Here is a 115,343-nt window from a genome sequence, read left to right on the forward strand (position 1 = left end):
CAGACAAGAAGGTAAGTAGGAAGTTATGATGTTAATTGCGATTCGATTGGTGAAGCTTGCCGTTATCTGTGCAGTGTTCTTCACTATCTACGATTTGATTGCGTTCGGTGAGGTGACTTGGATTAACCGTTTCTTCAACCTGTAATCCGAAATGAAAGGGGCGTCGCGCCCCTTTTTGCTGTCTAATTTATCAGTTCTGGCTGTGAAGGTGGTGTGTTCACCACGGACATCTGCTGACATCGATCTTGAGCTAGGAAAAGAAACTTGTCGTAACCGCTTCTTTCTAGTTCTTCGCTAGAGACAAGTTGTTTAACGATGTTATCGCACTTCTTGATTAGGATTTCGACTTGCAGTGCGTTCTTATTGGTTGGCCATGCACGAGTCAGCACCTTGATGATGTTGATACACACAGTACGCAGTAAAGGGCAGTGTGCTTGTAATTCAATCAAGGCATCAATGAGAGATTGATAATCTTGTTCTGCCGCGCGGATCTTTTTGTATTGTTCCTGCATCCACGCCTGTCGCTCAACATTGTCCGCTTCCAATGAGCGACCAAGCGTAATTTTACTCGACAAAATGGTATCACTAGAATCGGTTTGTAAGTTCTCAAAACACCATGTGATTGCATGAGTAAACTCGGATTCAAAGTTCATTTCATGTAATAGCCACGCGAGATGAAACTGTGCGTAAAAATGCGCGAATGGTTTGCGGTGATATAAATCACTGAGCACTTTAAACGCTGCTACATATTGGTTCTCTTCAATCGCGATATGTGCCGCAATCAAATCCAATTCATTTTTTAATGCTTTATTTTTCGGCCCAGACATGACGGATTTGAATAAGTTCTTTGCTTGAGCCAATAAGTCTTCTCTTCCCTCGAGTTTGCGTGCGCAATAAAGAAGGATTCGAATCAGGTTTAACTTTGCGTAGGTATTGTTTCTGTAGGTATCTTTGTTGATTTCCATGTATACATGGTAATGCATTAGAGCAGAATGATAGTCATGCTCAGCTAAGCATAAATTCACGATGACAAGTTCGCGTTCCGAGTTCCCCTCAACCAAACTGCTTGCAAGCTCCAAATGTTTGATCGCAGTTGGCACCTCACGGTTAAGCATTGTGTAGTTTGCTGCACATTCGCGGACTTCAACGTTGTTCGGAGACTCCTCTAACAAGGCGAGTACTATTCTTTTTGCCTCGTCTGCTTCACCCAGCGCAACCATGGTATTTGCCAAGCCAATCTTTGCCCAATTCACGTCTTTACGCTCAATCACTCGTTCGTAAACGTGTTTGGCTTCTTGGTGTAGTTTGAGGCGTGTTAGAAAGTCAGCACGAAACTTCTCAATAATGAAGAAATATTCGGGATTAAATGGTGTTAACTCATCGCAGGCCTCTAACCCTGAGTGAGCATCGTTTTTGAGTTCAGCCTCATAGAGTGCGCGCAAAGTGACTTTACGCTTTATTGCGGCTGAAATACGTTCTCTAAGCGTTATGGAATTAAAAGGTTTGAGCAGGTATTCGTCGGGTTTAAGCTCAATGATGGCACGCACGATAGTGGCAGAGCTCTCACCAGTAACAAGGATAAACACCGTGTCATGGTTGAGCAATTTGAGGTGTTTTAGCTCTTCGAAAAGCTGCTTGCCATTCATACCCCGACCGAAGTTGTAATCACAAATAATGAGATCGATGTGCTCTTTGTGCGCAATCGAAATTGCCCCTCTTGCTAAGCGTGCTGTAAAGATACGTTTATCCGAAAAGCCAAGTTTAGTCAGCATGTTACGAAGAGTAAGGACGACAATAGGCGCATCGTCAACGATCAGGATATTGTATTCAGAGAAAGATTTACTGCTCATTTCTTTATGTAATCGTCTAATGGTTTAAACAAAGCTGCTGGTTCGTCAGTAGCAATGAACAAAGGCGTTATACAAGCTTCTTTAAGGCTTCAAGTGGTATCGCTTTAGAAGCGACAAATCCCTGATACAAGTCCACTCCTAATTGATTCAAGTAGTGCAAGGTATCTTCGTCTTCGACCCCTTCTGCAACCGATTTTAAGCCCAATGACTTCGCCAGTTGAAGGCTTGAAATGGTCAATTGTTGGCTCTTGAAATTGGACAAAGAATTGCTGATAAATTGTCGATCAATTTTGAGCTCGGTGTACGGCAAGACCGCCAACTGACTTAATGATGAATAACCCGTCCCAAAATCATCAATAGCTAAACCAACGCCACGTAAACGTAAATTAGCGAGGTTGGCCAACGAGATCACACCTGAGTCGTAAACTTCATCTTCCGTCAGTTCCAAGGTGATGCGTTCAGGGGCAACGCCATAGTCAGTACATAAAGCAAAAAAGCGTTCACTCATAGGCTCCCTGAGTGATTTCTGGTTCATGTTGACCGATAAATGAATCGCTTTACCCAAATGTGCGATATCACGTAGTGCTTCTTGAAGCACGAGCCAAAATAGACGATCGAGTTCGTTGCGTTGGTTTATTTGATCCAAAAATGCAACAGGGGCAAGCAAGCCATGCACCGGATGATGGCAGCGAACCAAGGCTTCTACACCAACAAGCGTGTTGTCGTCTGTGGTGTATTGAGGTTGGTAATAGTTTTCAAACCAACCGTTATTAAAAGCCTGCTCAATCTCTTCATTATTGAGTTGAATCTGAGGTCGCTTTACTTCCGATTGCTGCATCTGTTTTTGAAATGCAGTTACAATCTCGTGTAACTGTTCAAAAGAGATGGGTTTGGTCATGGCACGCACAAATACGTAATTGGCGGATAAACACATGTTGTAAGTGATCTCGACAATGTCTTTGCTCATCGCACTTAATATCACCACACCCTTTGGTTTGATTTCCTCAGACAATGTTGAGAGTAAGTTGATACCATTTAAGTCGGGCAGGTCAATATCGCAAATCATTAGGTCAATGTTTCCGCCAGCACACACTTCTGACACTTTTGAACCGCTATGGACTAGGCTCACTTGTCCGTCAACTAAGCGGTTTGCCAAAATCTTTAAATTTGTTGCTTGTAAAATGTCGTCTTCAACAATCAACACGTTCATTTATTGCTCTCACAAAGCGTTAGCCATTGTTTAGTGATGGCTACAATCGAATTCATTTCTTGCAGAAGGGCATGTTTCGCCTGTACCTCCTGCGGTGTGCCAATTAACGTTTCACACTGTTTGGCCAAGTTTTGTAGCGGGTTGAGATTTAATGCTGCCGCCGAGCCTTTAATACGATGCGCTACTGATTTTAAGCTTTCTTTGCCTGATTCAATCAGCTCGATGTCGCTAGATAGTGCATCACAAACCACTTGAGCCATTTCGATACTCTCTTCTTGGTTATAAGCACTTAGCCACGCGCTTCTTGCTTCTTCTGTGATTTCCAATGCCAAATATTGTTCACACAAGTCACGTAGGTCATCCAAGCTATAAGGTTTGAATAATACTTCTTCTATACCAAACTCTCTTGCTCGTTCCACGACATTCCTTGAGTTTTCCGCGGTACAAGCGATGACAGGGATATGTTTCAGCGAGTTGTTTTGTTTGAGTGTTTGAGTTAACTGATAGCCGTCCATTTCTGGCATATGGCAATCAGTGATGATCAAACTGACTGGCGTTTGTTGTGTATCATCGTGAATGGCACAAAGCTGTCGTAACGCTTCTGTACCGCTTTTCGCTACATCACAGGCAATCCCAAGTCGTTCAAACTGTCTTTTGAAAAGTAATCGGTTGATCACATCATCATCAACGACAAAAACTCGTCCCTTCCAGTCTTGTCCTGGCCGCTCTTCAAGGGCGTCGTAAACCATCGAACTCGTGTCCAGCTTTTGGTGAATCAAGTCGGGGTAGATGCTGCTGTAGTTTGAATCAGCTTTGATCTCGTGATGTCGCATTTCAAATTCATCCAAGGTGACTTGCCAACACTCTAGCCATTTCTGAATGTACGCATTTTCAGTGTAAACAGGGCCAAGTCCGGTTAATTCAAGTGCCTCGCTTTTCAGTGGTAGTTGGATATATACCGTTGTTCCAATTTCGGGTTGGCTCTCTACTTCGATATGTCCGGCCATTATCTTGACTAAGCTGTATACGATAGACATACCAAGCCCTGTTCCACCGAAGCGACGACTGACACTTTTGTCTCCTTGAACAAAAGGTTGGAAAAGAGAAGCCAACTGACTGTCATTCATTCCGCAGCCACTGTCGGAAACCGACAACTTCAACGCGTCTTGTTCAATATTTAAACTGACCGTGATGTGGCCCTGTTCAGTGAATTTGACTGCATTGCTTAGCAAGTTGTTCATAATTTGATTGACGCGCAACCAATCAAGCTCAACAAAAGCATACGGGCTTGGCGTCCATTTCACATGGAATGCTAGGTCTTTTTGTTCTACGACTTTTTCAAAGCTGCGCAACATTGGCCCAAGTTCTTGGTAACTGTTTCCGACTTGAATGTCTAACTGCAACTGGTCTGCATCGATTTTTGAAAAGTCCAAAATATCGTTCACATGCAACTTTAAACGCTCAGCCGATAGCATGGCGTTCCTAAGCAATTCTTTGCTTTCTCGTCGTTTTAACTCGGGTTCTAGGAGCTCCATTAAGCCCAACATTGCTGCAATTGGCGTTCTTAGCTCATGGCTTACGACGGCGAGGAAATGATCTCGTGCTTCAATCGCTTGCATTGCTTTGATGTTTGATTCTTTAAGCGCGCACTGTTTTTGTTTTAACTCAGTAATATCGTCAAATACCGTCATTTGATATTGCACCCCATCATACGGATGAATTAGGTGTTGGCGACGAACCCTGAAGTGCTGTTTCCCCAATTGAAAAACAGGCGTGCCTGACGCATCTGACAATGGGTATTCCTTGTCTTTTAACTGCTTCAAAAAGTAAGCGCGTTCAGGCTCCGCAATGCTGATGTCTGAATTACAACGATTAAGCATATTAAGGAACGGCTTATTCGCCAGTACCTGTTTATGGTCGTCGTCAGAAATCAAAATCATATTTGGGATATGGTCCAGAACCGAAGACAGCCATTGGTTTTGACGTTGTCGGATTTGGGTCTCATATTCCTTGCGGCGAATCTTTCGCGTGAGTTCGCCAGTTCTGACGATGTAAATGATCGCGGCAAGCAGCAAAACACATGTGCCAACCAGCGCCCAAATCGCTACGATTTCTTTGTCAAAACCGTAATTCACTGTCACCTTGTTATGGCGATCTTTCAATTGCTCCAACTCTGCGTCTGTGGTGATCTTTAAGACGGTATTTAAGACTCGACGCAGAAATTCTGAGTCTTTTCGTAACTCCATGCCTAGTTTTATCTTTAGTTGAATATCGATGGGCGGCGTTGCAGCTTTGAACTTGACCCCTTGTCCTTCATAAAAATGATTGTCGATTAAGTTTTGATTGACGAAGGCGTGCGAAACCTCACCATTTTCGAAGGCTTCCATTAGGTAATCGAAATCACGATACACAGATGAATACTCATAAGAGGAGTAATCTAAAAAGTGCGGATAAAAATTACCTGAGCGGTCCAAAATCGCAACAGCATCACGTGCGTACGAATTGAGTGACTCAATATAGCCGTATTGTAGAAAGCCCAAGGATCTTGTTGTGATAAAGCGCTTCTTGTCGGTTAACGCAATATTACGAGCAGGGAGTAAATCGACGATACGTTCCTCCAACATCAAATCCACATCACGACCGTTAGGTGGAACATACTCAAATTTAATCATGCTCTTTTGCTCCATTAACTTTAGCAAATCATGAACATAGCCTTTAATTTGACCTGTTTCCGGATCTAGATAAGAAAGGGGATAGACATTATCTTGGATCGTGTAACGAACCGTCTGATGACCTTGCTGCTGTTCTAGAATATCGAGCATTAATTCGTTGTGTAGAATATTGATATTGGCTTCGATATGAACCCGGCTGTGTTTAGACTCTTTGGAGTGTGAAATATACTTGGAAACGATCGACATCAACTGTTTAGACTGTTTCGCCGTAAAGATCGTAACTTGTCCGGGCGCCAAAGCGCTATCGTAAACCACTTTTCCGATCAGTTCGCCTTTAGGGTTTTTAAATCCATAAGAGTTTAAGGTCGATAAACCAACCACTGCAGCATCGGCTGCGCCAGTATTCAAAGATGTAGTCATCATCATGGTATTACGAACCGTATGAACGTGTTCGAATCCCAAAGCTTCGATTTGGTCGCAAGCGCTGGAGTCTTTTACACATACCCACTTTAATTCGTGTAGAGGTTTACTCTCTAGTTCGATGTCTCTGAGCCAAACCAAGCGAAGGGTTTGGAAAATCGGGGCAGAATACAAAAAGCGCTCGGCACGTTTTTTAGTTGCGACAAAGCCAACAGTGAGATCGATATCTCCTGCTTCTAGCGCATCGAACAAAGCATTAAGGGTTCGGTAGGGAACGTACTCGGCTTCCACATTCAGATCATGCGTCATGGTTTCTGCATATTCGATGTTGATGCCTTCTTTTGAATCAAGATCGCCCCAATAAGGCAGCCAATCGCCTTCTAAAACGCCGACTTTTATTCGTTGTTGAGTTTCGAGAAACTTCCTGTCTTCCAGAGTAAGGAAATCACTGCCTAATGCACTGAACGATAGGGTAAAAAGTAACATTGCAATCGATGCGATTTTTTTCACTATTTTTGTGTGTCCGATCACGAAATTCAAGCCGAAAGGGGAACGGATAGTATAGGTTTTCACCAAATCCATCCAATCAAGGTTGTTTATCTTGTCGACAACGCACGCTTGATACTGCCTAACAGGTAAGTAAAGGTATTGGGGGTACAAACAATCAATGGGTTATGAGGGCAGGCTCAATATCCCTATCTCTAGTAATGGAAAAAAATGGAAAAGCAACTAAGTTCATATTAAGGGGCTGGGTAAGGATACTCTTAATATGTATAAAAGGCTTACCACTAAAGGGGTGTGTGGATGTTTATTAGCATTAATCAGCGCTTCATTTTATGCGGGCGGGACGTTAGCTAAACAAGACTTACAATTGGTGAAGCCGATTGAGGGAGAGCCGAGTATCGATATGGATTTTGCTCGTGTTGGTTGGCAGCTTTTTCGTGATCCAAAGCTCTCTTCTAATGGTCAAATCAGTTGTGAAACTTGTCATGATTTACAAACGAATGGCGCGGAACCTAGTGCGGTTTCAACTGGTGTAAACGGTTTAGGTATTCGCAATTCTATTACTGTATTTAATGCGTCTCTTAATTATCGCTTTTTATGGGACGGTACCGCTAATTCACTCATGGCGCAAATCGATGGGCCGGTATTAAACCCGCTAGAAATGGACTCGAATTGGAAGGACATTGAGCAATACGTGAAAAGTGATTCAACCTACAACGCATTGTTTAAACGGGCGGATGGGCGAGAGATTACCATACGAAACATCAAAGGAGCGATTGTTGAGTTCCTGAAAGCTTTACAAACTCCTAGCTCGCCTTTTGATTCTTATCTACTAGGTTATTCCCATGCCCTTGATGAGCAGGAGATTCGAGGATGGCAAACTTTCCAAGAAGTAGGATGTGTGCAATGCCACCAAGGTAAAAACGTCGGTGGTGCGATGATTCAACGGTTTACTTACTTCCAAACGCCAGATGTTGATTTAGACACAGGACGTCGTTTAAGGACTACTGATGGAGAAGACAAGTTCTATTTCCGTGTTGCGAGCTTGCGAAACGTCGGCCAAACCAGCCCTTATTTCCACAATGGCAAAGTCGACAAACTCTCCGATGCTATTCAGATTATGTCTCAAACTCAGTTAGGCGTGACCATGAGTGATGAAAAGGTGGCAGACATCGAAGCGTTTCTCAATGCATTAACCGCCCCAAGGCCTTCGATTTTGGAGGTGTTTGAAAATGAGTAAGTTCAGAATACTTAACGTACTACTTTTTGTGATCATTGCCGTCATGATGGTATTAGCGTACATGACTCATGTGAACTCCAAAAATACTCAAGTTCTACATGCTTCTTTGTCTGAGATTGGTCATCACTTAATTGAAGAGCGGGACACGGTCGTTAATCGTTACCAGACCAGCTCAAGGAAGGACTACGAGATTACGCAAAATCTCGTCGAGTTGGAACTTGCCGCGGAGCAATTGGGTGAAGATTTTGAACAATCTATTTGGTTTAATTTCACCTCAACAAAGAACAGAGTCAAAAATATCCTTGTTCAGTTTGATGGAAAAGTGCGTGAGGCCACCCAGACACTGGATATGTTGATAGGGGTTCAGGTCGCCAATCAATATGAACTGCTGGCGCTACACAACATTTATAAGGATCAATTCGGGGCGGATACTCAGGACGTTTGGCTTGAAGAACACTACTTTGACTTTCTTACTAATGCTGCGTTGCAAGGGGACAACCCAGAAAGTCAGAACATATCGTTATTTTTGAATCGTCTACGTCAAAGTGAACGTAAGATTGAGTTGCTGACCAACAAAATATTAGAAGGTCACTATTTTGAATTTGTTGAGTATTCCGAGCATCAACTGTTGGAATTTGTTCAGCGTGAAGCACGTTTGACGTGGTTTCTTGTCTTGCTCTCTATCGTCTTACTCGTGGCGGTGTTTGTGCTGCAAACTCAACACCGTGTGAATAAGCTCAAACATCTCAATGATGATTTAACGGAAGCGACAGATAAAGCGGAACGTGCAGCAAAAGCTAAATCACAATTCTTGGCAACCATGAGTCATGAGTTGAGAACGCCTATGAATGGTGTTTTAGGAATATCTCAGATCATCGCGAGCGAGACTCAAGAGCCTAAGACCAAAGAGCACGTTCAGGTCATTCTTGACTCTGGCCAGCACTTAATGACCATTCTGAATGATATTTTGGACTTTTCCAAAGTAGAAGAGAATAAGCTGGATTTGGAAGAGGCTCCTTTTAATCTGTCGCAAGTTTTAACACCAGTATGCAGTGCAATCCAGCCTCTAATTGAAGAAAAGAACATACAGCTGTTTATTGAAAATGAAGTGCCCGATCAGGTCGAATTTCAAGGTGACTGTGCCCGTATTCGCCAAATCTTATTTAATTTGGCGGGTAATGCGGTGAAGTTTACTCATGACGGACACGTATTGATTCGTTCAGAGCTGGATCAAGAAAGAAGGCGTCTGGTGCTCTCTGTGAACGATACGGGCATAGGTATTCCCGCAGACAAGCAAGATCGCATCTTCAACTCCTTCGAGCAAGCCGATACGTCTACCACTCGTAAGTTTGGTGGTACAGGTCTTGGTTTAGCGATTGTGAAAAAAATCACCGAACTTATGGGCGGTGAAGTCAAAATCAAGAGCGTTGAGGGAATAGGCACCCAATTCCTTGTTGATATTCCCATTCCCTGGGAAGAAAAGTCGGTACTCCAACCAGAGCAAGCGAAGGAGGAGTCGAAGGGAGAGAGCAAAAGCAACCTTCGTATATTGTTGGCGGAAGACAATCGGGTTAATGCGATTGTCGCAAAAGGCTTTTGTGAGAAGTTAGGGCATACGGTAGAAATCGCTGAAAACGGTTTAATAGCCACGAAGAAAGCACAAGAAAACCAGTATGACCTGATCTTGATGGACAATCATATGCCAGAAATGAATGGTATCGAAGCCACGCGTTTCATCCGAGAAAATCTAGGGGTGAGGACTTTATTGTTTGCTTACACCGCCGATGTATTTAGAGAGGCTCATGATAACTTTATTGAAGCCGGTGCTGACCATGTATTAACCAAGCCGTTGCAACGTGAGAGCTTTACGGATGCGTTGAAGCAGTTTTCTTCACGTTTACCTGTTCAAACAATTGGGGAGGCTGAACAATCCGAGAATGTCGTTCAACTGCATCGCGAGCCAATCGAAAAGCTGCGCTTAACAGAGGAAGAGCTTACCCACTCAGAGACGATTGAGATCTTGAGAGAGGAGCCTGAAGCGCTGATGGATTTGTTGAAAAGCATCGTTTGCGATTTTGAAGCCGCCGTTGATGAGCTAATTGAATTCTTTATGGTCGAAGATTTAGATTCACTTCATAGTACCTTACATACAACGAAAGGCATGGCATTGAACCTAGGGCTTGATACATTGGCAAATCAAGCATTAGAAATTGAAACGCAGGTAAAGAATCGACAAACCCCTGAGATTGAACAGTTGCAAAAACTGATTAACCGGCTGCAGGTCAATGTTCATCAAGGTCAACGTTTGATTGAAAAATCGAGAGCGCAAATCAATGATTCCAATCAGGTGATATGAATACTTTATGCACCCCTCATTTAGGTTGTGACTGAATCTATTAGTATGTTTTACTGAGGACTCTTGATTACAAGGAGCCGTTATGAGCCAGCACACCGCACGAATTAAATGGCAGCGCAGTGTTGATGAAATCTTCAGTGACAACCAGTACAGCCGTGCCCATATATGGGAGTTTGATGGAGGATTACAAGTACCCGCGTCTCCCTCTCCTCATGTTGTCCCTTTACCGTTTTCGATAGAAGAGAATGTTGATCCAGAAGAAGCTTTCATTGCCGCACTTTCGAGTTGCCACATGCTGGTCTTTCTTTCTGTAGCGGCAAAGCGTCGTTATGTTGTGGATGCTTATGTCGATGAAGCGGTAGGTGAGCTTGCTGTTGGCGAAAATGGCAAGGAATGGGTTTCCAAAGTGGTGCTTAAACCAAAAATCGTATTTTTAGGTGAGAAACAACCAACACGCGAGCAGCTAGAAAAAATGCATCATATGGCACACGAGCATTGTTTTATTGCGAACTCGGTGAAAACGGAAGTGACGACTGAAATCATTTAAAACACTCAATGCCGCGATACTCTCTCGTCATTTCAGTTCAAAATGAAAGAGTGCCGAAATGGCTTTGCTTTTCGTCGCTTTTGATTTAGCTGAAAGCTCTAATAAACGGTATTTTATGCTCGATATGAGTGACTGGTTTCACATTTCAGCTCATTTGAAGCCGAGAACTGAACCAATGTTGTGCAGTGGCGCAAACTGTTTCTTGTTAAATTAATGTTAATATCGAATAGTGTGTCATTGATTAATAGCGAGCATGGATGTGCAAACGCCTTTGAATCCCTTTATTCAAGCCAATGGATTACCTCAATTTGGTCACCTAGACGCGATACCTGAATCGCTACAACTTGATCTCTTCCGATACCTCAATGAAATGGACAGTCCTGCGTCAAGTTGGCGTCAGCGCTTTGATTACAAACAGTTTCAATTTGTCTCGATCGTCACGCCTAAATACATCATCGGCGTGGCCATTGCGGACATTCGCTATTTGGCGTCTGGCTTTTGCTACGTGTTTGATACAGAAACTCATGAGCTCGTTGAACAGCAGTGGCTAAAGCCGCTCAACATGGGCTATCAAACACAGCCTTCAAGTTGGAACAGTCAAGCCTATCTCGCTAATGATGCCATTCAATTCAAGATTGAAAATGGACTCTGGCACATACAGCTTTCAACAGACCTTATTCAAGCTGACTTGAGGTTAAAACCTGAGTCAGAAAGCTTGCCTTTGATGCTCTGCACGCCAACCGCGTATTCAGGTTGGACCTACACCCAAAAACACAACGTGCTCGCTGTCCAAGGTGAAATGAGTGTGAAAGGGCAACCACAAGATCTAACCAACGCAGTTGCTGGGTATGACTTCTCTGCCGGGTATATGCGAAGGGAAACCAGTTGGCGATGGGCGAGCATTAATCATCACAGTGAAGACAAACGGATAGGGCTGAACTTTGCTGCTGGAGTTAACGAAACCGGGTATTGTGAAAACGTGATTTGGATTGATGGTGAACGGCATTTGATGCCACCTGTACAATTCGATTTTTCTCGTATGCATCAAGAAGCGTCATGGCGAATTACGTCACAAGACAAGCGCATCGACTTGACCTTCAAACCTAAAAATCAGCGCTCAGAGAAAAAGAATTTCTGGTTTTTGAAGAGTAACTTTCGTCAGTTTGTCGGCTACTTTTCTGGCTATTTGATTGATGGCAATGGCATTAAACACGAACTTGATGAGGTGATGGGACTCACCGAAGATCACTACGCGAAGTGGTAGGAAGAGACGATGGAATGGTCACGAATTACTGAACACCCTGATTTATTATTGATGCTGCTCGCACCGATCTTTCTCCTTTGCATTGCCGCAGAGTATTGGATTGGGCAGCGAGGAGGGAAGTTGCCTGAAAGCGCACGCTACTATTTGCCTGAAGTTGCATGTAACTTTGTCCTTGCTGGTCTGCACCAAGCTACTGATATTCTGACTGGATTGCTGATAGCTAAGCTCTATCTTTGGTGGTTTGGTTGGCGGTTATTTGATATCGAAATGACGGTATCGACGTTTTTACTTTTAATGGTCTTGCAAGACTTTTTCTATTACTGGTTCCACCGAGCAAGTCATCGTATCCGTTGGATGTGGGCGGCACACGTGGTGCACCACAGTTCAGAGCGCATGAACTTCAGTACCGCATTTCGTCAAAGCCTGATGTACCCATTGGCCGGCATGTGGTTGTTTTGGGTGCCACTGGTCATTATTGGTTTTGATCCTAAGTGGGTAGTGTTTGTTGTTCTGCTTAATCTCGGTCTGCAATTCTTTGTTCATACCCAGTCGATTCGTTCTCTTGGTCCTTTAGAATGGGTCTTCAATACGCCATCTCATCACCGTGTTCATCATGGTGTGAATCGTCAATATATCGATAAAAATTACGCTGGCGTGCTGATCATCTGGGATCGCATGTTTGGTACATTCGAGCCAGAAGTTGAAACGGTTCGTTATGGCATCTCAAAACCTGTTAACAGCTTTAATCCTATTACCGTGACGTTTGCGGAATGGAAAGACATGTTCAAAGAAGTGACTCGTCCTAATTTATCTTGGCGTCAGCGCTGGCGGTGTTTGTTTGCGCCTCCGTCTGACCCCCTGGAATAGCCGTTTCTTATGATTAACTAAACGCCATACCATTTATTCTTGACAGCATTCGGTAATGTTGTTTTAATGCGTACGGTGTTTTGTAAGATTTAAGGAACGGACGGTGACATTTAATCGAGTTTTCTCAATTGTAACGATGACCGCCGCTATGCTCGGCTCTGGGTACACATACGCAGCAACTGCTTTTAGTGCCGATCAGCTGTGTAAAGCAGGGTTAGCACTGGCGATAGATAAGCAGCCCCGCGGGATTAAAACGGCGGGAACGTCAGGTCATCGTATTTTGCTGGCTTTGAAAAATGGTAAAAATGATTGGGATTACCGCTGCACGGTAAATCGTCAAAATCGTACGTTAAAGATTGACGCTAAAGACTTGAAGCGAAATGACAAATACCTCGCTCAAGCAATACGTTATCGCGTCAATGAAGGGAAGCGATCGGTCGAAGTCACCATGAAGAAACGCGCTGGTGGCGGGCTGAAAAACGACACGTTCACGACACTTCAGTTGGATTAACCCCAAAGATATGGGGAACATTATAACGAAGACACGCCCCTGTATTTTGCAGGGGCTTTTTTATGCCTGCAGTTTTAGGTAGCAAATACAAGAGATCGATTACAGCCGCAGCATGATAGCAGTGAAGTACGAATTTAAAGGATAGTTTTGGAAATCTGAGAAAAAGACTAGCTTAAGGGAAAGCTTGGAGCGGGCAGCGGGAATCGAACCCGCATCATCAGCTTGGAAGGCTGAGGTAATAGCCATTATACGATGCCCGCGCATCGATAGGACAGTTCCAATATGCCACATTAACGACAAAAGAAAAGTCTTTTTTGATCAATTGGTTGCTCAATGCGTAAATAACTCTCAAATTGCCTATAAAGCGTTCGATTTGTTGCTTTTACAGTCGTGGCGGAGCGCTCTTCTTAAACTCAATCGGGCAGAATTTTCGTCTGTTCTCGCTTTCTATTGTTTCTCGAATTTGAACACTTGGCAATCATGGTCAAGACTAAATGTTGAAATGATTCAATTTTTTCCCAGTTGCAATAAATGAAGGCCGATAAATACGGCAAAATAGAGAGGAGAATGAGTATGTGGAAAGGTTTATTGGCGGCGTCTTTCGTGTTTATGATAACGGCCTGTACAACCGTGACGACCGACGTCGATAAACAAGCGGATTTTTCATCCTACAAAACGTTTGATTTTGGAGAACAATCAGAGGCTCCAACAAGCCTAGATGCTCGTCGTATTGAGCAAGGTCTTGCTTCTCAATTGGAAGCGAAAGGGTTATCACAAGTAAAAAATGGTGGTGACCTTTATGTGCACCACGACATCATCAAAGAATCGGAGCTCGTTTCTTCTGGTTCCTCTTTCAGTGTGGGTTACGGCTGGAACAGTTTTGGCGTTGTAACCTCAAGTCCTGAGCGTTACAAAGAAAAGAAGTATGGCAAGTTAGTGGTGGAGTTAGTCGATACCAAAGCGAATCAAGTGGTATGGAAAGGGGTATCAAGCCGTAAACTTACGGAGTCGATGAGCACTGAAAAACGTGAAGAATTGATTTCGGAAGAAGTGACAAAAATGTTTGAAAATTACCCGTATGGTAAAGATTAAGCGACTATTAAATAAAGGTTAAATGGACATCAAATTGCCCTAGCAAAGGTTTGCAAAACTCTCTTTTTATTATCGATTGAGAATTTAGATTGCAAATTGGCACGCATGGAGTTAAAACAGCGTATCGTTGTGGTTTAGGTGAATTCTGTGCGTGCTTACCTAGTCTGTGTGTTAGGGCTTTTTGTTGCGCTGATGGCTTTTGAATTGAGTCAGGAACAACCGTCACCAAAACTTTCCCATGCGATTGCTTTTACTTCTTCTCTTACCAAAGGCGAAGCCCATCTTGAGGAAGTCCCTTTCTCTCCAAGGCGCAAAGTCACGGCAAGTTTACTCAGCCGCAATGCATTGCGAGTTAATCATTCTAATTCGACCACAGATAATGATGAGCTCGATGTATTGCCCGCGCGTTGGTTAACGGTATCGACAGAGTCTACGAATCGTTTTCTTTCGGCCTTTGTTTCCCCAATCCTACGAACTATTTATCCTCGTTCAAAGTATCGAATTGGAGGTCGGCAAGAATCGAACCTGATTTACCGCTTCATGCATGCGAGGTAGTGCCTAATCGTCTGTTTTCGCAAATTCGTTATGATGTTTAGGAGTATTTATGTTTGATTCAATTGTTCAGGTGTTACTTGCGCTTTGGCACCAAGATTTCACGGCTTTAATGGCCCCAGGCAGTGCAGGGCTGATTTACTTTGTTGTTGCAGCACTAATTTTCTTAGAAAGTGGCTTTATTCCAGCCGCTCCATTTCCATGTGATAGCGTGGTGGTTTTGTCCGGCACGTTAGCCGCGGTAGGTGTGTTAGATCCTGTCGTCATTATGCTAGTGATTGTTGTGAGTGCGGCAATGGGCAGTTGGGCGGCCTACCTGCAAGGAAAGTGGTTAAATCGCTTGCCGAAAGTACAGGGGTGGGTGAATGCTGTGCCAGCGAAACGTTTGGAACAAGTTGACGTGCTCTTAGGCAAACACGGATTGATTGCACTGTTTTGTGCACGTTTTATTCCTGTAGTTCGCTCTTTACTTCCATTGATGATGGGGCTTCGCGTGAATCGCGTGAGTAAATTCCATTACTTTGCATGGCTGAGTGCCATCTTGTGGACGTTGTTACTATGTGGTTTGGGGTTGCTGTTGCCATTACTACCAGAAAAGCTCAACAAGATTGTGACGATGGGATTAATGGCTGCTCCTGTGATTACATTGACCATCGCTATCATGAGTTTTGTGTTGGTAAAAGTTCGCAAGGCTTGGAGCAAATCAAAAACAACTCCACAATTGCCATAATTGTTCTGATAAGAAATTTGAAAAGCAAAAAAGGCGCTATCACAGCGCCTTTTCTGTATTTACATTGCTTGCAACGAGCGCGAATCAGTAACCGATATTGTAAAGGTATTCGCCTGCTTCCTTACACTCAGTTTTGTAGAACTGTTCCATCTTTGTTTCATCCATGCCTTGTGCTTTAAACTCAGTTTCAGCAGAAGACAGTTGGCTAAAGGTATAACCGCGTTTAGCCATGAGATAGTGTCTAAACATCGCTCTATGCTCTGGCACGGCATTACGAGCATTCGAAGCGTTCGCACATTCTAGAAGCGCTTCATTAGTCATTTGTTCTGGTTTTGATGTCTCACTTGCTGATGTTGTGAATGAAGCAAGTGCTAAAGCCATAGCGGCGGTGATTGCGAATCTTTTCATTGTAAGGATCTCGAGTTAATTCAATGGATAGATGAGATCATCCTTGGCTAACACTGACGCATTCCTTCTTTAAGTCAGTGAAGTCAAACGGCGAGCATAGATTCGCGGCCGTGTTTGAAAACGTACAACAAGTTTGCTTGTTTCCACCCTGATAGGTGAAAAGGAAGTTTGCCGTCTAAAGCATTGTCATCTGGGAGAGGCGTTGCTTTTAATGCGATAGCCAACAACGGCGGAGACAAAAACGCGACGAGTAAGTGGTAGTCAGGTTTGATGTTTAATGGCAACTCACCGTCATCGCCCGAATTTCTTCGACAAGGCAATAGCCCAAGAAAATCACGTTTTAAAAAGCGAAAGTAACCGTCTTTCCCCCAGGAACTATCGCTATGCTTTTCAAGAAAAGGAGCTTTTAGCGATGCGTAATCTTGCTGACTGAGTTTAGCGAGTTTTTGTGATGTATTGAAATTCTGAGTCGAAATATCATGTGCGTGTGCGGCAACCATTTGCCCTGAGAATAGAGCAAGTGACAATAACAGCATAAGACGAAATAGATGACGCAAAACGAACCCTACAACCTCACCAAAACGAAACCTAATGGACCTAGTGCTACTGGTAAAGAGGACCGCACGAGGTCAATGATTGCGTATACTAACCAGATGCTGAGAAGATGAACAGTTTTTTATGACCAATAAAAAAGGGAGCGAATCCGCTCCCTTTCTTGAAGATAGATAAACAACGACTAAGCACTTGCGTAAATGACGCTGCCGCCTTTAATGGTATCGATGATTTTGCGTGAGAGTTTCTGTGGCAGGGCTGGACATCCCCAACTGCGGCCAAGGTACCCATTCTTTTGGATAAAAGAAGGGTTCGCATAGTCTGCGCCATGAACCACAATGTAGCGCTCACGTGCTTTATCGTTCACGCCTGATGTCAATCCGTCAAGACGAAGTGAGTAACCGTTAGAGCCATAATAAGTCGTGTCAGTTAAGAATGTACCCAAAGACGTCTTACGAGAGTTTACGACGTTCGAAAACTTGGTTGCTGTTTTCTTACCGCTGTTCACTCCATGAGAGACATAGGTGTTGAAGATCAGCTTCATTTTATCTAAGTCGACCACATAAAAGCGCTTTTCAGTAGATGGTTTACTGTAGTCGATAATAGTAAGAAGCGATTTCTTACGATCTGGGGTTTTCTTGTAAGCCAAAAATGCATCATTGAATAATTTGTAATCAATGACTCCGCTTAGATTGGCCTGCTTATAGGCTTTTTCAACCAGTTGTTGAGTGGCTTTGGTTTCTGTTTTTGTGCCAGAGTGATGAGCAAAGGCAAATGGCGAAACAGAGAGCGATGTCCATATCAATAATAAAAATAGCTTTTTCATTTGTACTAAATAAAACTCTTGGTGTAGCAAATTCAGCGATTGCGTCTTGCAATCGTTAATACAGCATGCACATCAATTTAATTCTATTCTCAACGTTTCCTATTATGCGTAGTGACACGTATTACCGAACCATTTTTGGTATTTGGTAGAGTTCCGCCAACTAACTCGCTGATATTAATCAACATTGAGAGGTTAATCGATGACTTTAAAAATCTTCAAGACAAATACTAGCCGATTTAGGTAATTAATAAAACTGTGTTTACCGTGATTTACTAAGCAGTGGTGCTAATAAAACGTCGTTTAATTATAAATGAAATAAAAATACCGTTTGAATTCAATGTATTTATTTCATACTTAGCATTGTGCAAAAATTTTTTAGACTGTGATCCTAGTCGTAACAAATCATTACCCAACTACAGACAATTGATAGATTAAGCGAATGCTTAACTCCGCATATTCAACTATACGTGCAGCTAGGTTGTTGTATGTGGTCAATTTATTGAGTATTGCTGTTCACATCATCGGAATGATTTATGTTAGTTTGCTAAAAAACGGTTATCAAAGGACGATGAAGATGGAAGTTCATGAGTGTGTCTCATTTATCTTAGTTAAGGGCGAACAAGTGTTGCTGGAAACTAGAGCAAAGGATAAGGAATCTGACCCTGGGGCAATAGCTATACCCGGTGGCCATATGGAGTTAAACGAAACCCAACAACAAACATTGTTTAGAGAATTGCAAGAAGAACTCAACATCAAGCCACTTCAATTTGGTTATTTATGCTCTTTATATCACCCAACTACAGAACTGCAATTGATTCACTATTATGTGGTGACCAATTGGCAAGGTGATATTCAGAGTTTAGAAGCGGAGTCTGTTAACTGGTATCCAATAATAAATGCACCAGTCTCGACGGAAGTCGATCGCGTCGCATTAAGTGAATATCTTCGATTAAATACAGCGCTAAGAACGATGTTTAATAAATGAAGTTCCATAAATAATAATTGTGACGAGTAATAATATTTTTGATTGAATTGTAAATATCGAAAATATTCGAATTATCTTGTAAACAAAATATAGTGGATAAATACTTTGCGAAAACTTGATCAAAAATAAACTTTGCTTTCAGTTGGTTATGCTAGTTTCTGCAAAGGTAAGTTGAAAAAGGGATGTGTATGTCGAAGTGGTTAGATTGGGCAAAGCAACTACAAGCAATTGCTCAAGCAGGGGAAGCATACAGTAAAGATGCTTACGATCTAGAACGATTCAAAATGGTCGAAGACATCGCTCATCAGATGTTTGCTGACATCAGCGATAAGTCCGTTGCCGATATTCAAAACTTATTTATCCCTGAAGCGGGCTATCCAACACCCAAAGTCGACCTACGTGCTGGGGTGATAAAAGATGGCAAGATACTTCTCGTAAAAGAGCGCGAAGACGGAGGGTGGACATTACCTGGTGGTTGGGCTGATGTTTGTGAAACTCCAAGTAGTGGGGTGGTGCGCGAAGTGTTGGAGGAGTCTGGTTTTGTGGTTGCGAACCCGAAACTGATTGCGATTCGAGACAGAGCGATGCATGACTATCAGCCGCCTTATCCATTCCACATCTATAAGATGTTCTTTTTGTGTGAATACGTTTCTGGTGAACCTAAAGAGAACATTGAAGTTTCGGAAATCGATTTCTTCGCGCAGCATAAGATTCCACCACTTTCACAAAGCCGAGTTTTACCAAGAGATATTGAAATGGTCTTTGATGCTTTTTACAGTGAAGATTTTCAAGTACACGTTGATTGAGGAAGAAAATGAAAACGATAGGCCTAATTGGTGGTATGTCATGGGAGTCTACCGCGAACTATTACCAAATCATTAACCGTGAAGTGAAAGCGTGTCTAGGTGGGTTACATTCAGGAAAAGTCTGTTTGTACAGTGTCGATTTCGCCGAAATTGAAACACTTCAACATCAAGGTCGATGGGACGACACGGCTACGATTCTCTCGCAAGCAGCAAAATCGGTGGAAGCAGGCGGTGCGGACTTCATTCTGATTTGTACTAATACCATGCATAAAGTCGCGGACCAAATTCAGCAAGCTGTCAATGTACCGCTTGTTCATATTGCAGATGCGACCGCTGAGAATCTGGTGGCGGATGGCATTAAGAAGGTTGGTTTGCTTGGTACGCGTTTTACCATGGAGCAAGACTTTTATAAGCAGCGACTCATCGATAAATTTGGTGTTGATGTTGTCGTTCCAAGTTCAGATGACCAAACGATTGTTCATGAGGTTATCTATAACGAGCTGTGCAAAGGAGAAGTGCGTGAGGATTCTCGTCAACAGTATCTCACTATTATAGATAAGTTAGTTGAAGAGGGCGCTGAAGCGGTCATTCTTGGTTGTACTGAGATTGCGATGTTAGTTGAACCTCAACACACAGACGTTAAGCTTTACGATACAACAGAGATTCACGCTAAGGCCGCGGTAGAAGCTGCGCTGAATGAAGCGTAATTTTCTACAGAATTGATCGACAGGATTAAATTGCTCAGGGAAGAGTTATGAATTATCGATGCGGACAATGTCGCCAGTTTACGAGACAGAAGAGCAGTGCTGATATTTGCGGTGCTTGGGGTCATCCAACGGATGCGAACCGTGCAGCTTGCGATTATTTTATGCCGACGATTCGGGTTAAAGATCGAGTTGTTTCTCCTTTAAAAAGTAAAAATGGCTAAGTCGTTCTCATTAATTGAGAATTTCTTAATCAATCAGTATTAGTTGATTGATGCAAACGATTGCCACCTTGGGAATGTATTGTATAATTTGCGTCGCGTCACATTTTGGTGGCGCGTATTACATTTCAGGATTCCCATGTTGAAGAAATCTCTTGCTCTAATGCTTGCTGCGTACTCACTTCCTTCGGTTGCAGGTTCGACCATCGGTATTGTCGGTGCGATGGATGTCGAAGTTGAAGCGCTATTGCCAAAAATCCAAAACCAACAAGTAAAGAAAATTGGTAGCCATCGCTTTTACACGGGAGAGTTAGAGGGCAAAACCGTTGTTGTGACGAAATCTGGCGTAGGTAAGGTCAATGCAGCAATGACTACCACACTTCTGATTGAGTCTTTCGGCGTTGACCAACTGATCTTCACGGGCATTGCTGGTGCTAGCGACCCTAAATTGGACCCGTTAGATGTCGTGGTCTCTACGCGTTTGGTTCAGCATGATGTCGATCTAACCGCATTCAATATGCCGAAAGGTCTACTGCCTGATTACGAAGAGCGTTACTTTTACGCAGATAAAACACTGCAAAAGTATGCATTTGATGCAGCCGTTGATACGCTTGGCAAAGAGAGTGTTTACCGTGGCGTTATCGCATCTGGTGACCAGTTCATTGCAAGCAAAGTGAAAGTGACGGGTATCTACCAAGAATACAACGCCATGGCTGTGGAAATGGAAGGCGCAGCGTTAGGCCAAGTAGCAGATGCGTTCAAAGTACCTTACGTCGTTATCCGTACGATTTCAGACAAAGCGGATGGTTCGGCAGATGTTGTCTACTCGGATCTTAAAAAGGCAACTGCGGATAATTCTGCCAACATTACGCTAAACATGCTTAAGCGAATGTAGTGTTCTACTTCTTATCTAAAAACTAAAAAAGCAGCACTTGATGTGCTGCTTTTTTGTTGAGTTTTGCACGTCGTCATGTTGGCTTATGGAGTACTCATTCGACTAAGCGATATCTGATTGAGAAAATGGCTGGTCATTGGCGGATTTCCACCAGAGATTTAACTGCTCTTTATCCATTGGTTTACCGAACAGGTAGCCTTGCATAAAGTCGCACCGATAAGATGAAAGCCATTCGTGCATGACGTTGTGTTCGATGCCTTCTGCGGTGACTTTTTTATTCTGTGCATGGCAGAGCTCAATGATTGGCTTGATGACATGTCCATTATCGGTGTTCATTAATGTTAAAAGAAACTCTCGGTCAAACTTGATCTTTTGCACTGGGTATTGCACCAATTGTGTCAGTGATGTGTAGCCCGAACCGAAGTCGTCGATCGCGAGTTTGTATCCCAGTTTTGCCAACTCGTCGAGTAGGGCAGTACCTTGTTGGTCCGCAGCGAAGGTTTCGGTAATTTCCAACTCAATGCAATGTGCTGGCACGCCATTTAGTTTCGCTTTATCGTGAATAAACTCTGCCATAGAGAGCGAATTGAGTTCGGCAGACGACAAGTTGATGGATAGAATGATGTCTTTACCAAAAATGCTCTTAAGCTGGTGGTATTCTTCCATCGCGTTTGCGAAGACCCAACGGTCAATTTTCTCAAATAATCCGGTCTGTTCTGCTATCGGAATAAACTCTTTTGGCGGTATTGAACCAATGCCTTCCGCCTCCCAACGTAGTAAAACTTCTAAGCCTTCAATTTCGTTAGCATTGCTGTTCATGTAAGGTTGGAAGACTAAATGGAACTCGTCTTCAACGTTGTTTTTACGCAGTGCACGCTCAATTTGGCTGCGACGCTGCGCTTCAATATTCAGAGCGGCAGAATAGTACGCATACTGATTTTTACCTGCGCGCTTTGCTTGGTACATCGCGGCATCTGCACTAGAAAGCAATTTAGCGACATCGGCACCATCTCTTGGGTATTGGGCGATACCAACACTTGAGGTGACAGGAAATGAGTTTGTGGATGAGTGACTCAAATTGTGGATGGGTTTGAGTAGTTCGGTTGCAAACAAATCTGGGATGTTACTGTCTTTGTGGTTTGCACTAAGGAGAATCGCAAATTCGTCCCCAGACAAGCGAGCTCCAAAGCATGGGCTATTGTACTGTTGAGTGAACTTTTGACAGACTTTCTTGATGTGTTTGGAAAATACTTGTAGCAGTTTATCGCCTAACTCATGGCCGTATTTGTCATTTACGTATTTGAAGTTATCAAGGTCGATATAAATCACCCACAATTGTTCTGATGGTTCCGCCAGTTCGCGGGTCGCTAATTCGTGAAAACGGTGACGGTTTGCTAACTGAGTCAGGTGATCGGTTTCTGCTAATCGTTTTGTTTTGTGATAGATATTGTTTAGCTCTTCATACATATCGAAGAAGCGGGATGACAAACGTCCTATTTCGTCATCTGTATTCAGCTTCTCAATATTTTTGCGTTTGTTTGACTCAATTTCGCGTAACTGTCTATCGAGTCGAGAAACAGGACTTAGGACGTATCGGTAGAGAATCAGTACAATCAGAGTGATTGTACAGAAAGACGCAATGCCAAATGATAGCGCCAGTTCTAGCCATACTTTATCGACTTTGTTCCACATTAAGTACTCTGCAGGAGAGAGCACCGCATAAAAATGGGGTAGCAATTCGATGGTTTGTGCGAGTGGGATATCCAGAATAATCGGTTTGTTAGAAAAGGTGATGACGCTATGGGTATCGAACTCAATCTCGTGCTTGATGTTATTGAATGCTTCTAGAGAGACTGAAACCACAACGAAGAAAGCATTTTGTGGGTCAAAGCTTGGTGGGTGTTCGCCCGTTCGTTGATCAAACAGTTCGTATTGAAGCAGAATGCTCTGGCCGCTGGAGTTATAGATAAAGCCAGTGTGGCTAACCTCGCCATGCTGCGCGTAACTCGTTTCTACGTATTCAAGGATCTTGGGGTCAAAGCGACCACTGGATTCATAGAATTGGTTCTCAGTGTAATAAAGCAGTTCTTGATTGCCATCGAGGATCGCCATATTCGCATCGCCATTATAACCATGGCTTAGCACATCAACGGTTTCATCGAGACGGTTGAATAGCTGTCGCTCTCGGTACGGGTCTTCGTGGTTAACGAAGTAATCCTGTAAAACTTCACTTTTCCCTAGGGTATAGGCGTAACTGTTAAGGAAGATATTGGCCTGACGAAATTGCCCTGCGAGCTTCTCCATTTGCAGCTGTATGTAGCTGTCTTCTCGCTTAATCAGTGTGACTTTTTGAATGCTATATATGATGTAACTCGACACCAACGCGCTAATAAGAATGACTGGCGCGACAAGCAAAACAACTCTATTGCTTAGTTTCATTATGGTTCTTCAACTTCCGTTTGTGTCCCTACAAACGTTCCCTACTTAAAGGTTCCGAACGGATGACGATAGTATTTCTGTGTTTTTCAAATTGTAAGTGGGTGGTTTTCTAAAGTCAGACGACCTTCGTATATTTGTGATGCTGTGTGCGCTTTTTTACGAGATTGACCAGAATAAGTCTCAAACTTTAGACATATTTTCGTTATTTCAAACTGACTCAACACATTTTTGTTGTGAATGAGTTTGCTCTCGGAATTAACAGTTCAATGACTTTTCTCATATTTTCATAAGCCATCGAAACGTTTCGATAGGGAAGTGTGACCGCAATATCTTTTTCTTAATCAGTTAGCACTCAATTACGGATCATTCTCACACCTTATCGATCTGTGACTGGTCAATTCTTCTTGGCGTTTTATTATTGCATCGAAACGTTTCGATGAGTGTTTTGTCAATATGGAATTTAGTCCAAGAGAGACACTCACAGTTGTATGAACGTGTAACCGAAAGGTCGATGAGATGAAAAAAAGTACCCTAATTAACTCAGAAATTTCTTACTTGGTGGCGACGCTTGGTCATACCGACGAAATCACCATTTGTGACGCGGGCTTGCCAATTCCTGATCATGTACAACGTATTGATTTAGCGTTGACGCACGGAGTTCCTGGCTTTCTAGATACCGTCCGAGTGATCTTATCTGAGTCCCAAATTGAGGGGGTCATCATTGCTGAAGAATTCGCAAAAGTTAGCCCAGTTCACCATGATGCACTTGTTACTGAGTTGACGAAAGAAAGTGAGCTAACTGGTAAACAAATCGCGATTAACTACGTATCGCATGAAGACTTTAAAGCTCGTACAGAACAAAGCCGCGCTGTTGTTAGAACAGGCGAGTGCACACCTTACGCGAACGTGATTTTCCAAGCCGGCGTGGTGTTTTAAGCCAGAACTAATTGAGGACAAATTATGACTCAAGCCATTCTACAACTGAGCGACATCGAGAAAGCCTTCCCGGGCGTTAAGGCGTTGGATAAAGCCAGCCTTAATGTATACCCGGGTCGAGTGATGGCGCTGATGGGCGAGAACGGGGCTGGCAAGTCAACTTTGATGAAAGTACTCACCGGTATTTACCATATGGATGCAGGAAGCATTCAATATCAAAGTAAGCCAGCGGCGTTTAAAGGCCCGCGTGACTCGCAAGAAGCGGGCATCAGTATCATTCACCAAGAATTGAACTTGATTCCGGAGCTGACGATTGCCGAAAACATCTATCTAGGCCGTGAATTTACCGGCTCTATGGGGCGTATTCAGTGGGGCAAAATGTATGAAGAAGCAGACAAGTTGCTTCAACGCCTTAACGTAAAGCACTCTTCAAAAACTTTGCTTGGTGATTTGAGCCTTGGTGAACAGCAAATGGTGGAGATTGCGAAAGCGCTGTCTTTTGAATCTAAAGTCATCATCATGGATGAACCAACGGATGCTTTGACCGACAAAGAGACGGAATCGCTGTTTAAAGTGATTAACGAACTTCGTGACCAAGGTTGCGGCATCGTTTACATCTCACACCGTCTGAAAGAAATCTTCGAAATTTGTGATGACATTACTGTGTTGCGTGACGGTAAGTTCATCGGCGAATGCCAAGTTAAAGACACCAACGAAGATGGACTCATCGAAATGATGGTTGGTCGTAAGTTGGAAGAACAATATCCACGTATCGATGTGACGCATGGTGACGTTTGTCTTGAAGTGATTGGTTTGACGGGCTCGGGCGTTCACGACATTAGCTTCACGCTTCAACGTGGTGAAATCCTTGGTGTGTCAGGCTTGATGGGCGCGGGGCGTACAGAGTTGATGAAGGTGATTTACGGCGCGTTACCAAGTGAGCGTGGCGTTATCAACTTAGACAACAAGACTATTAACCCAGTAAGCCCACAAGATGGCTTGGCGAATGGCATTGCTTACATCTCTGAAGATCGTAAAGGCGATGGCTTGGTGCTGGGCTTATCCGTGAAGGAGAACATGTCTCTGTGTGCACTGGATAAACTCACCAAAGGTTTCCAAATCCAACATGGCGAAGAAGTGTTGGCGGTTGAAGACTTCATTAAGTTGTTCAATATCAAAACCCCAACACGAGACCAAATCATTGGTAACCTTTCTGGTGGTAATCAGCAGAAAGTGGCAATCGCAAAAGGGTTAATGACCAAACCTAAAGTTCTGATTCTGGATGAGCCAACTCGTGGTGTCGACGTGGGTGCGAAGAAAGAAATCTATCAGCTAATCAACAAATTTAAAGCCGAAGGCATGAGCATCATCTTGGTTTCTTCTGAGATGCCTGAAGTGCTGGGCATGAGTGACCGCATCATGGTGATGCACGAAGGTCGTATTACTGGCGAGTTCGATGCGAAAGACGCCGACCAAGAAACACTACTCGCTTGTGCCGTAGGCAGAAAGATCAATGAGGAAGCAGCATGAGTACTAAGACCATGAGCAAACCAACCGAAGCGAACAGCAAAAAGTTGTTCACCAAAGAATGGCTGATTGAGCAAAAGTCACTGATTGCACTGATTTTCTTGATTGTTGTTGTGTCATTCTTGAACCCGAACTTTTTTACGGTAGACAACATTCTTAATATTCTTCGTCAAACCTCAGTCAATGCGATCATCGCGGTAGGTATGACGTTGGTTATTCTGACCGCAGGCATAGACTTAAGTGTTGGTTCTGTACTCGCGCTGTGTGGTGCGTTTGCCGCGAGCATGATTGCGTTAGAAGTGCCGGTGCTTATTGCGGTTCCGACAGCGCTGTTTGCTGGTGCGGCACTGGGTGCGATCAGCGGTATCATCATTGCCAAGGGTAAGGTTCAAGCCTTTATCGCAACACTGGTTACTATGACGTTACTACGCGGTGTAACCATGGTTTACACAGACGGTCGTCCTATCTCAACGGGCTTTACCGACACAGCAGATGCATTTGCATGGTTTGGTACAGGCTACGCACTTGGTATCCCAGTTCCTGTTTGGTTGATGGTGATTGTCTTTGCTGCGGCTTGGTACCTATTGAACCATACTCGCTTTGGTCGCTACGTGTACGCACTTGGTGGCAACGAATCAGCTACACGCCTTTCTGGTATCAACGTTGACCGTGTGAAAATTGGTGTATACGCCATCTGCGGTATGTTGGCAGCGCTTGCTGGCATCATCGTGACGTCTCGCCTTTCTTCCGCGCAGCCAACAGCAGGTATGGGTTATGAGCTAGATGCAATCGCAGCGGTTGTTCTTGGCGGCACCAGCTTGATGGGCGGTAAAGGTCGTATCATGGGAACTTTGATTGGTGCTCTGATCATCGGCTTCCTAAACAACGCGCTGAACCTACTCGATGTTTCTTCTTACTACCAAATGATTGCGAAAGCAGTGGTTATCTTGCTAGCAGTACTGGTAGACAACAAAAACAAGTAATTGATATTTAAAATAAAGAGCTCCACTAAATCCTGAATACAAATCGAGCCAGAGGACGTGTGCTGGCTCACCCTACACAAAGGACTAGAACGATGAAAAAACTCGCAACTCTTATCTCTGCTGCACTTCTTTCTTCAACCGTATCGGTAGCGGCGCACGCTCAAGATACAATGGCGATTGTAGTTTCTACACTGAATAACCCGTTCTTCGTAACGATGAAAGACGGTGCAGAAGCGAAAGCGAAAGAACTGGGATATGACTTGATTGTACTGGACTCGCAAAATGACCCGAGTAAAGAACTGTCAAACATCGAAGACCTGACGATTCGCGGCGTAAAAGCAATTCTGATTAACCCAACAGATTCAGACGCTGTGTCAAACGCGATTCGTATGGCGAACCGTTCTAAGATCCCTGTGTTGACACTAGACCGTGGAGCAAGCCGTGGTGACGTAGTGAGCCACATCGCTTCTGACAACGTAGTTGGCGGCGAAATGGCTGGTCACTACATCATGGAAAAAGTAGGTGAGAAAGCGAAAGTTATCCAACTAGAGGGTATTGCAGGTACGTCTGCGGCGCGTGAGCGTGGTGAAGGCTTCATGACAGCAGTGAAGGGCAGCAACATGGAGCTACTAGCAAGCCAACCTGCTGATTTTGACCGTACTAAAGGTCTGAACGTAATGGAAAACTTGCTTGCAGCGAATCCAGATGTTCAAGCAGTATTTGCTCAGAACGATGAGATGGCACTGGGTGCGCTTCGCGCAGTTCAGGCATCAGGTAAAGACGTAATGATCGTTGGCTTCGACGGTACTGATGATGGTATCGCTGCTGTAAACCGTGGCAAGCTAGCTGCGACGATCGCACAACAACCAGATCTTATTGGTGCGTTGGGTGTAGAAACTGCAGCGAAAGTATTGAAAGGCGAGAAGGTTGAGGAGTACATTCCTGTTCCGCTTAAAGTCGTGACTAAGTAAGTTTAGCTCCCGACTCAGTGATTCTTCTTTGTTGAAGATAACGGAATGACCCAATGAGTGTGTTGGGTCATTCCAAACAACGAAAGCGGTACGTTAGAAAATCAAATCTAGTTGAATCGTAATACGCTTACGTTTTTTCAAAGAGCGTAAACCTATTACTCCTGTTCAAATATAAAGGGTTCAATCAGAACCGAGGATAACCGTATGAATAAGTTAGTGGTGTTAGGTAGTGTAAACGCTGACCATGTTCTTCAAGTGCCTTCTTTCCCTCGCCCAGGCGAGACGCTACATGGTCGCAACTATCAAGTTATCCCAGGTGGCAAAGGTGCCAACCAAGCTGTTGCGGCAGCTCGATTAAACGCAGACATCGGTTTTATTGCGTGTGTGGGTGATGATTCGTTCGGCATCAACATTCGTGAGAACTTCAAAATGGATGGCATCGACATCACTGGTGTGAAGATGCAGCCAAACTGTCCAACGGGCATTGCCATGATTCAAGTGGCGGACAGTGGCGAGAACAGCATTTGTATCTCAGCAGAAGCCAACGCAAAGCTGACTGCAGAGGCGATTGAGCCCGATCTAGAGCGCATTCGTCAGGCTGATTACTTGTTGATGCAACTAGAAACGCCAATGTGCGGCATCGAGAAAGCAGCGCGAATCGCGAAAGATGCCAAGACCAACGTGATTCTTAACCCTGCACCAGCTCGCGAGCTGTCAGATGAATTACTGTCTTGCATTGATGTGATTACACCAAACGAAACGGAAGCGGAAGTGCTAACAGGCGTGACGGTAGCAGACGATGACAGTGCACAAGAAGCGGCGAACATCCTGCATTCGAAAGGCATTGAAATCGTCATGATCACGCTGGGTGCGAAAGGGGTGTGGTTGAGTCAAAACGGTCGTGGTGAAATCATTCCTGGCTTCCGCGTAGAAGTAACAGATACCACTGCGGCGGGCGATACGTTTAATGGGGCATTAGTCACTGGTTTATTGGAAGACTTACCTTTAGAATCAGCGATTAAGTTTGCCCACGCAGCAGCCGCGATCTCAGTAACTCGCTTTGGCGCGCAAACCTCCATTCCAACCCGCAAAGAGGTTGAGGAGTTTCTGGCTCAACACCAATAATCTAGGAGTAATAACATGGCAACGATGAAAGACATCGCAAAACTGGCAGGGGTTTCCACTTCAACTGTGAGCCATGTTATTAACAAAACTCGCTTTGTCAGCGAAGAGATCTCCGAACGAGTCAACAACGCTGCCAAAGAACTCAATTACTACGCGCCGTCTGCTTTGGCGCGTAGTCTCAAAGTGAACCGCACCAAAACCATTGGTATGCTAGTGACCACCTCAACCAACCCATTTTTCGGTGAAGTCGTAAAAGGTGTTGAGCGCAGTTGCTACCACAAAGGTTACAGTCTGATCCTGTGTAACACTGAAGGTGATAACGAGCGAATGCGTGAATCTATCAATACGCTGTTGCAAAAGCGCGTTGATGGCCTGATTTTGATGTGTTCATCGTTAGAAGGGGAGCGTATTGATGTATTCGAACGTTACCCTGATATTCCGGTTGTAGTGATGGATTGGGGCCCTATGCTGTTCACCAGCGATAAGATCCAAGACAACTCACTTCGTGGTGGTTATCTTGCAGCTAAATACCTTATCGACTGCGGCCACCAAGAGATTGGTTGTATTACAGGTCCACTAATCAAGCATCAAGCGCAAATGCGTTACGAAGGCTACAAGCGAGCGATGATCGAAGCTGAGCTTGAATTCAATGCAAACTGGATTGTTGAATCTGACTTTGAATGTGAGGGTGGTTATCAAGCCTTCAAGAAAATGGCGGAACGTGGTCCATTACCAAGCTCGATTTTTGTCTCCAACGACATGATGGCAATGGGCGCAATTAACGCGGCTAACGAGCTAGGCATTAAAATTCCAGAGCAGTTATCCATTATTGGCTACGATGACATCCATATCGCCAAATTCATGTCTCCATCTTTGACAACAATTCACCAACCGAAATACCGTCTAGGGCAAGCTGCAGTCGAAACCTTATTGCGAAAACTGGATGATAAATCTGATGAAGCTCAGGTTGTACAGCTTGAACCTACATTGGTTGAGCGTAACAGTGTGAAGTGTCTCTCCGAATAAAGAAGTTATTCGTACTCAATTAGTTATTTATCTAAACTTATAATGGTTAGCTTTCTGAATGGATTTAGAAAGTAAATGCCTTCTTTTTACATAATAAGCCCATCAAAGTGTGATTTTTTGCGCGTAAAGTGAAAGACATCGTGTAGAAATTCACAGGAAAGCTTATTATTAGAAGAGTCTATAAATAGATTTATAAATTATTGTGGTGAATGGAATTTTTTTATGTTTGTTAAGAGATACGCACAGTATTCAACTAAGAGACCTTGGTTTCATCGTATCAATGTAATGTTGGTATTGTTCGTATTTGTAGTCAGTGTTTATGAACTGCTCGCAAACGAAGAATTCGTCTATTTGTCGGGCATCGCTTTTACGTTCATTGCAACTGCATTTTTTGCCTCTGCGTCCTCTTTCAAAAAGCGCTATTTAGGGCATGAGTCGTAAACAATTTAAGGTGACAAGTGCCATCAAAGCACTTTAAAACAATTATTGATCTGATTTATGATCGGATACATCAAAGGGAGGACAAATGTCCTCCTTTTTGTTTGCTGCGAGGCAATAAGATGAGCGCATCCCAAGCACAATAATAAAGGACACCTTCATGGACCTATTTGCCCTGTTAGACATCAACAACACCCTTGTTAATATTCCCATTGGTGGTGGCTATGCAATGAGCTGGATCGAAGCGTTTGGTACGGTTTTCGGTCTGCTTTGTATTTGGTTTGCGAGCCAAGAAAAAACCATTAACTACTTGTTCGGTCTGCTGAACGTAACACTTTTTGCCGTTATCTTTTTCCAGATTCAGCTTTACGGATTGCTTCTGCTTCAACTGTTCTTCTTCTGCGCCAACATCTATGGCTGGTATGCATGGACAAGACCAAATGCACAAGGTGAGACACTTGAGGTTCGTTGGTTAAGCAAACAGAAGCTGATCGCGACAGGTTCAGTAAGCATTGTTGCGATTGCGATGTTAACGATTTACATCGACCCATTCTTCTTTGCGTTGGCTAACATTGCCGTTGATACGCTAAATGTGTTCGGTGCAGGTTTGTCTGAGCCTGTCTTAGAGCCAGATGCTTTCCCATTCTGGGATGCAACCATGACCGTGCTTTCTATCGTGGCGCAAATCTTGATGACACGTAAGTACGTTGAGAACTGGATTCTTTGGGTCGTAATCAACATCATCAGCGTTGGTATTTACGCGACACAAGGTGTGTACGCAATGTCGGTTCAATACGCAATTCTCATGTTCATCGCAGCAAACGGTACAAGAGAGTGGGCACGTAGCGCAAAACGCAACGGTGAGAAGACCCTAACTCAAGCGACAGCTCAAGGTTAAACCAATGATGAAACAACCTCATATTGGCGTAGACAGCACTCAAATAGCACCTCGAGTGATCGTGTGTGGTGAGCCAGATCGAGCAAACCGTATTGCCGCGTTATTTGATAACGCAGAACTGGTCTCTGAAAACCGTGAGTATCGAGTGTTTACGGGGACATACCGAGGTCAGCGCGTATCAGTGTGTAGTACGGGTATCGGCGCTCCATCGATGATCATTGCGGTGGAAGAGCTAAAACAGTGTGGTGTGACAGATGTGATTCGAGTGGGATCGGCTGGCGCGATGCAATCTGGCATTCAACTTGGTGGGTTGATTGTGGCTGAAGGCGCAGTGAGAGACGAAGGTGGCTCGAAAGCGTACGTTCGCTCTTCTTATCCGGCTTACGCAAGCTTTTCGTTACTGAAAGCGCTGGACAGCTATTTAGCCGAAAATGAGGCGTGCTATCATTTAGGCGTGGTTCGTTCTCATGACAGCTTCTATACCGACGACGAAGAAACGATCTGCGAGTACTGGAACAAGAAAGGCATTCTCGGTGCGGATATGGAAACCTCAGCTCTGTTTACCGTCGGTAGGCTGCGTGGTTTGAATGTAGCCTCCATTCTGAACAATGTGGTTTTGTATCAGCAGGATGTGAAAGAAGGTGTAGGGCAGTACGTAGATGAAGCGCAAGTGATGATGGAAGGGGAGCGTTTAGCGTCTTACGCTGCTCTTGAAGCCTTAATTGCACAGGGTTAACCAGATCACAGCTTAGTTAATTTATTAAGCGGCACCTTGGTGTCGCTTTTTTATTGGCTGTCATCAAACGATTCTAGCGAGTACAATCTATTTGAGATTGTTGTCATTAAAGAGAAACTCACGTGAAAATAAGCCCTTATCCGACTGGACGTTTCAAAAGCTATCTAGAACAGAAAAGTGCCGAGTTTCGTGACTTAATCTATCAATGCCAAATCGGCAGTCGATACTTTGACTCTGGTGAAGAGATCCTTCGCCAAGGTGAACAACTTCAATATCTCTATGTTGTGCCAGTCGGTCGAGTTTCGATGAGCATCATTGCTGCTAATGGACGTCGTTTCCAACTGGGTGAAGCCAATTGCGATTATCATATCTATGGTGAAATGGAGTACTTCACCCAAACGCCTTGCCAATGGAATGTGGTAGCTGATGAACACATGCAAGTGGATATCATCTGTATTCAAAAACTGACTGAGACGTTGCATCAACAACCTGACATGATGTTCTTCTTTGCCTCTGCTTTGGCGGAGGATTATCAGGATTCGATGGACATCTACACCAATCGCTTGTTACACCCAATTACTTACAACATTGCTTATGATTTGTTGGTGCAAAAACAGACTAATACCTTGTTGGGTGGATTTGGCAAAGTAAACCAAGAAGCCGAAAGATTTGGCACTTCCGGGCGTGTTTATCGCCGAGCGGTGAAAGATTTAATGGACAAGGGTTTGATCAGAAAGGGCGAACAGGGGCTAGAGATTGTTGATGAACTTGCACTAAAAGCGTTTCTTGATGCCTACGAGTAGCCCGCACGATTCCATTTTAAAAATAAAAGCTGCGGGCTATCTGGTTGATCTGTTATTCAATCAGAACAATGTGTGTTTATTCTGATTTAAAAACACAATTTTTAGCAAAATCAGACGCTTCGTTAGCAGTCCATTCGCCTTTTGGCTTTTCTTTCATGTCGTTACACCACGCTTCACTGCCCACCTCTGTACAAGCCATCAGTTGCGCTGCGACAAAAACCATTAATGCTAACTTCTTCATTTTCTAATCCTTTTTGATAAGACTTGTTTTGAAGTATAAGCACTCGATCACGAGATAAACATGAAAATTATTATTTTGAGCTTACCGTCTCAAATCCGATATAGATACAGTGTAATTTGTTGATTTATTAAGCCAATTTAGAAGTGTAACGAATGTAAAGTTATTAAATAATCGGTTGAATGCCTATGTGAGTAACGATATATTGCGAATGCGCATGATAATGGATCTCATTTAAGGTTTAAAATAATGGAAAAACTCGTCAGTGCGGCTCTTGTTTCGCTGCTCACAATCTCACCTGCTTTTGCTGCAACCGTCAACATCGATCACTACATGGGAACGACAGAAGTCGAACAATCACCAAAGCGTGTGGTTGTGATTGGCTTTGGCCCTCTTGATATGCTCGATAGCTTTAATATCGATCCTGTTGCAGTCTCGAATGCCTCGCATCTTCCTAAATACTTATCGAAATACAATAAAGACAATTACACCTCTGCTGGTAGTTTGTTTGAACCAGATTTCGAAACGATCTATATGCAAAAACCAGATTTGATTTTGGTTGGTCCTCGTGGTTCATCGAAATACGATGAGTTAAGTGAAATTGCCCCAACAGTCGTTTTTGCATCAGGAGAGAAAGAAGATTACTGGCAGGGCACAAAAGCACAATGGCGTAATCTTGGTAAGATCTTCAACATAGAGGATAAGGTTGAGCAAAAAATCGAAAACTTGGATGCACAGTTCAAGGCGATTCGCGAATACAACCAAACCAATAATAATGATGCGCTCACGATTTTGAGTATCGGAGACAACATCAGTGCATTCGGTGCGAAGTCTCGTTTTGGCGCGATTTACACAGATTTTGGCTTTACTGAAACAGTGAAGAACCTCAAAACAGGAACGCACGGTGACGTCATTTCTTACGAGTTTATCCGCGAAGCTAACCCGAAAAATATTCTAGTCATTGATAGAAACTCACTTCATGCAAAGTCTGACAATGACCTCGCTAAAGCGTTGGATAACGATTTGGTTAAAGCAACTTCGGCTTACAAGAACAAGAAAATAACCTTCCTAGATGTTGATGCATGGTACTTAGCAATGTCTGGCGTAACAGCAACGGAAAAGATGGTGAGTGAAATCAAACACACGATCGATCTGTAAAAAAGCTAGCTGAGGTTAACTTTGAAAAAGTTGTTGCTTGTTCTTATTGTTCTAAGCGTCGCATCGTTGTTTGTTGGGGTGGCAAATATGACACCCCAACAGTTGTTTTCGGGCGATGCAAAAGCAATAGAACTCTTCTTTACTAGCCGAATTCCGCGTCTATTTGCCATTCTTCTTGCCGGAGCAGGGCTGAGCATCGCTGGATTAGTGATGCAGCAAATTAGCCAAAACCGATTTGCCGCGCCTTCAACAACGGGCACGATTGAGTGTGCCATGCTCGGTTACGTAATGAGTGTGGTGTTTTTTGGTAATGGCGAACAGCTTTGGCTTGTCTTTGCAGTCTCTATTCTGGGTACCTTGATGTTCGTCCAGTTCATTCAACGCATCCAATTCAAAAGTGTCGTGTTTGTGCCGCTCGTCGGCATCATCTTTGGTAACGTTGTTGACGCCGTTACTACTTTCATTGCCTACAAATACGATGCACTACAAAGTCTTTCAGCGTGGAGCGTAGCGAATTTTGCCAACATTTTACGTGGTGACTTTGAGCTGCTTTACATTGCTGTTCCCGTCGCCCTTTTAAGTTACCTATTTGCTGCGCGTATCTCTGCTGTTGGCATTGGTAAAGACTTTGCAGTAAACCTTGGTCTTAATTATCAGCAAGTGGTGACGTTAGGTGTACTTTTGGTATCGGTAATGTCTGCCAGCGTTGTGATGATCGTTGGTCAACTGCCGTTTCTTGGACTTATTGTTCCAAACTTAGTCAGTTACTTCTATGGCGACAATCTTAAACGCAATATCCCGCTTACTGCTATGTATGGGGCAATACTCGTTTTGGCGTGTGACTTGGTTAGCCGATTGATCATCTTCCCTCATGAAATGCCGATTTCAATCGTGATCAGCATCTTAGGCGGGGTGGTGTTTATCGCGATGTTGCTACGAGGTAAGCAAAGTGCGTGATTCCAAGAAACTGTTCTTATTGGCAGCCGTCGCCCTGCTTTTTGCGTTTTTGTTTATTGGTATTGGCTTAACGGCAGATAACTACCAGTACTTTTTGTCGCGACGCGTGCCTAAAGTGTTAGCCATGGTATTGGCGGGTATTGCGATTGCTCAATCTTCGTTGGTGTTCCAAACCATTACCCACAACCGGATTCTTACTCCAAGCATCATGGGGTTTGATGCGTTGTATGTGTTAACGCAAGTGCTGATTGTTTTGTTGTTTGGTGGTTTAAGCGCGCTTGTTCTGAATGTCTACATCAACTTCTCGATTGCTGTGCTGGTCATGGTGGGATTTTCGCTGTTGCTGTTTGGTTTTTATTTTTCAAAAGGCGGGCGCAATCTCATCACTTTGTTGTTGGTGGGGCTGATCTTTGGGCAGTTGTTTAGCAATATTGCGGTGTTCTTCTCCCTTCTTATGGATCCAAATACGTTTGCGTTTGTGCAATCTAAACTGTACGCCAGCTTCAACAATGTGAAGGTGAACTTGGTGTATCTCAGCTCGCCAATATTACTCATCGCTTGCTGGTTGCTGTATCGCATGCATCGCACTTTAGATGTTTTTTGGCTAGACCAAGACAACGCTAAGAGTCTAGGGGTTGAAGTCCCTAAAGTGACGCGCAATGTCTTTATTCTCTCTGCGGTTCTCATTGCCATTTCGACGGCTTTAGTCGGGCCAATCATGTTCTTTGGTTTATTGGTGACGAACTTGAGCCGTGAAATGTTCCACTCTTACCAGCATCGTACCTTGTTAGTCGGTTGTTCATTGATGGCAATTTGTGCCTTGTTGTCGGGGCAGTGGATTATAGAAAACCTATTTTCATTTGAAACGACGCTGAGCGTGGTGATTAACTTTATTGGTGGTATCTACTTCTTGTATCTACTGCTGAAAAACAAAGTCGTATAAACATGATAGTTATAGATAAATTAACCAAAGCATTTGGTTCTAACAAAGTGGTTGATGGTGCGGATACCCAATTTGAGAAAGGGAAGGTGACATCGATTATTGGTCCAAACGGAGCAGGAAAGAGTACCTTGCTGTCCATGGCGTCACGATTGACCGAGCGAGATGGCGGTAGTGTCATGATTGACTGCAAAGAGATTGCGGAATGGGACACCAAAGAGCTCGCAAAAAAGCTGGCGGTGTTACGCCAAGCAAACACGATTACGATGCGCTTTACCGTAAAAGAATTGGTCTCGTTTGGGCGATTCCCTTATTCAAAAGGCAACTTGTCCAAAGATGACCATGCGATCATCGACCAAGCAATTGACTACTTAGACCTAAAAGAAATTCAAGATAAGTTCTTAGATGAATTGAGTGGTGGTCAACGACAGTTGGCGTTTATTGCGATGGTGATTGCCCAAGATACGGATTATGTTTTCCTCGATGAACCATTGAATAATCTTGATATCAAGCACTCGCTACAGATCATGAAAGTCGTTCAGCGCCTTGCTCACGATATGAATAAAGCCATGGTTGTGGTGATTCATGATATTAACTTTGCGGCTTGTTACTCCGACGAGATCCTTGCGCTGAAGAAGGGCAAAGTGGTTGCCACTGGCAAAGTGGAGGAGGTGATTCAGGCATCCACGTTGGAAGATATCTACGAGACACCTTTTAATATCATTGAGCTTAATGGCAAGCGTATGTGCACTTACCATTAAAGCTATATCCATTAAATTAAAACGAAATAGAAAGGTTGGCGAGCTTACTTGGTGAGCTCGTCAATGATTGGACATCGGCTCTCGGCATCGCCTGGGCAAGATGAAACCCAACCTTCTAATTGCTTTTTAATCTCCAACAAGTGAGCGATCTTTTGCTCAACTTCATGAAGCTTATCCATCGTACGCGCTTTCACTTCGCTGCTCTTGCGATTTGGGTTGTGCGCCAGTTGAACGAACTCTTTGCATTCTTGCAGTGAGAATCCTGCGTTTTTCGCTCGAGAAACAAGGTTGAGCTCTTGGATGTGTTTGTCAGAATATTCGCGATAGCCTGAATCGCTGCGAGCCGGTGACGAGATGATGCCTTTGTCTTCGTACATACGAATCGACTTAGAAGACAACCCTGTTAATTTCGCAACTGCACCAATATTCATGATGACCTCTGTATTTCAGAAAACCTTTCTCGCGAGTATAACGCCAAGTGTTTATCTTCCCAAATGGCTTTGAGAGCAAACCTATTTTGTGGAGTTTATACCCAAGTAACCTCGAGATGCTAGGTTCAGCGAGAATGACTTGGTTTGTAGACGCGGCGGCGATTTAAAGATCTAGTCATTCTAAATCAAGAATCGGCAACAAAGTATACAAACCAAGGCAGCTCGCCCTTTGGGAGCGTGTCATTGACCCGATTGCTGCGTCAAACAACTTGGAAAGAGCTAGCTATTACACTGCGTTGTTTTCCTTACTCTCGAATCAATGACAACGCTCTGAATCCTGCATCTTGAAGTCACTTGGGTATATATGGATACCATCAATGGCTGTTTACGACCTCGTGCGGCGGAACACCAAACACTTTCTTGAAGGCGTTGGTAAAGTTCGATGGGTGGTGATAACCCGCCTCGTATGCTGCTTCTGTGATGGTGACTAATCCACGCTCCAAGTGCTGACGAGCGATCTCTAAGCGGCGGTGACGGATATAACCGTTGATGGTCATATTAAAAGATTGTTTAAAGCGACGCTGGAGGTTAGAGACGCTCATCGAGAACTGTTCTGCTAAGCGTTCTAAGGTTAAATCTTCTTCGAGGTGTGTTTCTATATAACTGACTACATCCTCGATTCGAGCATCGCCAGAACGCTTTTTCTCTTCGCACTCTGCGCAGTAGTCGTCTGGCATTTGCCCAATCGAGTGGGAGAGCACTTGGTAGATCAAACTCTCTACCCCGATACGATCTTTCATGTTTGTCGGAGATTCATGTTGAGTGAGAGCTCGTGTCAAATCAATTAACGTCTCATTAAGCTCCAGCGTGTAAAAGGCTTGGTGAGTTTCAATAAAGCGCTTGTGACCGCAATGTCCCGCCATTCTCGATTCCAACCAAGGTGGCTTAATAAGAATATTAATCTTATTCATTCGGTTGTTTTGAATCAGCGAGCGGCGGAAGTTTGCAAGCTTAGCTAGGTTAACAACCACGCCTTGTGGGCCTTTGCTTGCGTCAAAATTAAATTGGAGGTCGTCGTAACCAAAAGAGAGTTTCCCCTCCAACAAAATGGTAATCAGTAGGGCAGAGTGTGCGGTTGAAACGATATTCGAATCGACTAATTCAATGCAACGTCCGCCATGAACAAAGATTTGGTCGTTGTATTGGTAGGAGAGGAATTGGCCTTCCGCGAGTTGGGTTTGATTACTTTGACCTTGGGTTACAATGATCTGTTTTTCAGTCTGATCAAGCTTTTTGGTTAGAGCCACTTTGGCAATTTTAGTTCTTTTTTTGGTCTCTTCCGCCATTTGACGTTTCCTCATAACACCTATGCGATTTCGCATAAGTGATTCGTCTTTGTATTTATCAATAGCGACCCTATCATACGTGAGAATTATTATCATTTATATTTAGGAAGACGTTTATGGAAAGCCCAGTTAGCTCACCAATTAAGCTTTCAAGCCTATGCCTAGCAGTCGGGGTGGCGCTTGCTCATCCCGCTTTAGCCCAAGATCAAGATTCTCACTTCGAAGAGGTAGTGGTATGGGGTACGAAGGTATCCAGTAACACCGAATCAATGTTTGCCGACGATATGTCGCTAAAACAAGCTGACCACATGTCTGATTTGCTTCGTGATATTCCCGGCGTTGACGTGGGCGGTACACATTCTGTCAATCAACGTATCACCATTCGTGGTCTTGGTGAAACCGATCTTGATATCCGTTTAGACGGCGCCTCTCAGCATGCCAACATGTTCCACCATATTGGGAACCTTACACTCAACCCAGACATTCTAAAGTCAGCAGATATCCAAGTGGGTAATAACTCAGTTACTCAAAGCGGTCTTGGTGGTTCAGTGTACTTTGAGACTAAAGATGCTCGTGATCTGCTGCGTTACGATGAAAACTTTGGTGCTCGCGTATACGGCGGTTATGCGTCTAACGACAACCAACAAGGTTCCCTAACACTTTATGGATTACTGTCTGAAAACGTGGACGCGATGGTCTATGGTCACTACGTAACACGTGATGACTTTAAAGATGGTGATGGCAATAAAACCTTTGGTGCGGAAGGAGATGTTTACAACATCTTAGGTAAGCTCGGCTATGAGTTTGGTGATATCCACCGACTAGAAATCTCATACGATATGTATCGTGACACGGTCACATTAAGTTATGAGCTTCGTGGTGAGCAACACCAAGGGGACGTCACGTTATATAACACTGAAACCGAAATCGTCCGTGATGAATCTGTCATGGCGCCGCGTTGGCCAGCAAACCGTTTATCGAACAATACCGCGAAAAACCAGAACTTTGGCTTAAGTGCAAAATTCCAATCGTTGCTCACTATGGGGAACTTTGATCATCGCGCGACTTACGGCCTTGATTACATGGATAAAACTTCTGAAAGTTACTATGGCAGTAGCAAGTTCATGGATGAATCTGCGGTTTCTACAGCTTTGTTCGTCGAAGACCAATTCTTTATCTCGGATGCGCTTTCGATCACGGCCGGCCTACGATTTGACGACTACCAACGCAAAGCAGAAACAGCTAACAACGATTACGACAAAGTGACATGGGCACTAGCGGCAGAGTGGGCAGTAACACAAGACTGGACACTGTTTGCAAGTTCTCGTTCGCTCTTTAAAGGTCCAGAACTGATGGAAACTTTTATTGCTTACCAAGATGTGGCTTACCTACAAGATGGTTTGAAACCAGAAACGGGACTCAATACCCAAGGTGGTGTTCGTTTCAATAAGACGGTAAATGAACACACATTTGGCGCAAACCTAACCGTGTTCCAAACCGATATTGATGACTACATTGCAGAAGCGTATCAAGGAGCGACTCAAACATACCTTATTTACAATGAAGGTGATGTCGAGATCAAAGGTTTTGAAGCAAGCGCTTTCTACGGTTACGAAAGCTTCGGCAGCAAGCTGTCTTATTCTAAATCGGATACGAAGAACAAAGATACGGGCGGCCCAGTAGTTGGTGGTAATGGCCGTAGTATTGACATGGGGGACAGTATCGCTTTAACGCTGGATTACCAATCTGATTCGTTAGAAACCATTTTCGGCTGGAACTCAATGTTTGTGCTCGAGGAAGATAACGTGTTTGACGGCCAACCTAAGAAAGACAGTTACGATGTTCACAACTTGTACGCACAATGGGTACCTTCTGACGTTGATGGGCTATCGGTCACCTTTGGTATTGATAACGTATTTGATGAGCTCTACACATCCCACGCCTCTCGCTCAGGCACTGCAAGGGGGATTACGTTAGACGATTACGAACCTGGGCGTAACTACAAGTTGTCTGCCGCTTATCAATTCTAACTCTAAGGGCAATAACAACAACCTTAGATGTTTGGCTCTCGTACGAGAGCCTTTTTTATGAAAGGGACAAGGGACTGAAATGATCAAAGAAACCACTGTAATTGAAAGCGAGCATGCGGCGAAATATCTCGTGACTTTGTGTCGCCACTTTGCGCGTAAAGTGCCGGCGACTTGGAATGATGAAAAAGGTTTGGTGACATTTCCTGTTGGAAATACGGAGTTTAAGTTAGAAGGGGAGCGTTTACTGATAACTTGTGAGGCGGATTCTGAAGAGTCATTGGAAAAAGTGAAGGGCGTTGTATCGGTTCATGTAGAAATGTTCTCCCGCCGCGAAACTCTGGAGTTAAACTGGATACGCTAACGAAAGCGAATCGGCACTCGCGACCAAAAACAAAAAGCCCGTAAGCATGATACTTACGGGCTTTCTAAAATCATTTCTACTAGGCTTCTTCAGGCGCTAGGCTTTTTTTTTCCTGCTGCATTTTAGCAAGGAAGTACACGTTAACACATGCAATAAAACCATTTGTTAGCACAACAGGCCATGCATCAATCATTAGACCGTATGCAGTGAACAGTGCACAGCCGATGAAGTTTAGGATACGTAGTTTAACGATGTCTTTCATAGTCAGCGAAATAGCAACCATGATTGATGCCGCGTAACCTAAAATCTCAACCATATTCATCTCCATTATTTGACCCTCTTAAATCTGCCGAATGTTTTCGGTACCTATTCTTCTCATCTTGAGATTAGCGAGGAAGCTCCATGCCTCGAATGGTCTTGTTTGTTCTGATGGGTGAACTATAGCAATGGAAAAATCGTGATGAAAGCCTCAAATCAAGGTTAAGAGAAGGTTAGCGATTACGCAAACGTTTAGGAAAGAAATTGTTGATAATTTTACTTATTATGTTGATTGATAATAACGATTCAAATGATAGACAAAACAAAGTTGAAGCAATGACAACAATGACATAATATTGAAAATGAGAATCATTATTAATTAAAGAATTGAGTTATGCCTGTTGCTATTAGTTTTCTGTATTCGCTTGCTTTGATGATGCGTACCAAACCTCATTCGTGGGGCGTGGTTATTCATATTATGACGCACGTTGTCATGTTGCTTGTGATTCCTTCTGACTATGCAATCCAATACTTGATGGTCATGTTCTTCTCTTCTCCCTTACTGATCAGGCTCGCCAAGCGTTCTTCTAGTTTTGACATTTTGTTCGCTTTTCTACCGCTTTTGATTGGCACCGGCGGCCTTGTTCTCAGTCATTAAGCTGATTCAATTTCTAGTTTTCATGCAAACTAACTAAACTTTAATTAATAAGCTATTATTTTCATATGCTTGGTTGGGGTTTTACCTTGGTTAAGGTGTCACATAATTGTGACTATATCCTGATTTCGTTTCGACTGATTAACGAAAGTGCAAAATATGATTGTTTATTGACTCAATAGTTAGTTAAATCAGCGTATGAGAAAATGTGAATCACATTCCGATAAACTAAAATAATTTATAAAGGTCTAACGTAAAGACGTTAACCATTTAGCGGGGGTCAGATGAGTACACAAGCTGTGCCGCAAGCCGTCATTGTAGACGCTGTCGAAGGGGATGTTTACGCTTTAGACCTTGAGGGGAAGGTCAGAGCGGTTAACGTTGGAGATACACTGGTTCCGGGTGATGTCATTATCACTGAAAACGGCGCTTCAATTGAAGTGTTAGCGGAAGGTTCTCTCTATTTAGTGGACGAAAATTGTGTGGCGTGCATTCCAGCGCCGACACCTGAAGCCGTACCGACGGAAGCGGTCGTTCAAGCGTCTGTTGACGGACAAGTCAATGTTGACCCAACGGCAGCGGCAAACGCTGAGTTTGGTGCAGAAGACGTGGCTGCGATTCAACAAGCCATTTTGCAAGGTGCCGACCCTACCGCCATTTTAGAAGCAACCGCTGCAGGCCCTGGCGGAGGTGGTGGTTCCGGTTCTGCGAATGCGGGCTTTGTTACCATTGAGTACAACAATCCTGAAGTACTCGCATCAACCTTCTTCGAGACATCGGCTCCAAGCGGTGATACCGAAACCGACGATGATATTGATGGCCTCGACATCACCATTTTTGCTGACGGCGGTCAGTCTCTTTCTTCTCAAGTAACAGAAGGCTCAATTTCTCTATCAAGCTACCCGCAAACCATTTCGTCTAGTGTGCTGGTTGAAGCAGGGGATCTCGCACTTGATACTACTTCATTTGTACCCGAAACGTCTTCTTTAGAGTCTTTGTTAAGTGAGCTTAACAGTGATATTACCTCTGGTGGTCAGCCAGTGGCGTTCGTTTATGACGAAGCGCAAAATGCCATTATCGGTACTCAAGAAGGTAACGAAGTGCTTCGTATCGAGATCGAAGCGACATCTCTAGGCCGTGATTTAGAGTTAGAGGTCGTTACCACGATTAGCCAGGGTATTGACCATATTGCGTCTGTTGCTGATGGCCAAGTATCGATCGTCGGTGATCAAATCAATATTGCTTTTGATATTACTGGCGCAGATATTGGTGGGAACAGCATTCAAGCGCCTATCGATTTTACGACAACCGTTATTGATGGTGATGACCCTGCGCCGCAAAACGTTACTTTTGAAAACGTTGAATCTTCTTCTACACCAATTACTGGCACCTTTGTTGATATTGGTAGTGATCAATTGGCAACGGTCACGTTTAATCAAGAAGGACTTAGTCAGTTCGATGGCCTACTGAGTGATAATCAGGCAACAGAAGCGGTACTCTCTGAAGACGGCAGTACTATCATCTTGTCCATTGCGGGCTCGAATGAAACCGTCTTAACCATCAGTTTGAATACTGATGGTACCTACCAATTTGAGCAATTTAAGCCGTTAGAACAAACAAACGGTGAAGATACGATTGAGCTCTCTTTGCCAACCACAATCGTCGACTTTGACCAAGATACGGCAAGCAACACCTTTACGATGACCATCCTTGATGGCGATAATCCAGTGATTGAAAACGTGACGGGATTGTCTTTAGACGAGGCGGGGGGTGACCAAGGTTCACAGGAAGGCGCGGTAGTAACAAGTGGTACTGGGTCGATCACGACAGCGGTCGGAAGTGACATCATTGATCACTATGAGTTGGAACCTACAGAGTTTAATGTTGGTGGAGAACTCCAATCTCAAGGGCAGGTTGTTCAACTGGAACTTGCGTCCGAGAGTAACGGCGTGCGCACTTACGAAGGCTTCATCGAGCTGGATGGCGTGCGTATCACCGTATTTGATGTGGCGATTGATGCGCCTACATTGGGCGAATACCAATTCAACTTGTATGAACAACTCGATCATACGGGTGCTAACGATGACTCGCTTACTTTCTCACTGCCAGTTTACGCGGTAGATGCAGATGGCGACCGCTCCTCGATTACCGAAGGTTCGAACACACCAGAAGCGGCGCAAATTGTCATTCAAGTTCAAGATGACGTTCCTACGATTGATGGCGTTGATGCACTAGCCGTCGATGAAGATGATCTATCAAGCATCGGCTCCGATCAAAGCGACTCTGTGCTCGCGCAAGGCAGCTTCACGACGACTCAGGGCTCAGACCGTGTTGTAAGTTATCAATTAGAGAGCGGCACTGATCCACTCAATGGGTTGGAATCACAGGGTCGATCTATCTCTCTGACGGAAACAACCAACTCAGATGGCAGCTTTACCTATTCTGCAACGGCAGAAGGGGACGCTATCTTCACCTTACAAGTGAACCCTGACGGTTCTTATTCATTTACCCTTGAAGGTCCAATCGATCATGCTGTGGGTAGCGATAGCTTAACGCTAGACTTCACTATTGTCGCAACGGACTTTGACGGTGACACCAGTTCACTTGTTCTACCGGTAACCATTACTGATGATGTGCCAACCATTAACAACGTTGTTGCTCTTACCGTCGATGAAGATGACTTAAGTTCGGTAGGCTCTGACCAATCACAGCCAACGCTGGTTGAAGGTCAGTTCACGACGACTCAGGGCTCTGATGGCGTCGTACAGTATCAGTTGGATGTAAATGCTGATCCTTTAAATGGCCTGCAATCTCAAGGGCAAACCGTCTCCATTGCCGAAACGCAAAATGCAGACGGCAGTTACACCTACAGCGCAACGGCAAATGGCAGTGCAGTTTTCACATTAATTTTGAATACCGACGGCTCGTACAGTTTTGAGCTGCAAGGTCCAATCGACCATGCGGCAAATAGCGACAGCTTAACCCTTGATTTTAGCGTCATTGCTACCGATTTCGATGGTGACACAAGCCAAATCGTACTGCCCGTTACCATCGTGGATGATAAGCCGACCATTACCGATGTCGATGCGATTACCGTTGATGAAGATGATTTAGGTACGATTGGCTCAGATCAGACTGACCCGATTTCAATTGATGGCAACTTCACCACCACACAAGGCTCGGACCGAGTGGTGAGTTATCAGCTTGACGCTTCTGCAACACCAGTGGCTGGCCTTACATCACAAGGCGTGGCAGTCACATTGACGGAAACTGCAAATGGTGATGGCAGCTTTACCTATAAAGCAACAGCGGGTAGTGAAGCGGTCTTTACGCTGATAGTGAATACTGATGGCTCTTATAACTTCACGCTTGAAGGGCCAATCGACCACGCAGTAGATAGCGATGAGTTGACACTGAACTTCCCAATCATCGCGACCGACTTTGATGGCGACACCACAAATGCCACGATCCCTGTGACGATCGTGGACGATAAGCCAGTGATTACTGACGTCGACGCCATTACGGTTGATGAAGATGACCTAGCGTCAATCGGTTCAGACCAAAGCAATCCAATTTCTATTGATGGTAACTTCACCACCACACAAGGTTCAGACCGAGTGGTGAGCTACCAACTCGATGGCACATCAACACCAGTTGACGGTTTAACATCGCAGGGTGTAGCGGTAACGCTAACAGAAACCGCAAATGGTGATGGTAGTTTCACTTATGAAGCGACAGCGGGTGGCAACCCTGTATTGACTTTGACAGTGAATACTGATGGCTCATACAACTTCACGCTTGAAGGGCCAATTGATCACGCGGTTGATAGTGACGAGCTGACACTGAATTTCCCAATTATTGCAACCGACTTTGATGGCGACACTGTCACTGAAACTATTCCAGTCACGATTGTTGATGATGTGCCTACCATCACAGCGGTGGATGCGTTGAGTGTCGATGAAGATGACCTTAGCGGCGTGGGTTCAGACCCAGGCGGCGATCTGTTCGTTGAAGGTGCGTTTACCACTACCCAAGGCTCTGACCGAGTGGTGAGCTATCAACTGGATTCAACCGCTGATCCTGTTGCGGGGCTAACGTCTCAAGGTGAGGCGATTATCTTGGTGGAAACCGCCAATGGTGACGGCAGCTTTACCTATGTGGCGACCGCAGATGGCAATCCTGTTTTCACGTTAAACGTAGCAACAGATGGTACGTACGACTTTACGCTGCAAGGCCCGATTGACCATGCCGCCAACAGCGATAGCCTGACGATTGATTTCCCAATTATTGCCACCGATTTCGATGGTGATACGATTTCGGCAACCATTCCAGTCACCATTACGGATGATGCACCAATCATCGATAATGTTGTGCCTCTGGCTGTAGACGAAGATGATTTATCAGGTATTGGCTCAGACCAAACTGACGCTGTTTATGTTGAAGGCGCGTTCACGACCACTCAAGGTTCAGACCGTGTGGTGAGCTACCAACTTGATTCAACTTCTGATCCTGTCGCAGGTTTAACTTCTCAAGGTGAGCCTGTTACTTTGGTAGAGACTGCGAATGCCGATGGCAGCTTCACTTACGTGGCTACCGCGGATGGCAATCCTGTCTTCACCATGAATGTGAATGCTGACGGTACATACAACTTCCGTCTAGAAGGCTCAGTTGATCACGCGTTAAACAGCGATGAGCTAGTACTGAACTTCCCAATCATTGCTACAGATTTTGATGGCGATACGACAACCGCGACCATTCCAGTCACTATTACTGATGACGTTCCAACCATTGACAACGTTGTTCCACTCACGGTGGACGAAGATGATCTCGCCTCAATAGGTTCAGACCAAAACGATGATGCGTTCATGTCGGGTTCTTTCAGCACAACTGAAGGCTCGGACAGTGTTGTTAAATACCAGCTTGATGCAACTGCAGATCCAGTAGCAGGGTTGACCTCTCATGGTGAGCCTGTCGTGCTTGCTGAGACAACAAATGGTGATGGCAGCTTTACTTACACTGCCACAGCAAATGGCAATGACGTATTTGAATTGGTGGTGAAGCCAGACGGCAGCTACACCTTTACTCTGCAGGGCCCACTAGACCATGCGGTGAATAGCGACAGCCTGCAAATCGACTTCCCGATTATCGCAACAGACTTTGATGGCGACACGTCGACAGAAACACTACCTGTCACCATCGTTGATGATAAACCAACCATCACTGACGTAGACGCAATCCGTGTGGATGAAGATGACTTAGCGACGATTGGCTCTGACGGCTCAGATCCAATTTCAATCGATGGCAACTTCACTACAACGCAAGGTTCTGATGGGGTAGTAAGCTACCAATTAGATACTGCTGCAACGCCAGTTGATGGTCTAACATCACAAGGTGTGGCCGTCACGCTGGCTGAAACCGCAAACGGCGACGGTAGCTACACTTATGAAGCGACAGCAGGAACTGAAGCAGTATTTACGCTGACCGTTAATACGGATGGTTCATACAACTTCACGCTGCAAGGTCCAATCGACCATGCGACAGACAGTGATGAGCTGACACTGAACTTCCCAATCATCGCAACGGATTTTGATGGTGATACCACCACAGAAACGATCCCAGTCACCATCGTGGATGATAAACCGACCATTACCGATGTTGATGCGATTACCGTTGATGAAGATGACTTAGGTACGATTGGCTCAGATCAGACTGGCCCGATTTCAATCGATGGCAACTTCACCACCACACAAGGCTCGGACCGAGTAGTGAGCTATCAGCTCGATGCTTCTGCAACACCAGTGGCTGGACTCACATCACAAGGCGTGGCAGTCACGCTAACTGAAACCGCAAACGGCGATGGCAGCTTTACCTATCAAGCAACAGCAGGCACCGAGTCGGTCTTTACACTGACAGTGAACACTGATGGCTCTTATAACTTCACGCTTGAAGGCCCAATCGATCATGCTGTTGATAGCGACGAGTTGACGCTCAACTTCCCAATCATCGCGACCGACTTTGATGGTGACACCACAAATGCCACTATCCCGGTCACCATCGTGGACGATAAGCCAGTTATTACTGACGTAGATGCCATTACGGTTGATGAAGATGACCTAGCGTCAATCGGTTCAGACCAAAGCAATCCAATTTCTATTGATGGTAACTTCACCACTACACAAGGTTCAGACCGAGTGGTGAGCTACCAGTTAGATGGTTCATCAACACCAGTTGACGGTTTAACATCGCAAGGTGTGGCGGTCACACTGACAGAAACCGCAAATGGTGATGGTAGCTTCACTTATGAAGCGACTGCGGGTGGCAACTCAGTATTTACTCTGACAGTAGATACTGATGGCTCTTATAACTTCACGCTAGAAGGGCCAATTGATCACGCTGTTGATAGTGACGAGTTGACACTGAATTTCCCAATTATCGCAACCGACTTTGATGGCGACACCGTTACTGAAACCATTCCAGTCACGATTGTTGATGATGTACCGACCATTACAGCGGTGGATGCGTTGAGTGTCGATGAAGACGACCTTAGCGGTGTGGGCTCAGACCCAGGCGGCGATCTGTTCGTTGAAGGCGCGTTTACGACCACACAAGGCTCTGACCGAGTGGTGAGCTACCAACTGGATTCAACAGCAGATCCTGTTGCGGGGCTGACATCTCAAGGTGAGGCGATTACCTTGGTGGAAACCGCGAATGGTGACGGCAGTTTTACCTATGTGGCCACCGCTGACGGCAATCCTGTCTTCACGTTGAATGTCGCAACAGATGGTACGTACGACTTTACGCTGCAAGGCCCGATTGACCATGCCGCCAACAGCGACAGCCTGACGATTGATTTCCCAATTATTGCCACCGACTTTGATGGTGATACGACTTCGGCGACCATTCCAGTCACGATCACGGATGATGCGCCAATCATCGATAATGTTGTGCCTCTGGCTGTGGATGAAGATGATTTATCAGGCATTGGCTCAGACCAAACTGACGCTGTGTTTGTTGAAGGCGTGTTCACTACTACTCAAGGCTCAGACCGAGTGGTGAGCTACCAACTTGATTCAACTTCTGATCCTGTTTCGGGATTAACCTCCCAAGGTGAGCCTGTTACTTTGGTAGAGACTGCGAATGTCGATGGCAGCTTTACTTACGTGGCTACCGCGGATGGCAATCCTGTCTTCACCATGAACGTGAATGCTGATGGCACATACAACTTCCGTCTGGAAGGGCCGGTCGATCACGCGTTAAACAGCGATGAATTAGTTCTGAACTTCCCAATCATTGCAACAGACTTTGATGGCGATACGACGACCGCGACCATTCCAGTCACGATTACTGATGACGTTCCAACCATTGACAACGTTGTTCCACTCACGGTGGACGAAGATGATCTCGCCTCAATTGGCTCAGACCAAAACGATGATGCGTTCATGTCGGGTTCTTTCAGTACAACTGAAGGCTCGGACAGCGTTGTTAAATACCAGCTTGATGCAACGGCAGACCCAGTAGCAGGATTAACCTCTCAAGGTGAGCCTGTCGTGCTTGCTGAAGCTGCTAACGGCGATGGCAGCTTTACTTACACTGCCACAGCAGATGGCAATGCCGTGTTTGAATTGGTGGTGAAGCCAGACGGCAGCTACACCTTTACTCTGCAGGGCCCACTAGACCATGCGGTGAATAGCGACAGCCTACAAATCGACTTCCCGATTATCGCAACAGATTTTGATGGCGATACCTCAACAGAAACATTGCCTGTCACCATCGTTGACGATAAACCAACCATCACCGACGTAGACGCGATCCGTGTGGATGAAGATGACTTAGCGACGATTGGCTCTGACGGCTCAGATCCAATTTCAATCGATGGCAACTTTACTACAACGCAAGGCTCTGATGGGGTAGTAAGCTACCAATTAGATGCTGCTGCAACGCCAGTTAATGGTCTAACATCACAAGGTGTGGCTGTGACGCTGACGGAAACTGCAAACGGTGATGGTAGCTACACTTACGAAGCAACTGCGGGAACCGATGCTGTCTTCACGCTGACCGTTAATACGGATGGTTCATACAACTTCACGCTTCAGGGGCCAATTGACCATGCGACAGACAGTGATGGGCTGACGCTGAACTTCCCAATCATCGCGACGGATTTTGATGGTGATACAACCACAGAAACGATCCCAGTCACCATCGTGGATGATAAGCCGACTATTACCGATGTCGATGCGATTACCGTTGATGAAGATGACTTAGGCACGATTGGTTCAGATCAAACTGGCCCGATTTCAATCGATGGCAACTTCACCACCACACAAGGCTCTGACCGAGTAGTGAGCTATCAGCTTGATGCTTCTGCAACACCAGTTGCAGGACTCACATCACAAGGCGTGGCCGTTACATTGACTGAAACCGCAAATGGTGATGGCAGCTTTACTTACGAGGCGACAGCGGGTACTGAAGCAGTCTTTACGCTGACAGTGAACACTGATGGCTCTTATAACTTCACGCTTGAAGGCCCAATCGATCATGCTGTTGATAGTGATGAGTTAACGCTCAACTTCCCAATCATCGCGACAGACTTTGATGGCGACACGTCTGCTGAGACAATTCCTGTCAAGATCATTGATGACAAACCGACACTTGGTGGCATCGAAGCAACAAGTGTGCAAACGGTTGACGAGGACGATATCCCAACAGTCGGATCTGATGGTACGCAGTCGAACAGCATTGCAGGTAACTTCATCGCGACTGATGGCTCTGATGGCATTGTGGAGTACGGCGTTTCTGACCTAACAACGCCAGTACAAGGCCTGACCTCTGGTGGTCAATCTCTGGTTATGGTTGAAGTATCAAACGCAGGTGGCGTTTCAGTTTACGAAGCTCGTATTGATGGCACGACGACACCGGTATTCCGTGTGACCCTCGATGCCTCTGATGACAGCTACACGTTCGATTTGCTTGCTCCTCTCGATCATCCAAATGCTGATGGCCAAAATGAACTGGTCATCAATTTACCGATAAACGCGACTGACTTTGATGGAGACGTGTCGAACAACATCACCTTACCAATTACGGTTGTGGATGATGTTCCGACCATTGATGGTTTGCTAGCAGGCAGCGAACAAACCGTTGATGAAGATGACCTACCAGCAGGTACAGATGCTGCAAGTGCAGAAGATACTGTTATTTCAGGTACTTTTGATATCACCGAAGGTGCTGACCAAGTTGCTTCTATTCAGCTGAGTGACCTGACCACGCCTGTTGCGTCACTGACTTCAGATGGTGACGCTATCACCTTAGTTCTGTCTTCTAGCGCAAATGGCGTGAACGTATACCAAGGTGTCGCTGGCAATCCTGCTGAAGTGGTGTTCGAACTGACGTTGGATGCAACGAACAACACCTACGAGTTCGATTTACAGAAGCCGCTTGATCATCCAGATGGTAATCAGCAAAACGAGATTGTTATTAACCTCCCAGTGACGGCGACAGATAATGATGGTGATACTTCACCAGCCTTCACATTGCCAATTACCGTTGTGGACGATGTCCCAGTTGTTACCAATATTGAAAGTCTACGTGTCGACGAAGATGACTTACCTCTTGGTTCTGATGGAACGAAAGAGCCATTAACGGTATCAGGTGAGTTCGAAGTCACTAGCGCAGATGGTATTGATGCTTTCGAATTGGATCTAAGCTCAAATCCTATCCCGAACCTGAAATCGGGTGGAGAAGAGGTAACACTTTCTCAAGACGTTGGCGCTTCAACTGCTGACGCGCTTGTATACGTGGGACAAACTCCGGGTGGAGTGACGGTCTTCACGTTGACACTTCATCAAGATGGTAAATACGACTTTGAGTTATCTGGTCAGTTAGATCACGCGGTTAACTCTGATGAGATTTTGTTGAATCTACCTGTGAAGATTACAGATGGCGACAACGATACCATCACTGCGACCTTGCCAGTGACGATCGTAGATGACAAACCAACCATTGATGCTATTAGCTCTGGTAGTACCTTGTCTGTGGATGAGGATGATATTCCAAGCCAAGGTTCGGACGACACGCCAGAATCCAATATCATTGGTGGCAACTTTGACGTTACTGATGGTGCCGACTCTATCGTTAGCTTCCAGTTGGATAGCTTAACGTCGCCTGTTTCTGGACTTACCTCAGGTGGTCAACCGCTTGAGTTGGTTGAGTTTTCAAATTCAAATGGTGTGATTGAGTACCGAGCTTATGTACAAGGTACGACGGACACCGTCTTTAAACTGACACTAAATGGTTCAGCAGACAGTTATGAATTTGAACTGTTGGGTGCACTTGATCATCCTGCGGGTAACGATGAAAACTCGTTAGTCATCAACTTCCCTGTCAACGCGACCGATTTTGACGGCGATGTGTCCAATAACATCACCTTGCCGATCACCGTGGTGGACGATGTTCCAGCGATTGTGAAAGTGACAGACTCTAGCCAACAAACCGTTGATGAAGATGACCTTGCTGGTGGCTCAGACACGACAAGTAGCGATTCAACGGTATTGACTGGTGGATTTGAAGTCGTTGATGGTGCAGATGAGATTGTCAGCTACCAAGTTTCTGACCTCGATGCCGTTGTGTCTGGCTTAACTTCGAACGGTAGTAGTATCGAGTTGAATGTGGTGAGCTCGGTTGGTGGTGTAACCAGTTACGAAGCAGTGATTACGGGCACCTCAAACAAGATCTTCACGCTGTCTCTTGATGCGAATAATGACAGCTACCAATTTGAACTGTTGGGACCGATCGACCATGACGCTGTTCAAGGTGAAAACAACCTTGTCATTGATATTCCAATTACAGTTACAGATTTTGATGGTGACACGTCATCATCACTGAACCTTCCAATCACCATTGTTGATGATATTCCTGAAATCACATCAGCAGATGCTTTGGCTGTTGACGAGGATGACCTCGCGAATGGATCTCAGGCAACCAACAAAGACAGCCTAGAAGCAACGGGCAATTTCGATACGGTAGAAGGGGCAGATACGGTTGTCTCTTACCAGCTGGATCTTACTTCTGACCCAATCTCAGGAGTCACTTCAGGTGGCCTCGCGGTAACGTTAGTTCAAACCGCGGTAAGCAACAACAACTTTACTTATCAAGGTCAAACACCGGATGGTAACTCAGTGTTCACGCTAGTTTTGAACGCTGACGGCTCTTACAAGTTTACGCTTGAGGGTGCATTAGACCACTCAACCCAAGGCGAAGATACACTTATACTCGATCTCCCTGTCTTCGCGACTGATGTCGATGGTGATACGGCCGGTATTAACTTACCAGTGACAATTACTGATGATGTTCCAACCTTGTACGATGCGTCTATTTCACGTGTTGAGGGACAAGGAAACCGCACGGTTCGCTTATTCCGAGACCCTGTAGAGGGCGATGATGATCTTGGTGCTGACGGCGCGCAAGTGACGTCATTCTCGGCTGATGATTCAGGCATTTACTTCAAGCAAAACGGTGTTGACTCGGATTCTGTTGATTTGAACGGTAGCAACCAAGTTGTGTTCGTTCACAAAGTTCTTGACGGAGTGGATACCGAAATCGGTCGTTTGATTGTTCGAACTGACGGCCGCGTGTCTTTCCGCCCGAATGACGATCTTGACCATACAGAAACAGATTCTATTGATTTCACCATCAACGTTGTTGCAACCGATGGTGACGGTGATACTAGTGATGCAGATGTTGATATCTCAATCACCGACCGTAACGCGCAAATTGATACATCTACCGTTACAGCCTTTGAGGATCAAGGCCGTGGCGGTGTTGTTGCTGGTGTGGATTCGGCGAATACGCAAGATAACCTATCGACCTTGGATGTAACACCGGCGAAAGTCGATCTTGTCGTTAACTTGCACGATATTGACCGTACGGAAAGTTTAGGCGATATCACCATTCGTGATGCGAACACGCACAATGGTACATTCTATTATCGAGACGGTAGCGGTAACTACATTGAATTAACGCCTGTCGGTAATACGGTTGTTCTTGATGCATCAAATGTCGAGCAGTCATTCAACGGTGAGCTTGTCTCGCTAGATAACTTGTACTTTGTGCCAGATCGCCATTCATCAACCGGTGCATCTGGTATCGATCCTCGTATCCGTGTGGAAATTCTTAACAACGGTACGCCAGACCATACGATTAATGGTCGCTTGGATATTGAAGTTGATGCGGTTGCAGATATTGCAACGTGGAACGCTAGCAGCACCTTCGATTACACCGTTGATGAAGATGGCAACAATGTTGAGTTAGACATTGAGGCGAACACGCAAGATATCAGCAACCCAGAGTCCATCGTATACGAGCTCGTCTTTACCGAGGGTGGAGATAATGCGACGTTGGTTTACTCAGATGGTACACCTATTCCAGAAGCGGGTGGCAAATACCTTGTTGACGCAAGCCGTATCAATGAGGTTGAAGTCGATCCTTCGGAGCACTTCTCGGGTCAAATCAAGCTCGATGTCACTGCCATCACAACCGAAGGAACGAATCCGTTAACCGGTAAAGAAACAGCGCGTTCTGATACAGAAGAAATTGTTATAGACGTGAATCCTATTGCGGATGAAGGTAGCTTCACGGTTCACCGAATTAATATCTTCGAGGACAATGCTCGCACTCAAGACACCGTAGATCCAGTGACTGATCATGATCCACTGCAACTGAGCGAAGTGATTAAGATGACACCTTCTGCGGATATAGATGGGTCAGAAGAGCTGTTTGTACGCATAGACAATTTCTCCATTGATGGTGTGACGTTAGTTTGGCTTGATACCGCAAATCCAAGCCAAATCAATACAGTTACAGACAGTGGCGGTAATGTTCTTTACTACGAAATTCCAGAATCAAGCCTTGCTAATGTTGAAGTGCTTCCTCCGTTACACAGTAACGAAGACTTCACGTTTGACGTAGAGGGTATTGTGAAAGACAACGCCTCTCTATCAACGGGCACCGCTCAAGATATTCGTTCTTTGGGTACGCAATCGGTGATTGTCGCGGTGAAAGGTGTAGCGGATATCCCAGACATCGAGCTGAATGATAAAACCGGCATTTGGAATATTTTTGACGATGGTACCGTTCGTGGTATCGAAGCGGAAATCGACGAAAATGGAGAAGTTGGCTTGGCCTTTAGTGTGGTATCTGGAGAGCTGAAAGATAACCCTGCTGATAGTTCAGAGTCGATCACAGTGCTTCTGTCAAATATCCCTGATGGTGTAGAACTGTTTGATAACGATGGTGCCTCTATCGACTTGACGTTTGTTGGATACGATGGAGCAGGCCAACCGATTTACGAAGCAAACATTACCAATGCTAACGTCAACTCGGGCATCGTTATTCGACCTGAAGCGTCGTCGACAGAAAATATTACCATCACAGCAACCACTATCGTGACTGAGAACGATGGTCATACGCGTGAGGTAACAGGTGAAATCCGCGTTAAAGTTGCCCCTGTGATTGATGCTCAAGACAACTATGTCGTTAGCTCTGAAGGCAATGAAGACACGCGCATTAATATTGATTGGGAGCCGACAGCAACGCAAAGCCCGGATGCGGACGAATTCTTTGCTGGCCTAACAATCAGCGGCTTCCCAAATGGCAGTACTGTTTATGTTGACGGTGTCGCGCAAACCGTGACAGGTGGCAGCATCACGCTCACTCCGGGAACTAACGAGTCAGAGCAAGACTTCTCTGCCAGAATCACTCAAGATGGCTATATTCAAGTTCAGCTTGAACAGGACTCAAGTACTGACTTTAGCTTGAGTACACAGGTGACGGTGAAAGAAATTGATGCAGAGTATGTCGACTCAGGCAATCCGGGTGAGGGCATCGCATCTACCGTGATCAACGGTACAGTCAATGTTCAAGTGAATCCGGTTGTTGAACCAGAGAACTTAACAGGTGATGTTGCTGATCAAACTCGCCTTCTGGTTGAAGAGTCTGGTGGTACAACGACAGATGTGGTTCGTGCCGACGCTCAAGGCCATATCGATTTCACGATTAACACCAGTGCTGGTGGCCAAGCTGGTGCTAACATCATCAAATATCGGGAGTTTGATGATTCTTCTGATGAAGTCGTGACTCAATTGGTGGTTCAATTCAGTATTACTGACCCAGAAATCTTGAATCAGCTAGTCATTGTTGGTGCATCGAATGAAGGTGGTGGTCGCTGGACGATCACTGATGAAGATAACTTCTCGATTATTGCGCCAGCAGGTTTGGATCTTACACCTAATGATGACACCGACGACGGCGATAACAACGGTATTTCTTCAATTGGCTTAACCATCTACGCACAAGTGAACGACTTGGGTGAAGATACGGTCGAAGAGGACGCAACAGTTCAACGTCAAACTGACATCACACTTGAGTTCCCAACAGACATCACGCCTCAAACCAGCGTTGCAGCTGAAATTGACCTTGATAACACGGTTCAAATTGATGGCAGTGAAGACAATATTGTTGATTTGGGTACGCAATTGTCATCTAAAGTCACCACCATTAATGCCGATGGCGTAGAAGATGTCCTAACGCTTGTTATTGACCCTTCATCACCTGGTGTACCTCCAGGCCTAGTTATTGGTGGCACTGATGTTGACTTCGTTGACGGCAAATACGTGTTCCAAGCTTCGATTGATGCGAGTGGCAACATTACTGGCCTCGATGGTTTGACCCTACGTGTTGCCGAAGACTGGGCTGGTGATTTCACGCTGCCAGTTCTATTCGTTACCACCGATACTCAATCGGGTGATGAAAACACTACGCTAGAGTCACTACCTGTTCAGATCTTGCCAGTTGCGGATGTCCCAGGTTCTTCGGGTGATCAACCTCTTGATAGCAATGTGACACCAGATGTGACAGTCGATATTACTGGTACGTTAGGCTTAGATGCTGACAAGCAACCAGTGAACGATCTTAACAATGATGTCCCAACCAACGATGGTATTGGCTACGAAGATGGCTTGATTCAGCTCAACTTGAATGTCGACTTTGCTGATAACCGAAATAACTTGCAAGCGGGCAGAGAGACGCTCACCAACATTAAGCTCACGCTTGATGACACGACGTTAGGTGAGTTTGTTGACGCGAGTGGCAACCCATTAGGCACAAGTATCGAGTTCAGTGCTGCTGAAATTGCTGCGGGTGCATTGGATGAAGTGTTGTTCAAGCCTAAAGAGAATTACCCAGTCGGTGGCGGTCAAAATACCGTTAAAATTAATATCGAAGGGGAGATCACGGACACCGCAATCATCGATCAAACCACGCTTGCTAACCCTGGCGACGATACCGATGTTCGCACCTTCACTGATAACGTGTCGTTTGAAATCACACCAGTGGTTGATGACATTACGATAAGTGGTGCAGATCCTTCTCAACCTATCGTTGTCACAGGCGATGAAGATACTCTTATTTCATTGACGCAGTCAGGCTCCGGCGTATCGGTGAGTCTAAATGATGATGATGGTTCAGAACAGTTTGTTTCCTTGAAGCTTACTGGATTACCGACCGACTTTATTGTGACTTCTAGCTCTCCTGATTACACGGTGAAAAACAATGGTGGTGGTGAGTGGAGTATTCAACTGAATGATTTGACACAAACATCTGTTGATTTGAGCTCAATTCAAATCCAACCACCGAAAAACTTCAGTGGTGAAGTTGATATTGGCATTACTGCCTTCACACAGGAAGAGTTGCTTAAAGTACCTACGGAACACACTGGCAACTTCAAAGTGATCATTGATCCAATTGGTGATGATGTTGATGTAAACCCAGATACCTTAGTTTCAGGTAATGAGGGTGAAGACATTGAAATCAATATCAATGCTCTTGTGGTCGATAACCAAGAGTCAATTGGTGATGGTGCGAATTATGAAGAGAACGATCCAGAAACACTTCGTGTAGAGATCGCGAATGTGCCAGACGGTGCAAGCATTGAACTTACCGACGGCACTGCATTTGTCGATCAAGGTGGCGGTGTGTTCGTTCTAGAGATTGATGCTCAAGATCTGGATAAAGTGGTCTTTAACTCTGGCGATCGCAACGACAACTCTTGGAATGGCACATTAGAGTTTAAAGTGCAGGCCGTTGATACTGGCTTAGATGGAAGTCAAAGCCTAGGCACACCAAAAGAGTTCGACGTTAATGTCGAGGTAGAAGCTGTTAACGATCGCCCAGAGTTCGTGAATACAGTGGATGTTGAAACGCAAGAGGATACTCCGTTACTGCTTGATGGCTTCAGCATTACAGATGTTGATGCGGTGCTAGATGATCCGAACGCTGAGTACGTGCTCAATGTCAATGTAGACAGCGGTATCTTGGAGCTCAACCCAACGCTCATCACTACTTACAACCTAACCGTGAGCGGTGATGGTACGGACTCCGTTGAACTGAAAGGCACTGTGGCCGATCTAAACAATGCCATTGCAGACGGCCTGATTGAGTTTAATCCGGACCTGAACTTCTTTGGTGACGTTCAGGTGGACGTGACTGTCGATGACCAAGGCAATGAAGGTATCGTGATTGGTGGGGTAGATGACACCCTAAATACCAACAGCAGCAACTTCAATATTGAAGTGACGGCGGTGAACGATACCCCAGAAACTACGCCAGTGACGCTACCGGATATTGCAGAAGACAGTGGTGTGTTCTCTATCTCTGAAGCGGATCTTATCGCGAATGCGACAGACGTAGAAAACGACAACCTCACTGTTAGCAATGTTCAGTTAACCGATCCAAGTTCGGGCAGCATTACTTTCAACAGCGGTACTGGTGAGTGGGAGTTTACCCCAGCACCAGATTATAACGGTCCAGTTGAAATCACGTACACCATTACAGATGATGGCACGACAGATGGTGCATCCGATCCTAAATCGGTTAATGGCAGCGCGTCGTTCAATGTAACGGAAGTAAACGATGCACCAACCACGTCTGAAGTGACACTTTCTGATATTGCTGAAGACAGTGCGGCGGTGGAGATTACCCAAGCTGATTTGTTGGCGAATGCCTCTGATATTGAGAACGACACGTTGACAGTGAGTAGCGTTCAATTGGTCGACCCAAGTAGCGGTACATTGGATTTCGATAACGTCTCAGGTACATGGTCATTTACACCAGCCCCGGGCTACAACGGCACGGTGAACCTGACTTACACCATTACCGATGACGGTACGACGAACGGTGCTTCTGATCCTCAGACAGTGTCAGGAACAGCAACCTTTGAAGTCACCGAGGTGAACGATTCTCCGGTAACATCTGAGGTAACGCTAAGTAGTACGGAAGAAGATGGTGGCGCGGTGACGATTACTGCGACAGAACTTCTGAGTAATGCGAGTGACCCTGAATCGGACAACTTGATCATTAGTAATGTTGCTTTGGCGGATCCTTCGGCGGGTACGTTAACGCAAGTCAATGCGACAGAATGGACGTTTGAACCTGCTGCAGATTTCTTTGGTGATGTTAACTTCACTTATGAAATCACAGATGACGGAACCACTAACGGTGCGCCAGACCCAATCACAATTGCGGGCACAGCAGTGTTGAATGTTGAAGCGACCAATGACGCACCTGAAATCACAGCAACGTCGGTAACGGATACGATCAACGAAGCCGATGGCCAGAAAATTACTGGTATTAGTGTAAGCGACATCGACTTTACTGGTGCACAGGCGAATGAAATCATGACGGTAACTCTAGCGGTGACAGAAGGTGACGTTCGTGTTGAGCCACCGGCAGGTAGTGGTGTCACTGTAGGTGCGGGAATGTTTGGTGAAATTATCCTAATGGGTACACCAGATAACATTAACTCCGTTCTTGGCGCGACAGATGCTTCTGAGGGCGTTTTTGTGGATGCAGGAGACGTGGATGCTGCTTCAATCACCTTATCGGTTAAAGTCGAAGACAACGGTGTGTACTTTGAAAATGCATCGGGTACAGCATTGGAGGCGAATCAAGATTTCACTATCAATGTGACCCCAGTGGCTGATGCGCCAACGTTAGGTATCGATCCTCAGTTTAACTACGTTCGTCAAATTGCTGCTAGCCAAACCGCGAGCAGTCAAGGCCTTGCAATTGTGGGTATCATGGCGGCGTTGACTGACATTGACGAGGTACTTTCACTGGAACTAACGGGTGTACCTGCTAGTGCAGAGGTGACAAGTGGAGTTTCTCCATCAGGCATTAGCTTCGATGGTACCACTTGGACAGTGCCAAGCGATGAAATTGATACGCTAGAGATTGTGGCGACGGACACCAACAGTGGTATTGATACCGGTTCTTACGATATTTCGGTTACCGCGATATCAACAGAATCTAATGGTGATGAAGCCCAGTCTGCACCTGTCCAAATTAGCTTGGATGTGAGCGGTGATAACGACGATATTGATCAGTCAAGTGCAACAGACGACAGCTACCTAGTTGGTGGAGACACAGGCATTAACTTAATCGGTGGGGAAGGTGACGACTTTATCGTGGGTGGCGATGGTGATGATGTGCTTATCGGTGGTCTAGGCTCAGATATCCTAACTGGTGGTGACGGCAGCGATACCTTCAAGTGGACAGTGGATTCGGTTGATGAAGGGGCAGTGGATACCATCACTGACTTTACGGTGAACGAAGACATGATTGATTTACGTGAAGTGATCTCTGACCTGAACAGCCCAATGATCGATATGGATGATCTGTTAGGACATATCTCAGCGGATTATGACGCATCGACAGAAGCGGTATCGTTGAACATTACCACCGATACGAATGTGCATCAGACCATTGTAGTTGAGCACTTAGGTGACGCGATTGACTTCAATGGGCTCAGCTCGAATGAGATCGTTGAATCTCTACTCAATAATAACATTCTGTCTAACGGTTAAACGGACATAAAGCCAAAGCGCGGTAGCTCAATGAGTTATCGCGCTTTTTTGTATCTGAAAGGTGATGTTTTTGAAAGCAAGTGGATACAAACAAATTAACCCAAATACTTGTGCATCAGATGGAGCTAATACTGGAAATTTGGATGCTTAAACGTGTATATCGAGAAGGCTACCAATCACTTCATTACTTTTATCAACGACAGAAGCGCCGATTCGGTTGTAGCTTGCGGCTTGAGTCAAATTAACCAAAGGTTCGACGGCATTTGAAGAGGGAGTAAAGTTAGGAGCGTTAAATGAGAGTTCGGAATCTTTGACTAGTTCGACCTTATTGAAGTCTAGGTCGTTTTCTTTCACAAAGTCTTTTTGGATGTCATGGGCAGCGTCTTCAGCCATCTTTTGCGATAGCTGAATCATTTGATATCCGGATTGAATTCCTGATATTGGCATGCTGCTTCTCTCACTTGTTATGCTTTTGTTAGCATAGGAAGTGTTGTAAATTCGTGCAAGTGCTTTTGTTAATCTGTTTGATTAAGCAAACAGTTTTGAAAGCATTTCACGTTCTTCACTCGACAGGAGTGGGCTTTCTTTTTTATTCAGAGAGTGATTAATATCGCCTTGAAGCGACTTTAACTGGCTCGCTGTCAGGTCATTAATCTTTTTTCTTAATTCATTAAATTGCTGAGTAGTCATCTCGATCTCCTCACATTTCTTGGGCTTCTCCTTCATCCACCCACCTCAGCGACCTTCATGGTCACAATTAAAGAATGTTCTAACATTCTTAGATTAGTTTTTGAATGGTGTTTTTTTGTCCGAGTAATGTCAGTAAGCGTCAAGTGCCTTGTAAGACTTTTCTTATGAATAAGCACGCTAATCATAAAGGGGTAGAATCATAGTCTACCTCTTTAATATGATTACTTAGTTCAATATTCTTAGTTCGTTCTAGGTTGGGTTAGTTCACGCGAACGGCAAACTTAGAAGCGAGTGAATGCAGCTCAGGCAGCATACGGTAAATCAGATGCAGTTGCTGTAGCACCATGCGGGCTGAATGGTCGTCTTCATCACGCCATTCATTCAGTCTTTGCTCTAGATCTGCATCATTGATTGATGATAGGTCGCATTCTTCACAATGATGATGAAGTTGGCGATGCAGCACATCCAAATGCTGGTGAATGCAGCGATGTGCATCGAGTACAAGTTGATGAATAGATTCATCTTCAATTCTCGTGCGATGGGCGCCTAACGCTGAGATGTAACTTAGCATCGCGTGGTTAAGCGTTAAGAAACGGAAACTTTCGTCTACCGCAGTGCGGTACTTACCTGGTTCCGCCAACATTGTACTGATGGCAGAAGAAAGGTTTGCATCATTGTTGTGTGCTTGGCGGCGAGCAATACGATAGCTGAGGTTGTCTTTCTTACCAATACGGTATTGACCGATGATCTGCCCGAGATACTGCTTGTTGGCATCAATCGCATCGGACATCACTTTGTGTAAACGTTTGGATTGCCAATCTGGCAGAATCACCATGACGGCACCTACTGCTAAAACACAACCAATCAACGTGTCCGCCAAACGTGGCAGTACTACGGCGTAGCCTTCGCCTAACTGATTGAACAAGAACAAAACCAACAAGGTAATAAACCCCGTCGCATAGCCGTAGTTGTTAATACGAAATGCAAAGAACATCACACCCGAGAAAACAATGAATACTAACTGGCTTTCTTGGGAGGGGAAGAAGGTAAGTAGCGGGACACCAATTAACAAGCCCGCTAATGTGCCGATCACACGAGCAGTCAGCTTTTGTCTTGTTGCGCTGTAATTCGGCTGACAAACAAATAGGGTGGTTAATAGAATCCAGTAACCACGGTCGATATCAAATGCTTGAATGATGCCGTAACCGGCTGTCAAAGCAATTGACATACGCAGCGCATGACGGAACAACATCGAATCTTTATGTAGATTCGCCGCAATACGTTGCCACATTGCTTTAAACGTGTGTGGGTTGGTGTCATCGAGCACGTCTTCTTCTAGGCGCTCAGCATCTGGGTTATTGATGTTGCTCAGTTGCTTCTCAACAGTCGCTAAGTTATTGAACAAGTAGGTCAACTGAGCTAATAGGCGTTTCCAGTGACTTTGGTCTTGCTCTTCTAAATAGCCTAGTGAGTTTTGCAGTTCTGCCAAAGCCAAAATAGATTGGTCTGTGTGAGTATACTCGTTACCCAAGCGGATAGCATGGGCGATGTCGCGACACGCTTGTGCTTGTGATTCAAGCAGGTATTTGAAGCGAAACAGAACATCAGAACGCTCAAATTCTGTCGCAAGATCTTGATAACGATAGTGGCTTGAACTGACGCGTTCATGGATATCTTGTGCGATAAAATAGATGTTCAAGAAGCGGTCACTTGGACCATCGATATGGCCGCGCTTAGAACGGCTAAGCAACGTCGCTTTACAAGCATTCAGTGCATTCACAGTCGCAGCGTTGAGTTTTGCTGCTTCTATACGCATGGGTTGTGGTGTGAGATTGGTGACTGGATGAAACAGCTTTGCCTTGGCATCTAGGTAGTTTGCAATTTGAAGAAAGACAGTCGCGAGGCTTTGTTGAACGGGTTGAAGCGGCCAGAACATCTGCCAGATCATCGACATAAAGTAGTACCACGCAGCGCCTGTCAACAACAGAAGCGGTTGGAACCAAATATTCGTACTTTCGTGCGCCCCTAGCATGGTGTAGATCGCAATCAACAAAGAGCCAAAGGCAATGCTAGCGTATTTAGGTCCAATGGCACCGAGCATGATAAAGCCGAAGGTAGAGACAAACAGGCCGATAGCAAACGCCCACGGTGTATCAAACAATATCTCGATAGAGAAGGCAGCAACGGCAAAACAAATGAAAGTGAGCAATAACGCCTTCACCCTACCTGTAAAACTGTCATCGCTTTCTGCCAGAGCTGCGGCAATGACACCTAAGATAAGCGGAGTGATCAAGGTGTTTTGGCCGAAATACCAAGTAGGTATCACCACACCAAGCAAGGTGATCAAAATGAGAATGCTATAGTTGATGGTTTTGTTTGCCCAATAGAGCCGAAGTTTTAAAGCTGCTTGCACGATGCGCCTTTCGTAGCCGGTGGAAAACGAGAGAATTTTAACAAACTCACTATAGCGTGTTTATGACCTAATTTAATAAAAATCATCAGTTGCTCAGGAAATCAACAGAATTGTCATTGACTTACTGAAGGAGGCTTGTGATGGAAGCGTGTCTCTTGTTCACAAATTCAACAGTAATGTGAATTTTAATTAAGAATACCGACAGAACGCGATTTGTGCTTCATCCATCGCTACAATTTAACCGTCTAAAATGATATAAAACGGGAACTTCTATATCAAAAGGCGCACCTTTCATGCAGCTTACTGCCTCTAATAAAGCACAGTTTTTTATTCAAAATGAGTATTACCAAGTCGAAATAAAAGAAAACAGTGTTTTATTATGTTCAGTGGGTAGTGAAGAACACATCCCGTTTACGATTTGGAATGGCAAAGTGTCGGTCAAAAGAGGTCTTTTATGGAGCTCTTTGCAATTCTTTGCTCATGAGCAAGATGGCAAACAACAAAGCTGGTTAGTTCAAGGTCTACCTTGGCCACAATGTCGCAAGTTTGCTGTAGAAGCGGTGCGTCAATATCAGGATTGGCATAATACTCAATGCCGTAAGCTTGCCGAATTTCTGCCTAAGTGGGAAGGCGAGTTATATCAGCTTAAAAACTTGCCTGCTTACTTACCGCATTCTCAAGTACAAAATTGGGTCGATAAACTCAACAACGAATTGGTTGAGATTAAAACCAGTCTCCTTGAAGCGAAAATGCGCATGCCAAAGCGCATGGCTGAAATCGAACCGTGGATTTCTGAAACGTCGCAAACTTTGAGCCAACGTAACCATGATTGGCTAGAAAATGAACGTCCGAATTGGGAAGTGTTGTTTAACCGTATTGAGTCGTCACCTCTGAACCTCTCCCAACAGCATGCCGTCTTACTCAATGATGATCATAACCTTGTGTTAGCGGGTGCTGGGTCTGGTAAAACGAGTGTATTGACGGCACGCGTGGCATATTTACTACAAAGTCACCAAGCGCAAGCAGAAGAATTGTTGATGTTAGCGTTTGGCCGTGATGCGGCTAAAGAGATGAAGGAGCGTTTGGTTGATAAGGTTGGCCTCGCGGCAGAAAACGTGCGCGTGAACACCTTCCACCAGCTTGGATTACGTATTCTTAATCAAGTCGAGCCTCAACCGGTCGAAATTAGTCCGCTGGCTTTAGACGATAATCAACGCTCGGCTTGGTGTATTGACTGGCTTAAGAAACATTGGATGACACCAACCAACTTTAAACGTTGGCAGAAGCACTTGGATAAATGGCCGATTGCTTATTTGAAAGGTGACGATGAGCTAGGTAGCCATTCAGAAAACCCTAAGTTGATTGCTTGGTTAGACAGTCAGCTTTCGCAACTTGCTGCGGTCGGCTTGACCAAAAAGCAAGTGCAAGAGAAGCTAGTGAATCATCAAGACTACACGCGCTTGAATAGCGAACTGGCTTTGTGTTGGCCATGTTTTAGTGCATGGCAAAAAATGCTCAAAGAAACCAACCAGGTCGATTTTCCTACCATGATCAGTCGTGCGACGGATTATGTGACCAAAGGTAAGTTCATTTCACCTTGGCGTTTTGTGATGGTAGATGAGTATCAAGATATCTCTCCAGACCGCCTGGCTTTGATTGAAGCTCTGTGTGAATCGACAGAGAAGCAAACCGGCGCGACTTTGTTTGCTGTGGGGGATGATTGGCAAGCGATTTATCAATTTGCTGGAGCGGATGTGGATTTAACAACTGGGTTCCAAGATCGCTTTGTTCACTCAACGGTTCATCACCTTGATACGACCTACCGTTTTAACAATCAAATTGGTGACGTTGCGAACACGTTCATCCAAGAAAACCCATCGCAATTGCCGAAAACACTCAATAGTCATAAGCAACGTAAACAAAAGAGCGTACATACTGCACCAAGCAATCAAGTTGAGAAGATCCTAGATCAACTTAACCAGCAAGCGAAGAAAACGAAATCGGTACTGCTGTTAGGGCGAAACCATTATCACAAACCCGATCTATATGACGATTGGTTGAAGCGTTTTCCGAACCTTGAGATTCGCTTTATGACGTGTCATGCAAGTAAGGGTAGGGAAGCTGATTTTGTTATTATCTTGTCTGTTGACGAAGGGCAGTTCCCTGCTAAGAAGAAGCAAGCCCACATTGATGGCGCATTGACGGAGTCAAAAGACAAATTCTCTTATGCGGAAGAGCGTCGTTTGTTCTATGTTGCGCTGACTCGTGCTAAAGAGAAAGTATGGATCACGCACACCGGTGCAGGCTCTGGGTTTGTTCAAGAATTGGTGAACGGCGATTATCCAATTGTCACTTCTCGTTAGAAAAAGACTTTACGTTAGAAGCGTTTCTCTTCGGTTAGAAACAACAAAGGCGATACTCAGTATCGCCTTTGTTTTATGTGTGATTTAACGTTTAGAGCTTAGGTACGTTCTGCTAGGTAAGCGTCGTAGTCTGGCACTTCAATGTCCACTTCTTGGTCAATCAGTGGTGAATTGAATAGGAACTTAGCTGTGGCGCGGTTTGTCGCGACCGGAATGTTCCACACGCTTGCAATACGCAACAGCGCTTTTACGTCTGGGTCGTGCGGTACGGCGTTCAGTGGGTCCCAGAAGAAGACGAGTACATCGATGTTGCCTTCAGAGATGAGAGCACCAAGTTGTTGGTCACCGCCCATTGGGCCACTGATCATGCTCTTGATTGCTAGACCGGTTTCCTTGCTTAGCATGTGGCCAGTCGTGCCTGTAGCGTACAAGAAGTGGCTTTGCAGTTTCTCTTTATTCTCTTTAACCCAACGAAGTAGCTCAGGCTTGCAGTTATCGTGGGCAACCAATGCCACATGTTTGTGCGCTGGCATGGTACGAGTCTTTTTTTGCATCAAGTTATTTCCATTTTTATGATTTTAAATTCGTTGCTGTCCAATAAAACACGTTTTTTATCTATCAATCAACTGCATTAACGCTGAATGTCGGCCTATATTCTGACGGAGATAACGATTCTTCAATTGTGTCGTCATGAAGAGTCTTCGGAGTTAGCGCTTTAATGGTTGGTGACGCATGTTTCTCATACGGTTGCTGACGTAAATAATGCACGGCTTGCATCACTGATAAACGGCCTTGTTGGACCATTTTATCGGTAGGTGCAAATAGGACTTTGTGACGCAACAAACCTCGGTAAACACCATGGCTGAGGTAAACCGAAACTAAACCAATGTCCTCGGTTTTACCCGCGCTGCGTAATTCACTGATTGCGGCCTCAATCGCAACGGCGCTGCCAACAATGTAATCAATGTTGCCCATATCAATCACACGTTGGACTAGATTGCGTTGCAGCTCTTTGTCGTTATCTGCCCAGTAGGAATCGACGATGTTAATGTCGCTGTCTTTGATCGCTTCATAAAACCCCGTTGTTACCGGTTTTGTTCCGCCACGTGTTCTTGGTCCAAGCAATAAAGCGATGTTGGTTTTGCCTGACCCTTTCGGATGTTTGTCTGCGAGGAACTTACCTGCTTCGTAACCCATCCAATACCAATCAACACCAACTTCACCTTGAAGTAGCTGTTTTTGTTCTTGATCGAGTTCAAGTTGGTTTACGGTCGCAAACACGGGCGTATTGCCTATCCAGTTTTTCAGGTTGTGTTCGTAAGCTTGTGGATCGACCGTTCCAAGAATAATGGCATCTGCACCCCATTGGGTACACAAAGCCAGTTGTTGCTCTTGGCGAGTTTTGTTTGGGTAACCACCAGCCTCTAAAACACGAAGGTTGATACCAAGTTTTTCCGCTTCGGAAACCATTCCATAGTTTACTGATAACCAATATGAGTCCTTTAAATGAGGGTAAATAGCACAGACTTTCTCTGTCGCAAAAGCTGGCACTGAAGCGAAAAGTGACATTGCGAGAGCTGAATGCTTGAAAATTGTGCGAAATAAGCGCTGATTTATAACCATGAAATGAAGTTCGTTGGCATAGATTAAGTAAACACTGCAAAATATAACGTAATATGTCGCCGAACACGAATATTAAGGTCAGGAAAATATGTTGCTAGCTACCGCAAGCATCGGTCGCAAACTGTTATTGTCTTTCATTGCGATGGCAATGCTGGTCATGCTGTCTGCGCTAATCGGTGTATCAGGGTTTTCTCTGGTGGCAAAAACAGAAAGGAACGTGGTGGACGCTGCCATTCCGGCAATGATTGAAGCTCGACAAGTTTCGGAGCTCAGCACTCGCATTATTTCATCGGTGCAAATGTTGTCGAATGCGCAAAATGAACAAGAGCGTAAAGAGGCGGGACGAGTGCTGTTTGATCAGCTTGAATCGCTGCTTACTCACATCAAAGAACTGGGTGGCGAGTCGTTTGACGCTGATTTACTCGAAACCTTAGAAAATCACGTTCAAAACGTCATCAATAATCTAGCTGAATTGGGTGTGACAGTAGAAAGAAAACTGTGGCTCGCCAAAGAGATCGATACGCGCGTAGAAGAAATGCGCTTATTGAGTGAAGAGCTTGAGCAACTGACTCGCACCCAAGTTCAAAACACCAGTACGATCGCGGTTGCTAACGTCACTCATATTTATGACCTTCTTGAAACCAACAAAAAAGCTCAAGTTTACCAAGCTTTGGATGCGCTCGTAGAAGTCGATCTCGATCTGACTGAGCGACTGCATGAATTGCACTTATTGGCGTTTAAGATGCTCAACCAGATTGAAGAAGCTCGCACCCTCACCAATGTGGATCGTATTCAACAAATCCAAACTGAGTTTGAAGACAATCTAAAAATCATGAAGCGACGTGTATTGGCGGTAGAAGACCCGACTCGCTCAGAGCAGATGGGGCAACTACTAAAAGAGTTGGGTAAACGACAAGTTGTGTTTACTATCCTGCTTCAACAATACGAAAACAACGAGCAGTCTCAAGAGTTAATGCAGGGGACGTTACAGCTCTTCTCTGAGCTAAATGGTACCGTCAACAAGCTGGTGGATGACTCAAACCAAACGACACGTGTGGCTGTCGATGAGCTTACGAATACCTTGAAGTTCGCGCAGTGGTCCCTAACGGTGATTTCTATCATTGGATTGATCATCGTTGTCTTGATCTTGTGGCGTGTCGTGTATGTCTCGGTGGTTAAGCGTTTGGGGGAATACTCGGCAGCGCTATTGTCGGTTGCACAAGGTAATTTGGCGGTTGAGTTAGAAGTAAAAGGCAAAGACGAACTTGCACATATGGGGCAGGCGATCATTACGGCACGTAACACTGCGCAAGCGCTTAAAGTCGTGGCCGAAGGCGAAGCGCAAGCTAAGCGAGAATTAGAAGAACACAAAGAGCACCTAGAAGAGTTGATCGAGCAACGTACCTCTCAGTTGAAACAAGCAAACCGTCGCTTAAATGAAGAGGTGCTTAACCACGCGAAAGCGCGGAAACAAGCCGAACAAGCTAGCCGTGCGAAGTCTGCTTTCTTGGCAACAATGAGTCATGAAATTCGGACACCGATGAATGGAGTGCTTGGAACCGCTCGCCTGTTAATAGACTCAGGGCTAAACCCAATTCAAAAGCGTTATGCAGAGATCATCAACCGCAGTGGTAAAACTCTATTGGCGATCTTAAATGACGTTTTAGATTACTCCAAAATCGAAGCCGGGCACTTAGAGATACGAAGTTTAGGTTTCGACTTGCATCAGATCGTTGAAGACACTTTCCAGCTAATGAACGGTAAGGCACAAGAGAAGAAGTTGCTCTTTTCTTACCATATTGAAAGCGATGTAGGTCGTTATTGGAAAGGTGACGTGACACGTATCAACCAAGTGTTGAATAACTTAGTTGGTAACGCGATTAAGTTTACTGAGGAGGGGGAGATTGATATCTACGTCAGCCTGAATCCAGAAGACGAATCACAAGTTTTATTTGAAGTCTCAGATACCGGAATTGGCATTGCGAAAAAAGACCAGAAGACGTTGTTTGATGCCTTCACCCAAGCGGAAGGTGGTTTAAATCAAACTGGTGGTACAGGTTTAGGTTTAGCCATTAGCCGCCGTATTATTCAAGCCATGGGTGGACGTCTGGACGTTGACTCTGATGAAGGTCATGGTAGCCGTTTCTGGTTCTCGATTCCTTTGGAGGAAAGTGAACCAGTTGAAACCGTTTCTATTGCGAGTGCACGGTGCAAGATCAAAGCGAAGGTGTTCATTGTCGAAGATAATCCGGTAAACCGGGTGGTTGCGGAAGGTTTCTTAGAAAGCATGGGGCATGAAGTCGTCATGGCGGAAGATGGTGCGCAAGCGGAACGAATCATGCAAAAACAGGACTTCGATATCGCATTAGTCGATATTAATTTACCTGACTGTAATGGCACTGACTTGATTCATCGACTGAAACAAATAGAAAGTAACAAACCAGCAGAGAAAGCACTCGCACCAACACCAATGGTTGCGGTTTCTGCTCACGTATTTGCTGAAGAAGTAGAAAGCTACTTAGCAGCGGGTTTCGATGGCTACTTACCGAAACCAATGGAAAAAGAAGCACTTGCTACGCTTATTCAAGACATGTTAGATGGCAAACAGCTTTTGCTGCCCCAAATGAGCAAGTGTGACCCTCAGGATGAGACGATAACAATCACTGATATTAACGAGACACCGGTCATCAATGAGCCGACAGCAGAGGAGCCAGCAATGGTTATCATCAATCCGAATGTGATTCAGTCAGACATGAAGATCTTGGGCAGAGAGAAAATGCTGCACATCATCGACTTGTTTAGACAAACCAGTACTGACGTACTGAGTCAGATGGAAACATCTGCGGATAATGGCGATAGCCGAGCAGTAAAAGATCTTGCTCATAAGTTGAAAGGCAGTGCAGGCAGCTTAGGTTTGACGGCATTGATGAATACCTGCCAAAGCATTGAAATTGCATCAGAACCACTAGAAGTGTACTCAAGCGAGCAAGACATTATTAAGAAGCAAGTGACCGATTCGGTCGTTGCACTTGACCGTTTGATGGCAGAATAAAAGGCGTGTGATGCGCCTTGCGTCTTGCGGTTAGCTCGTGGGCTAAAAACAAAAACCTCCGGTTTGCGCCGGAGGTTTTTTCTATTCGGTCAGATCATCTTCCCACTCGAACCGAGTGTCTAGAGCATAAGGATCATCTTCGAACGGATGTTCCATTCTGCCACGCAAGTATTCGAGTTGGTGCTCAAGCATGTTGACCGTGTCGTAATCCCCCTCTGAGCAGGCAACGTATATCTGTTGCTCGAGAGCGGCGATGTTGTCTCGGATACTCATGAGAACCCCCTTAAATCATCATCGATTCTCAAAACGATTATAGTCAAGTAAACCAAATTCGATCGGTTGTTTTGTACGATACCAATCGTGGATACGATCGCTAAATGGCCAGAACTTTTCTGAGCTTCGGCGAATAGCAAAATTATCCAGTAACTTAACGTAATCATCCTCGGATTTAAGGGTGCTAAATTGATCGACAAATTCTTTTACTTGATCTTCTCCGATTGAGAAAAACGCTGCTGGATAGCTGCCAACCACGCCTCGAACGATGGTCATGTCATCGTTCGTGAAGTCTCGATTGCTCTCCTCATCAAACAGGCTAGAAATGTTGATGTGAGCGTTGTTATGAATAAGAGTGAAAAGCTCATCCTCACCGGATTTGCTGCGCACCATTAGCATTGTGATTTGCGGTACCGTTTTTAGCCCTTCACCACGAACTTGGTTGATGCTCGCCAATTGCTGCTCATTCTCTACGGTAAGCGCAGTATCAATGATGTCGTATCGTGGCAACAAGACAGGCGATACTTGCTTGCGCAGAATATCCAATAGCTCCGATTTAGGATCGTCGGTGTGATACACAACACTGGTCGGTTGGCTAAATGGTGCCACGTTGCGTTGTAAGAAGTCGCTTAGTTGACGCGGTTGATCCTGATACCAGCTTGAATGTTCTTGGTGGCGCATATCAGCAGGAAGTAGGGCAATAAAGTTACTTTCCCCTTCAAGGCGTAAGAAGTCCATGAACATGCGGGTAATCAGCTGGTGGCCAAAGTTACCGTACACATCGAAGCCTGCAACAAGTAGGTAGTGGATACGTTCAAGCAGGGCATAGTCCAAAACCCAAGCCGTTTTCGGTTGTTCACCCACTAAACCTTGCACCACTGACGCGCTGTCAAAGTGACGGAAGACCGTAAGAGCTGCATTCGGATTTGTACCGTTGCCGTCCCAAATTACGTCGGTCGATAGGTGCTCACCGTTCTTAAACCACTTGTTGATGAAGTCAGATTTGGCTTCTAGGTAGCGTGCTTGCTGACGCGAGTATTTCACCCAGTTGGTTACCGGCACAGTATTGCTTTCAAGTTCGCCGGGAAGTTTTAGGTTCGCTGCTTGTGAGCGATAGAACTCGTTCACTTCAGGAATGTCGGCCTTGTCTGGGTCTAGGAAGAATACCCAGAAGCGATCATTAATTACATTTAATGCCAGCTGACCACGACATACCGGACCTTTGATGTAAGCCATGATGGTGTTCTGAGCGTTGTCCAACATGAACTTGAAGCGAGACTTCACAGGCAAATCGATGAATGCGGTCATTGGGTTTGCGGCGATTTCAGGCTCGTAGCTTGGTAATTTTGCTACTTCATAATCGCCATCGATGAACCATTTTTTCCAGTTCTCGATACGTTGTTTGTTCAGCGCAAACGGCATGTGCGTCTTATCTACAATAGTGCCTTGCTCAGGAATGATTCGGTAGTACACACGTTCAACCCCCGGATCATCATACGGACGACGCGTTGTGATGCGTTTTACTGGCTCTCCCGGTGGCGTCGAAGATCGCACGAGAGTAAAGAAGCGAGGTTGCTCACCGTCCAGCTCAGAAAAGAACAGGTGCGATAAGAAAAGATGTTCGTAAATATAACGAGCGGCGAGCTGGTTTTTGCGAGAACTCTTGTTCAGCAGCGTCTCGTATTTCTGAACCTCAGCTTTTTGTTGCTCGGTAAGCGGGATATGCGCATTCATGATGCCGCCATTTTCCAGCCAAAGCATGAGCGTTTGATATTCTATCGCCGTTAAGTTCGGCATCCCGAAAGGCATTCCCCATGTCGGGTTGTCTTGTTCGTATTTTGCGTACTCTTCTATCGTCGGACACGTTTGTTCACGGTCGATAGAAAAATCGAAGCCTTCTAATTGAACTTGATCAGGGAGTGGATGACGTTCCTTTTGTTGCAACATACGAGCAATCAAACCTGCATCCTTATTAGCCGCCATGCTCTGCTCACGCTCGTTGAGCACAGGATGGAAGCCAGCATCACGCCATTCTTGCGTAGTTTGCGCGTCTTCAAATAAGCGAGTTGGGGCTGCTGCGGTCAAGCGTGTGCCTTCGTAAACCAAAGCTTTGCTTGCACCACGGTCGATGCCTTCTACGGAAGAGAGTTTTAACTGACAAGGGGCATCGTAGCAGGCGTGACAAACCACACATCGATTATCGACGATAGGTTTTACTTCATGTTGAAAGAAGTCCGCTTGGGGCGTTTCAATAGCAACAGTACGCTCACGCACTTCTTCAGGGCCAAACAGTTTATCGTAGTTTAGGCCCGCATAGGTCGCACAACCTGCAAACAGAGTGGCGATACACAGTGTAAAAATTAAACGTAAATTCATTGAGTTATTTTGAGTAAATTGAATTTGCGTTAATTAAAGCAAAATAAGCCGCCAAATACCAAAAATCGGAGCAAATTGCTCCGATTTCCGAGTTGTTATTGTTAGCTCAATGCTGAAGTAAGAGACAAACCTAGAACGCGTAAGTCACGTTAAAGCGGAAGTCTCGTCCCGGGCTTGCGTAGCCTTGGGCGACAGGGCTACCGATGTATTCCATGTACGACGCATGGTCAAAGTAGTATTTGTCGAATACGTTTTTCACAGACAGCGTTAGAGATAACTCTTCGTCAGCGAGTGGCATCCAATATGCGTAAACATCGTGTACGCCGTAGCCTGGCTTTTCTGGATGAACGGTTGGATCTGCCACGTCGGTTAGACGTTCAACAAATCGAGCATTCCAGCCAAACTCCAGTGTTTCCATCGGCTGATAGATCAGATCAAGCACCCAAGTGTCACCGATAGATGTGCCTAGGGTAGAGTCATCATCCGAAAGTGGAGTGCCATTCAGTTCTGGGCGTGATTGGTTGTAGCTCAAGCGAGCTGACACATCTGAAATCGCATAACCTAGGTAAGCGGTGATGCCTTGATTATCTAAATCGCCAACATTGGTGTACACGGCCCCTTGATTGGTGACGACATCTTTGATGGTACTGTCAAAGAAGGTTAAGCCAGCAAAGAATTCGTCATATTGGTAGTTTGCACCCAGCTCTAGGTTGCGTGCTTCCTCTGGCTTACGGTTTGGATCATTTTCGCGGTAGTCGATGACAAATAACTCTTTGATTTGTTGCCCACGAAACGCTTCCGCATAGCTCGCGAAGAGGTTCAAACCTTCAAAGACGTTGTAATTGATACCAACGTTAGGGCTAAAACCACTTGAGTCAAAGTCTTGGTCCATGTTGTCGGTCAGTTCATACCAATCATAACGAGCACCAGCGGTGAGAATGAGAGCGTCTGTCAGCATCCAGTCGTCTTGAACAAACAAACCGTAGACAGTGCCTTTCTCTTCATCATCCTTTTTACCATCGTAATTGGTCTCAAATTCTGATTTGTCTTTCTTGTAATCTAGGCCGTAAACCAAAGTATGGTCGGTGAGTTTGCTAGTGTTGAAGATCTTCACGCCAGAAGTTTGAATTGAGCCATCGCTCGTTCCCCAACGTGGGTGATCTTTGTGGGCAAGACGACTGTCCGTGTAGTAGAAGGTCGTATCGAGATTGAATAGGTCACTCGCGCTGTATTTGTGGTTTAAGGTGAATGTCGAGCGGTCCGTCTCTTGGTCTAAAGGTTCGTTTTTGAAACTTGGTTGGAAGTGCGGGCGATTCAAGCGTCGTCCATCGTCATTACGATAGTCGTAGCTTACTGAGAGGTAGTGTTCGTCATTAAGTTGACCGGATAGCTTAAGGAGGGCAACTTGCTGTTCTAGCGCTGTATAAGGCTGCTCCTCACCTTTGCCATCTTGAATGTTGTCACCATCGGTGTAACCGAATGATGCCAACAAACCAAGTTGATCGGCGACTTCACCATAAAGACTTGCCGATACTTTGTAGCCTTCATTGTTGGTGTAGTAGCCACCTTTTAACATCGCACCATAGGTTTGGTCTGCAGCGAGTAGATCGTGTGCATCTTTTGTGGTGAATTTGATTGCGCCGCCAAGTGCACCAGGGCCGTCTGTTGCTCGTCCAGCGCCTGCACTCACATCGACTTGCTTAAGCAACTCTGGCTCGATAGATAATCGACCTTGGTGGTGGAATAGGTTACCGGATTGTTCTGCACCATCGATAGACACATTCAGCATCGTATCTTCTAGACCTCGAACGTAGATCTTTTGAGAGATCCCTGATGAGCCCCCGACACTGACTTCGGCATCCTTTCGGAAAATATCATTAAGATCTTGAGCTTGGGATTTAGCTAGTTGGTCAGAGTCTATCGAGATATCGACACCTTCCGGTGTGTGACCAGTCACCTCGATAACTTCCATATCATCCTTGGCGTAAGTCGCTTGTGACGCCACTAAAAGCGCGATGGTAAGTGGGCTTAGCTTAAATACGGTTGAAGCAGACACCGTAACCTCCATTGTTAATGAGAATTATTATCGAGTGAGATTTTGGTGATTCTTCCACGCTGAGTAAACGACTTTTACAACTGTTACAATCCTTGTTCCGCGTGAGGCTTAACGTCGTTTGGGCAAGGTAATATCCATCACTAAACCTCGCTCTGGCGCATTGTAGGCAACGATCTTGCCGCCAACGGCTTCAATGTGTCTTTTCGCTAACGCTAGCCCAACACCAAAGCCCTTACGTGATGCGACTTGATTATTGGCCTTAAAGAAAGGTTTGAAAATTTGTTGATACAAACTTGGGTCGATACCAGGCCCAGAATCGGTAATGACGATTTGATAAAGCTCGCTACTGTTTCGCACCTCAATTTTTAGCGCTTCATTGGGTTGGGTGTAACGTAAACCGTTGCGAATGACGTTTTCTAACGATTGGCTGAGTGCCATTTGGTTGGAGTCATTGATAGGTAGTGGTTCGTCTTGCTGCAGGAACACGTGCCTATCGGGGTATTCAAATCGTGCATCTTCAACGATGATTTCAACCAGTTCCGCTAAGTCAAATGCTTCTGTTCTGAGGTTTGGTTGTTCGTTTTCAATCCATGCAAGGGTGAGGGTGTCTTCTGCTGTACTACGCATCTTATGAGTATCGCTCTTAATGCGTTGCAACATTTGCTCGCGCTCAATGTTTTTATCGACGCAGTCTATGGCCATTTCTATACGAGCGAGTGGGGTACGTATCTCATGTGACATGTCGGCGATTAAGTTTCTGTTGTGTTGAATCACATCTGAGGTTCGCTCCGCCATTTTGTCGAAAGTGCGCGCGACTTGGCTTATTTCATCGTTGCCTAACTTCATGGTCTGTCCAATTCGCGCCGAATAATCCCCTTGGCTGAAAGCTTGGCTTGCTCGGTGGAACTGCTGTAATGGACGCATGACGTAGCGGTACAAATACACCGTCAGTGCCAGTAAAGAGAGAAATGGAATCACAAAACGAAACAACCAAAACGCATGGGACATGTAAGTGCCGGGGCGCATTCGGTCGGGTAGTAGAATCAGAAAATGATACCCAAAAGGAGAAAGCGGCACTTCCATGATTGGATTATCTGGAAAATCGAGGTGGATTTTCCACTCAACACTTCGACCAATGCCGTAGCCTTCCCAAAAGCGCTCATTGAGCGGATTGCCGCCTTTTACGTCTAGATGTGATTGCAGAACCGTTGCCCAAGTAGACTCATTCGCAGCGAGTTCTTCTAACCAAGTGTCCAAACCTTGCCAATCTTGCTGGTCGATATATGTTTGTGCTGTAGAGCCCCAATCGAGGATCTGTTGACGGTGGGACTTCTTAAGGTAGCTCATCTTTTCATTAGAAAGAATGGCAGCGCTATGAATCAAAGAAAAGAAGATCACCACACCGAGAGATAAGACGACAAACAGTCGCCAGAACAACATTTTCTTCATTTGAAAATATACCCTTTGCCATGCACGGTCTGGATACGGTCGTTCGACATACCTTCTGCAATGAGACGTTTGCGCACACGGCTTAAGTGCATGTCTAGGGCTCGGTCATATTGGCTAAATTGACGCTCTAGTACGGTCTGATAAAGAAAGGGTTTACTCAGCACTTCTTCGCGGTGTTCGATTAACGTCCACAGCAGTTTAAATTGAATAGGTGTCAGTTGAATGGGGTTCATCTCAGGACGATGATGGAGCGTTACCGTGTGAGTTTGTTTATCGAGGAGTAACTCTCTCTCACTGAGTTGCGTTGCTGAATTGGGCTGCTTGATGAGTTGGGTGCGACGTAGAATTGCTTCTATACGTAAACTCACTTCGGTGAAGTTACAGGGTTTGGTGATGTAATCATCCGCTCCGCATTTAAGGCCCTGAATTCGATATTCTTCTGCGCCAAATGCAGTCAGCATAACTACGGGTGTTTGTGACTGAGAACGAATGACATTAAGCACTTCGAAGCCATCGAGGTTAGGGAGGTTGACATCGAGTATGACCAAATCAAAGTCTTGCTGCTGAAAAGCCTTAACGGCTTCATCCCCGCAAAACATCGAGATGACTTGATAGCGTTGCTCTTTTAGTAGTCGGGTGAGTTGAAGGTTGAGATCTGGGTCATCTTCGACCAATAAGATTGAAGGAGCAGGAGCGGATGAACTCGATGACCAGTTTGGCTTTGGCTGAACGGGGACTGACGTTGGGCTAAACATGTTGATATATCACTTATTATCGATAATGCGAACTATTATCAATAATGACTTGGTTAAAATCAATGTGATGAATGAGAAAGCTATCAGTTATTTATAAAGAGCCTTCAAAGTGCGACATGTCTAGAAGTTTTACTTAAGTGGGGAAGGTCGCGACAAAAAGAAAGCCCACCTGAATCGGTGGGCTTTTTCGGTAGTTGCAAAAGAAACTAGTTCATTTTTTTAACTTCTTGCTGAAGTTGCTCTAGCTGCTTCATCTTGCCTTGTAGGCCAAGAGATTGGTAGCTAATCGACGCTGGGTTCATCATCTGACCTTGCTGCATTGGGTAATCTGGCAGCGTCTTGAAGAACTCACCAAGAACGTCTTGGATTGGTACGAACAACCACATGTTGTCTGCCATCCAGCGTAGGTACATACCAGATTCGTGCGGTGCTTTCTCGAATGGGTCAGCACGTAAATGGATGATCTTCGGCCAGTTTGGAGAGAAACGAACTGCATCGGTAATGTTACCTTCTAGGGTTGCGAAGTGCAGTTTCCAGTCGTTCCAACGAACTGCGTTTAGCTCACCATTAGCAGTGAAGTAAAGCAGTGACTCACGAGGACCTTTCTCTTCTTTACCTTGGAAGTAAGGCATGAAGTTGTAACCATCAATGTGTACGCGCCAGTCTTTACCGTTCGCTTTGTAGCCTTTCGCTAGCTTCTCTTTCACGTCAGGAACGCCGGCTGCAGCCATTAGAGTTGGTAGCCAGTCTTGGTGCGCCATCATTTCGTTGATCTTAGTACCCGGTTCGATTACGCCAGGCCAACGAACAAGTTGAGGTACGCGCATACCGCCTTCCCAAGTGGTACCTTTCTCACCATGGAATGGTGTTGCACCGCCGTCAGGCCACGATACAGTTTCTGCACCGTTATCGGTTGAGTAGATTACGATGGTGTTGTCTGCGACACCTAGTTCATCCAGTTTATCCAGTAGAATACCCACTTGATCATCATGCTCTAACATGCCGTCGGCGTAGATACTGATGCCAGATTTTCCTTGGTATTTTTCCTGAAGGCGAGTCCAAACGTGCATACGAGTGGTGTTGTGCCAGATAAAGAATGGCTTGTCTGCTTTCACGGCTTTTTCCATGAACGCCAGTGACGTTTCTAGGAATTCTTCATCCGCGTGCTCCATACGCTTACGCGTCATTGGGCCTGTATCTTCAATCTTACCGTCAGCAAAAGACTTGATTACACCACGAGGGCCGTAGTTTTTACGGAACTCTGGATCTTTCGGGTAGTAGTAAGTTTCTGGTTCTTCTTCAGCATTGAGGTGATAAAGGTTACCGAAGAACTCGTCGAAACCGTGGTTAGTTGGCAAGTGTTGGTCTTGGTCACCTAAGTGGTTCTTACCAAACTGAGCCGTCATGTAGCCTTGACCTTTTAGTAGGTCTGCAATGGTCGGTGCCCAATCAGGGATACCGTGAGTAGAGCCTGGCATACCGATTGTAAGCAAGCCAGTACGGAACGGTTCTTGGCCTGTGATAAATGCTGCACGGCCTGCAGTACAAGATTGCTGACCGTAGTGATCAGTAAATAGTGCACCCTCGTTTGCAATACGGTCGATATTCGGGGTTTCGTAACCCATCATACCTTGGTTGTATGCACTGATGTTCCAGTAACCAACATCATCACCAAAGATCGCTAGGATGTTTGGTTTGTCTGCTGCCACTGCTGCGCTTGAGGTTGCCAGTACGCCGAGACCGACAGCCAGCTTGCTCATTTGGTTAGCCATAAAAACTCCAAATTGGTTGTAAGTTGGAAAAGAAGCCTAGGTACCGCCCATGCTTCGTTGGCTATTAAGTTAATGATGCAATTGAAGAATGTCGCTTTATAGTGTTTATAACCATAAGTTATGTAGAGAAATAACTTGTTGTTTTATCAGTTGATTGTTTCGACCTTAGGATTTGTAGGGAAAACTGAAGCGAGACTCAGGTCACGTTAATCCGCTTTCTAAATAGGGATATAAGACCTTAGTTTTAACCAAAGTGTAATTATGCTATTTGATTCGCATTCGTCTGTTTTGTGAGCTATACGTTTGTGTGCAGGATGCACTTTTCTATTACATACAGAGGTTTATATGACAGCGAATTATGGCGTGAAACGCCGATTAGCGATTCTTGCCGCTGCTTTTATCGGCGCGACAGGTAGCAGTATCGCAGCAGAGAAACCGAATATTCTGGTCATTTGGGGCGATGATATCGGTCAATCTAATATCAGTGCTTACACATTTGGCTTAATGGGATACAAAACACCGAACATCGATAGCATTGCGAAAGAAGGCATGATGTTCACCGACTATTACGGCGAGCAATCTTGTACTGCAGGCCGTTCTACCTTCATTACCGGACAAACGGTATTGAGAACTGGCTTAAGTAAAGTTGGCCTTCCGGGTGCAGATTTAGGTCTTCAGGCGGAAGATGCAACGATTGCAGAAATGCTTAAACCACTTGGCTACATGACAGGTCAGTTTGGTAAAAACCACCTTGGCGACAAAGACGAACACCTTCCAACCAATCACGGCTTCGACGAATTTTTTGGCAACCTTTACCATTTGAACGCCGAGGAAGAGCCTGAGAATGTGGACTACCCGAAAGATCCAGAATTCCGTAAGAAATTCGGTCCTCGTGGGGTTATTAAGTCCTTTGCTGACGGCAAAATCGAAGATACCGGCCCTCTAACGCGTAAGCGTATGGAAACGGTGGATGGAGAAACGTTAGATGCGGCGCTTGATTTTATGGATCGAGCAGTGAAGGCTGACAAGCCTTTCTTTGTCTGGTGGAACGCAACACGCATGCACTTCCGCACACACGTGAAAGAAGAAAACTTGGGCAAAACTGGTATCAGTTTTTATGCCGACGGTATGGTAGAACACGATAACCAAGTAGGCGAGCTGCTGAAAAAAGTGGATGACTTGGGCATCAAAGACAACACCATCGTATTTTACTCAACCGATAACGGCCCGCACATGAACTCTTGGCCAGATGCGGGTACAACCCCATTCCGTGGTGAGAAGAACACCAACTGGGAAGGTGCGTTCCGTGTTCCTGCAATGGTACGTTGGCCAGGTAAGATTGAAGCGGGCAGCGTTTCTAACGAAATTATGCACCACATGGACTGGATGCCAACCTTGGTGGCGGCGGCTGGTGATGACCAAATCAAAGAGAAGCTGCTGAAAGGCTACACGGCGGGTGATAAGACATTTAAGAATCATCTCGATGGTTACAACTTCTTGCCTTACCTAACTGGTAAAGAAGAGAAAGGCCCACGTGAAGAGATCTTCTACTTCACTGATGATGGTGATTTGAGTTCACTTCGCTTCCGCAACTGGAAGATCGTATTCCTAGAGCAGCGCGCAAAAGGCACACTACGTATCTGGGCTGAACCGTTTACGCCATTACGTGTGCCTAAGATCTTCAACCTACGCATGGACCCATACGAAGTGGCGGACATTACGTCTAACACTTATTACGACTGGCTGATTGACCACGCATACATGCTGGTTCCAGCACAGGCTTATGTAGGTAAATTCTTGGCAACGTTCGAAGAATTTCCACCGCGACAAAAAGCAGCAAGCTTCTCACTTGATCAAGTGATGGAGAAGTTGCAGGAAAGTCACAACAAATAAATTGATTGCAACCAAATGTGGGGCTCTTCGGAGCCTCTTTTTTTTGCACTGTGTTTAATTTTTTCTTAAAACGCATGTAATTGCTTGTCTAAAAAGGAAAAACACTTCTATCTTTGATTAGAGAATAAAAAGAATCACACAAGGACAGTTATGACTCAGTGGGCAAGTTGGAAGCAGGCTTTGATCGGCCTAGCAGCGCTCGTCAGTTTTTCTCTGTTTGCACAGGAAACAGTATCTAAACGGTCAGCTTCTGCACAAGAAACCGTGTCGGTCGCACCACAATCAATCAATTCTTCAACGCAAACTTACGTAGGCAGCGAAGCGTGTATTGATTGCCACAAGAAAGAAACCGAAGCGTGGCAAGGTTCTCATCACGATATGGCGATGCGTCATGCCGATGCGGAATCCGTTCTCGGTGATTTTGATGACCACACATTCACTTTTGAAGGTAAGCCAAATCGCTTCTATCGAAAAGGGAGTGAATATTGGGTCAATATCCAAGGGCCTGATGGTGAGTGGCATGATTACAAAATCAGCTACACCTTTGCGTGGGAGCCGCTTCAACAATACATGGTGGAATTTGAAGACGGGCGTGTGCAGTTAATTCCTTTCGCTTGGGATTCGAGAGCCAAGCAAGAAGGCGGACAGCGCTGGTTCCATCTTTATCCCGACACCACCCCCAAAGATGAGTTTTACTGGACGAACACGGGTCAGAATTGGAACTTCATGTGTGCTGATTGCCATTCAACCAATCTAGAAAAAAACTACGATGCAACTGCCAATACGTATTCAACAACATGGTCAGAAATCAATGTCGGTTGCGAAGCATGTCATGGCCCAGCCAGTGAACACGTAGAACTTGCCAAACAAGCGGAAAAATCTGGGAATACCATCACCTCAGCGAATCATTATGGCTTTGATCGAGATTTAGGTATGGCAGTAAAAGAGTGGGTCTACGAAGAAGGGCACAGCACGCTCCAACCAAAAGAAATCGCGATGACTCATCAAGTTCAAACCTGTGCGCAGTGTCATAGCCGTCGTACACAGTTAAATGAAAGTGCGGACCATGTTAAAGGCTCCTTCTTGGATAAATATCGTCTAAGCCTAATTACACCGGAGCTCTATTATTACGATGGTCAGATTTACGATGAAGATTACGTTTATGGCTCATTTTTGCAGTCTGCCATGGCAGAGAAAGGGGTAACTTGTACCAACTGCCATGATCCTCATACTGCCGAGTTAAAAATTCCTGAAGAAGCCGTTTGCGCACAATGCCATATTGCGTCTGACTACATGCCGGAGAATCACACCTTCCATGAGGCAAATACCGAAGCATCCAAATGCACCACTTGCCACATGCCTGAAACGACTTACATGCAAGTCGACCCTCGCCGTGACCACAGTTGGCATGTACCGCGTCCAGATCTGAGCCAGCACATCAATACGCCAAACGTCTGTACATCATGTCATGAAGACGAAACCAATCAGTGGGCGGATCAGAAAATAGGTGAGTGGTTCCCGAATTCGAAATACCGCAATCAAAAACACTTTGCAGTGGCATTCTACGCCGATTCTATTGGCCATCGTGGTGCGCCTGATGCGCTAGCGTATTCTGCTCAAGACTCATCGTTGAGTGACATTATTCGTGCATCAACTTTGGAGAGAATGGGCGGCAATACTGGGCAAAACACCTTAGTGTCATTGGCAAGAGCGGTGAAGCATGAAAGCGACATGATTCGTCTTGGGGCTGTTGCTGGGTCTTCTGGTTATGAGTTCAGTGATCGCTGGCAAATCCTCGAACCATTACTGAGCGATCCAGTTTTATCAGTACGTGCAGAAGCCGCAGGTGCACTGGTTCGTCATTATCCGGAAATGAATCCGCTGCAACGCGATAAGATTCGTCAGCCGTTGGAAGACTACATGGAAATCCAGCGTTTCAATGCGGATCGAGGCTTTGGACGAACTAATCTGGCGAACGTCTATCGAGACCTTGGTGACACAGATAAAGCCATTGCGTCTTACCAAAAGGCGATTGAAATAGAACCTTACTTCGAGAACAGCTATGCAAACTTAGCCGATTTGTATCGTGCACAGGGCAATGACAAAAAAGCATTAGAAACCTTGATGGCTGGGATTGAAGCTCAGCCGAAATCGAGTGCTTTGCCTTACAGCGCGGGTCTAGCATGGTTGCGAGTGGGTGACAGTGTGAAAGCAAACCAATACTTAAAACAAGCGGCGGAAACCGCAGAGCGAAACCCCCAGTATTGGTATGTTTATGGGCTCGCTCTGGAGAACTCAGACGTGCTTGCGGCCAGTAAAGCGTTGAACACCGCTTACAAAGTGGGAGGCAACCCACAGCACTTGTTTGCGGAATGTGAGGTGCTGGCTAGAAACTACAAAGATGGCTCTGTTGCATTTGCTTTTGAGCAGTGTTTGAAGCAACTAGGAGAGTTTGCGCCAGCTGATGTGATTCAGCGTTTAAGAGCCTCTATAAATCAATAGGAGCGGCATGGGCAAACTCAAGTTGTTGCTTGACCTGTTCCCTTAAGCGCTGATGAGCGGGATTGTGCTCATCACGCTTATGATAGACGAATTTATAGGGGATACGGTCGATTTCAATCGGGCATTCAAGGATCTGTAACTTGAGTGCCTTACTCCATTTCATCGCAAACGATCGAGAAACAACGCCTAGACAATCTCGTTGTGCAACATACATTGCCATCCCCGCCAAAGATGACGTTACGATCTCTACATTTCGCTCCTGAATCGGCTCTTTTGCCAGTTGCTCGAAGCCAGAAGTGTTGTTCCACTTGCCTGAAAATATACAGTGAGTTTCACGATAAAAATCTTCTCGGCTCAGTGTCCCTTGGATTCTTGGATGACTTTGACGACAGATGATCATTGCGGGTTCATCGTAGGCGTTTTCTATCACGAAAGAGGAGTCTTTGGTGATAATGGTATCAATCACTAAATCCATTTTTTGCTGTCGAATTTGTTCAAACAACAAGTACTTTTCCGGTGGAGACTCGTGGAAAACAACGTTTTCAATCGGATTTAAACTGTGGAGTAAGGTTTCTGAGCAGCAGACTTGAAAAGTGGTTCTTTCTGAAATGGCGTTGTCTACGATGCTCACTGCCTGACGAAACTGCGGCATGAGTTGATACGCGGTTGAAGTGGGTGCGATCCCTCGTCCTTGTTTGACGAAAAGCTGTTTTCCTACCACTTGTTCGAGCCGTTTAATCGAAGCGCTCACCGCAGGTTGCGTAAGGCCTAAATAGTCGGCCGCTTTGGTGTAGGACTGATACTCAGCGACCACCAAAAAAGTTTGAATCAAGTTTAAGTCCATCTTGTTACCCATAAACTAAATTTATATATCAACGTATCTGAACTCTATTTATCCGTCAAATAACAAGTTTTATCTTAATCAAATCTTGGTATCTGATTTCTACCAAGATTCGCAGCAACGGATTTATGGAGCCCTTTTATGGCAAACCACGATAAAAAACGCGTCAAGAAGCTGGTATTAAACGCTTGTACGCTTGCGATCGGAGCGGCATCAGCGACCGCTTACTCGGCAGAACAGCCTAACATTCTCGTTATCTTTGGTGACGATGTCGGTTACTGGAACTTGAGTGCTTACAACGGTGGCATGCTGGCTTACAGCACACCAAATATTGATAGCATTGCAAGAGACGGTGCTAAGTTTACCAACTTCTACGCTCAGCAAAGCTCAACGGCAGGTCGCTCTGCGTTCATCACGGGACAAATGCCAAAACGTACCGGCTTGTCTAAGGTTGGTTTGCCAGGAGCGAAAGAAGGGATTTCTGAGAAAGATCCAACTATTGCGACACTGCTACGTGACCTTGGTTACGCAACGGGTCAATTTGGTAAAAACCACCTTGGTGACCGAGATGAACACTTGCCGACCAACCACGGTTTCGACGAGTTCTTTGGTAACCTTTACCACTTAAATGCGGAAGAAGAACCGGAGAACGTAGACTACCCACAAGATCCTGAATTCAAGAAGAAGTTTGGACCTCGTGGTGTGATCCACTCTTATGCGGATGGCAAGATTGAAGACACGGGTCCATTGACGCGCAAACGCATGGAAACGGTTGATGACGAGTTCCTAGATGAAGCTGAGAAGTTTATCGAGAAACAAGTCAAAGCCGACAAGCCATTCTTTACGTGGTTTAACACCACGCGCATGCACAACTTCACGCACGTTCCAGACGACTACAAAGGCAAAACAGACGCAGGTTTCTACGCCGATGGTGTGAAGCAACACGATGATCAAATTGGCCACTTGCTCAATAAGATTAAAGAGCTTGGCATTGATGACAACACCATCATTGTTTACACCACAGATAACGGCCCAATGATCAACTTGTGGCCTGACGCGGGTATGACACCATTCCGTAGTGAGAAAAACACCGGTTGGGAAGGTGGCTTCCGCGTTCCTGCAGTAATCAAGTGGCCAGGTCATATCCAAGCGGGCACGACGTTTAACGGCATTATGTCTTTGGAAGATTTCTTACCAACATTGGTGGCTGCGGCGGGCAACAGCAACGTCAAAGAAGAACTGTTGAAAGGCAAGAAAGTGGGCGATATGAACTACAACGTTCACTTAGACGGTTACAACCAACTGCCTTACCTAACGGGTAAAACGGACAAGTCTGCTCGTAACGAATTTGTTTACTGGAGTGATGACGGCGATTTACTGGCTTTACGTTATGGCAAATACAAATATCACTTCTTGATTCAAGAAAACGAAACTGGTTTGGATATCTGGAAGAAACCATTTACTAAACTCCGTGTACCACAAATCTATGATTTGAGTATCGACCCATTTGAGCGTGGCGATACTGGTATGGGTTACGACCGTTGGATGTACGAACGTTCATTCTTGATGATGCCTGCGGTTGAAAAAGTAAAAGAGGTCATGGAAACCTTCAAAGAGTACCCGCCGCGTATGGCTCCGGGCTCGTTTGTTCCGAAATAACGTTTTGTCCATAGGTCTATAGACCCTAGTTATTGTCCTTAAATACAGCGCCCAACTTGGGCGCTGACTTTCTTCTGCTTTCGAGATCGTTCTTTATGAAAAAACAAACTCACATTCATACTACTCAAATGGCATTAACTCCCCTCAAAACGGCGTTTATATCTAATAGTGATAAAGTCGAACGACGTTTTCACGTGATGGCGAAACCGGGCGGGGCAAAATGCAATATCGATTGTCAGTACTGTTTTTATCTGCACAAAGATGAATTACTCAATCAAGGCACTCAACCAAAAATGGAAGATGCAACACTTGAGGCATTCATAAAGAGCTATATCGAAAGCCAAGATGGTGGGGAGGTTGTGTTTTCTTGGCAGGGTGGTGAACCAACACTGTTGGGGTTGGATTACTTCAAGAAGGTTGTCGAACTGCAAAACAAATACGCTAAACAAGGCGTTCGCATCGAAAACGACCTTCAAACCAATGGCCTATTATTAAACGAGGCTTGGTGTCAGTTTCTGAATGACCACGGGTTTCTAGTTGGTTTATCGATAGATGGCCCTGAATTTATCCACGATAAATACCGCAAAACCCGAAGTGGAAAACCGACCTTTCAACGCGTCATGCAAGCCGTTGAGCTGATGAAGCGTTATAATGTGTCATTCAATGCTTTGGTGACAGTAAACCGCTTTAACGCCAAATATCCGCTCGAAGTGTATCGCTTCCTCACTCAAGAACTCGGCGTCACTTATATCCAATTCACACCTTGTGTTGAACCTCGGTCTTTCACTCAAACCGCTCCCCATTTCTGGAAAGAAAACATGTCTCCAAAACTTGGCAGCGAATTAGCAAAGCCGGGACATTTGATGTCAGTGGTTACGGACTGGTCGGTCGATGCAGAAGAGTGGGGCGAGTTTCTGATTGCTGTATTTGAAGAATGGGTGAACAACGATCTTGGCAGAGTCTTGGTCAACCTTTTCGAAACCGCTGTCGCGCAAGTAATGGGGATGCCTTCGCAGTTGTGTGTTAGCGCAGAGTTCTGCGGCAAAGGCCTAGCGATTGAACACAATGGGGATGTGTTTAGCTGTGATCACTACGTTTATCCGGAATACCAACTAGCTAACATTCATGACCGATCTCTGAATGAAATTGCAATCTCAACTCGTCAATATAGCTTTGGCATGGCGAAAAAGTCTTCTTTGCCGCAATACTGCCTTGATTGCCCATATTTGCAGTATTGCTGGGGAGAATGCCCAAAAAATCGGCTACTTACCGCGCCGAATGGTGAGGCTGGTCTAAACTACTTGTGTCCGGGAATAAAAATGTTCTTTGACCATTCGCTGCCAATTCTGGTTGGCATATCAAGGTTAATAAAGTCTTACAACTCAGGTGAATATAGCGAATATAACCTTTAGTTATTACTTTCAGTCTTATACTCAACTTTTAACGCTCAGGCTCCCGTAAACTCAATAGGTAGACTATGAACCACGCACAACAAGCCATTAATGAATTAATCGAACAAACTGAAAAAAGCGTCATTGGACAAAGCCATGTGGTTCAGGCTTTGGTGATAGGGTTATTGACCAATGGTCACGTACTTTTAGAGGGCTTACCGGGAACGGCAAAAACGCGCTCGGTGAAGTCGCTTGCGAACCTACTTAACACCAGCTTTGGTCGTATTCAGTTTACACCCGACTTATTACCTTCAGACGTAACAGGTACCGAAGTGTACCAAGAGCTGGATGGCAAGCCTCAGCTTCACTTCCAGCCGGGTCCAATTTTCAACAGCATTGTGTTAGCGGATGAGGTGAACCGTGCGCCAGCAAAAGTACAAGCCGCACTGCTAGAAGCAATGGCAGAAGGTACGATCACAGTGGGTGATAAGACACACGTCTTGCCTGAGTTGTTCATGGTGCTTGCAACGCAAAACCCTGTGGAGCAAGAGGGGACGTATCCATTGCCAGAAGCGCAGATGGACCGTTTTATCATGAAAGTGACTGTTGATTACCCAGAAGATGAAGCCGAGCGCGATATTATTCGTCTGGTACGCAGTGAAGAGTTGGGTTCAGAAACCAGTAATGAGCTAGTGACGCCAAAACACATCGAGCCTGAATTAGTGATTGAAGCGCGTCGCCAACTTCCTTCTATAGCCGTGTCTGAATTAGTCGAAAGCTACATCGTAGCGTTGGTAATGGCGACACGTAAACCAGAGCGTTACGCCGATTCCCAGCTACAAAAATGGATCGAAATCGGTGCGAGTCCTCGTGCATCTATCTCGTTAGACAAATGTGCGCGAGCTTATGCTTGGTTGCAAGGCCGTGACCACGTCACGCCTGATGACGTGCGTGCAATGGTGCCATCGGTGCTGGGACATCGCTTCTCACTTTCTTACGATGCACTTGCCGATGGTGTCGATCACCAGCGAGTGGTGCAAGAGTTGCTTGATTGTGTAGAAATCGGATAAGCAGGAGGGACTATGGCAAAGCCAACGCTTGCTCCTCAATCCCAAGGGCTCGATCCTCGCTTGTATTGCGATTACTCACGCTTAGTACGTTTACAAGCGCAAGCCGAATCCTTCAGCCTGCTGCCTCACTTGAAAGCGGGCAGTGTGCTTTCTGGTCGTCATAATTCCTTATTCCGCGGACGTGGTTTGAACTTTGAAGAACTGCGTCACTACCAGCTAGGGGACGACATCCGAAACCTAGATTGGAAAGTCACTATGCGCACGGGCAAGCCTCATGTGCGCAGTTACACCGAAGAAAAAGACCGCAATGTGATTGTTTGTGTTGATCAGCGCAGTGCGATGTTTTTTGCCTCTACCGAGGTCATGAAATCTGTAGTCGCTGCTGAAGTCGCGGCTATGTGTGGTTGGCGAGTATTGAAAGACGGTGACCGAGTCGGATTTGTTATCGCCTCTGACTCTGCTCTATACCACAGCAAAGCCCAGCGTTCGCAAAACGATTTGCTCGCTCAACTGAAGCGACTCTCTCAGGCCAACCAGCGCTTAAATGTGGACTCGTTAGATTCAGACAAAGTGACGTTCAGTAAATGGATTGAGCTCATTAAACGGATGAAGCTAAAACAATCCACGCTGATTTTCATCAGTGATTGGCGCGATTGCGAAGAGCACCACCTTGATCACCTTAAGCAGCTTCAACAGCATAATGACGTGTTAGCGGTGATGGTAAGCGATCCTCTAGAGCAGTCGCTTCCTCAAAATTTGGCGAAAGTGAAATGGGTGATTGGTGATGGTCGTTACCAGCTCAACTTAGACAGCAAAGCCAAAGTCGATGCCGCCAGTGCCAGTTTGGTTGAGAAAGCTCAGTTACAACGTCAATCACTGGCACAACTCATGGCAATCAAAAAGCTGCCTCATATCGAAATCGATACAACAGGTGACCACATTACTCAATTCCAAAAACTCGTTGGAGGCCGGTAAATGACAGACTTACACACGCCTCCAAGCACGTATATTCTGCGTGAACTGCATGATGTCGCGGTGCCAGAAAGCGTCAGCTGGGTGCCACAAACCATTGGTTGGAAGATCCTTGCAATTGTGGGTGCGATTGTACTCATGTATGTCGGCTACCGACTGGCACACCACTGGTGGGATAACCGTTACCGTAAAGAAGCTATTGAAGCGATTTCTCGTTTAACACCAGATGACGCCAGCATGCCGAAAGCGCTGTTCTCGATTCTGAAAATCGTCTTAATCCATCTTGATAGCTCTCATGCTCGCTTGTTTGATACCGCGTTCCTGCGCAAGTTAGATGAGCTTAACCCCAAGCACAAATTGTTTGATGATGAAATATCTAAGCGATGGCTGCAAAGTATCGTTGACCCAAGTGTCGAACTGGAAAAAACAGAGCGTTTACAACTTTTTGAACGTGCAACTGAGTGGGTGAAAGAGCACGATGAGAACGCTCACAACATTGAAAAGCGCACGCTTGCCTACAAAGCGCGTGCATTAAAAGGAGGTCGCCATGGGTGATCTTCTTGCTTCATGGCTTGGCATGAGCAGTTTTGAGTTTGAGCATCCGCTTTGGTTCATCATCTTGCCGCTGCCTTTGGTAGTGTATTTCCTCGTCCCAGCTTACCGCACCAAACAAATGGCCATCAAAGTGCCGTTCTTTAGTCAGCTTGTGGATGCGATTGGTGAAACGCCGTCAGAAGGCGCAAGCCAACTCACTCCGAGCTGGTGGCAGCGCGCAACGCTCATCATCTCTTGGCTTTTGGTCGTGACCGCAATGGCAAAGCCGACAGTACTTGGCGAGCCACAGGTGCGTGAAAGCTTAGGCCGCGATGTTATGGTCGTCGTCGATTTGTCTGGCTCAATGGCAGAGCAAGACTTCACATCCAAAACCGGTGAAAAGATCTCTCGTCTCGATGCAGCCAAAGAAGTATTGAGTGACTTTGCCAAAACGCGCAAAGGCGACCGCTTAGGGTTAATCTTGTTTGGCGATGCGGCATTTGTTCAAACCCCTTTCACGCCCGATCAAAAAGTGTGGTTAGAGTTGCTTAACCAAACGGATGTGGCGATGGCTGGGCAAAGTACTCACTTAGGTGATGCAATTGGCTTGGCGATTAAGGTGTTTGAGCAAAGTGAAAAGTCGCGTACCGACGTAGAAGAGAACAAAGAGAAAGTCGCCATTGTTCTGACAGATGGTAATGATACCGGAAGCTTCGTTGAGCCGATTGATGCGGCGAAAGTCGCGAAAGCCAAAGATGTACGTATCCACGTGATTGCCATGGGTGATCCACAAACCGTGGGTGAAACTGCACTAGATATGAATACGATCAAACGTATTGCCAAAGAATCCGGTGGTGAGGCGTTTGAAGCGCTCAACCGTGACGAACTTGCTAAAGCCTATGATGAGATTGGTAAGTTAGAGCCACAGCTTTATGAAAGTACCACTTACCGTCCCAAGCAAAGCTTGCATCATTACTTAATGGCTTTGGTGGTTGCGATGTATTTAACCGCGTTCTCGTTGGCAACATTTAAGCGTCGTCGACTATCAGTGACCAGTGAAGCTTCTGCACAAGCAGACAACGTAAAAGGAGATCGCCATGTTTGATTCTCCTTTCACTAGTATGGGGCTAGAACAGTTCTTCACACAGTTCCATTTCATTCGTCCAATGTGGCTATTGGCGTTCATCCCTATGTTTCTTTTGCTTTGGTTAAGGTGGCGAGAAGAATCCAAACCAAGCTGGAAAGACATTCTTCCTGAGCATTTACGTAAAGCACTAACGATTGGCGACTATGGTTGGCGAAAACAACTGCCACTCAAGCTGCTTATGGTGATAGTAGCGATTGCGATCATCATCTGTGCCGGACCTTCTTGGGAGCGCCAAGCTTCTCCATTTGGCGAGGATAAAGCCTCCATGCTGGTGGTATTAGACAACAACGATTCAATGTTGCAAAAAGACCTTCCTCCAAGCCGTTTGGAACGCTCAAAGCAAAAGATCCGTGACCTATTGGCAGCAAGAAAAGGTGGCAGCACTGGGTTGGTTGTGTATGCGGGTTCTGCTCATGTCGCGATGCCTGTGACGCAAGACAGCAAAGTATTCGAACCGTTTCTAGCGGCGATAACACCAGAAATCATGCCAGTTGAAGGTAAACTTGCTGAGACGGCGTTGCCTTTGATTGACCAACAATTACAAGGCCAACCGGGTTCTACGGTTCTGTTGGTTACGGATGGTGTCAACCCGGCAACCATTACCGCTTACAAAAACTACTTTGCCGACAAGTCTTATCAATTGCTTATCTTGGCAGCGGGTAACTCGGACATTGTTTCTAACAACCCTGTCGACTTGGACTCGTTAAATAATCTTGCCGGCGCGACTGGTGGACGCCTTGTTGAAGTGACGGTAGACAACAGCGATATAGACAAGCTGAACCGTTTTGTTGAGCGAAACATGCAACTCAATGGCGAATCATCCATGCCTTGGAAAGACATGGGCTATCAACTATTGTTTCCAATTGCTCTCATTATGATGCTGTGGTTCCGCAAAGGCTGGTTAGTGCAATGGTGTGTGGTGGCGATGGTATCAACGTCTTTGTTTATGACGCCAAAAGCCATGGCGGAAACCGTCTCGCTCAAAGCGGATAAACCTGAAGTGGTACAAGAGGTAACCGTCTGGGATAAAGCGTCTCAATGGTGGTGGGATTTATGGCTCACGCCAAATCAGCAAGGACAGCGTTTGTTCAACAAAAACGAATACCTTGAGGCAGCAAAGCACTTTACGGATCCGTTGCGTAAAGGGACAGCTTATTACTACGCAGGCGAATACAAACTGGCTCATACCGCTTTCTTGGAGATGCAAAACGACCCATCAGATGCGGTAAAAGACTATGGCTTATACAACGCTGCGAGTGCGTTGGCGCGTCAACGTGAGTATTTGGCCGCGCGTAATTTGTTGCAAACACTGGCAGACAAAGACACCTTGAGTGAGCAATTACGACCAGACGTCGAGCACAACCTAAAAGTCATTGGTGGCATTGTCGAAGAGATTAACCGTACCAGTGAAAGCCAAGCGGGGACAACAGACGGACCCGAAGAGTCGTTTGAACTGGGTGACAACCCGCAAACGGCAGATGGGGCAGACGAAAAAACCGCGGCTGAATTAATGCTGAAAGAGAAACTCAATGCGAACGAAATCCTTGGCAGCCAAGAACTGGCGGATAAGTGGTTAAAACGCGTAGAGGCCGATCCTAAGTACTTCTTGCGCGCTAAATTCCAAATTCAACTGCGTGAACCCTTGAAAACGGAGCCGAAGCCACAACCGCAACCACAACAAGAAGAGGAGCAAGCACAATGATGAATGCATTCAAACTTGGCGCTGACTCCGTGGTTGGGCGTCTAAGCACTATCTTGATGGTGTTTACTTTGTTTTTTACTGGCTTGGCGAACGCACAAGATATTCAAGACTTGCAGCGCAGCAATGACGTAGAGTTATTAGCGTGGGTTGGCAAGCAGGGAGCAGGGGCCGATACGAAGGAAGCCCCTAAGTTCAGTGTGAATGAGCAGGTGATCTTGTACATCGAAGTTGCAACGCCTCGTTGGTTCACTGGTGGTACACGCATTGGCAGCGTAGAAATCCCCAACGTGATTGCGAAGCAGCGTAACCAATTAGCAACTAACTATACCGAGCGCAAAGGGGGGCAAACGTGGTCTCGTCAGCGTTGGGAAATAACTTTGTATCCACAAGCCTCGGGGCAATTTGTAATTCCACCTGTCGCTGTTGGTGTGCAGGTCTCTGCGCCTGATGGTTCGAAAGTGGCTGGTACGCTTTATACGCAGCCAATTAAGTTCGAAGCGTCTATGCCTTCTGGGTTGCTAAGTGATGACTCTGCATGGTTTACCGCGACTAAGGTGAGTGTGGATCAGAAATGGACAACGTCTAACGATGAGCTGAAAGTCGGCGATGCGATCACTCGCACCATAACGATCAATGCACAAGACAGTTTGTCAGTGTTGCTTCCAGACTTGTTATCCAATGATTCTACTGCCAGCTATCAAGCGTATCCTCAACCAAACCGCTTAGACGATAAGCAAACACGTGGCGATTACCAATCAAGTCGTATAGAAGAAAGCGTGTATGTGATCCAACAGGGCGGTGAGTTCACCTTACCTGAACACAAGTTCCAATGGTGGAATAGCAAGAGTAAAAAGCTAGAAACGGTAGTGATTGAGGGTAAGACCTTCAAAGCCAAGCATACATTCAAATCGTTTGTTAGAGCTTATTCTGGCTGGTTGATTGGCAGCGCAGTGACGCTATTTGTTCTCGTTATCGCCGCCTTGAGCATTCACCGTTATTATCGTTCTCGTCCTACGCCGCCATGGTTAGTGTTCAAACGAATGGTGAAAGCGAATCGATGGGGCGCTGCTCGAGCAAGCTTGTATAAGCAGTTGAGAAGCAACACAGGTGGTCTTGAAATGAGTAAAGCCAGTGACACTGATATTTGGCAGAAGCGTTCACAGCGCCTACAAGAGGGGCAGGAGGACGCAAGCTTGATGAATGCGCTTTGGAAAGGGATACAAGCACTGAAGCCAAAACGCCTGAAGTGGGCAATACCCAAAGCCTTGCCGCAACTCGATAAGCAGGCAAGTAATAAGAAATAAAACGAAAAAGGACGCTGAATCAGCGTCCTTTTTTTGTTCTTTTTAATCGCAATAAGTACATGAAATGTCTATTTTAACGTGCTACAAATAACGCAAAGAAATAATACATTTCACATATATTTAATTCTTATCTTTTAAGTTTCTATTTAAAAGCTATTTCATTGCAATATTAAACAGGTTTATTAGTAGGCTATATATTAATGTCGGTATATTTTAAAATTATATAACCTATAAATCACTTTAACTCCTTTCGTGATGGAGTGTCACTTCCATGTGACAAGCTTTTCGTCTTAACCCTGATAAAGACGGCTTAATCAATGTATATTTCATTTTTGGAATGTTCAAATAAAATAACACTTCAAAAATGGAATGATAATTTGCAAGTTTTTCGATTCAGATTATTAAAATTATCGGTGTATATTTCTTGGGAAACGGAAATACGGAGTGGTTCCGTTTTGATTTATTAATATGTGAACAATAATTATCAGGTTAAATTAATTCTGTGAGTAGGTTTTATCAGAATATAATTTGTCGTCACTTGGCTGATGTATTTTGTGAAGTTTAATTATCAGAAGTTTAATTCGAAATTATTTTAAAGGGTGATTTATGGAAGCTAATATTCACGACGATCCAATATTGGTAGCTGGTAAAAGGATTCTTATTGCTCAAGCAACTTTGGGTCTGGTATTCATCGCGTATGAATACATGCGAAGTGGATCTCTAAGTGCTGAGTCAGCGATTACTGGGGTGCTCATCGCGATTCTACCATCTCTGTTCGGCATGGTATTCGCGTCCATTAAATCTAGGGTGAAACCAGAAGAGAGTTTGCGTGACCTCATGCATCTGAGTCGAAATATCAAAGTCATCTACACCATTGTAATGTTTGTTTTGACGTTTCGATTTATGGCTCTTCGCAACATCGTGGTCCTGATAGGCTTTTGTGTGACGATGTTTGGTCACTTCTTAACGCCGCTGTTCAGAGACCGCTTCGAAAGGAAGGCATAAATGGATACTGTCCAGTCCGCTCATGAGTATATTGAGCACCACCTGACCTTTCTCACCACCGGAAACGGATGGTTTGGAATTAACCTTGATTCCATGATCATGGTTTGGTTGACGGGACTTGTTTTCATCCTTTCATTCCGCTTTGCGGTGACGAAAGGAACGAAAGGAGTTCCGGGACGATTCCAGTGTTTGATCGAGATGGTATTTGAGTTCGTCGATAATATCGTAAAAGAAATATTTCTAGCTAAAGACAAGATTATAGGCCCTTTAGCTCTGACAATATTTGTTTGGGTATTATTAATGAATGCCGTTGATTTGTTGCCGGTTGATTTGATTCCAGCGCTGACTCGTTCAGTAGGTGTCGAGCACTTCCGTGACTTACCTTCAGCCGACGTCAATATTACGATGTCGATGGCATTAGGCGTATTTATTTTGGTTTTAGGTTATACGTTTAAAAACAAAGGTGTGAAAGGGTTTATTAAAGAGTTAACTACTCAACCATTTTCTCATCCTCTGTTATACCCAGTGAACTTAGTTCTTGAATTGGTAACATTAATTTCTAAACCAATATCTTTAGGTCTTCGATTATTTGGCAATATGTACGCAGGTGAAATGATATTCATACTAATTGCGTTAATGCCATGGTGGATGCAATGGGCACTTAGTGTTCCTTGGGCACTATTCCACATACTAATTGTTGTGCTTCAAGCATTTATTTTTATGGTTCTGACCGTGGTTTACCTCGGAATGGCTGTTGAAGAGCACTAAATCAAAAAATTTATTTCTTAATTAAAAAATTCAATTCTAGGAGTTGTTATGGATATCGTTAGCGCAGTTCTTTACGTGGCGGGTGCATTGCTGATTGGTCTTGGTGCAGCGGGTGCCGCATCGGGTATCGGTAACCTTGCAGGTAAATACCTTGAAGGGGTCGCTCGTCAACCTGATTTAACCCCAATGCTTCGTACTCAGTTCTTCATCATGATGGGTCTTGTGGACGCGGTGCCAATGATTGGTGTGGGTATCGGTTTGTACATCATCTTCGCTGTAGCGTAATTCGAATTAATCAATTTCATAACGTTATAGAAGAGAGGGTGCTATGAACTTAAATGCCTCAATGTTTGGTCAGGCGATCTCCTTCGTGATTTTCGTTTGGCTTTGCATGAAATATGTCTGGCCACCACTTGTAAAACTGATTGATGAGCGTCGTGCTGAAATTGCTCAAGGTCTTGAACAAACTGAAAAAGCAGCAAAAGAGTTGGAACTGGCAAAAGCGAATGGTGAAGCGCTACTGACAGAAGCTCGCTCTAAAGCTCAGGCCATCATCAACCAAGGCAAGCAACGTCAAGATCAAATGGTTGCAGACGCCGTTGAACTGGCAAAGCAAGAGAAAGCGCGCATTGTCGCAGAAGGCAAAGCAGAAGTGGAAAGCGAGCGCAGCAAAGTTCGCCAAGAGTTGAAAGATGAAATGGCGGATCTGGTGATTGAAAGTGCCAGTAAGCTGATAAATCGCAATCTGGATAGCTCGGCTAACCGCGACTTGGTGAACCGCTTCATCAACGAAATGTAGGAGGGCACATGTCCGATTTGACAATAGTGGCTCAACCCTACGCGAAAGCGGCGTTTGATTACGCTCGTGACGCAGAGTGCTTGGATGACTGGCAACAGATGTTTGCCATTACTCAAGTCATCATGGAACAACCAAACACACTTCTGATTCTGGATGATCTCAGTGAAGAAGGCTCGGAACAGCCGTTACTGGATTTGATTCTTCACGCTGGTGGCGAATGGCTAAATCAAAGTTTCGAGAACTTTCTTCGCATTATGGAAGAGAGCAAGCGTTTAAAAGCGCTGGGAGAAGTGGCGGTTCAGTTCTTTGAAATGAAAGCCGAATACGAGCGAACCATGACAGTAACAGTGCGTGCTTCAGAACCTCTGGATGAGGAACAAATGGCAAGGCTTAAACAAGCATTAACCGAAAAATACGGTAAAGCCATTACGTTAGAAACACAACTGGATCCATCCCTTGTAGGTGGTGTGGTAATCACAGCAGGACAGACCGTGTATGACGGCAGTGTTCTTACCAATCTCAGTCGATTGGCGACCAACCTACATGTGTAACGGGGTATAGAAATGCAATTAAATTCAAATGAAATTAGTGAATTAATCAGAGAGCGAATTGATAACTTCAAACTCGAAAGTGAAGCGAGAAATGAAGGCACTATCGTCTCTGTCAGTGACGGTATCATCACAATTCACGGCCTTGCGGATGTTATGCAAGGTGAGATGTTAGAGTTGCCAGACAATCGTTTTGCGTTGGCACTCAACTTAGAACGTCATTCCGTCGGCGCGGTCGTGATGGGGCCTTATGCGGACCTATCTGAAGGGATGAAAGTAAAAGGCACAGGCCGTATTTTGGAAGTGCCAGTGGGTAACGGACTTCTCGGTCGTGTGGTGAACACACTTGGTCAGCCCATTGATGGCAAAGGTACTGTATCGTTTGAACGTATGGACCCTGTGGAAGTCATTGCCCCAGGCGTAATCGACCGTAAGTCTGTCGACCAGCCAATCCAAACCGGTTACAAAGCGGTAGACTCTATGGTGCCAATCGGTCGTGGCCAACGTGAGTTGATCATCGGTGACCGTCAGACAGGTAAAACCGCGATGGCGATTGATGCCATCATCAACCAAAAAGAACTGGGCGTTAAATGTATTTACGTCGCAATTGGTCAAAAAGCATCGACCATTGCTAACGTAGTTCGCAAACTAGAAGAGCATGGCGCACTAGAAAACACCATTGTGGTGGTAGCGTCAGCATCAGAAGCGGCAGCGTTGCAATACCTAGCGCCATACGCAGGCTGTACCATGGGCGAATACTTCCGTGACCGTGGTGAAGATGCGCTGATTGTCTATGATGATCTATCAAAACAAGCGGTGGCTTACCGTCAAATCTCACTACTCCTAAAACGTCCACCAGGTCGTGAAGCCTTCCCAGGTGATGTTTTCTACCTCCACTCACGCCTATTAGAACGTGCAGCACGTGTTAACGAAGAATACGTTGAGCGATTCACTAACGGTGAAGTAAAAGGCAAAACAGGTTCTCTAACCGCACTGCCAATCATCGAAACCCAAGCGGGTGACGTATCGGCGTTCGTACCAACCAACGTAATCTCGATTACTGATGGTCAAATCTTCCTACAGACTCAGCTATTCAACTCAGGCTTACGTCCAGCGGTTGATCCAGGTATTTCGGTATCTCGTGTAGGTGGTGCAGCGCAAACCAAAGTGATCAAGAAGCTGTCGGGTGGTATTCGTACCGCGTTGGCGCAATACCGCGAATTGGCCGCATTTGCTCAGTTCTCTTCTGACCTAGATGAAGCGACACGTCGTCAGCTTGACCACGGTGAGAAAGTCACTGAACTCATGAAGCAAAAACAATACGCACCAATGACGGTCGCAGAGCAAGCGTTGGCGATTTTTGCTGCAGAGAAAGGTTTCCTCAATGATGTGGCACTAAATCAAGTGTCTCGTTATGAAGAAGAGCTGATGGCATTTGGTCGAACTAACGCACAACCACTACTCGATAAAATCAACCAAACTGGTGATTACAACGATGAGATTGAGAGTGAATTGAACAGCTTGCTGACAGAGTTCACTGCGCTGCAATCGTAGGACCACTAACAGGAGTCCGTTATGGCAAATACCAAAGAGATTCGCACCAAAATTGCTAGCGTGAGTAGCACGCAAAAAATTACGAGTGCAATGCAAATGGTCGCCGCCAGCAAGATGCGCAAAGTGCAGGAGAACATGCAGGCGTCCCGTCCTTACGCGGAGAACATGCGTAAGGTTATCGGTCACGTCTCGTCCGGTACGCTGGAGTACAGCCATCCTTTCCTTCAAGAACGCGAAGTGAAGCGAGTGGCTTACATCATCATCTCATCCGATCGGGGTTTGTGTGGTGGCCTGAACAGTAATTTGTTCAAAAAAGTATTGGCAGAAATGCAGGACTGGCAAGAGAAGGGCGTTGAAGTAGATACGACGCTCATTGGTTCGAAAGCAATCAGCTTTTTCCAGTCCCTCGGGAAAGTAATGGCGCAAACTTCTGGCCTTGGTGATGCACCAAAACTAGAAGACATGTTGGGCGCGGTTAACGCCATGATGGAGCACTATTCCGAAGGCAAAATCGACCGCTTGTTCCTCGTTTACAACCAGTTTGTAAACACCATGGTGCAAAAGCCAACGGTACTGCAAATGCTGCCGTTCCCGAAAGAAGACATTTCACGTGATAAAGAAGCTCGTTGGGATTACCTCTACGAGCAGTCTCCTCAAGACATTCTCGACCACTTGATTCAACGTTATGTCGAATCGCTGGTTTATCAGGGTGTGGTTGAGAGCATCGCTTGTGAGCAAGCCGCGCGGATGATGGCAATGTCAGCCGCGACTGATAACGCAGCGCAACTTATTGAAGACCTACAACTGGTTTACAACAAAGCGCGCCAAGCGGCGATTACTCAAGAGTTGAGTGAAATTGTATCCGGCGCGCAAGCGGTTTAGAGAGAGAATTTGAGGTTTAGATTATGAGTATTGGCAAAATCGTCAAAGTCATCGGTGCGGTGGTAGATGTCGAGTTCGAACAAGGTGAAGGCCCGAAAGTCTACGATGCACTGAAAGTAAACGATGGCAGCGATGGCTCACTGATGCTGGAAGTGCAGCAACAGTTGGGCAGCGGTGTGGTTCGCTGTATCGCAATGGGGTCTTCTGACGGCCTTAAACGTGGGCTGGAAGTCGAATCAACAGGCCATCCGATCACGGTTCCTGTTGGTGAAGAAACCCTAGGTCGTATCATGAACGTGTTGGGTCATCCAATCGATGAGTGTGGTCCTATTGGCGAGCAAGTGTCTTACGAGATTCACCGTGAAGCACCGAGCTATGAAGAACAATCAAGTAGCACTGAGTTGCTCGAAACGGGTGTTAAAGTTATCGATTTGATTTGCCCGTTCGCGAAAGGCGGTAAAATCGGTCTGTTTGGTGGTGCAGGTGTTGGTAAGACTGTAAACATGATGGAGCTTATCAATAACATTGCAAAAGCTCACTCAGGTTTGTCGGTTTTTACCGGGGTTGGTGAGCGAACTCGTGAGGGTAATGACTTCTACTATGAAATGAAGGAAGCGGGTGTTCTGGACAAAGTAGCCATGGTTTACGGTCAGATGAACGAGCCACCGGGTAACCGTCTACGCGTTGCGCTAACAGGCTTGACCATCGCAGAGCGTTTTCGTGATGAAGGCCGTGACGTACTGTTGTTCGTGGATAATATTTACCGTTATACGTTGGCTGGTACAGAAGTTTCTGCATTGCTTGGTCGTATGCCATCTGCGGTAGGTTACCAACCAACACTGGCAGAAGAGATGGGTGTGCTTCAAGAGCGTATCACGTCGACTAAAAATGGTTCTATCACGTCTATCCAAGCGGTTTATGTGCCTGCGGATGACTTGACTGACCCGTCTCCTGCAACCACATTTGCGCACTTGGATGCGACAGTGGTACTTAACCGAAACATCGCGGCAATGGGCTTATACCCAGCGATTGACCCGTTAGATTCGACGTCTCGTCAATTGGACCCATTAGTAGTAGGTCAAGAGCATTACGACATCGCTCGTGGTGTGCAGCAGACATTACAACGCTACAAAGAATTGAAAGACATCATCGCCATTTTAGGCATGGATGAACTGTCTGAAGACGACAAACAAGTGGTATCACGTGCTCGTAAGATTGAACGTTTCCTTACTCAGCCATACCACGTAGCAGAGGTATTTACTGGTGACCCAGGTGTTTACGTTTCTCTTGCCGATACAATTCGCGGCTTTAAGGGGTTGTTAGCGGGTGAATACGACGATATACCTGAGCAAGCGTTTATGTATTGCGGCAGCATTGATGAAGTGCTTGAAAAAGCGAACAAACTGTAAAGCGCGGGAGGCACTATGGCCATTGCGGTTACCCAAAGTACGTTTCAACTGAATGTGGTGAGTGCAGAAGGTACTCTCTACTCTGGTCCGGCTCATGCACTTGCTGTTGCTGGTGCGGATGGTGAACTCGGTATTCGTCCGGGCCATTCTCCATTGATCAGTAAAATCAAGCCAGGCGTTGCTCGCATTGTGGGGGATTTGTCGAAACCAGAAGAGATCTTATACGTTTCTGGTGGGCTAGTTGAAGTTCAACCGGATGTCGTTACGCTGCTTGCTGACACCGCGTTACACGGTAAGGATATTGATAAAGCTAGGGCGGAAGAAGCCCGCAGAGCGGCGGAAGAAAATATTCGTGCGCACATGGACGACATCAGCTTTGCACAGGCACACATGGAGTTGAACAAGGCATTGGCACAACTTCGTGCAGTTGAACTGACGATGAGAACTCGTTAGCCAACACTTCGGAATGCGGTCTGAAGAGTGAGTACCCAAGTCAACTCGTCGTTCAGGAGGTTGACTTCATTGGGTCTAATTAAAGCGGGGCAACTTCGGTTCGCCCCGTTTTTTATGGAAAAAGGGAGGAGAGTGAATTGTTTGATGAGACAAAACGTATCAATATTGCAAACACTTTTATATAGCGAGGAAAGCATGCTGGCGTTAGAATCCATCACCCAAATTTTGAATATTGAGAATCAACATCAAATGAGCCAACAATTTATGCTTCGCGCGTTGGAAGTGTCTCGCAACGCGTTGCCTGCTTGTCAACCAAACCCACCTGTCGGCTGTGTACTCGTGAAAGACGGTCAGATTGTGTCAGAGGGGTACACTCAAGCGATTGGTGGCAACCATGCTGAAGTTGAAGCGTTAAAGGCTTATCAAGGTGACTTGAGCGAAGTAACGGCATATGTGACATTAGAGCCTTGTTCTTTTGTTGGGCGAACGCCAGCTTGTGCTGCGACACTCGTTAATTGTGGTATCCAGAAAGTTGTGGTTGCCATGTTAGACCCTGACCCTCGCAATGCAGGTCGTGGTATCGATATGCTCAAGGCTGGTGGTGTCGACGTCGAGGTCGGTTTGTGTGGCGAAGCGGCCAGCGAGTTTCTCACGCCGTATCTAGGAAAATCTTGAGCGGTTTTCAGAATTGTCTTCGTCAGTGGAGGGTCAAAACTGTCGAAAACATGCATAAACGCTCAAATCCAGTGCTTTGACTCGTTTCAGATCAGACTGTTAGCTAAAATAAAACTAACTCCCCGTTTTATGTTGGCGAAATGAAAAGTACTGATTTAAATCTCATCCCCATTTTTGTGGCAATCTATGAAGAGCAGAACCTATCTAAGGCTGCTGCTCGATTAGATATAAGCCAACCCGCTGTGAGCAAGGCCCTTGCACGCTTGCGTGATATCTATGATGAGCCGTTGTTCCACCGCAGTAATTCTGGCGTTGAGCCGACCAGTTTCGCGATGGATATTTATCCAGCCATGGTAGCGGCGCTAAAAAACTTCACTTCTACACTCTCCGCCTCAAGTAGTTTCGATCCTAAAGTTTCTAATCGTATTTTCTCGATCGCTTGTGTTTCGGTAGCCAGTTATGAGTTGATGCCACAATTAATGCGCCAGATTCGAGAGCATGCCCCAAAAATTACGCTCGAAGTTCACCCACTTTTTACTGAAGATTATGAGAGTGACCTGCGCCTACAGCGCTATGACTTGATCATTGATCTTCCGCCGCGTGGGCGCACCGTACTGAAAATGGAACCGATTTTTTCCGAGCGTTTGATGGTGGTATGCAATGCTGAGCACCCTAGAATTCAAGATACATGTACGGTGAAGCAATTTTTGGCAGAAGAGCACGTTGTGGTGTCTCGTTGGCATGCTAGAAACAGTTTGTTGACGGGAGAAGACATTGAAGACTTGGCGAGTCGCAATATTGTTTATCGCGCCGCAGGGGCAATGGAAATGTTGCCAGTGATCGATGGGAGTGAGTACATCGGAATGTTACCGTTTTCGACCATCAACCATTTTTCTAAAACCTATAATATCAAAGCGGTCCCGCTGCCATTTAGTGACAGTGAGCATGATCTTTGTGCAATTTGGCATTCGAGTCGCAGCAATGAAAGCGCCCACCAATGGTTAAGAACGCAAATCAAACAAGCGGGTAAAGCGATTCGATAACGAGGAGTAAGTATGAAGGCAATACGTGCCATTTTAAATGGTAAAAAAGCGGGTACTCCAGAGTTGCGTAACGAGATCTTCCGCATGCGGGAGCAGGGTGTAGATGTTCAAGTTCGCGTGACATGGGAATCTCAAGATATGGCGCGTTTGGTCCGAGAAGCGGTCAATGAAGGCGTTAAGCGTATTGTTGTGGCTGGTGGCGATGGCACTGTTAATGAAGCGGTAACGGCATTAAACCAAATCGAAGTAGATCGCCGGCCTGAGCTGGCGATTATCCCGATGGGAGCCGCGAATGACTTTGCGACGGCGACGCAAATTCCCACGACGATTCGCGAATCATTAGCGCTGGCGATAAACGGTGATGCTGTGGCAGTCGATAGCGTAAAAGCCAATGATCGTTATTTTATGAATGTTGCGGCTGCAGGGTTTGGTGCAGAAATTACCGCAGAGACGCCCGTAGAGCTGAAGAACTTTCTTGGGGGCGGTGCGTACACATTGACGGGCTTGGTAAAAGCGCTCGGTTTTAAACCCTACGATGGTACGGTCACGATAAAACAAGGCAGCTATAATGGGGAAATCCTAGTTGGTGCATTCTGTAACAGTCGTTTGGCTGGCGGAGGGCAAGAGCTCGCCCCAAATGCATTCATTGACGACGGTGTTATGGACATCACTCTCGTTCACCCATTTCTGCCTCATGAATTGCCGCAAGTCATTCAGGAAATTCAAAATCCAACCGAACTAGGGCAATTCGTTAAACACACTCAGGCAAGTTGGTTGGAAATCGATTTTCCTAAGTTGTTGCCGCTCAACTTAGATGGTGAGCCTTACCGCTCGAGTAAAATTCGTTTTGATGTTCAAGCTAGAAGCATCAACTTGGTACTTCCACCGAATTGCCCTTGCTTATGTGTCGATTCATAATAAATTTAAACTTATACACAAAAGCCACCTAAGTGAGGTGGCTTTGTCGTTATTAGCGCGGAGAGCTTAGATTTTTTGGATAGTATCAACGTCGATTTGCATTGTTGTCCACTCTGAATCAACTTCACCACGAATCGCGACCTTATCTTGTGGTGATACGTCTTGGCCCATCCAATCTTCGTTGTCGATTTCAACTTGGATTTCGCCCGTCTCATCCTTAAACAAGTAAGTCTCGTCACCTAAGGCTTGGACAATGTTCCCCGTTAACAGAACAAAACTATCGTCAGCGGCATTCTGCGCTTCTTTGACGGTATTAATGGCAGATGTCGTTGGGCCAGTAAAAGCGGCCAACGCAGAGCCTGATAAAAGAGCGAGTGCGGTAGCTAAGATCAGTTTCTTCATGCTAGAGGCTTCCTATATTAAAAGTAGTAGGTTGAACCTACGTTAATCGATGCTGTGTTTGCGTAGCTATCAAGTTGGTACTTCGCGTTTGCGCCGATGGTCAATTGAGGGAAGATTTTGTATTCCGCACCAACAGAGAAGACGGCACCCAACTCGTTATTCTTTTCTGTGCTGTGGAAAAGTGTTTTGCTCATTTCCACATCGTCATTTGAAACCAGTTCGTGCTCTTCGTACTTACCGGCTTTCGATTCGTATTGTGTGTAGCTCAGACCCGCTTTTACTTTGGTGGTCCATTTATCGTTTAATGCATAGCTAAACACAGGAGCAAGCGTGATTTGTTTTGCCTTGATGGATGAATCCCATTCCATTTCGCGGTGGTAGTCTTTTCCATCAATATTCTGGATGCCTAGGTTCTTTGAGCGGCTATCTTCTAGTTCAAATTGGTTGTAACCCAGTTCTACTGCCCAAGAGTCGTTGATAGAGTAGCCAACAAAGCCACCAAAAATACCGTCTTCCAATTCAGGGTTTAGATTCACACCGTCAGCGTCAAAAGATGTCTCAAAATCGTGGTCAGTCGTGCCGAATCCATATTCCAAACCTACATAGGGCGCTGCTGCAACAGAGAAAGAGCTTGCCGCTAGGATTGTCAGGAGTGTTCTTGTCATTTTTGTTTTACCTCTTCGTTTTGATGAGAGGCATTATGTGTGAAGAGTCGTGAAGTGATCGTGAAGAAAAGCCTAACGTTTGAAAATAAATAAAAAACTCCCCATGAAGGGGAGTCTCTCATCTACAAAGGCGTATTTAGTAAACCGTACACCACTCATTTTTCATGTCGATCAGGTGCCAGTTATCACGTTGGTTGGCCTCATCCATCGCTTTGTCTAAGTGCCCCACACTCGATTTACGGTCGTACTTCCACTCGCGATCTTCATCAGTGTGATGAACGATCATTGCCATAGAGTTTGGTTGGCTTGTTGCCCATTGCATCATTGCGTGGTCACCATCTGAGTTACCAATAGCGAGTACTGGTTTCTTACCAATGATTTGTTGAATATTTTCAACTTTGCCCGCTTTGTCATCAATGGTCAGGATCTCATCTAGTTTAGTGACGGTTGGCTTACCGTCGTTGTAGTCGTACTTGTATTTCAGTGCACTACCAATGATTTGTTGTTCTGGAATGCCGTAAACCTCTGGTGCCCAAACACGCATAAAGTCCACGCCACCGCCGGAGACAATGTAAGTTTTAAAGCCGTGTTCTTGCAGGTAGGTCACCATTTCACGCATCGGCTTATAAGTCAGCTCTGTGTAAGCTTTGCCGAAACGCGGATCTTTTGCGGCTTTCAACCACTCAGAAACTTTCTGTTGGTATTCTTCTACTGTCATGCCACTGTGGGTGACTTTTACGATCTCAAGTAGCGCTTTTTCACCACCCTTAAAGACGCTTTCGATGTCATCATTCAATACGGATTTGAACGGCTCTTTTGTCTTCCATTCTGGGTGGTCTTTTGCCATGAGTTTCACTTCGTCTAGCGCATAAGCCAGTTGGAAGTAGAATGGCTTCTCTGACCATAACGTACCGTCGTTATCGAACACGGCAATACGGTCTTGCTCAGGGATGAATGTCGATTTCGTTGTATCCAAAGATTGGTCAATGTAGTTTACGATGGCGGTCTTACTTGCTCCATCTTTCCAAGAAGGCAGCAAGCTTGGGTCGCAATCTAAAGCCATCGCTGAGAACGATAAACCAGATAAGACTGCAAGGGCACAGATGTGTTTCTTCATATTATTATTTACCTAAGTTTGAATGTATTGCTTGTATACATTTGAGGTGAAACGTAAATGAGAACAACGTGGATTTAGCCTCTTTCCCTAACCATTTCCCTAACCAAGAGACGTGTTAATTGGTAAGAATGCGCAAAGGGGCAGTAACGTCGCTTCTCATGCGTAATCGTGCTTAATCAGCATCTTTAGCAAGGCGAAGTCCCATGTCCGACATAATTATAGACTGGCTAGCGAAATCACGACGGAAATTCTCTGATTCATCAGAATCATAAGCAAAGCTGCCGCCTCGCACGGACTTGTGTGCTAGGCCGGCTTTTTCATCTTTAGCGTTGTTTGGATTCTCGGTTGGGCCATAGCGGTAGAAAGTATCGTCATACGCGTCGATCACGAACTCACCAACGTTACCTGTCATGTCATACAGACCAAGTTCATTAGGTTGTTTTTGACCAACGGGATGAGCTTGGTTTTTGGAGTTGTCGGCATACCACGCCACATCAGCAATGTTGTTTGAACCTGCGTAAGTGAAACCTTGGCTCTTGTTACCCCCTTTTGCGGCAAACTCCCATTCCGCTTCTGTCGGCAAGCGGTAGGTTTCACCGGTCAGCTCGTTCAACTTCTCGATGAAGTAATTCGCCTGCTGCCAGCTCAAGTTGTTAACCGGGACGTCTGCACCTTGGAAGTAACTCATTGAAGAACCCATGACAGATTCAAACAATTCTTGAGTGACCTCGAATTTGGAAATATAGAAGCCATCTACGCTCACTTCGCGTGCAGGGGTTTCTGCCTTCTTGGCGGAGTCGCTGTCCGATCCCATGACAAATGAACCGCCTTCAACCAACACCATATCTTGATCAATGTTGAGCGCGATAGGGTGCGGTGATTGAGTCGCACAACCACTCATTAATACGCTGAATGATAGAATGGAAAGTGCGGTTAACGATTTGCTTTTAAATGATTTCATCAATAGTTTCTCGCCAAAAAAGTCATGATGAAGATTAGCAATAAACGCTATGAAAAAAGGTTATAAACGGTATAACAAGCCTCTTGTATTAATGAGATTTATGATTAGGTCATCAAGGTGAAAATGGCGTTGTTATGGTCGTATCATCTTAACTTTCATTACGCTAAAGGTGACTCATGCATATTACTCAAGGTCCTCAGTTCAATGGTAAAGCGTCTAAGCGTTTACATGTGATGGCAAAGCCAATTGGTGCGGCATGTAACATAGACTGTACGTACTGTTACTATCTCAGCAAGCAGGACTTACTTGAGTATAAAAAAGGCTGCACGCCAGTAATGGATGAAGCAACACTTGAAACTTACATTCGCCAATACATTGAAGGGCAAAACACACCAGAAATCATCTTCTCTTGGCAGGGGGGTGAACCAACGATGTTGGGTTTGGATTACTTCAAGAAAATTGTTGAGTTTCAAGCGAAGTACAAGCCTGAAGGTGTGATAATTTCCAACGATTTGCAAACCAACGGTACGTTGCTGAACGATGACTGGTGTGCATTTCTAAAAGCGAATAATTTTTTGGTCGGCTTGAGTATCGATGGACCAGAGATGTTACACAATGCTTACCGTACCAACCGAGCAGGGCGAGGCACGTTCAAGCAAGTGATGAACGCTGTGGAGCTTTTGCACGCTCATGAAGTAAAGTTCGCGACACTGACTTGTGTGAATAACCTAACGAGCCGTAACCCAATTGAAGTGTACCGATTCCTACGTGATGAAGTTCGCTCTCCTCAAATGCAGTTTATTCCCATCGTGGAACAAAAAACGTTCCGTACTACCGCACCTCAAACATGGGAGCCGCAAGAGCAGTTGAAACAAGGCGACAAGCGTCTTATTCCTGGTCACAAAGACTCGGTCGTTGAATCTTGGTGTGTCGCGGACGAGGCTTGGGGTAACTTCCTTATCGCTATTTTCGATGAGTGGGTACAAAACGACATTGGTAAAGTCTTCGTTCAATACTTTGAAGCGAGTGTCGAGGCGTGGATGGGTCGCAGAAACCCGCTTTGTACACTCGGTGAAATCTGCGGTAAAGGCTTGGCAATGGAACCAAACGGCGATGTTTTTGCTTGTGACCATTACGTTTACCCAGAATACAAGATTGGCAACATCCACCACGAAAAATTAGACACGTTGGCGTATGGTCCTGAGCAGCAAAAGTTTGGCTTTGCCAAGACTCGCTCGCTAACCAAGCAGTGCCAACAGTGTGATTACCAATTCGCTTGCTACGGCGAGTGTCCGAAAAACCGTTTCATTCGCACCAAAGACGGTGAACCTGGGTTGAACTACCTGTGTGCAGGTTGGAAAAAGTTCTTCTCTCATGCTGATAAGGCAATGGCATACATTCTTCGTGCAACGGGTAACCCTGTGGCACATGGCAAATACAGTGATGCCGTTTTACGCCAACAAGCGGCGAAGCGTCCTGTATTCGAAACCAAATTTTAAGGGATTGATATGACATTCTCAAAAACGTTATTAGCCATCGCTCTAGGCGTCACCGTAAGCCAATCTGTTGCCGCGCAGGATGAAACCTTGCTAGCACCGGACCAAGTTTCTTCTGCCAGCGTGACAAGCTCTCAAAAAGCAAACTCGGCACAGATGTCGCCACAGCAAGTGGTTGCGAAGTGGTCTTATCAAGCTCAAGACGTGAAACAGCCAGTAGAAAAGCGCATTGAAGCGTTGCATGAGCTGGCGAAGTACCCAAGTCAAAACGCGCTAGTGGCAGTTGCACGCAGCCTTCAAGACCAAGACCCAGCGGTTCGTGAGGCCGCGATTGTGGGAGCAGAACCTTACACGATTGAACATCGCTGGCGCATGATTGAGCCACTGTTGAGTGATCCAGAGGCGATGGTCCGTATTACTGCTGCGACCAACTTAGTGCGTGACTTTTCTAACGTGAGCAGCGAGCAACAGCAAACGCTTGAAGCTCCGGTTGCTGAACTGATCAGCTACTTAGAGCACAAGAAAGATGACGGCTCGAAACTGCTGTTAGCGGATGTCTATCGTTGGCACCATGAATGGGATAAAGCGGATAAAATCTATCAAGCTTTGGTGACCAATCAGCCTGAAAATCCACAAATTTGGTTAAGCTTGGCCGACAACTACCGAGCGCAGCAGCGCGATGCCGATGCGGTAAAGACGTTGGATTCTGCGATCAAACTTCATCCTGATAATGCGTCTTTGCATTACTCGAAAGCGCTGACGCTGGTGCGTTTGGATGAGAAGAAGAATGCAGCGACAGAAATCGAAAAAGCGGCCAACATGGCGAAAGATAACAGCTACTACTGGTATCTCAATGGCGTACTGCAAGAAGACTACAACCTAGACAAATCGGTGAAGTCTTTTGAGCAAGCGTATTTGATTTCTGGTGCGCCGGAACAGCTTTATGCGGTTTGCGACATTTATGTTCGTTACGACAACCCGAAAACAGATGAGTGCTTGGGCGAACTAGAGAAAGTCGCACCAAGCTACGTGATTGATCAATTGAAAGAGAAGAAAGGGCAGAAGAACGCCAAAGTAAGTAGCTAAGACCATTCTGGCTCTTTTCTAAGCTTGTGCTGTTATACCCAAGTAACCTCGAGATGCAGGTTCAGCGAGAATGACTTGGTTTGTAGACGCGGCGGCGATTTAAAGATCTAGTCACTCTAAATCAAGAATCGACAACAAAGTATACAAGCCAAGACAGCTCGCCCTTCAGGAGCGTGTCATTGTCCCGATCTCTGCGTCAAACAACTTGGAAAGAGCTGGCTATTACGCGGCGTCGTTTTCCTTGACCTCGAATCAATGACAACGCTCTGAATCCTGCATCTTGAAGTCACTTGGGTATACATAACAGACTGAGAACGGCACATTGAGGCGATTGAATTCCTTGATCCAACGCCATTGGTTATCTTGGAGTTTATCGCCCGGACCTTTCACTTCTATCCATTCAAACTTCCCATCTTTAAATGCAATCAAATCCGGCATACCGTTTCGATAGAGTTTTAGGTCGCTTAACTGCACGTTAAACAGTTCGACCAACAGGGCATTAGGGATGTGTTCAAGAGCAAGGGATAACAACTCTTCGTTCACATATGCCCAACTGACGAAGGGATTACTGATACCAATTTTATCTCGGTATGTATCAATCAGCGCCTGCGTCTTCCCTTGTTGAACTTGCTCAAGCGCATTGTCGATAAGCTGCTTTCTTTTATCGGCAAAATCGGCGTGATACAAATCCAATGGTCGATGTTGATAAGCGTTAATGAATGCGCCTTCTATCGGTGCAAAAATCGCATCCCACAAGGTTAAGCCCAACAGGCTGTTAAGTAGAGTATTCTCGGAATAGAAAACGGTCCAACCTAAACTTTCGAAATGCGCTTTGGTTGCCAGCTCCACCCGTTGCTGAGATAGATCCAATTCGATGTGGTATTCGCTGCATTTTGGCTTGGTGGCTCTCGGGACTTTCAAGCCTTGTTTACGTTTAACGCGTTGTTCGAGCTTCTGTGCTACCTCAAACTCAGAGACATCAATAGGCTGAGTGAGCATTTCCGTGACAATGTCACCAAATAAATCGTTTTGTTCTAGCTTGTCGTATATGCGAGCACAACGCTCTCGGCTTGGCGCGAGTGTGGTCTTCTCAAACAGCGCAATTGCCATCTCAAGTTCGTTTATGCGTTCGTAATCACGTGCAATGTCGTTAATCATGTGTTCGCGTTTACGCTCGACGTAGCGATGTTCAACTCGTTCTGGCATTGCTTCGATAAGAACATCGAGGTTTGCTTTTTGTTTTCTATCGCTTTGCCAATAAAGGTTGGAGATTTGACTGAGTTCGATCAGGCGATCTATTTGTTCTCTATTTTCAAAGAATCGTCGAGCTTCACTAAGTTGGTACGTTTCAAATTGATTCAAACCTAAATCATCAAGGACAAACTGACTTAAGTCCTGATGAGTATTCGCGAAGAATAGGGCTAGCAGTACATCAATCATATGCGCGGAGTTCAGCTTAATCACCGTGAAATCTAGATCTTCGAATTGTTCAAACTTGCTCTTACTTAAACATGCCACCAAGTCCTCTTTTTTAAGGGACTTAGGGTATTGAGGGTAGAGCGATAAGACTTCCGGTTTGGTCAGTAGATTCGCTGCTAATTCCTGTATCGTTAGGTCAGGTGAGAGCGAGACAAAATCATGACCAGCCAATTCACCCAAAGCCGACTCGATATTCTCGATTTCTTGATAGTTGAGTTTGTCGCTACGAAACCAACAGCCTTTGCGACTGTACAAGCGTACGAGAAGACATTGAGCGGGTTTGGATAAGCTTTCAAAAACTGATAACCACAGATGCTCTTCTGAAGTGAGCAAATCACAGTACCACTCGGTGGCGTGCTGCGTGAGTTTAAAGAAGTTATTGAGATAGTAATCTGGGGCGAGTTCGACCGTGTTTTCCATAACCAACTAGCAATAAAAAAGGCTTAACCCATAGGTTAAGCCTTTTTCGAATCAATTTCTGCAAATCTATTGTATAAATAGATCTCAGGGCCTGTAGACCTAATGATTATGCGTTTTTCAGCTGCGCTACTTTTGCTTCAGTCAGTGGCTTAGTGATGAACGCTAGTACGATACATACCGCCATCATTGCTGCTGATACTGTGTAAGCCAGTGTGTAGCCTTCGCCATTTGTCATCGAGAAGCCAACAACAGCAGCACCGATTGCACCACCGATACCCCATGCTGTGTATAGCACGCCGTAGTTAGTGCCGTAGTTCTTCAGACCATAGAATTCAGCCGTTAGAGTAGGGAATACTGCTAGAAGCGTACCGTAACCTACTGCCGCGATTGCTGTACCGATGATCAGCGTGAACTCAGTCTTGAACGTTGCGAACAGAACCATGTTGATGCCCTGTAGAACGAACGCTAGAAGAAGAGTGCGTACGCCGCCGATCTTGTCTGCAAGCATACCTGCTGCTACACGACCGCTTGAGTTAAATACCGCAAGGATAGACGCTAGGTAAACTGCGTTTGGTAGGTTCGCTTGAACACTTGCGATAGTCGTGATGTTACCGATGATCATTAGACCAACAGAAGCTGCGAACGCGTACATGATCCATAGAGAGTAGAACTGTGGCGTTTTAAGCATTGCTTTCCACGTTAGGTCGTCAGACTTCTTAACAACCTTCGGTGCTTGACCTTCTTTTACTTTAGGCTCTGCTGGCGTGTAATCCGCTGGTGGGTTGTTGATTGTTGCTGCTAGAGGAACAGCGATAGCAAGGATACCAACACCAAGAACTAGGAAGCTTGTTTGAATGCCCATGCTGTCGATCAGCGCAGAAGTCACAGGAGCTAGGTAGATAGCTGCTAGACCGAAACCTGCTGCGATGATGCCGTTAACCATACCTTTCTTAGATGCGTGGAACCACTTCATTGCTGAAGGAGAAAGACACGCGTAACCAAAACCGATACCTGCACCAGTGATCACACCGAAAGTGATGTTCAGCATTAGAGGCGAGTTAACAAAACCAGACGCAATCATGCCTAGACCTGTAAGAACAGTACCTAGGATAAGGATCAAACGTGGCCCCATACGGTCTTGAAGAATACCTGCAACAAGAAGACAGATAGAGAAAGTAATAGTTGCAGTCGCGTAAGGTGCAGATGCTTCTGCTGCGCTCCAGCCTGACTCTGTCACTAGTGCTTTGTTGAATACACTCCAAGCATACAGGATGCCAAGACAAAGGTTGATACAGAATCCTGCTAACAGGATGCGCATAGCTTTATCAATCTTGCTCATTTTTGTTCTCAGTAATACCCCTAGGCAAATAGCAAAGAGGGGTCGGTTTAAAGATAAGGTTTGCTCAAAATAAGTTTGCGTTTTTCAACACATAACGTAATGAGCGCGGATTATAACCAATAAATGTGTGATTGGAATCTCTTTTTACCCCTGTCACTAAAAATAATTTGAAGCATTAAAAATGTTTGTAATGGGATGGTTTTATATATGAAGAAAATGTTGATCTAACGTAAAGAATCGCTGGTTTGGTAGTGAGATCCTAAGTGAAACAAGGTGGATAGCGTGAAGCTGAGTGTTTGGTTCACAGTTTAAGCAAAAAGTTTCAAAATATTTTAGTGTTAATGTTCTGTAACAAAAGTGGGCAAAATAGAGACTGTTTTCTGTAAGTGCAGGAACTAAAGGGTTTATAAATTAGAGAATGTTAACTGCTTGTAATAACTTAATTCGGAAGGATAGAGTGAACATAAATTGAACAAAAATTGTGCTTGTAATTGCTAAATAGATAAGCAAAATAGGGCGCAAAATGAGTTTTCATTAATGAAAGGATGCTTTTCTCTACTTGTAGTGAGGTGACTTATGAAATTGTTCCTATTACTTATGGCTTCTGTTTCTGCAGGTGTTGCATCAGCAGATCACATCCATTCATTCATGCTAGGTTTGTCTATTGCAACACTTGCCGTTGGCAGTTGCTACTTCTTCGCATTCCGTAGCTCCCGCTTCCCACAGCTTGCTTTGTTCTTATTGATCTGTGGCATGTTGTCTAAGCTGACGATTACCGTAGTTGGTGTAATGTGGGGGATGTCAGCTGAGTTGATTACTTCTCCAATCGTGTTTGCTTTGTCTTACTTGTTCTTCTCGTTAGCGGTAACCTACTTGTGGTTCAGCTACCGTCAAAGCATTACTAAGATTCCAGAGCGCTTTAGAGTCGCGACAGCGTAAAACCGTTTACGAATATAAAACGCCAGCATTCATTGCTGGCGTTTTACTTTGTGCAGTTAAAGCGTCACAGTCAGTGGCGGTTCTGGCACTTCTAAGAAGCATGCTATCACTCGATACAATTCGCCTTCTGCGACGGTAATCTTGCCGTCAGACTCAATAGCCAAACGACACGCCTTAACAAACTGGCGTCGTTGAAGTGGCTTAAGTTGCAGCAACAACTCCAGTGCTGCGCGACTTAAGCGCCAGTCGTTATTTGGTTCTACTAGCGTGGTTTCTGCAAACCCTAGCGATTTGAGCGAAGCGTTGAATGCTCGCTGCGCGCCTTCGTGCTCTGAATGGGTGACCCATGCCAATTCACGTAGTAACCAGTGAACGCTTTCTTTGAGCTGCTTAAAGGTTTTGTTC

General features: G+C 45.4%; 88 protein-coding genes and 1 tRNA gene (1 of these 89 running past the window's edge). 58 read left to right on the forward strand and 31 right to left on the reverse strand.

Features of this window, described 5'->3' with window-relative positions; translation table 11 throughout:
* Positions 1 to 182: 182 nt before the first annotated feature.
* From C1S73_RS22060 to C1S73_RS22070, 3 genes are all read right to left on the reverse strand, one after another.
* Positions 183 to 1,850, reverse strand: a complete 1,668-nt coding sequence (locus C1S73_RS22060; RefSeq protein WP_038868026.1) for a response regulator — start codon at positions 1,848 to 1,850, stop codon at positions 183 to 185.
* A gap of 67 nt (positions 1,851 to 1,917) precedes the next feature.
* Positions 1,918 to 3,060, reverse strand: a complete 1,143-nt coding sequence (locus tag C1S73_RS22065) for an EAL domain-containing response regulator (protein ID WP_038868024.1) — start codon at positions 3,058 to 3,060, stop codon at positions 1,918 to 1,920.
* Positions 3,057 to 6,662: an ATP-binding protein gene (locus C1S73_RS22070; protein WP_038868117.1), complete on the reverse strand. Its 3,606-nt coding sequence runs from the start codon at positions 6,660 to 6,662 to the stop codon at positions 3,057 to 3,059. The genes C1S73_RS22065 and C1S73_RS22070 overlap by 4 nt, the downstream gene beginning before the upstream one ends.
* A 259-nt stretch (positions 6,663 to 6,921) precedes the next feature.
* Here C1S73_RS22070 and C1S73_RS22075 point away from each other — a divergent pair, with 259 nt between their 5' ends.
* The 6 genes from C1S73_RS22075 (at position 6,922) to C1S73_RS22100 (ending at position 13,441) form a co-directional block, all read left to right on the forward strand.
* Positions 6,922 to 7,896: a cytochrome-c peroxidase gene (locus C1S73_RS22075; RefSeq protein ID WP_038868022.1), complete on the forward strand. Its 975-nt coding sequence runs from the start codon at positions 6,922 to 6,924 to the stop codon at positions 7,894 to 7,896.
* Positions 7,889 to 10,252, forward strand: coding sequence for an ATP-binding protein (locus tag C1S73_RS22080; RefSeq protein WP_038868020.1), 2,364 nt, complete (start codon positions 7,889 to 7,891; stop codon positions 10,250 to 10,252). The genes C1S73_RS22075 and C1S73_RS22080 overlap by 8 nt, the downstream gene beginning before the upstream one ends.
* An 82-nt stretch (positions 10,253 to 10,334) precedes the next feature.
* A complete protein-coding gene (locus C1S73_RS22085) occupies positions 10,335 to 10,799 on the forward strand; it encodes an OsmC family protein (protein ID WP_038868018.1) in 465 nt (154 codons plus the stop codon).
* Positions 10,800 to 11,052: 253 nt separating this feature from the next.
* A complete protein-coding gene (locus tag C1S73_RS22090; RefSeq protein WP_038868015.1) occupies positions 11,053 to 12,063 on the forward strand; it encodes a DUF2804 domain-containing protein in 1,011 nt (336 codons plus the stop codon).
* A 9-nt stretch (positions 12,064 to 12,072) separates the two neighbouring features.
* A complete protein-coding gene (locus C1S73_RS22095) occupies positions 12,073 to 12,930 on the forward strand; it encodes a sterol desaturase family protein (protein ID WP_038868013.1) in 858 nt (285 codons plus the stop codon).
* Between the two features lie 103 nt (positions 12,931 to 13,033).
* Positions 13,034 to 13,441: a hypothetical protein gene (locus C1S73_RS22100; RefSeq protein ID WP_038868011.1), complete on the forward strand. Its 408-nt coding sequence runs from the start codon at positions 13,034 to 13,036 to the stop codon at positions 13,439 to 13,441.
* A 185-nt stretch (positions 13,442 to 13,626) separates the two neighbouring features.
* Here C1S73_RS22100 and C1S73_RS22105 read toward each other — a convergent pair.
* Positions 13,627 to 13,701 (reverse strand) — tRNA-Gly (locus C1S73_RS22105).
* A gap of 313 nt (positions 13,702 to 14,014) precedes the next feature.
* On the opposite strand from C1S73_RS22105, the gene C1S73_RS22110 reads away from it, so the two are divergent.
* From C1S73_RS22110 to C1S73_RS22120, 3 genes are all read left to right on the forward strand, one after another.
* Complete coding sequence (locus C1S73_RS22110; protein ID WP_038868008.1) at positions 14,015 to 14,533, forward strand: DUF4136 domain-containing protein; 519 nt, start codon at positions 14,015 to 14,017, stop codon at positions 14,531 to 14,533.
* A 147-nt stretch (positions 14,534 to 14,680) separates the two neighbouring features.
* On the forward strand, positions 14,681 to 15,088 hold the full coding sequence (locus tag C1S73_RS22115) for a hypothetical protein (RefSeq protein ID WP_080774292.1): 408 nt from the start codon (positions 14,681 to 14,683) through the stop codon (positions 15,086 to 15,088).
* A gap of 49 nt (positions 15,089 to 15,137) precedes the next feature.
* Entirely contained in the window at positions 15,138 to 15,815 is a 678-nt protein-coding gene (locus C1S73_RS22120; protein ID WP_038868006.1) for a DedA family protein, read from the forward strand.
* Positions 15,816 to 15,899: 84 nt separating this feature from the next.
* Here C1S73_RS22120 and C1S73_RS22125 read toward each other — a convergent pair whose 3' ends face one another.
* The 3 genes from C1S73_RS22125 to C1S73_RS22135 form a co-directional block, all read right to left on the reverse strand.
* Entirely contained in the window at positions 15,900 to 16,223 is a 324-nt protein-coding gene (locus C1S73_RS22125; protein WP_038868004.1) for a hypothetical protein, read from the reverse strand.
* A gap of 83 nt (positions 16,224 to 16,306) precedes the next feature.
* The gene (locus C1S73_RS22130) at positions 16,307 to 16,780 is read right to left on the reverse strand and encodes a hypothetical protein (protein WP_227740528.1); all 474 of its coding nucleotides are present in this window, start codon (positions 16,778 to 16,780) and stop codon (positions 16,307 to 16,309) included.
* 179 nt (positions 16,781 to 16,959) lie between these two features.
* Positions 16,960 to 17,601 (reverse strand): murein L,D-transpeptidase catalytic domain family protein, encoded by a 642-nt coding sequence (locus C1S73_RS22135; protein WP_038868002.1) that lies wholly within the window; start codon positions 17,599 to 17,601, stop codon positions 16,960 to 16,962.
* Positions 17,602 to 18,175: 574 nt separating this feature from the next.
* On the opposite strand from C1S73_RS22135, the gene C1S73_RS22140 reads away from it, so the two are divergent.
* The 4 genes from C1S73_RS22140 (at position 18,176) to C1S73_RS22155 (ending at position 21,212) form a co-directional block, all read left to right on the forward strand.
* Positions 18,176 to 18,586, forward strand: a complete 411-nt coding sequence (locus C1S73_RS22140) for an NUDIX hydrolase (RefSeq protein ID WP_038868113.1) — start codon at positions 18,176 to 18,178, stop codon at positions 18,584 to 18,586.
* Positions 18,587 to 18,774: 188 nt separating this feature from the next.
* A complete protein-coding gene (locus tag C1S73_RS22145; RefSeq protein WP_038867999.1) occupies positions 18,775 to 19,392 on the forward strand; it encodes an NUDIX hydrolase in 618 nt (205 codons plus the stop codon).
* A gap of 8 nt (positions 19,393 to 19,400) precedes the next feature.
* Entirely contained in the window at positions 19,401 to 20,099 is a 699-nt protein-coding gene (locus C1S73_RS22150; protein ID WP_038867997.1) for an aspartate/glutamate racemase family protein, read from the forward strand.
* A gap of 357 nt (positions 20,100 to 20,456) precedes the next feature.
* On the forward strand, positions 20,457 to 21,212 hold the full coding sequence (locus tag C1S73_RS22155) for a 5'-methylthioadenosine/adenosylhomocysteine nucleosidase (RefSeq protein WP_009704133.1): 756 nt from the start codon (positions 20,457 to 20,459) through the stop codon (positions 21,210 to 21,212).
* Between the two features lie 102 nt (positions 21,213 to 21,314).
* On the opposite strand, the gene C1S73_RS22160 is transcribed toward C1S73_RS22155, so the two are convergent.
* Positions 21,315 to 23,651: a putative bifunctional diguanylate cyclase/phosphodiesterase gene (locus C1S73_RS22160; RefSeq protein ID WP_038867995.1), complete on the reverse strand. Its 2,337-nt coding sequence runs from the start codon at positions 23,649 to 23,651 to the stop codon at positions 21,315 to 21,317.
* A gap of 516 nt (positions 23,652 to 24,167) precedes the next feature.
* On the opposite strand from C1S73_RS22160, the gene rbsD reads away from it, so the two are divergent.
* The 10 genes from rbsD (at position 24,168) to C1S73_RS22210 (ending at position 33,094) form a co-directional block, all read left to right on the forward strand.
* Positions 24,168 to 24,587 carry a D-ribose pyranase gene (gene rbsD / locus C1S73_RS22165; RefSeq protein WP_038867992.1) on the forward strand — a complete coding sequence of 140 codons (420 nt, stop codon included), beginning with the start codon at positions 24,168 to 24,170 and terminating at the stop codon, positions 24,585 to 24,587.
* A 24-nt stretch (positions 24,588 to 24,611) separates the two neighbouring features.
* Positions 24,612 to 26,117: a ribose ABC transporter ATP-binding protein RbsA gene (rbsA, locus tag C1S73_RS22170; protein WP_038867989.1), complete on the forward strand. Its 1,506-nt coding sequence runs from the start codon at positions 24,612 to 24,614 to the stop codon at positions 26,115 to 26,117.
* Positions 26,114 to 27,097 carry a ribose ABC transporter permease gene (gene rbsC / locus C1S73_RS22175; RefSeq protein WP_005435746.1) on the forward strand — a complete coding sequence of 328 codons (984 nt, stop codon included), beginning with the start codon at positions 26,114 to 26,116 and terminating at the stop codon, positions 27,095 to 27,097. Before rbsA ends, rbsC begins: the two co-directional genes overlap by 4 nt.
* Before the next feature lie 92 nt (positions 27,098 to 27,189).
* The gene (rbsB, locus tag C1S73_RS22180; protein ID WP_009704137.1) at positions 27,190 to 28,068 is read left to right on the forward strand and encodes a ribose ABC transporter substrate-binding protein RbsB; all 879 of its coding nucleotides are present in this window, start codon (positions 27,190 to 27,192) and stop codon (positions 28,066 to 28,068) included.
* Between the two features lie 204 nt (positions 28,069 to 28,272).
* Complete coding sequence (rbsK, locus tag C1S73_RS22185; RefSeq protein WP_038867987.1) at positions 28,273 to 29,193, forward strand: ribokinase; 921 nt, start codon at positions 28,273 to 28,275, stop codon at positions 29,191 to 29,193.
* A 15-nt stretch (positions 29,194 to 29,208) separates the two neighbouring features.
* On the forward strand, positions 29,209 to 30,219 hold the full coding sequence (locus tag C1S73_RS22190) for a substrate-binding domain-containing protein (protein WP_005435752.1): 1,011 nt from the start codon (positions 29,209 to 29,211) through the stop codon (positions 30,217 to 30,219).
* A 222-nt stretch (positions 30,220 to 30,441) separates the two neighbouring features.
* Positions 30,442 to 30,660: a hypothetical protein gene (locus C1S73_RS22195; RefSeq protein WP_038867986.1), complete on the forward strand. Its 219-nt coding sequence runs from the start codon at positions 30,442 to 30,444 to the stop codon at positions 30,658 to 30,660.
* A gap of 157 nt (positions 30,661 to 30,817) precedes the next feature.
* The gene (gene pnuC, locus C1S73_RS22200) at positions 30,818 to 31,555 is read left to right on the forward strand and encodes a nicotinamide riboside transporter PnuC (protein ID WP_005435753.1); all 738 of its coding nucleotides are present in this window, start codon (positions 30,818 to 30,820) and stop codon (positions 31,553 to 31,555) included.
* 4 nt (positions 31,556 to 31,559) lie between these two features.
* On the forward strand, positions 31,560 to 32,291 hold the full coding sequence (locus tag C1S73_RS22205) for a nucleoside phosphorylase (protein WP_038867983.1): 732 nt from the start codon (positions 31,560 to 31,562) through the stop codon (positions 32,289 to 32,291).
* 122 nt (positions 32,292 to 32,413) lie between these two features.
* Positions 32,414 to 33,094: a Crp/Fnr family transcriptional regulator gene (locus tag C1S73_RS22210; RefSeq protein ID WP_038867980.1), complete on the forward strand. Its 681-nt coding sequence runs from the start codon at positions 32,414 to 32,416 to the stop codon at positions 33,092 to 33,094.
* A gap of 76 nt (positions 33,095 to 33,170) precedes the next feature.
* Here C1S73_RS22210 and C1S73_RS22215 read toward each other — a convergent pair whose 3' ends face one another.
* Positions 33,171 to 33,335, reverse strand: a complete 165-nt coding sequence (locus C1S73_RS22215) for a DUF3012 domain-containing protein (RefSeq protein WP_078609721.1) — start codon at positions 33,333 to 33,335, stop codon at positions 33,171 to 33,173.
* Between the two features lie 246 nt (positions 33,336 to 33,581).
* On the opposite strand from C1S73_RS22215, the gene C1S73_RS22220 reads away from it, so the two are divergent.
* From C1S73_RS22220 to vctC, 4 genes are read left to right on the forward strand one after another with little or no spacing between them, the layout of a single operon-like run.
* Entirely contained in the window at positions 33,582 to 34,490 is a 909-nt protein-coding gene (locus tag C1S73_RS22220) for a siderophore ABC transporter substrate-binding protein (RefSeq protein WP_038867977.1), read from the forward strand.
* Between the two features lie 21 nt (positions 34,491 to 34,511).
* A complete protein-coding gene (vctD, locus tag C1S73_RS22225; protein ID WP_038867975.1) occupies positions 34,512 to 35,447 on the forward strand; it encodes an iron chelate uptake ABC transporter permease subunit VctD in 936 nt (311 codons plus the stop codon).
* Positions 35,440 to 36,390: an iron chelate uptake ABC transporter permease subunit VctG gene (gene vctG, locus C1S73_RS22230; protein WP_038867974.1), complete on the forward strand. Its 951-nt coding sequence runs from the start codon at positions 35,440 to 35,442 to the stop codon at positions 36,388 to 36,390. The genes vctD and vctG overlap by 8 nt, the downstream gene beginning before the upstream one ends.
* A gap of 2 nt (positions 36,391 to 36,392) precedes the next feature.
* On the forward strand, positions 36,393 to 37,148 hold the full coding sequence (gene vctC, locus C1S73_RS22235; RefSeq protein ID WP_038867972.1) for an iron chelate ABC transporter ATP-binding protein VctC: 756 nt from the start codon (positions 36,393 to 36,395) through the stop codon (positions 37,146 to 37,148).
* Positions 37,149 to 37,192: 44 nt separating this feature from the next.
* On the opposite strand, the gene cueR is transcribed toward vctC, so the two are convergent.
* Positions 37,193 to 37,579, reverse strand: a complete 387-nt coding sequence (gene cueR, locus C1S73_RS22240; protein WP_005437780.1) for a Cu(I)-responsive transcriptional regulator — start codon at positions 37,577 to 37,579, stop codon at positions 37,193 to 37,195.
* Positions 37,580 to 37,953: 374 nt separating this feature from the next.
* Positions 37,954 to 38,925 (reverse strand): helix-turn-helix domain-containing protein, encoded by a 972-nt coding sequence (locus C1S73_RS22245; RefSeq protein WP_038867969.1) that lies wholly within the window; start codon positions 38,923 to 38,925, stop codon positions 37,954 to 37,956.
* A 116-nt stretch (positions 38,926 to 39,041) separates the two neighbouring features.
* On the opposite strand from C1S73_RS22245, the gene C1S73_RS22250 reads away from it, so the two are divergent.
* Both C1S73_RS22250 and C1S73_RS22255 read left to right on the forward strand, forming a co-directional pair.
* Positions 39,042 to 40,955, forward strand: a complete 1,914-nt coding sequence (locus tag C1S73_RS22250) for a TonB-dependent receptor domain-containing protein (RefSeq protein ID WP_038867967.1) — start codon at positions 39,042 to 39,044, stop codon at positions 40,953 to 40,955.
* A gap of 79 nt (positions 40,956 to 41,034) precedes the next feature.
* Entirely contained in the window at positions 41,035 to 41,316 is a 282-nt protein-coding gene (locus C1S73_RS22255; protein ID WP_038867965.1) for a DUF2218 domain-containing protein, read from the forward strand.
* Positions 41,317 to 41,395: 79 nt separating this feature from the next.
* Here the strand turns inward: C1S73_RS22255 and C1S73_RS22260 are convergent, their stop codons facing one another.
* Positions 41,396 to 41,644, reverse strand: coding sequence for a YgjV family protein (locus tag C1S73_RS22260; protein ID WP_038867963.1), 249 nt, complete (start codon positions 41,642 to 41,644; stop codon positions 41,396 to 41,398).
* A gap of 324 nt (positions 41,645 to 41,968) precedes the next feature.
* On the opposite strand from C1S73_RS22260, the gene C1S73_RS22265 reads away from it, so the two are divergent.
* Together C1S73_RS22265 and C1S73_RS22270 are read left to right on the forward strand one after the other, a co-directional pair.
* Positions 41,969 to 42,232: a hypothetical protein gene (locus C1S73_RS22265; protein ID WP_038867962.1), complete on the forward strand. Its 264-nt coding sequence runs from the start codon at positions 41,969 to 41,971 to the stop codon at positions 42,230 to 42,232.
* Between the two features lie 281 nt (positions 42,233 to 42,513).
* Positions 42,514 to 61,143 (forward strand): retention module-containing protein, encoded by an 18,630-nt coding sequence (locus C1S73_RS22270; RefSeq protein WP_038867960.1) that lies wholly within the window; start codon positions 42,514 to 42,516, stop codon positions 61,141 to 61,143.
* 147 nt (positions 61,144 to 61,290) lie between these two features.
* On the opposite strand, the gene C1S73_RS22275 is transcribed toward C1S73_RS22270, so the two are convergent.
* The 3 genes from C1S73_RS22275 to yccS all read right to left on the reverse strand — a co-directional run bounded on the left by C1S73_RS22275 (position 61,291) and on the right by yccS (position 64,246).
* On the reverse strand, positions 61,291 to 61,557 hold the full coding sequence (locus tag C1S73_RS22275; protein ID WP_038867958.1) for a hypothetical protein: 267 nt from the start codon (positions 61,555 to 61,557) through the stop codon (positions 61,291 to 61,293).
* Positions 61,558 to 61,671: 114 nt separating this feature from the next.
* Positions 61,672 to 61,833 carry a hypothetical protein gene (locus C1S73_RS27945; RefSeq protein WP_164492032.1) on the reverse strand — a complete coding sequence of 54 codons (162 nt, stop codon included), beginning with the start codon at positions 61,831 to 61,833 and terminating at the stop codon, positions 61,672 to 61,674.
* 259 nt (positions 61,834 to 62,092) lie between these two features.
* Positions 62,093 to 64,246, reverse strand: coding sequence for a YccS family putative transporter (gene yccS / locus C1S73_RS22285; protein WP_038867955.1), 2,154 nt, complete (start codon positions 64,244 to 64,246; stop codon positions 62,093 to 62,095).
* Positions 64,247 to 64,539: 293 nt separating this feature from the next.
* Here yccS and helD point away from each other — a divergent pair, with 293 nt between their 5' ends.
* Complete coding sequence (gene helD, locus C1S73_RS22290) at positions 64,540 to 66,609, forward strand: DNA helicase IV (protein WP_038867954.1); 2,070 nt, start codon at positions 64,540 to 64,542, stop codon at positions 66,607 to 66,609.
* Between the two features lie 98 nt (positions 66,610 to 66,707).
* Here helD and C1S73_RS22295 read toward each other — a convergent pair whose 3' ends face one another.
* Together C1S73_RS22295 and torT are read right to left on the reverse strand one after the other, a co-directional pair.
* Positions 66,708 to 67,163: a methylglyoxal synthase gene (locus C1S73_RS22295; protein WP_038867953.1), complete on the reverse strand. Its 456-nt coding sequence runs from the start codon at positions 67,161 to 67,163 to the stop codon at positions 66,708 to 66,710.
* A 64-nt stretch (positions 67,164 to 67,227) separates the two neighbouring features.
* Positions 67,228 to 68,256 (reverse strand): TMAO reductase system periplasmic protein TorT, encoded by a 1,029-nt coding sequence (gene torT / locus C1S73_RS22300; RefSeq protein ID WP_227740532.1) that lies wholly within the window; start codon positions 68,254 to 68,256, stop codon positions 67,228 to 67,230.
* A gap of 64 nt (positions 68,257 to 68,320) precedes the next feature.
* Here torT and torS point away from each other — a divergent pair, with 64 nt between their 5' ends.
* Positions 68,321 to 71,284, forward strand: coding sequence for a TMAO reductase system sensor histidine kinase/response regulator TorS (gene torS, locus C1S73_RS22305; RefSeq protein WP_038867951.1), 2,964 nt, complete (start codon positions 68,321 to 68,323; stop codon positions 71,282 to 71,284).
* An 81-nt stretch (positions 71,285 to 71,365) separates the two neighbouring features.
* Here torS and C1S73_RS22310 read toward each other — a convergent pair whose 3' ends face one another.
* From C1S73_RS22310 to C1S73_RS22335, 6 genes are all read right to left on the reverse strand, one after another.
* Entirely contained in the window at positions 71,366 to 71,557 is a 192-nt protein-coding gene (locus C1S73_RS22310) for a hypothetical protein (protein WP_005447215.1), read from the reverse strand.
* Between the two features lie 18 nt (positions 71,558 to 71,575).
* Positions 71,576 to 73,933, reverse strand: coding sequence for a fatty acid cis/trans isomerase (locus tag C1S73_RS22315; protein WP_038867950.1), 2,358 nt, complete (start codon positions 73,931 to 73,933; stop codon positions 71,576 to 71,578).
* Between the two features lie 130 nt (positions 73,934 to 74,063).
* Positions 74,064 to 75,989, reverse strand: a complete 1,926-nt coding sequence (locus tag C1S73_RS22320; RefSeq protein ID WP_081634759.1) for a TonB-dependent receptor domain-containing protein — start codon at positions 75,987 to 75,989, stop codon at positions 74,064 to 74,066.
* 108 nt (positions 75,990 to 76,097) lie between these two features.
* Positions 76,098 to 77,438, reverse strand: a complete 1,341-nt coding sequence (locus C1S73_RS22325; RefSeq protein WP_038867944.1) for a sensor histidine kinase — start codon at positions 77,436 to 77,438, stop codon at positions 76,098 to 76,100.
* Complete coding sequence (locus C1S73_RS22330; RefSeq protein ID WP_038867942.1) at positions 77,435 to 78,193, reverse strand: response regulator transcription factor; 759 nt, start codon at positions 78,191 to 78,193, stop codon at positions 77,435 to 77,437. Before C1S73_RS22330 ends, C1S73_RS22325 begins: the two co-directional genes overlap by 4 nt.
* Positions 78,194 to 78,399: 206 nt before the next feature.
* Positions 78,400 to 79,965: an arylsulfatase gene (locus C1S73_RS22335; RefSeq protein WP_038867939.1), complete on the reverse strand. Its 1,566-nt coding sequence runs from the start codon at positions 79,963 to 79,965 to the stop codon at positions 78,400 to 78,402.
* Positions 79,966 to 80,310: 345 nt separating this feature from the next.
* Between C1S73_RS22335 and C1S73_RS22340 the strand changes: the two genes are divergently transcribed.
* Positions 80,311 to 81,858, forward strand: coding sequence for an arylsulfatase (locus C1S73_RS22340; protein ID WP_038867937.1), 1,548 nt, complete (start codon positions 80,311 to 80,313; stop codon positions 81,856 to 81,858).
* Positions 81,859 to 82,008: 150 nt separating this feature from the next.
* Positions 82,009 to 84,360, forward strand: coding sequence for a tetratricopeptide repeat protein (locus tag C1S73_RS22345; RefSeq protein ID WP_038867934.1), 2,352 nt, complete (start codon positions 82,009 to 82,011; stop codon positions 84,358 to 84,360).
* On the opposite strand, the gene C1S73_RS22350 is transcribed toward C1S73_RS22345, so the two are convergent.
* Complete coding sequence (locus C1S73_RS22350; RefSeq protein ID WP_038867932.1) at positions 84,347 to 85,216, reverse strand: LysR family transcriptional regulator; 870 nt, start codon at positions 85,214 to 85,216, stop codon at positions 84,347 to 84,349. The two genes, C1S73_RS22345 and C1S73_RS22350, sit on opposite strands and share 14 nt — an antisense overlap.
* Before the next feature lie 126 nt (positions 85,217 to 85,342).
* On the opposite strand from C1S73_RS22350, the gene C1S73_RS22355 reads away from it, so the two are divergent.
* From C1S73_RS22355 to yegS, 20 genes are all read left to right on the forward strand, one after another.
* Entirely contained in the window at positions 85,343 to 86,860 is a 1,518-nt protein-coding gene (locus tag C1S73_RS22355; RefSeq protein ID WP_038867930.1) for an arylsulfatase, read from the forward strand.
* A 95-nt stretch (positions 86,861 to 86,955) separates the two neighbouring features.
* Positions 86,956 to 88,272, forward strand: a complete 1,317-nt coding sequence (locus tag C1S73_RS22360; protein ID WP_038867928.1) for an anaerobic sulfatase maturase — start codon at positions 86,956 to 86,958, stop codon at positions 88,270 to 88,272.
* Positions 88,273 to 88,337: 65 nt separating this feature from the next.
* Complete coding sequence (locus C1S73_RS22365) at positions 88,338 to 89,321, forward strand: AAA family ATPase (RefSeq protein WP_038867926.1); 984 nt, start codon at positions 88,338 to 88,340, stop codon at positions 89,319 to 89,321.
* 12 nt (positions 89,322 to 89,333) lie between these two features.
* Positions 89,334 to 90,296, forward strand: a complete 963-nt coding sequence (locus tag C1S73_RS22370; RefSeq protein ID WP_038867924.1) for a DUF58 domain-containing protein — start codon at positions 89,334 to 89,336, stop codon at positions 90,294 to 90,296.
* The gene (locus C1S73_RS22375; protein ID WP_038867922.1) at positions 90,297 to 90,848 is read left to right on the forward strand and encodes a DUF4381 domain-containing protein; all 552 of its coding nucleotides are present in this window, start codon (positions 90,297 to 90,299) and stop codon (positions 90,846 to 90,848) included. It begins immediately after the preceding gene.
* The gene (locus tag C1S73_RS22380) at positions 90,841 to 91,932 is read left to right on the forward strand and encodes a vWA domain-containing protein (protein WP_038867919.1); all 1,092 of its coding nucleotides are present in this window, start codon (positions 90,841 to 90,843) and stop codon (positions 91,930 to 91,932) included. Before C1S73_RS22375 ends, C1S73_RS22380 begins: the two co-directional genes overlap by 8 nt.
* The gene (locus C1S73_RS22385; protein WP_038867916.1) at positions 91,925 to 93,676 is read left to right on the forward strand and encodes a vWA domain-containing protein; all 1,752 of its coding nucleotides are present in this window, start codon (positions 91,925 to 91,927) and stop codon (positions 93,674 to 93,676) included. Before C1S73_RS22380 ends, C1S73_RS22385 begins: the two co-directional genes overlap by 8 nt.
* The gene (locus tag C1S73_RS22390; protein ID WP_038867913.1) at positions 93,673 to 94,980 is read left to right on the forward strand and encodes a BatD family protein; all 1,308 of its coding nucleotides are present in this window, start codon (positions 93,673 to 93,675) and stop codon (positions 94,978 to 94,980) included. Before C1S73_RS22385 ends, C1S73_RS22390 begins: the two co-directional genes overlap by 4 nt.
* A 606-nt stretch (positions 94,981 to 95,586) precedes the next feature.
* On the forward strand, positions 95,587 to 95,985 hold the full coding sequence (locus C1S73_RS22395) for an ATP synthase subunit I (RefSeq protein WP_005431832.1): 399 nt from the start codon (positions 95,587 to 95,589) through the stop codon (positions 95,983 to 95,985).
* Positions 95,986 to 96,753 carry a F0F1 ATP synthase subunit A gene (gene atpB / locus C1S73_RS22400; protein ID WP_038867911.1) on the forward strand — a complete coding sequence of 256 codons (768 nt, stop codon included), beginning with the start codon at positions 95,986 to 95,988 and terminating at the stop codon, positions 96,751 to 96,753. It begins immediately after the preceding gene.
* 48 nt (positions 96,754 to 96,801) lie between these two features.
* Positions 96,802 to 97,038 (forward strand): F0F1 ATP synthase subunit C, encoded by a 237-nt coding sequence (gene atpE, locus C1S73_RS22405; protein WP_004730405.1) that lies wholly within the window; start codon positions 96,802 to 96,804, stop codon positions 97,036 to 97,038.
* Between the two features lie 43 nt (positions 97,039 to 97,081).
* Positions 97,082 to 97,552, forward strand: a complete 471-nt coding sequence (locus C1S73_RS22410; RefSeq protein WP_038867908.1) for a F0F1 ATP synthase subunit B — start codon at positions 97,082 to 97,084, stop codon at positions 97,550 to 97,552.
* Between the two features lie 8 nt (positions 97,553 to 97,560).
* Positions 97,561 to 98,103 carry a F0F1 ATP synthase subunit delta gene (locus C1S73_RS22415; protein WP_038867906.1) on the forward strand — a complete coding sequence of 181 codons (543 nt, stop codon included), beginning with the start codon at positions 97,561 to 97,563 and terminating at the stop codon, positions 98,101 to 98,103.
* Positions 98,104 to 98,115: 12 nt separating this feature from the next.
* Positions 98,116 to 99,654 carry a F0F1 ATP synthase subunit alpha gene (atpA, locus tag C1S73_RS22420; protein ID WP_038867904.1) on the forward strand — a complete coding sequence of 513 codons (1,539 nt, stop codon included), beginning with the start codon at positions 98,116 to 98,118 and terminating at the stop codon, positions 99,652 to 99,654.
* Between the two features lie 21 nt (positions 99,655 to 99,675).
* The gene (atpG, locus tag C1S73_RS22425) at positions 99,676 to 100,536 is read left to right on the forward strand and encodes a F0F1 ATP synthase subunit gamma (RefSeq protein ID WP_038867903.1); all 861 of its coding nucleotides are present in this window, start codon (positions 99,676 to 99,678) and stop codon (positions 100,534 to 100,536) included.
* A 23-nt stretch (positions 100,537 to 100,559) separates the two neighbouring features.
* Positions 100,560 to 101,945, forward strand: a complete 1,386-nt coding sequence (gene atpD / locus C1S73_RS22430; protein WP_038867901.1) for a F0F1 ATP synthase subunit beta — start codon at positions 100,560 to 100,562, stop codon at positions 101,943 to 101,945.
* A gap of 15 nt (positions 101,946 to 101,960) precedes the next feature.
* Positions 101,961 to 102,398 carry a F0F1 ATP synthase subunit epsilon gene (locus tag C1S73_RS22435; protein WP_038867899.1) on the forward strand — a complete coding sequence of 146 codons (438 nt, stop codon included), beginning with the start codon at positions 101,961 to 101,963 and terminating at the stop codon, positions 102,396 to 102,398.
* Positions 102,399 to 102,647: 249 nt separating this feature from the next.
* Positions 102,648 to 103,073, forward strand: coding sequence for a bifunctional diaminohydroxyphosphoribosylaminopyrimidine deaminase/5-amino-6-(5-phosphoribosylamino)uracil reductase RibD (locus tag C1S73_RS22440; protein ID WP_038868111.1), 426 nt, complete (start codon positions 102,648 to 102,650; stop codon positions 103,071 to 103,073).
* A 140-nt stretch (positions 103,074 to 103,213) separates the two neighbouring features.
* Positions 103,214 to 104,116: a LysR family transcriptional regulator gene (locus tag C1S73_RS22445; RefSeq protein ID WP_038867898.1), complete on the forward strand. Its 903-nt coding sequence runs from the start codon at positions 103,214 to 103,216 to the stop codon at positions 104,114 to 104,116.
* 12 nt (positions 104,117 to 104,128) lie between these two features.
* Positions 104,129 to 105,034: a lipid kinase YegS gene (gene yegS / locus C1S73_RS22450; protein WP_038867896.1), complete on the forward strand. Its 906-nt coding sequence runs from the start codon at positions 104,129 to 104,131 to the stop codon at positions 105,032 to 105,034.
* A gap of 66 nt (positions 105,035 to 105,100) precedes the next feature.
* Here the strand turns inward: yegS and C1S73_RS22455 are convergent, their stop codons facing one another.
* The 4 genes from C1S73_RS22455 to C1S73_RS22470 all read right to left on the reverse strand — a co-directional run bounded on the left by C1S73_RS22455 (position 105,101) and on the right by C1S73_RS22470 (position 108,179).
* Positions 105,101 to 105,436, reverse strand: a complete 336-nt coding sequence (locus C1S73_RS22455) for a YgiW/YdeI family stress tolerance OB fold protein (protein WP_038867894.1) — start codon at positions 105,434 to 105,436, stop codon at positions 105,101 to 105,103.
* A gap of 17 nt (positions 105,437 to 105,453) precedes the next feature.
* Positions 105,454 to 106,101: an AcfA family outer membrane beta-barrel protein gene (locus tag C1S73_RS22460; RefSeq protein ID WP_038867892.1), complete on the reverse strand. Its 648-nt coding sequence runs from the start codon at positions 106,099 to 106,101 to the stop codon at positions 105,454 to 105,456.
* A gap of 136 nt (positions 106,102 to 106,237) precedes the next feature.
* On the reverse strand, positions 106,238 to 107,218 hold the full coding sequence (locus tag C1S73_RS22465; protein WP_038867889.1) for an HAD family hydrolase: 981 nt from the start codon (positions 107,216 to 107,218) through the stop codon (positions 106,238 to 106,240).
* A 172-nt stretch (positions 107,219 to 107,390) separates the two neighbouring features.
* Entirely contained in the window at positions 107,391 to 108,179 is a 789-nt protein-coding gene (locus C1S73_RS22470; RefSeq protein WP_038867887.1) for a formylglycine-generating enzyme family protein, read from the reverse strand.
* Between the two features lie 176 nt (positions 108,180 to 108,355).
* Here C1S73_RS22470 and C1S73_RS22475 point away from each other — a divergent pair, with 176 nt between their 5' ends.
* Complete coding sequence (locus C1S73_RS22475) at positions 108,356 to 109,678, forward strand: anaerobic sulfatase maturase (RefSeq protein WP_038867885.1); 1,323 nt, start codon at positions 108,356 to 108,358, stop codon at positions 109,676 to 109,678.
* Between the two features lie 9 nt (positions 109,679 to 109,687).
* Positions 109,688 to 110,761: a HEAT repeat domain-containing protein gene (locus C1S73_RS22480; protein WP_038867883.1), complete on the forward strand. Its 1,074-nt coding sequence runs from the start codon at positions 109,688 to 109,690 to the stop codon at positions 110,759 to 110,761.
* A gap of 252 nt (positions 110,762 to 111,013) precedes the next feature.
* Here the strand turns inward: C1S73_RS22480 and C1S73_RS22485 are convergent, their stop codons facing one another.
* Together C1S73_RS22485 and C1S73_RS22490 are read right to left on the reverse strand one after the other, a co-directional pair.
* Positions 111,014 to 112,660 carry a VRR-NUC domain-containing protein gene (locus tag C1S73_RS22485; protein WP_038867881.1) on the reverse strand — a complete coding sequence of 549 codons (1,647 nt, stop codon included), beginning with the start codon at positions 112,658 to 112,660 and terminating at the stop codon, positions 111,014 to 111,016.
* A 106-nt stretch (positions 112,661 to 112,766) separates the two neighbouring features.
* On the reverse strand, positions 112,767 to 113,999 hold the full coding sequence (locus C1S73_RS22490) for an L-lactate MFS transporter (protein WP_038867879.1): 1,233 nt from the start codon (positions 113,997 to 113,999) through the stop codon (positions 112,767 to 112,769).
* Positions 114,000 to 114,575: 576 nt separating this feature from the next.
* Here C1S73_RS22490 and C1S73_RS22495 point away from each other — a divergent pair.
* Entirely contained in the window at positions 114,576 to 114,938 is a 363-nt protein-coding gene (locus C1S73_RS22495) for a hypothetical protein (protein WP_038867876.1), read from the forward strand.
* Between the two features lie 56 nt (positions 114,939 to 114,994).
* Here the strand turns inward: C1S73_RS22495 and C1S73_RS22500 are convergent, their stop codons facing one another.
* Positions 114,995 to 115,343, reverse strand: the 3' portion of a protein-coding gene (locus C1S73_RS22500; RefSeq protein ID WP_038867874.1) for a M48 family metallopeptidase. Its footprint extends 1,520 nt past the window's final position; the window shows 349 of its 1,869 coding nt (coding positions 1,521-1,869); its start codon lies beyond the right edge, outside the window; the stop codon is at positions 114,995 to 114,997.

Origin of the sequence: Vibrio jasicida 090810c (assembly GCF_002887615.1) — a bacterium.
Lineage (GTDB): Bacteria > Pseudomonadota > Gammaproteobacteria > Enterobacterales > Vibrionaceae > Vibrio > Vibrio jasicida.

Coding starts and splice junctions, on each gene's coding strand:
- C1S73_RS22315 (WP_038867950.1), bottom strand. CDS start 73,933: ATGAATTTACGTTTAATTTTTACACTGTGTATCGCCACTCTGTTTGCA.
- C1S73_RS22295 (WP_038867953.1), bottom strand. CDS start 67,163: ATGCAAAAAAAGACTCGTACCATGCCAGCGCACAAACATGTGGCATTG.
- C1S73_RS22255 (WP_038867965.1), top strand. CDS start 41,035: ATGATCAAAGAAACCACTGTAATTGAAAGCGAGCATGCGGCGAAATAT.
- C1S73_RS22345 (WP_038867934.1), top strand. CDS start 82,009: ATGACTCAGTGGGCAAGTTGGAAGCAGGCTTTGATCGGCCTAGCAGCG.
- C1S73_RS22455 (WP_038867894.1), bottom strand. CDS start 105,436: ATGAAGAAACTGATCTTAGCTACCGCACTCGCTCTTTTATCAGGCTCT.
- torS (WP_038867951.1), top strand. CDS start 68,321: ATGTTGCTAGCTACCGCAAGCATCGGTCGCAAACTGTTATTGTCTTTC.
- C1S73_RS22085 (WP_038868018.1), top strand. CDS start 10,335: ATGAGCCAGCACACCGCACGAATTAAATGGCAGCGCAGTGTTGATGAA.
- C1S73_RS22380 (WP_038867919.1), top strand. CDS start 90,841: ATGGGTGATCTTCTTGCTTCATGGCTTGGCATGAGCAGTTTTGAGTTT.
- vctC (WP_038867972.1), top strand. CDS start 36,393: ATGATAGTTATAGATAAATTAACCAAAGCATTTGGTTCTAACAAAGTG.
- C1S73_RS22310 (WP_005447215.1), bottom strand. CDS start 71,557: ATGAGTATCCGAGACAACATCGCCGCTCTCGAGCAACAGATATACGTT.
- C1S73_RS22495 (WP_038867876.1), top strand. CDS start 114,576: ATGAAATTGTTCCTATTACTTATGGCTTCTGTTTCTGCAGGTGTTGCA.
- C1S73_RS22410 (WP_038867908.1), top strand. CDS start 97,082: ATGAACTTAAATGCCTCAATGTTTGGTCAGGCGATCTCCTTCGTGATT.
- rbsA (WP_038867989.1), top strand. CDS start 24,612: ATGACTCAAGCCATTCTACAACTGAGCGACATCGAGAAAGCCTTCCCG.
- C1S73_RS22125 (WP_038868004.1), bottom strand. CDS start 16,223: ATGAAAAGATTCGCAATCACCGCCGCTATGGCTTTAGCACTTGCTTCA.
- cueR (WP_005437780.1), bottom strand. CDS start 37,579: ATGAATATTGGTGCAGTTGCGAAATTAACAGGGTTGTCTTCTAAGTCG.
- atpA (WP_038867904.1), top strand. CDS start 98,116: ATGCAATTAAATTCAAATGAAATTAGTGAATTAATCAGAGAGCGAATT.
- C1S73_RS22090 (WP_038868015.1), top strand. CDS start 11,053: ATGGATGTGCAAACGCCTTTGAATCCCTTTATTCAAGCCAATGGATTA.
- C1S73_RS22475 (WP_038867885.1), top strand. CDS start 108,356: ATGCATATTACTCAAGGTCCTCAGTTCAATGGTAAAGCGTCTAAGCGT.
- C1S73_RS27945 (WP_164492032.1), bottom strand. CDS start 61,833: ATGACTACTCAGCAATTTAATGAATTAAGAAAAAAGATTAATGACCTG.
- C1S73_RS22435 (WP_038867899.1), top strand. CDS start 101,961: ATGGCCATTGCGGTTACCCAAAGTACGTTTCAACTGAATGTGGTGAGT.
- C1S73_RS22110 (WP_038868008.1), top strand. CDS start 14,015: ATGTGGAAAGGTTTATTGGCGGCGTCTTTCGTGTTTATGATAACGGCC.
- C1S73_RS22075 (WP_038868022.1), top strand. CDS start 6,922: ATGTATAAAAGGCTTACCACTAAAGGGGTGTGTGGATGTTTATTAGCA.
- C1S73_RS22260 (WP_038867963.1), bottom strand. CDS start 41,644: ATGGAGATGAATATGGTTGAGATTTTAGGTTACGCGGCATCAATCATG.
- C1S73_RS22330 (WP_038867942.1), bottom strand. CDS start 78,193: ATGTTTAGCCCAACGTCAGTCCCCGTTCAGCCAAAGCCAAACTGGTCA.
- C1S73_RS22095 (WP_038868013.1), top strand. CDS start 12,073: ATGGAATGGTCACGAATTACTGAACACCCTGATTTATTATTGATGCTG.
- C1S73_RS22485 (WP_038867881.1), bottom strand. CDS start 112,660: ATGGAAAACACGGTCGAACTCGCCCCAGATTACTATCTCAATAACTTC.
- C1S73_RS22145 (WP_038867999.1), top strand. CDS start 18,775: ATGTCGAAGTGGTTAGATTGGGCAAAGCAACTACAAGCAATTGCTCAA.
- C1S73_RS22470 (WP_038867887.1), bottom strand. CDS start 108,179: ATGAAATCATTTAAAAGCAAATCGTTAACCGCACTTTCCATTCTATCA.
- C1S73_RS22245 (WP_038867969.1), bottom strand. CDS start 38,925: ATGGCGGAAGAGACCAAAAAAAGAACTAAAATTGCCAAAGTGGCTCTA.
- C1S73_RS22360 (WP_038867928.1), top strand. CDS start 86,956: ATGAAAAAACAAACTCACATTCATACTACTCAAATGGCATTAACTCCC.
- pnuC (WP_005435753.1), top strand. CDS start 30,818: ATGGACCTATTTGCCCTGTTAGACATCAACAACACCCTTGTTAATATT.
- atpE (WP_004730405.1), top strand. CDS start 96,802: ATGGATATCGTTAGCGCAGTTCTTTACGTGGCGGGTGCATTGCTGATT.
- C1S73_RS22490 (WP_038867879.1), bottom strand. CDS start 113,999: ATGAGCAAGATTGATAAAGCTATGCGCATCCTGTTAGCAGGATTCTGT.
- C1S73_RS22340 (WP_038867937.1), top strand. CDS start 80,311: ATGACAGCGAATTATGGCGTGAAACGCCGATTAGCGATTCTTGCCGCT.
- C1S73_RS22390 (WP_038867913.1), top strand. CDS start 93,673: ATGATGAATGCATTCAAACTTGGCGCTGACTCCGTGGTTGGGCGTCTA.
- C1S73_RS22155 (WP_009704133.1), top strand. CDS start 20,457: ATGTTGAAGAAATCTCTTGCTCTAATGCTTGCTGCGTACTCACTTCCT.
- C1S73_RS22465 (WP_038867889.1), bottom strand. CDS start 107,218: ATGAAGAAACACATCTGTGCCCTTGCAGTCTTATCTGGTTTATCGTTC.
- C1S73_RS22440 (WP_038868111.1), top strand. CDS start 102,648: ATGAGCCAACAATTTATGCTTCGCGCGTTGGAAGTGTCTCGCAACGCG.
- rbsD (WP_038867992.1), top strand. CDS start 24,168: ATGAAAAAAAGTACCCTAATTAACTCAGAAATTTCTTACTTGGTGGCG.
- C1S73_RS22270 (WP_038867960.1), top strand. CDS start 42,514: ATGAGTACACAAGCTGTGCCGCAAGCCGTCATTGTAGACGCTGTCGAA.
- C1S73_RS22265 (WP_038867962.1), top strand. CDS start 41,969: ATGCCTGTTGCTATTAGTTTTCTGTATTCGCTTGCTTTGATGATGCGT.
- C1S73_RS22445 (WP_038867898.1), top strand. CDS start 103,214: ATGAAAAGTACTGATTTAAATCTCATCCCCATTTTTGTGGCAATCTAT.
- C1S73_RS22120 (WP_038868006.1), top strand. CDS start 15,138: ATGTTTGATTCAATTGTTCAGGTGTTACTTGCGCTTTGGCACCAAGAT.
- C1S73_RS22325 (WP_038867944.1), bottom strand. CDS start 77,438: ATGAAGAAAATGTTGTTCTGGCGACTGTTTGTCGTCTTATCTCTCGGT.
- C1S73_RS22195 (WP_038867986.1), top strand. CDS start 30,442: ATGTTTGTTAAGAGATACGCACAGTATTCAACTAAGAGACCTTGGTTT.
- C1S73_RS22160 (WP_038867995.1), bottom strand. CDS start 23,651: ATGAAACTAAGCAATAGAGTTGTTTTGCTTGTCGCGCCAGTCATTCTT.
- C1S73_RS22150 (WP_038867997.1), top strand. CDS start 19,401: ATGAAAACGATAGGCCTAATTGGTGGTATGTCATGGGAGTCTACCGCG.
- C1S73_RS22205 (WP_038867983.1), top strand. CDS start 31,560: ATGATGAAACAACCTCATATTGGCGTAGACAGCACTCAAATAGCACCT.
- atpG (WP_038867903.1), top strand. CDS start 99,676: ATGGCAAATACCAAAGAGATTCGCACCAAAATTGCTAGCGTGAGTAGC.
- C1S73_RS22350 (WP_038867932.1), bottom strand. CDS start 85,216: ATGGGTAACAAGATGGACTTAAACTTGATTCAAACTTTTTTGGTGGTC.
- C1S73_RS22375 (WP_038867922.1), top strand. CDS start 90,297: ATGACAGACTTACACACGCCTCCAAGCACGTATATTCTGCGTGAACTG.
- C1S73_RS22370 (WP_038867924.1), top strand. CDS start 89,334: ATGGCAAAGCCAACGCTTGCTCCTCAATCCCAAGGGCTCGATCCTCGC.
- C1S73_RS22060 (WP_038868026.1), bottom strand. CDS start 1,850: ATGAGCAGTAAATCTTTCTCTGAATACAATATCCTGATCGTTGACGAT.
- C1S73_RS22080 (WP_038868020.1), top strand. CDS start 7,889: ATGAGTAAGTTCAGAATACTTAACGTACTACTTTTTGTGATCATTGCC.
- C1S73_RS22220 (WP_038867977.1), top strand. CDS start 33,582: ATGGAAAAACTCGTCAGTGCGGCTCTTGTTTCGCTGCTCACAATCTCA.
- C1S73_RS22395 (WP_005431832.1), top strand. CDS start 95,587: ATGGAAGCTAATATTCACGACGATCCAATATTGGTAGCTGGTAAAAGG.
- C1S73_RS22480 (WP_038867883.1), top strand. CDS start 109,688: ATGACATTCTCAAAAACGTTATTAGCCATCGCTCTAGGCGTCACCGTA.
- C1S73_RS22355 (WP_038867930.1), top strand. CDS start 85,343: ATGGCAAACCACGATAAAAAACGCGTCAAGAAGCTGGTATTAAACGCT.
- C1S73_RS22065 (WP_038868024.1), bottom strand. CDS start 3,060: ATGAACGTGTTGATTGTTGAAGACGACATTTTACAAGCAACAAATTTA.
- helD (WP_038867954.1), top strand. CDS start 64,540: ATGCAGCTTACTGCCTCTAATAAAGCACAGTTTTTTATTCAAAATGAG.
- C1S73_RS22335 (WP_038867939.1), bottom strand. CDS start 79,965: ATGGCTAACCAAATGAGCAAGCTGGCTGTCGGTCTCGGCGTACTGGCA.
- C1S73_RS22135 (WP_038868002.1), bottom strand. CDS start 17,601: ATGAAAAAGCTATTTTTATTATTGATATGGACATCGCTCTCTGTTTCG.
- rbsK (WP_038867987.1), top strand. CDS start 28,273: ATGAATAAGTTAGTGGTGTTAGGTAGTGTAAACGCTGACCATGTTCTT.
- C1S73_RS22275 (WP_038867958.1), bottom strand. CDS start 61,557: ATGATTCAGCTATCGCAAAAGATGGCTGAAGACGCTGCCCATGACATC.
- C1S73_RS22215 (WP_078609721.1), bottom strand. CDS start 33,335: ATGAAGAAGTTAGCATTAATGGTTTTTGTCGCAGCGCAACTGATGGCT.
- C1S73_RS22385 (WP_038867916.1), top strand. CDS start 91,925: ATGTTTGATTCTCCTTTCACTAGTATGGGGCTAGAACAGTTCTTCACA.
- rbsC (WP_005435746.1), top strand. CDS start 26,114: ATGAGTACTAAGACCATGAGCAAACCAACCGAAGCGAACAGCAAAAAG.
- atpD (WP_038867901.1), top strand. CDS start 100,560: ATGAGTATTGGCAAAATCGTCAAAGTCATCGGTGCGGTGGTAGATGTC.
- C1S73_RS22365 (WP_038867926.1), top strand. CDS start 88,338: ATGAACCACGCACAACAAGCCATTAATGAATTAATCGAACAAACTGAA.
- C1S73_RS22140 (WP_038868113.1), top strand. CDS start 18,176: ATGGAAGTTCATGAGTGTGTCTCATTTATCTTAGTTAAGGGCGAACAA.
- yegS (WP_038867896.1), top strand. CDS start 104,129: ATGAAGGCAATACGTGCCATTTTAAATGGTAAAAAAGCGGGTACTCCA.
- atpB (WP_038867911.1), top strand. CDS start 95,986: ATGGATACTGTCCAGTCCGCTCATGAGTATATTGAGCACCACCTGACC.
- C1S73_RS22415 (WP_038867906.1), top strand. CDS start 97,561: ATGTCCGATTTGACAATAGTGGCTCAACCCTACGCGAAAGCGGCGTTT.
- C1S73_RS22190 (WP_005435752.1), top strand. CDS start 29,209: ATGGCAACGATGAAAGACATCGCAAAACTGGCAGGGGTTTCCACTTCA.
- C1S73_RS22250 (WP_038867967.1), top strand. CDS start 39,042: ATGGAAAGCCCAGTTAGCTCACCAATTAAGCTTTCAAGCCTATGCCTA.
- C1S73_RS22460 (WP_038867892.1), bottom strand. CDS start 106,101: ATGACAAGAACACTCCTGACAATCCTAGCGGCAAGCTCTTTCTCTGTT.
- rbsB (WP_009704137.1), top strand. CDS start 27,190: ATGAAAAAACTCGCAACTCTTATCTCTGCTGCACTTCTTTCTTCAACC.